Annotated in this window: 103 protein-coding genes and 2 pseudogenes (1 of these 105 only partly in view); 40 read left to right on the top strand and 65 right to left on the bottom strand. The window is 42.6% G+C overall.

Annotated elements, in window-relative coordinates; translation table 11 throughout:
- The 4 genes from OCU50_RS20245 to OCU50_RS20230 form a co-directional block, all read right to left on the bottom strand.
- A protein-coding gene (locus tag OCU50_RS20245; RefSeq protein ID WP_060469737.1) for a PAS domain-containing protein crosses the window boundary here: on the bottom strand, positions 1 to 404 show its 5' portion. 34 nt of this gene lie to the left of the window's left edge; only the first 404 of its 438 coding nucleotides appear in the window; it begins with the start codon at positions 402 to 404; the stop codon falls past the left edge of the window.
- 1 nt (position 405) lies between these two features.
- The gene (locus OCU50_RS20240; protein WP_060469738.1) at positions 406 to 1,410 is read right to left on the bottom strand and encodes a response regulator; all 1,005 of its coding nucleotides are present in this window, start codon (positions 1,408 to 1,410) and stop codon (positions 406 to 408) included.
- A 403-nt stretch (positions 1,411 to 1,813) separates the two neighbouring features.
- On the bottom strand, positions 1,814 to 2,059 hold the full coding sequence (locus OCU50_RS20235) for a hypothetical protein (protein ID WP_060469739.1): 246 nt from the start codon (positions 2,057 to 2,059) through the stop codon (positions 1,814 to 1,816).
- Between the two features lie 165 nt (positions 2,060 to 2,224).
- The gene (locus tag OCU50_RS20230; protein WP_060469740.1) at positions 2,225 to 3,577 is read right to left on the bottom strand and encodes an MATE family efflux transporter; all 1,353 of its coding nucleotides are present in this window, start codon (positions 3,575 to 3,577) and stop codon (positions 2,225 to 2,227) included.
- A gap of 100 nt (positions 3,578 to 3,677) precedes the next feature.
- On the opposite strand from OCU50_RS20230, the gene OCU50_RS20225 reads away from it, so the two are divergent.
- Positions 3,678 to 4,652: a LysR family transcriptional regulator gene (locus OCU50_RS20225; RefSeq protein ID WP_060469741.1), complete on the top strand. Its 975-nt coding sequence runs from the start codon at positions 3,678 to 3,680 to the stop codon at positions 4,650 to 4,652.
- Between the two features lie 91 nt (positions 4,653 to 4,743).
- Here OCU50_RS20225 and OCU50_RS20220 read toward each other — a convergent pair whose 3' ends face one another.
- Positions 4,744 to 6,144, bottom strand: a complete 1,401-nt coding sequence (locus tag OCU50_RS20220) for an alpha-amylase family protein (protein WP_060469742.1) — start codon at positions 6,142 to 6,144, stop codon at positions 4,744 to 4,746.
- A gap of 266 nt (positions 6,145 to 6,410) precedes the next feature.
- Here OCU50_RS20220 and OCU50_RS20215 point away from each other — a divergent pair, with 266 nt between their 5' ends.
- Positions 6,411 to 7,331 carry a DMT family transporter gene (locus OCU50_RS20215; RefSeq protein ID WP_082710384.1) on the top strand — a complete coding sequence of 307 codons (921 nt, stop codon included), beginning with the start codon at positions 6,411 to 6,413 and terminating at the stop codon, positions 7,329 to 7,331.
- A 145-nt stretch (positions 7,332 to 7,476) separates the two neighbouring features.
- On the opposite strand, the gene OCU50_RS20210 is transcribed toward OCU50_RS20215, so the two are convergent.
- A complete protein-coding gene (locus tag OCU50_RS20210) occupies positions 7,477 to 7,893 on the bottom strand; it encodes a VOC family protein (RefSeq protein ID WP_017058068.1) in 417 nt (138 codons plus the stop codon).
- A 237-nt stretch (positions 7,894 to 8,130) separates the two neighbouring features.
- Positions 8,131 to 9,954 (bottom strand): ABC transporter ATP-binding protein, encoded by a 1,824-nt coding sequence (locus OCU50_RS20205; RefSeq protein ID WP_060469743.1) that lies wholly within the window; start codon positions 9,952 to 9,954, stop codon positions 8,131 to 8,133.
- A 339-nt stretch (positions 9,955 to 10,293) separates the two neighbouring features.
- Between OCU50_RS20205 and OCU50_RS20200 the strand changes: the two genes are divergently transcribed.
- The 7 genes from OCU50_RS20200 (at position 10,294) to OCU50_RS20170 (ending at position 20,897) form a co-directional block, all read left to right on the top strand.
- The gene (locus OCU50_RS20200; RefSeq protein WP_060469744.1) at positions 10,294 to 12,387 is read left to right on the top strand and encodes a TonB-dependent siderophore receptor; all 2,094 of its coding nucleotides are present in this window, start codon (positions 10,294 to 10,296) and stop codon (positions 12,385 to 12,387) included.
- A gap of 75 nt (positions 12,388 to 12,462) precedes the next feature.
- Positions 12,463 to 13,248 (top strand): ABC transporter ATP-binding protein, encoded by a 786-nt coding sequence (locus OCU50_RS20195; RefSeq protein WP_060469745.1) that lies wholly within the window; start codon positions 12,463 to 12,465, stop codon positions 13,246 to 13,248.
- Positions 13,239 to 14,162 carry an iron-siderophore ABC transporter substrate-binding protein gene (locus tag OCU50_RS20190; RefSeq protein WP_082710385.1) on the top strand — a complete coding sequence of 308 codons (924 nt, stop codon included), beginning with the start codon at positions 13,239 to 13,241 and terminating at the stop codon, positions 14,160 to 14,162. Before OCU50_RS20195 ends, OCU50_RS20190 begins: the two co-directional genes overlap by 10 nt.
- Positions 14,159 to 16,126 (top strand): Fe(3+)-hydroxamate ABC transporter permease FhuB, encoded by a 1,968-nt coding sequence (fhuB, locus tag OCU50_RS20185; RefSeq protein ID WP_060469746.1) that lies wholly within the window; start codon positions 14,159 to 14,161, stop codon positions 16,124 to 16,126. Before OCU50_RS20190 ends, fhuB begins: the two co-directional genes overlap by 4 nt.
- 210 nt (positions 16,127 to 16,336) lie before the next feature.
- Complete coding sequence (locus OCU50_RS20180; RefSeq protein WP_060469747.1) at positions 16,337 to 16,735, top strand: DUF2061 domain-containing protein; 399 nt, start codon at positions 16,337 to 16,339, stop codon at positions 16,733 to 16,735.
- Between the two features lie 272 nt (positions 16,736 to 17,007).
- Positions 17,008 to 19,764 carry an aconitate hydratase AcnA gene (acnA, locus tag OCU50_RS20175; RefSeq protein WP_060469748.1) on the top strand — a complete coding sequence of 919 codons (2,757 nt, stop codon included), beginning with the start codon at positions 17,008 to 17,010 and terminating at the stop codon, positions 19,762 to 19,764.
- 590 nt (positions 19,765 to 20,354) lie between these two features.
- Positions 20,355 to 20,897: a hypothetical protein gene (locus tag OCU50_RS20170; RefSeq protein WP_201023962.1), complete on the top strand. Its 543-nt coding sequence runs from the start codon at positions 20,355 to 20,357 to the stop codon at positions 20,895 to 20,897.
- A 434-nt stretch (positions 20,898 to 21,331) separates the two neighbouring features.
- Here OCU50_RS20170 and OCU50_RS20165 read toward each other — a convergent pair whose 3' ends face one another.
- Positions 21,332 to 21,700, bottom strand: a complete 369-nt coding sequence (locus OCU50_RS20165; RefSeq protein ID WP_060469750.1) for a DUF4209 domain-containing protein — start codon at positions 21,698 to 21,700, stop codon at positions 21,332 to 21,334.
- A 7-nt stretch (positions 21,701 to 21,707) separates the two neighbouring features.
- On the bottom strand, positions 21,708 to 22,256 hold the full coding sequence (locus OCU50_RS20160; RefSeq protein WP_060469751.1) for a cysteine hydrolase family protein: 549 nt from the start codon (positions 22,254 to 22,256) through the stop codon (positions 21,708 to 21,710).
- 89 nt (positions 22,257 to 22,345) lie between these two features.
- On the opposite strand from OCU50_RS20160, the gene OCU50_RS20155 reads away from it, so the two are divergent.
- The 5 genes from OCU50_RS20155 (at position 22,346) to OCU50_RS20135 (ending at position 27,487) form a co-directional block, all read left to right on the top strand.
- A complete protein-coding gene (locus tag OCU50_RS20155) occupies positions 22,346 to 23,257 on the top strand; it encodes a GlxA family transcriptional regulator (RefSeq protein ID WP_235588173.1) in 912 nt (303 codons plus the stop codon).
- A 465-nt stretch (positions 23,258 to 23,722) separates the two neighbouring features.
- Positions 23,723 to 25,273 carry an ABC-F family ATP-binding cassette domain-containing protein gene (locus tag OCU50_RS20150; RefSeq protein WP_060469753.1) on the top strand — a complete coding sequence of 517 codons (1,551 nt, stop codon included), beginning with the start codon at positions 23,723 to 23,725 and terminating at the stop codon, positions 25,271 to 25,273.
- A complete protein-coding gene (locus OCU50_RS20145; protein ID WP_235588174.1) occupies positions 25,263 to 26,141 on the top strand; it encodes an MFS transporter in 879 nt (292 codons plus the stop codon). The genes OCU50_RS20150 and OCU50_RS20145 overlap by 11 nt, the downstream gene beginning before the upstream one ends.
- 11 nt (positions 26,142 to 26,152) lie before the next feature.
- Positions 26,153 to 26,305, top strand: a complete 153-nt coding sequence (locus OCU50_RS20140) for a hypothetical protein (protein WP_235588175.1) — start codon at positions 26,153 to 26,155, stop codon at positions 26,303 to 26,305.
- 915 nt (positions 26,306 to 27,220) lie between these two features.
- A complete protein-coding gene (locus OCU50_RS20135; RefSeq protein ID WP_060469754.1) occupies positions 27,221 to 27,487 on the top strand; it encodes a DUF3081 domain-containing protein in 267 nt (88 codons plus the stop codon).
- A 157-nt stretch (positions 27,488 to 27,644) separates the two neighbouring features.
- Here OCU50_RS20135 and OCU50_RS20130 read toward each other — a convergent pair whose 3' ends face one another.
- Together OCU50_RS20130 and OCU50_RS20125 are read right to left on the bottom strand one after the other, a co-directional pair.
- Positions 27,645 to 28,670: a zinc-binding alcohol dehydrogenase family protein gene (locus OCU50_RS20130; RefSeq protein ID WP_060469755.1), complete on the bottom strand. Its 1,026-nt coding sequence runs from the start codon at positions 28,668 to 28,670 to the stop codon at positions 27,645 to 27,647.
- Between the two features lie 155 nt (positions 28,671 to 28,825).
- A complete protein-coding gene (locus tag OCU50_RS20125) occupies positions 28,826 to 29,593 on the bottom strand; it encodes a glycine betaine ABC transporter substrate-binding protein (protein WP_060469756.1) in 768 nt (255 codons plus the stop codon).
- 263 nt (positions 29,594 to 29,856) lie between these two features.
- Here OCU50_RS20125 and OCU50_RS20120 point away from each other — a divergent pair, with 263 nt between their 5' ends.
- Positions 29,857 to 30,789 (top strand): LysR family transcriptional regulator, encoded by a 933-nt coding sequence (locus OCU50_RS20120; protein WP_060469757.1) that lies wholly within the window; start codon positions 29,857 to 29,859, stop codon positions 30,787 to 30,789.
- A 140-nt stretch (positions 30,790 to 30,929) separates the two neighbouring features.
- Here OCU50_RS20120 and OCU50_RS20115 read toward each other — a convergent pair whose 3' ends face one another.
- From OCU50_RS20115 to OCU50_RS20085, 7 genes are all read right to left on the bottom strand, one after another.
- A complete protein-coding gene (locus OCU50_RS20115) occupies positions 30,930 to 31,316 on the bottom strand; it encodes a hypothetical protein (protein ID WP_060469758.1) in 387 nt (128 codons plus the stop codon).
- Positions 31,317 to 31,478: 162 nt separating this feature from the next.
- Positions 31,479 to 32,306 (bottom strand): Cof-type HAD-IIB family hydrolase, encoded by an 828-nt coding sequence (locus tag OCU50_RS20110; RefSeq protein WP_060469759.1) that lies wholly within the window; start codon positions 32,304 to 32,306, stop codon positions 31,479 to 31,481.
- Positions 32,307 to 32,357: 51 nt separating this feature from the next.
- Positions 32,358 to 33,197: an arabinose operon transcriptional regulator AraC gene (araC, locus tag OCU50_RS20105; protein WP_060469760.1), complete on the bottom strand. Its 840-nt coding sequence runs from the start codon at positions 33,195 to 33,197 to the stop codon at positions 32,358 to 32,360.
- Between the two features lie 64 nt (positions 33,198 to 33,261).
- Positions 33,262 to 33,774: a hypothetical protein gene (locus OCU50_RS20100; RefSeq protein WP_082710386.1), complete on the bottom strand. Its 513-nt coding sequence runs from the start codon at positions 33,772 to 33,774 to the stop codon at positions 33,262 to 33,264.
- Positions 33,775 to 33,822: 48 nt separating this feature from the next.
- Positions 33,823 to 35,310, bottom strand: coding sequence for an L-arabinose isomerase (gene araA, locus OCU50_RS20095; RefSeq protein WP_060469761.1), 1,488 nt, complete (start codon positions 35,308 to 35,310; stop codon positions 33,823 to 33,825).
- 9 nt (positions 35,311 to 35,319) lie between these two features.
- Positions 35,320 to 36,060 (bottom strand): L-ribulose-5-phosphate 4-epimerase, encoded by a 741-nt coding sequence (locus OCU50_RS20090; protein ID WP_060469762.1) that lies wholly within the window; start codon positions 36,058 to 36,060, stop codon positions 35,320 to 35,322.
- Complete coding sequence (locus OCU50_RS20085; protein WP_060469763.1) at positions 36,053 to 37,756, bottom strand: ribulokinase; 1,704 nt, start codon at positions 37,754 to 37,756, stop codon at positions 36,053 to 36,055. Before OCU50_RS20085 ends, OCU50_RS20090 begins: the two co-directional genes overlap by 8 nt.
- Positions 37,757 to 38,127: 371 nt before the next feature.
- Between OCU50_RS20085 and OCU50_RS20080 the strand changes: the two genes are divergently transcribed.
- Genes OCU50_RS20080 through araH form a run of 3 tightly spaced genes read left to right on the top strand, consistent with a single transcriptional unit; the run spans position 38,128 to position 41,718 of the window.
- On the top strand, positions 38,128 to 39,126 hold the full coding sequence (locus tag OCU50_RS20080; protein ID WP_077681349.1) for an arabinose ABC transporter substrate-binding protein: 999 nt from the start codon (positions 38,128 to 38,130) through the stop codon (positions 39,124 to 39,126).
- Positions 39,127 to 39,185: 59 nt separating this feature from the next.
- Entirely contained in the window at positions 39,186 to 40,703 is a 1,518-nt protein-coding gene (araG, locus tag OCU50_RS20075) for an L-arabinose ABC transporter ATP-binding protein AraG (RefSeq protein WP_060469764.1), read from the top strand.
- A 25-nt stretch (positions 40,704 to 40,728) separates the two neighbouring features.
- Positions 40,729 to 41,718 (top strand): L-arabinose ABC transporter permease AraH, encoded by a 990-nt coding sequence (gene araH, locus OCU50_RS20070; RefSeq protein WP_060469765.1) that lies wholly within the window; start codon positions 40,729 to 40,731, stop codon positions 41,716 to 41,718.
- Between the two features lie 213 nt (positions 41,719 to 41,931).
- Here araH and OCU50_RS20065 read toward each other — a convergent pair whose 3' ends face one another.
- Positions 41,932 to 42,609, bottom strand: a complete 678-nt coding sequence (locus OCU50_RS20065) for a DNA alkylation repair protein (protein WP_060469766.1) — start codon at positions 42,607 to 42,609, stop codon at positions 41,932 to 41,934.
- Between the two features lie 124 nt (positions 42,610 to 42,733).
- Between OCU50_RS20065 and OCU50_RS20060 the strand changes: the two genes are divergently transcribed.
- Positions 42,734 to 43,357, top strand: coding sequence for a bifunctional 4-hydroxy-2-oxoglutarate aldolase/2-dehydro-3-deoxy-phosphogluconate aldolase (locus tag OCU50_RS20060; protein ID WP_060469767.1), 624 nt, complete (start codon positions 42,734 to 42,736; stop codon positions 43,355 to 43,357).
- A 158-nt stretch (positions 43,358 to 43,515) separates the two neighbouring features.
- On the opposite strand, the gene OCU50_RS20055 is transcribed toward OCU50_RS20060, so the two are convergent.
- From OCU50_RS20055 to OCU50_RS20045, 3 genes are all read right to left on the bottom strand, one after another.
- Positions 43,516 to 44,319: a MetQ/NlpA family ABC transporter substrate-binding protein gene (locus OCU50_RS20055; protein WP_060469768.1), complete on the bottom strand. Its 804-nt coding sequence runs from the start codon at positions 44,317 to 44,319 to the stop codon at positions 43,516 to 43,518.
- 351 nt (positions 44,320 to 44,670) lie between these two features.
- On the bottom strand, positions 44,671 to 44,898 hold the full coding sequence (locus OCU50_RS20050) for a helix-turn-helix domain-containing protein (protein WP_017058030.1): 228 nt from the start codon (positions 44,896 to 44,898) through the stop codon (positions 44,671 to 44,673).
- A 1-nt stretch (position 44,899) separates the two neighbouring features.
- Positions 44,900 to 45,427 (bottom strand): DUF2975 domain-containing protein, encoded by a 528-nt coding sequence (locus OCU50_RS20045; RefSeq protein WP_060469769.1) that lies wholly within the window; start codon positions 45,425 to 45,427, stop codon positions 44,900 to 44,902.
- A 162-nt stretch (positions 45,428 to 45,589) separates the two neighbouring features.
- Between OCU50_RS20045 and OCU50_RS20040 the strand changes: the two genes are divergently transcribed.
- Entirely contained in the window at positions 45,590 to 45,934 is a 345-nt protein-coding gene (locus tag OCU50_RS20040) for a hypothetical protein (RefSeq protein ID WP_060469770.1), read from the top strand.
- Positions 45,935 to 46,190: 256 nt separating this feature from the next.
- Here OCU50_RS20040 and mnhG read toward each other — a convergent pair whose 3' ends face one another.
- The 12 genes from mnhG to OCU50_RS19975 form a co-directional block, all read right to left on the bottom strand.
- Entirely contained in the window at positions 46,191 to 46,487 is a 297-nt protein-coding gene (gene mnhG / locus OCU50_RS20035; protein WP_060469771.1) for a monovalent cation/H(+) antiporter subunit G, read from the bottom strand.
- A complete protein-coding gene (locus tag OCU50_RS20030) occupies positions 46,487 to 46,747 on the bottom strand; it encodes a cation:proton antiporter (RefSeq protein ID WP_060469787.1) in 261 nt (86 codons plus the stop codon). Before OCU50_RS20030 ends, mnhG begins: the two co-directional genes overlap by 1 nt.
- Positions 46,748 to 46,793: 46 nt before the next feature.
- Positions 46,794 to 47,270 carry a Na+/H+ antiporter subunit E gene (locus OCU50_RS20025; protein WP_060469772.1) on the bottom strand — a complete coding sequence of 159 codons (477 nt, stop codon included), beginning with the start codon at positions 47,268 to 47,270 and terminating at the stop codon, positions 46,794 to 46,796.
- The gene (locus OCU50_RS20020; RefSeq protein ID WP_060469773.1) at positions 47,267 to 48,835 is read right to left on the bottom strand and encodes a proton-conducting transporter transmembrane domain-containing protein; all 1,569 of its coding nucleotides are present in this window, start codon (positions 48,833 to 48,835) and stop codon (positions 47,267 to 47,269) included. Before OCU50_RS20020 ends, OCU50_RS20025 begins: the two co-directional genes overlap by 4 nt.
- Positions 48,832 to 49,185 (bottom strand): Na+/H+ antiporter subunit C, encoded by a 354-nt coding sequence (locus OCU50_RS20015; protein WP_060469774.1) that lies wholly within the window; start codon positions 49,183 to 49,185, stop codon positions 48,832 to 48,834. The genes OCU50_RS20020 and OCU50_RS20015 overlap by 4 nt, the downstream gene beginning before the upstream one ends.
- Positions 49,185 to 51,791: a hydrogen gas-evolving membrane-bound hydrogenase subunit E gene (gene mbhE, locus OCU50_RS20010; protein ID WP_060469788.1), complete on the bottom strand. Its 2,607-nt coding sequence runs from the start codon at positions 51,789 to 51,791 to the stop codon at positions 49,185 to 49,187. Before mbhE ends, OCU50_RS20015 begins: the two co-directional genes overlap by 1 nt.
- A gap of 578 nt (positions 51,792 to 52,369) precedes the next feature.
- Positions 52,370 to 53,305, bottom strand: a complete 936-nt coding sequence (locus OCU50_RS20000; protein ID WP_060469775.1) for a universal stress protein — start codon at positions 53,303 to 53,305, stop codon at positions 52,370 to 52,372.
- Positions 53,306 to 54,059: 754 nt separating this feature from the next.
- Entirely contained in the window at positions 54,060 to 55,532 is a 1,473-nt protein-coding gene (gene ltrA / locus OCU50_RS19995; RefSeq protein ID WP_060469776.1) for a group II intron reverse transcriptase/maturase, read from the bottom strand.
- 760 nt (positions 55,533 to 56,292) lie between these two features.
- Positions 56,293 to 57,141, bottom strand: a complete 849-nt coding sequence (locus tag OCU50_RS19990) for an abortive infection family protein (protein ID WP_060469777.1) — start codon at positions 57,139 to 57,141, stop codon at positions 56,293 to 56,295.
- Positions 57,142 to 57,268: 127 nt separating this feature from the next.
- Positions 57,269 to 58,414 (bottom strand): hypothetical protein, encoded by a 1,146-nt coding sequence (locus OCU50_RS19985; RefSeq protein ID WP_153011336.1) that lies wholly within the window; start codon positions 58,412 to 58,414, stop codon positions 57,269 to 57,271.
- Positions 58,415 to 58,598: 184 nt separating this feature from the next.
- The gene (locus OCU50_RS19980) at positions 58,599 to 59,570 is read right to left on the bottom strand and encodes a hypothetical protein (RefSeq protein ID WP_029189529.1); all 972 of its coding nucleotides are present in this window, start codon (positions 59,568 to 59,570) and stop codon (positions 58,599 to 58,601) included.
- A gap of 445 nt (positions 59,571 to 60,015) precedes the next feature.
- The gene (locus OCU50_RS19975) at positions 60,016 to 62,691 is read right to left on the bottom strand and encodes an ankyrin repeat domain-containing protein (protein ID WP_060469779.1); all 2,676 of its coding nucleotides are present in this window, start codon (positions 62,689 to 62,691) and stop codon (positions 60,016 to 60,018) included.
- A gap of 129 nt (positions 62,692 to 62,820) precedes the next feature.
- Here OCU50_RS19975 and OCU50_RS19970 point away from each other — a divergent pair, with 129 nt between their 5' ends.
- Entirely contained in the window at positions 62,821 to 63,738 is a 918-nt protein-coding gene (locus OCU50_RS19970) for a viperin family antiviral radical SAM protein (RefSeq protein WP_060469780.1), read from the top strand.
- 78 nt (positions 63,739 to 63,816) lie between these two features.
- Positions 63,817 to 64,434 (top strand): deoxynucleoside kinase, encoded by a 618-nt coding sequence (locus OCU50_RS19965; RefSeq protein WP_060469781.1) that lies wholly within the window; start codon positions 63,817 to 63,819, stop codon positions 64,432 to 64,434.
- A gap of 345 nt (positions 64,435 to 64,779) precedes the next feature.
- Here the strand turns inward: OCU50_RS19965 and OCU50_RS19960 are convergent, their stop codons facing one another.
- The 4 genes from OCU50_RS19960 to tnpA form a co-directional block, all read right to left on the bottom strand.
- Positions 64,780 to 65,031 (bottom strand): hypothetical protein, encoded by a 252-nt coding sequence (locus OCU50_RS19960; protein WP_060469782.1) that lies wholly within the window; start codon positions 65,029 to 65,031, stop codon positions 64,780 to 64,782.
- A gap of 552 nt (positions 65,032 to 65,583) precedes the next feature.
- Complete coding sequence (gene tnpC / locus OCU50_RS19955; protein WP_016769319.1) at positions 65,584 to 67,167, bottom strand: IS66 family transposase; 1,584 nt, start codon at positions 67,165 to 67,167, stop codon at positions 65,584 to 65,586.
- Between the two features lie 55 nt (positions 67,168 to 67,222).
- Positions 67,223 to 67,579 (bottom strand): IS66 family insertion sequence element accessory protein TnpB, encoded by a 357-nt coding sequence (gene tnpB, locus OCU50_RS19950; protein ID WP_016769320.1) that lies wholly within the window; start codon positions 67,577 to 67,579, stop codon positions 67,223 to 67,225.
- Positions 67,576 to 67,929 carry an IS66 family insertion sequence element accessory protein TnpA gene (gene tnpA, locus OCU50_RS19945; RefSeq protein ID WP_055451982.1) on the bottom strand — a complete coding sequence of 118 codons (354 nt, stop codon included), beginning with the start codon at positions 67,927 to 67,929 and terminating at the stop codon, positions 67,576 to 67,578. Before tnpA ends, tnpB begins: the two co-directional genes overlap by 4 nt.
- A gap of 80 nt (positions 67,930 to 68,009) precedes the next feature.
- Between tnpA and tnpC (OCU50_RS19940) the strand changes: the two are divergent.
- Positions 68,010 to 68,949, top strand: a pseudogene (gene tnpC / locus OCU50_RS19940) (IS66 family transposase); the annotation flags it as partial.
- 423 nt (positions 68,950 to 69,372) lie between these two features.
- On the opposite strand, the gene OCU50_RS19935 reads toward tnpC (OCU50_RS19940), so the two are convergent.
- The 6 genes from OCU50_RS19935 to OCU50_RS19910 form a co-directional block, all read right to left on the bottom strand.
- Positions 69,373 to 69,783, bottom strand: a complete 411-nt coding sequence (locus tag OCU50_RS19935) for a tellurite resistance TerB family protein (protein ID WP_025576241.1) — start codon at positions 69,781 to 69,783, stop codon at positions 69,373 to 69,375.
- Positions 69,784 to 70,188 (bottom strand): hypothetical protein, encoded by a 405-nt coding sequence (locus OCU50_RS19930; protein WP_025612725.1) that lies wholly within the window; start codon positions 70,186 to 70,188, stop codon positions 69,784 to 69,786.
- A 10-nt stretch (positions 70,189 to 70,198) separates the two neighbouring features.
- Entirely contained in the window at positions 70,199 to 70,564 is a 366-nt protein-coding gene (locus OCU50_RS19925) for a hypothetical protein (RefSeq protein WP_060469401.1), read from the bottom strand.
- Positions 70,565 to 70,578: 14 nt separating this feature from the next.
- Entirely contained in the window at positions 70,579 to 70,917 is a 339-nt protein-coding gene (locus OCU50_RS19920; protein WP_025576235.1) for a hypothetical protein, read from the bottom strand.
- Positions 70,914 to 71,846 carry an ATP-binding protein gene (locus OCU50_RS19915; RefSeq protein ID WP_235588162.1) on the bottom strand — a complete coding sequence of 311 codons (933 nt, stop codon included), beginning with the start codon at positions 71,844 to 71,846 and terminating at the stop codon, positions 70,914 to 70,916. Before OCU50_RS19915 ends, OCU50_RS19920 begins: the two co-directional genes overlap by 4 nt.
- 110 nt (positions 71,847 to 71,956) lie before the next feature.
- Entirely contained in the window at positions 71,957 to 72,922 is a 966-nt protein-coding gene (locus tag OCU50_RS19910; RefSeq protein ID WP_060469400.1) for a helix-turn-helix transcriptional regulator, read from the bottom strand.
- 335 nt (positions 72,923 to 73,257) lie between these two features.
- On the opposite strand from OCU50_RS19910, the gene OCU50_RS19905 reads away from it, so the two are divergent.
- The 5 genes from OCU50_RS19905 to OCU50_RS19885 all read left to right on the top strand — a co-directional run bounded on the left by OCU50_RS19905 (position 73,258) and on the right by OCU50_RS19885 (position 77,359).
- Positions 73,258 to 73,890: a GGDEF domain-containing protein gene (locus OCU50_RS19905; RefSeq protein WP_060469399.1), complete on the top strand. Its 633-nt coding sequence runs from the start codon at positions 73,258 to 73,260 to the stop codon at positions 73,888 to 73,890.
- Between the two features lie 342 nt (positions 73,891 to 74,232).
- Complete coding sequence (locus OCU50_RS19900; RefSeq protein WP_153011327.1) at positions 74,233 to 75,030, top strand: hypothetical protein; 798 nt, start codon at positions 74,233 to 74,235, stop codon at positions 75,028 to 75,030.
- 278 nt (positions 75,031 to 75,308) lie between these two features.
- A complete protein-coding gene (locus tag OCU50_RS19895; protein ID WP_060469397.1) occupies positions 75,309 to 76,025 on the top strand; it encodes a HipA family kinase in 717 nt (238 codons plus the stop codon).
- Entirely contained in the window at positions 76,022 to 76,867 is an 846-nt protein-coding gene (locus OCU50_RS19890; RefSeq protein WP_060469396.1) for a DUF3037 domain-containing protein, read from the top strand. Before OCU50_RS19895 ends, OCU50_RS19890 begins: the two co-directional genes overlap by 4 nt.
- A gap of 237 nt (positions 76,868 to 77,104) precedes the next feature.
- The gene (locus OCU50_RS19885) at positions 77,105 to 77,359 is read left to right on the top strand and encodes a helix-turn-helix domain-containing protein (protein WP_060469395.1); all 255 of its coding nucleotides are present in this window, start codon (positions 77,105 to 77,107) and stop codon (positions 77,357 to 77,359) included.
- A 775-nt stretch (positions 77,360 to 78,134) separates the two neighbouring features.
- Here the strand turns inward: OCU50_RS19885 and OCU50_RS19880 are convergent.
- The 8 genes from OCU50_RS19880 to OCU50_RS19845 form a co-directional block, all read right to left on the bottom strand.
- On the bottom strand, positions 78,135 to 78,506 hold the full coding sequence (locus OCU50_RS19880; RefSeq protein WP_060469394.1) for an HVO_A0114 family putative DNA-binding protein: 372 nt from the start codon (positions 78,504 to 78,506) through the stop codon (positions 78,135 to 78,137).
- 130 nt (positions 78,507 to 78,636) lie between these two features.
- Complete coding sequence (locus OCU50_RS19875; protein ID WP_060469393.1) at positions 78,637 to 78,834, bottom strand: hypothetical protein; 198 nt, start codon at positions 78,832 to 78,834, stop codon at positions 78,637 to 78,639.
- 156 nt (positions 78,835 to 78,990) lie between these two features.
- The gene (locus OCU50_RS19870) at positions 78,991 to 79,758 is read right to left on the bottom strand and encodes a hypothetical protein (protein ID WP_060469392.1); all 768 of its coding nucleotides are present in this window, start codon (positions 79,756 to 79,758) and stop codon (positions 78,991 to 78,993) included.
- 294 nt (positions 79,759 to 80,052) lie between these two features.
- On the bottom strand, positions 80,053 to 81,456 hold the full coding sequence (locus OCU50_RS19865; RefSeq protein ID WP_060469391.1) for a relaxase/mobilization nuclease domain-containing protein: 1,404 nt from the start codon (positions 81,454 to 81,456) through the stop codon (positions 80,053 to 80,055).
- On the bottom strand, positions 81,453 to 81,992 hold the full coding sequence (locus OCU50_RS19860) for a chromosome partitioning protein ParA (RefSeq protein ID WP_065311178.1): 540 nt from the start codon (positions 81,990 to 81,992) through the stop codon (positions 81,453 to 81,455). Before OCU50_RS19860 ends, OCU50_RS19865 begins: the two co-directional genes overlap by 4 nt.
- A gap of 895 nt (positions 81,993 to 82,887) precedes the next feature.
- A complete protein-coding gene (locus tag OCU50_RS19855; protein ID WP_060469418.1) occupies positions 82,888 to 84,690 on the bottom strand; it encodes a recombinase family protein in 1,803 nt (600 codons plus the stop codon).
- 177 nt (positions 84,691 to 84,867) lie between these two features.
- The gene (locus OCU50_RS19850; RefSeq protein ID WP_060469390.1) at positions 84,868 to 86,070 is read right to left on the bottom strand and encodes an acetate/propionate family kinase; all 1,203 of its coding nucleotides are present in this window, start codon (positions 86,068 to 86,070) and stop codon (positions 84,868 to 84,870) included.
- 380 nt (positions 86,071 to 86,450) lie between these two features.
- Positions 86,451 to 88,448: a DEAD/DEAH box helicase gene (locus OCU50_RS19845; protein WP_060469389.1), complete on the bottom strand. Its 1,998-nt coding sequence runs from the start codon at positions 88,446 to 88,448 to the stop codon at positions 86,451 to 86,453.
- Positions 88,449 to 88,840: 392 nt separating this feature from the next.
- Between OCU50_RS19845 and rnb the strand changes: the two genes are divergently transcribed.
- Both rnb and OCU50_RS19835 read left to right on the top strand, forming a co-directional pair.
- Positions 88,841 to 90,847, top strand: coding sequence for an exoribonuclease II (rnb, locus tag OCU50_RS19840; RefSeq protein ID WP_060469388.1), 2,007 nt, complete (start codon positions 88,841 to 88,843; stop codon positions 90,845 to 90,847).
- A gap of 116 nt (positions 90,848 to 90,963) precedes the next feature.
- Positions 90,964 to 91,788, top strand: a complete 825-nt coding sequence (locus OCU50_RS19835; RefSeq protein WP_060469387.1) for an AraC family transcriptional regulator — start codon at positions 90,964 to 90,966, stop codon at positions 91,786 to 91,788.
- A gap of 99 nt (positions 91,789 to 91,887) precedes the next feature.
- On the opposite strand, the gene OCU50_RS19830 is transcribed toward OCU50_RS19835, so the two are convergent.
- Entirely contained in the window at positions 91,888 to 92,250 is a 363-nt protein-coding gene (locus OCU50_RS19830) for a DUF3024 domain-containing protein (protein ID WP_060469386.1), read from the bottom strand.
- Positions 92,251 to 92,504: 254 nt separating this feature from the next.
- On the opposite strand from OCU50_RS19830, the gene OCU50_RS19825 reads away from it, so the two are divergent.
- A complete protein-coding gene (locus OCU50_RS19825; protein WP_060469385.1) occupies positions 92,505 to 93,320 on the top strand; it encodes a phosphate ABC transporter substrate-binding protein in 816 nt (271 codons plus the stop codon).
- A 113-nt stretch (positions 93,321 to 93,433) separates the two neighbouring features.
- Here the strand turns inward: OCU50_RS19825 and OCU50_RS19820 are convergent, their stop codons facing one another.
- From OCU50_RS19820 to OCU50_RS19810, 3 genes are all read right to left on the bottom strand, one after another.
- Positions 93,434 to 94,120, bottom strand: coding sequence for a MaoC family dehydratase (locus tag OCU50_RS19820; RefSeq protein ID WP_060469384.1), 687 nt, complete (start codon positions 94,118 to 94,120; stop codon positions 93,434 to 93,436).
- 287 nt (positions 94,121 to 94,407) lie between these two features.
- Positions 94,408 to 97,560: an efflux RND transporter permease subunit gene (locus tag OCU50_RS19815; RefSeq protein ID WP_060469383.1), complete on the bottom strand. Its 3,153-nt coding sequence runs from the start codon at positions 97,558 to 97,560 to the stop codon at positions 94,408 to 94,410.
- Positions 97,561 to 97,571: 11 nt separating this feature from the next.
- Positions 97,572 to 98,708: an efflux RND transporter periplasmic adaptor subunit gene (locus tag OCU50_RS19810; protein ID WP_060469382.1), complete on the bottom strand. Its 1,137-nt coding sequence runs from the start codon at positions 98,706 to 98,708 to the stop codon at positions 97,572 to 97,574.
- A gap of 258 nt (positions 98,709 to 98,966) precedes the next feature.
- On the opposite strand from OCU50_RS19810, the gene OCU50_RS19805 reads away from it, so the two are divergent.
- Positions 98,967 to 99,410 (top strand): dCMP deaminase family protein, encoded by a 444-nt coding sequence (locus tag OCU50_RS19805; RefSeq protein ID WP_017058015.1) that lies wholly within the window; start codon positions 98,967 to 98,969, stop codon positions 99,408 to 99,410.
- A 115-nt stretch (positions 99,411 to 99,525) separates the two neighbouring features.
- On the opposite strand, the gene OCU50_RS19800 is transcribed toward OCU50_RS19805, so the two are convergent.
- The 3 genes from OCU50_RS19800 to pepT all read right to left on the bottom strand — a co-directional run bounded on the left by OCU50_RS19800 (position 99,526) and on the right by pepT (position 102,298).
- The gene (locus OCU50_RS19800) at positions 99,526 to 100,368 is read right to left on the bottom strand and encodes a mechanosensitive ion channel family protein (protein ID WP_060469381.1); all 843 of its coding nucleotides are present in this window, start codon (positions 100,366 to 100,368) and stop codon (positions 99,526 to 99,528) included.
- Positions 100,369 to 100,521: 153 nt separating this feature from the next.
- Complete coding sequence (locus tag OCU50_RS19795) at positions 100,522 to 100,989, bottom strand: DM13 domain-containing protein (protein WP_060469380.1); 468 nt, start codon at positions 100,987 to 100,989, stop codon at positions 100,522 to 100,524.
- A gap of 76 nt (positions 100,990 to 101,065) precedes the next feature.
- A complete protein-coding gene (gene pepT, locus OCU50_RS19790; protein ID WP_060469379.1) occupies positions 101,066 to 102,298 on the bottom strand; it encodes a peptidase T in 1,233 nt (410 codons plus the stop codon).
- Between the two features lie 349 nt (positions 102,299 to 102,647).
- On the opposite strand from pepT, the gene OCU50_RS19785 reads away from it, so the two are divergent.
- The 3 genes from OCU50_RS19785 to OCU50_RS19775 all read left to right on the top strand — a co-directional run bounded on the left by OCU50_RS19785 (position 102,648) and on the right by OCU50_RS19775 (position 105,303).
- Complete coding sequence (locus tag OCU50_RS19785) at positions 102,648 to 102,794, top strand: hypothetical protein (protein ID WP_165905184.1); 147 nt, start codon at positions 102,648 to 102,650, stop codon at positions 102,792 to 102,794.
- Between the two features lie 346 nt (positions 102,795 to 103,140).
- Complete coding sequence (locus OCU50_RS19780) at positions 103,141 to 104,193, top strand: aldo/keto reductase (RefSeq protein WP_060469378.1); 1,053 nt, start codon at positions 103,141 to 103,143, stop codon at positions 104,191 to 104,193.
- 375 nt (positions 104,194 to 104,568) lie between these two features.
- Positions 104,569 to 105,303 carry an RNA methyltransferase gene (locus OCU50_RS19775; protein WP_060469377.1) on the top strand — a complete coding sequence of 245 codons (735 nt, stop codon included), beginning with the start codon at positions 104,569 to 104,571 and terminating at the stop codon, positions 105,301 to 105,303.
- A gap of 97 nt (positions 105,304 to 105,400) precedes the next feature.
- Here the strand turns inward: OCU50_RS19775 and fdxA are convergent, their stop codons facing one another.
- Positions 105,401 to 105,724 (bottom strand): ferredoxin FdxA, encoded by a 324-nt coding sequence (fdxA, locus tag OCU50_RS19770; protein WP_060469376.1) that lies wholly within the window; start codon positions 105,722 to 105,724, stop codon positions 105,401 to 105,403.
- A 254-nt stretch (positions 105,725 to 105,978) separates the two neighbouring features.
- On the opposite strand from fdxA, the gene OCU50_RS19765 reads away from it, so the two are divergent.
- From OCU50_RS19765 to OCU50_RS19750, 4 genes are all read left to right on the top strand, one after another.
- Entirely contained in the window at positions 105,979 to 107,610 is a 1,632-nt protein-coding gene (locus OCU50_RS19765; protein WP_060469375.1) for an NAD(P)/FAD-dependent oxidoreductase, read from the top strand.
- Positions 107,611 to 107,778: 168 nt separating this feature from the next.
- Positions 107,779 to 108,975 carry a DEAD/DEAH box helicase gene (locus tag OCU50_RS19760; RefSeq protein WP_017058006.1) on the top strand — a complete coding sequence of 399 codons (1,197 nt, stop codon included), beginning with the start codon at positions 107,779 to 107,781 and terminating at the stop codon, positions 108,973 to 108,975.
- Between the two features lie 113 nt (positions 108,976 to 109,088).
- Positions 109,089 to 109,493, top strand: a complete 405-nt coding sequence (locus OCU50_RS19755) for a PPC domain-containing DNA-binding protein (RefSeq protein WP_060469374.1) — start codon at positions 109,089 to 109,091, stop codon at positions 109,491 to 109,493.
- Between the two features lie 67 nt (positions 109,494 to 109,560).
- Positions 109,561 to 110,184, top strand: coding sequence for a 3'-5' exonuclease (locus OCU50_RS19750; protein ID WP_060469373.1), 624 nt, complete (start codon positions 109,561 to 109,563; stop codon positions 110,182 to 110,184).
- Between the two features lie 85 nt (positions 110,185 to 110,269).
- Here the strand turns inward: OCU50_RS19750 and OCU50_RS19745 are convergent, their stop codons facing one another.
- A complete protein-coding gene (locus OCU50_RS19745; RefSeq protein ID WP_060469372.1) occupies positions 110,270 to 111,106 on the bottom strand; it encodes a DUF6279 family lipoprotein in 837 nt (278 codons plus the stop codon).
- A 284-nt stretch (positions 111,107 to 111,390) separates the two neighbouring features.
- Between OCU50_RS19745 and OCU50_RS19740 the strand changes: the two genes are divergently transcribed.
- Positions 111,391 to 111,564, top strand: coding sequence for a hypothetical protein (locus OCU50_RS19740; protein ID WP_017058002.1), 174 nt, complete (start codon positions 111,391 to 111,393; stop codon positions 111,562 to 111,564).
- Positions 111,565 to 111,636: 72 nt separating this feature from the next.
- On the opposite strand, the gene dbpA is transcribed toward OCU50_RS19740, so the two are convergent.
- The 4 genes and pseudogenes from dbpA to OCU50_RS19720 form a co-directional block, all read right to left on the bottom strand.
- Positions 111,637 to 113,016 (bottom strand): ATP-dependent RNA helicase DbpA, encoded by a 1,380-nt coding sequence (gene dbpA / locus OCU50_RS19735; RefSeq protein ID WP_060469371.1) that lies wholly within the window; start codon positions 113,014 to 113,016, stop codon positions 111,637 to 111,639.
- A gap of 148 nt (positions 113,017 to 113,164) precedes the next feature.
- Positions 113,165 to 114,073 carry an aldo/keto reductase gene (locus OCU50_RS19730; RefSeq protein WP_060469370.1) on the bottom strand — a complete coding sequence of 303 codons (909 nt, stop codon included), beginning with the start codon at positions 114,071 to 114,073 and terminating at the stop codon, positions 113,165 to 113,167.
- A 217-nt stretch (positions 114,074 to 114,290) separates the two neighbouring features.
- Positions 114,291 to 114,887: a hypothetical protein gene (locus OCU50_RS19725; protein WP_060469369.1), complete on the bottom strand. Its 597-nt coding sequence runs from the start codon at positions 114,885 to 114,887 to the stop codon at positions 114,291 to 114,293.
- A gap of 212 nt (positions 114,888 to 115,099) precedes the next feature.
- Positions 115,100 to 115,330 (bottom strand): annotated as a pseudogene (locus OCU50_RS19720) (PstS family phosphate ABC transporter substrate-binding protein); the annotation flags it as partial.
- Positions 115,331 to 115,343: the final 13 nt, after the last annotated feature.

Here is a 115,343-nt window from a genome sequence, read left to right as displayed (position 1 = left end):
GCATCTTGAATAGACAAGAACAATGAGGTGACTTGGCCTGTTGGCGAACGCATCGGGTTCAGTGTCACGTTCTGATACATAAAATCAGCTTGTTGAGTTACTGGCCTAACATTACGACACTTAAACAGATAAGGCCTTTGTTGCCATGTAATGAAGCTACGGCAGCCTAAATCGTAGACTGGCTTGGTTTTCATCCTAAACCACTCTTCTGGGATTTCAGGAAACAGTTCAAAGATCGACTTACCGATCGCGTCATGCGATTGCTTACCACTATGGTGCGTCATGAAGCCATTCCAAACTTGTACCTGAAAGTCACGGTTAATGACCACCAGCCCCATATCGACGTTTTGAACCATGTCCACCATCCAGTGGAACTGTTCAAATTCAGCAGGAAGATTCAGCATATTAAAACTCCTCCATTAAGTAGGCCAATTTGTTGTCTAGAAGAGGCAGGGATTCGTCCACGAACATAAACAGAAGGTCGCAACGAATGGAAGTACCATCAATGTTATAGCTGACTTCAAAAGTCATGGTCTTCTTAAACGAGCCACTGGTATTTTCGATGATAGAATCAATTGAGATGTGTTGCCCTAGCAGAACAGGCGAGCTCTGGAAAAAACGAACTTCTGATTGCTCCCCTAACCCATTCAAGAACGAGCCAACAAGGATATTCGACACGTCCATCAGCAGTTCTAACTCTTCAAGCTGTTCGCTGTCTGTTGGTACCTTCATGAGCTTTTTAAGGTCGCTCACGCTGGAATCGCTCAACAAGACTAATGCCTCGCCTGCGATGCCTTCTCCGCTAAAGCCTTGGCAAACACCCGATACTTGGTCGTTGTCTGCTAGGTCACGAAGTGCCATATGCAATTCACTCACTTCGAAGATGTTCACGTTCGGCAATGGTAAGTGCACAAATACATTAAAGTGACGCGCCAATGCATCGGCCGCACGGCCTATCGCAACGTTAGCCACTTCCATGTAGATATCGCGTCTACGCAGTATTGGCAGCTCTAGAGCGGTAGGCGTCACCAACTGAGGCTGTTTTGGTGGCTCAACATGCTCGCGTAAAATGGCTTTTAACGCTTCTTTATCGATCGGCTTTTGTAAAAACGCTTTGGCACCAAGGTCCATGACCTTCTGCTGCGCTTTTGGTTGTATGTCACCCGAAACAACCACAACAGGCGTGGTATCACCTAAACGTTGCATCTCTTCCAATGTTCCATAGCCATCTAGTTCCGGCATGGTGAGGTCAAGAAACATCAGTTTAAACTGGTTTTGAGCTAACTCTTCAAGTGCATTAAGCCCATGAACAGCAAAAGTTATATCTGCATTTAGAGAACTAGGCAGTGATCGAGCCATCTGCTTCCTTGCTAACGCAGAATCATCACATATAAGAACTGGGAACGACATAAATGCACCACCGACAAATTAAAGCTAATTCGGACGAGTGTAACAGATCCTTATGGTATCAGGTACGAGGTGAATGGATTTATGTGTAGATTATTAGTAAGAATGATAAAACAGGCGGGTGAGCTATTATCTTGTATTATTCTTTATGTAAATCAATATGCTACAAAGATAATAACAATTATTATTAATCAACTAACTGCACTATTTTATGGAGTAATAGCACTAATTCTATTAAATGATAGCGTTAATAATAACTTGAATAAATGAGTATATTAAGGCTCGGTTTACTCGTGCATTTATCGCTTTGTATGCCTAATGTAAGAGATGCTCACAAATGTAAGAGATAAGCCAATACCTCAAGATTAAAGCATAAGAACTAAAGCAAAAGCATTAACGAAAAAAGCTAGAACTGATAGGTAGGCCATAGAATCAGCAAGGCAAAACGGATGATTACGGCAAAAACCAATAACGCGATACCGAGTCGGTACCATTTGTATTCCGCAATATTCATTGGGATACGCTTGTAGAACATCGTAATCACGCCTTTCCAATCGCTACTGCGTCTTCCGTACTGCATTATGCTCGTTAAAACAAACAGTGCGCCAAGCACTAACATTCCTTTTTCAGCCCAGAACAGTCCAACTTCCATTTGTGTATTCCTTGATAAAATGATGAGCAACTCAAACCATTCTAGTCACCTTTGTGCTCGGTTTCTGTAAGACCAAGGTCTATATTACGAGATTCACAGTTCAGGTTTTATAGTGAAAGGTTTATAGCTCAAGGTTGATGGTTAGAGGCTAGCAGTACAAGCCACTCATGAATAAGCATGATTCGATAGCTCCGGAGACTTGCTGTTCTTTTGAATGACAAACATCAGTTGAATAAGCAACAGAATACCAGTCACACCCAAGCCAACGCCGATTCCACCCCAGATCCCTGCCAATTCAAATTTTGGCATCAAATACCAAGCGGCAGGCAGGCCAAATACCCAGTAACCGATAGCAGTCATCACCGTTGGCATGGAGACAATCTTCATTCCTCTTAGCAGGTTAATCGCCAACAGTTGCCAAGCATCAACAATAAAGCACAACGCCACGACCCAGATAACCGAAGCCAATAGCGACGTCATTGCGCCAGTGCCATCATTTAGCTTAAAGATAGAAGCAATCATTTCCGGCCATAGAATGAACACAACAGACAAGACCACACTCAATACCGACACCAGTATAAAGCTTTGAATCGAGGTTCTTTTAATTCCTTCGTAGTTACCCGCACCAAAATCACGGCCAACCAAAATAGCGGCAGCTTGTGAAAAGCCGAAGTTGAAGTTCCAAGTAAAGCTTAAACATTGAAGTAAGATTTGGTGTAGAGCTAACGAAGCAATACTGATAGTACCCGCCATTAAAGTGCCACCGTATATCAAGCCATGCTCAAGCAAGGCCGCCAAGCCGATAGGTAAACCCATTAACAACAAAGGGCTCATCAGCTTGATGGAGTACTCTTCGGTATTGAGCCAAGGGGCGAACTGTTTGAACTCATCACGTTTAAACACCCAAACCGTATATCCAACCATCACGATAAATGCCGCGATAGCCGTGCCTAAGCCCAAGCCTGTTAAGCCCATATCAAGTTGGAACGTAAGGAAGTAGCTGACTGGTACATTCAAAATCACAGTGATAATCGACATCACCAGAATAGAACGCACATTACCAAACGCACTGGTTAAGCCACGCAGCACCAATAAGATAAGCGAAGGCAACATTACCCATTTCAAGGCGTGTACATATTCCATCGCTAAGGTGATCACTTCTGGCGGCTGTTTTGCTGCTTCTAATACCAACGGAGCAAACCAGAAGCTCGCCATTAAGGTCACGCTGAGCACGAACGCCAACATGGTTGCGCCTTTTACCGCCAATCTAATTTGTGTATTACCAAACTCTGGGCGAGCCACACGCTGACCATAAGCAATAGCAATTAGGTTTGCGACACAACCGACTGTGCTGCTCGCAATAATGAAGATGAAGAAGTAGATAGAAGCGCCTAAGCCACCCGCCGCAAGCGCTGACACGCTGATTCGCGACATCATCCAAACATCAGTAAGGACTAAAGCCATGGATATCAGCTGTGAAATGATCAAAGGGAATGCAAGAGTGAGTATTTTTTTCATGAGCGCCTCAGTTAATTTCGCCCAAAATACGATCGATGGGGCTGGCGTTCAATTGATAAATTTGCGACTCTAGCATTCCAAAAACTCATACGAATGAATTATGACCCCATATCCTAGCTTGCCATCCTCCCATAATGGCTTAAAAGCCTTCGAAGTGGCTGCAAGGCTGATGAGCTTTACGTTGGCTGCTGATGAGCTTAACGTGACACAGAGTGCGATCAGCCGTCAGATCAAACAGCTTGAAGATGAGCTGAACGCATCGCTAATCATTCGTAAACATCGAGCGATTGAATTAACGGTACAAGGCCATGATTTGTATGTTGCTTTGCGTGAAAGTTACGGAAATATCGAATCGGTTATCGCTTCTTGGAGTGAACCTAAACAGAAACGTATTGTGATCAAAGCAACCCTGAGTTTCGCTACGCGCGTGTTGATCTCTAAGGTACGTGAATTAAACGAGCGTTACCCTGATTACGAGATCGTGATAGTTCCTGTGATTGAAGAGGATGAAGCGATCAACAGCAGCGAATACGACTTGTTGATCTTCCATACGCGATTCAAAAAACGCTATGACAACGCGCCTGACATCACCTTCTTGCGTGAAGAGTTCATGGCCCCCGTCTGCTCCACAAACTTAACTCATTCCGCCAGTTCAACAAATAAAGACACCGACCTCGATTCGATCTTAACCATGCCACGGCTGCACCCGACCTTAGATCATCATGATTGGAAAGTATGGCTGGCCGATGTTGAATTCCCACCAAAGAAACCCGTCAGAAATACCAGTTTCTTGTCCTTGGATATGGCACTCAGCGCTTGCTTATCGGGTGAAGGTGTCACAGTGACGGATTTGCTTTTGGTTTTACAAGATCTACAACGTGGCTTCTTGTACTGCCCGAAGAATGCCAAGATCCAAAACAGTGCTTGGACCTATTTCATCCACCAACGCACTCACTCGCCTGTGATTAATGATCTCATTGATTGGCTTAAAATAGAGACAGAGAAAGAGATCGAATTGTTGAAAGCGCTATCCCATCAAAATCATTGGTCTGGTGTTATCTGCGATCAACAGTGACGGTAAGCCTTAAGCCCAGATATAAATAAGCCGCAGAACTTACTGCGGCATATGCTATCTATCAATCGTGTTTCGCTTTATTGAGCAAGCACTAAAGCTTAAACATACGCGCACTACGTGGTGGTAAGTTGAAGGTGTGATAACGAGAAGTCACGGTTTCTGTCGCGCTGCTCAATACGTCTTTATATTGAACATGCCAATTGAACTCATGTTGGTAAGTATCAACTGTCACGCCACGCGTTTCACCACATTTATTAATACCAACTATGCCTTCTTTACCACGCTTGAACAACAAAGTGCACTGATCGCTCAAAATCATCGTCATTGATTTGCCTTGCATTGCATTATGGAAGCTCAACATGTTTTTCATTGTCGAACTGTTCCACACATTGCCCCAACGACCGTTATCCTTGTCTTCAGAATCAGGAAGATCATCGCTGTAGATCAGCGGCGTCCCACCATCTTTACCAAGAATGTAAGCGTAAGCAAGCTGCTCATCTTGTGGGTCCATAATTTGGTAACGGAAGCCGTCGTTGGTTGGAATGTCATGTGTGATCGCGAAGGTGATCGAACGGTTGTCATCGAGTGCTTGGCCGTACGCTTTTGGATCATGCAGCTGGTTCATACCGCCGCTCATTGAGAACGCTGATCGAATCGATGCAAACAACGGGAAATCGTACGCGGAATGGTTAGTATTGTTTAAGTAAGGCGCTAAGAAAGACTCATAACCGCTGTTCCCTGCTCCACCACTGGTAATCACCTCACCAAACACATGCATGTTCGCGGTGATTTCAGACATAAACACTTGGTCGATTTGGTACTGACTCATGTGCTTCACTGCATCAATTCGGAAACCTTTGATGCCCATGTCCTTTAACGCTTTCAGGTATAAACGCTGTTGTGACACTACCCAGTTGTTTGGGTCTAGATCTGGAAGACCCACATCACCATCGGCACCACACAAACGCCAGTATTGAACATGACCCGGATCGTTCCAATCTGAAATACAGCCTGCGGCATGGAAATCGTTAGCCGAGACAAAACCTTGCCCTAAGTTGCCAAACAGAGTCTGGTCGGCATAGTAACTTGAACGGCTGGCATAATCGTTTAGCACTTCAGTGCCAGGGTAATCCAAGTCACTTCGCTTCCAGCTTTCATTCGCCATGTGGTTGAGTACAACATCAGCGTAAACATCAACACCTACGCCTTTAAGTGCGGTGATCATTGCGGCTAAATCTTGTTTGTTCCCCAAAGGAGAGTCAATAGTACGCAGATCTTGTGGTTGGTAACGCGCCCACCATTGGCTGCCGCTGGATTTCATTGCCGGAGCAACCAGTACCTTCTTGTAGCCAGCTTGGGCAATTTGATTGGCATTGGCTGTTACGTCTGAGTACTTCCAGTTGAAAGCATGAAGGATGCTGTCGGCATATGTGGCTGAACTAAAAGAGCAAAGTGCGAGCGTGGATATGAGTAGGGTATTTATTGGTTTCATAGAACATATCTCTCATTATAGATTCACAGAAATAATATGAATGGCAGAGACAATGAAAACGGCGGATAAATCAGAGTTGAATTAGCGTCACCTTCTGTTGAGGGGGATTTTATAAAACTGAGCTGTAACCGATATTATGTAGGATAAAAGCAAACCGTGCTGAAATGAGAATTAATTGAATTAAGTTACGGGAACCAGACAAAGCCTTTGGTCGGCTCTCCAAAACTACGTTATGATTCCACTTCCCTCAACCGATTGATATTTTTATGCCTTCTTTCTCTTTTTCACTGATCCCTGTCGGGGTTAGGTTCATGCTCCTCTCCGCTTTTGGATTCGCACTAATGTCGGCTTGTGTAAAGTACATTAGCAGCTATGGCATACCTGTATTTGAAATTGTCGCGGCTAGGGCTTTGGTGTCTTTGATCATCAGTTATATCGATGTGAAACGAAAAGGCATTTCGGTTTGGGGTCACAACAAACCACTGCTTTTCCTGCGTGGCGCTGTCGGTACGGCTGCGCTGATGTGCGTTTACTATGCAGTGACGACACTGCCGCTCGCAGAAGCTGCTATCTTACAATACGTCCATCCAATATTTACCGCGTTGCTCGGTGTGCTATTCCTGAAAGAACGCGTCCAGAAATCAACGATGATCTGCATTGCATTCTGTCTAGCAGGATTACTGGTGATGGTTCAGCCAAGCATAAACACTGGTGCGAGCAGTGAGTTACCCCTGTTCAGCATTCTGGTGGCATTATGCGGTGCGTTTGGTAGCTCGATTGCGTATGTGATTGTGAGAAAGCTTAGCCAAACGGAAGACAGCTCTGTGATCATCTTCTATTTCCCACTGGTTGCCCTGCCAATATCCACAGCCTTAATTTGGAACGACTTTGTCTGGCCCAGCTTATTTTTAACCGTGATGCTGGTTCTCGTCGGGGTTTTCACACAAATAGGTCAATATGGTTTAACCAAGGCGATGCAAACCCAAGCTGCGGGTAAAGCATCGGCTTACTCATACATTCAGATCGTATTTTCTGCACTATTAGGTGTTTGGATCTTCAATGAAATCCCATCGGTTTGGACGTACTTAGGTGGTGGCCTCATCGTAACAGGCGCGCTAATTAATGTGTTTGGCAAACAGTTGCTGACGCCCCTTAAAGCGAAAGACCAAAAGCTAGGCATGAAGTAATTCCCTACCTTTAAGCCAAGTTTAAAAAAGGGCATTGCGGAATAATCCACACTGCCCTTTTCTGTAAGTCTTTCCTAGCACTCTTTCTTAGACGTTTATTTCGAACAAACTAGCTCTAGCAAACCAACTCGATGAACGACTTTTATTACGTGGCATTGCGTAGTTTGGGGTCATCACTCAGATATTCAACAAATTCAATTTCAAAGCCAGCCGGATCCACAAAATAGACGTTTTTACGATAAGGTTCTTCGGCGCCGGGTTTGGCGATTGGGAAGCCCGCATCAATAAGGCGCTCAATCACGCTATTGATGTTATGTGTCACATAAGCAAAGTGCGCGAGGCCAACCGAGTGCCCTGCCAAATCTCTGTTTTCCCCTTCACCGTGATCACTCAGTGCAATATATTGATATTCGTCACCAAAATGCAGCCAGTTACGTGGCTTACCTGACCATTCGCCTTTTCCTTCATCACGGACGTACCAGTGTGGAAACGCCGCTTTGTAGAAAGTCAGCATTTCAGGGATGTCCTTAACGACTAAATTCACATGTTCAAGTTGGATCATTCTTCTCTCCTTAAAGTATTCTCGTAAGCAACGTTGCATATCCTAATACCTAAAGTTAAGTTGAGGTAAAGAGCTAATTTGTATTTATTTTGAGAGCGTTTTTAGTTCGCAAATTATGTAATGGGCTCAACGAACCATAAGGTAACGATGTCCAAATCCGTAATCACTCAAATGAGCATCTAGAAAAAAACGAGCCACTTGGGCTCGTTTTGCATTCCTTTCTATAACAGTTCGGCTCTAACCTAAGAAACCGCCAGTCTGATGCTGCCATAACTTGGCATAAACACCATTCAGTTCGAGGAGCTCTTGGTGTGAGCCTTGTTCGATAACTTGTCCTTGGTCCATAACAATTAAACGATCTAAAGCAGCAATGGTTGATAGTCGGTGGGCAATCGCAATTACCGTTTTACCTTCCATTAACGCATCAAGGTTTTCTTGTATTGCTGATTCAACTTCCGAGTCCAATGCCGACGTTGCTTCGTCCATAATCAGGATAGGAGCATTTTTAAGAAGCACTCGCGCAATGGCAACACGTTGACGTTGTCCACCCGAAAGCTTAACCCCACGCTCACCTACTTCTACGTCATACGCTTTATTGCCATTTTCATCTTTCAACTCTTGAATAAAGTCATGAGCATGCGCTTGTTTCGCTGCAGCAATCACGTCGTCCATACTAGCTGCAGGGTCGCCGTAAAGAATATTCTCTTTGATTGAGCGATGCAGTAATGAAGTGTCTTGAGTGATCATGCCAATATGTTTACGCAACGACTCTTGTTCAACTTGAGAAATATCTTGTCCGTCAATACGAATATGACCACTGTTAACATCATAGAAACGCAATAATAAATTAACCAAGGTCGATTTACCTGAGCCAGAACGACCAACAATACCAACCTTCTCTCCTGGCTTGATATTCAGTTCAAGATCGTTAAATACCGATTTCTCTTCATTGTAGTTAAAGTGAACCTTATTAAACTCAATTGCACCTTGTTTAATTTCTAATGATTTTGCATTTTTAACATCTTTAATTTCAACATCATTAGAAATGGTATTCATACCATCGACAACTGTGCCGATATTTTCAAATAATGAGCTAACTTCCCACATGATCCATTTCGACATGCCTTGAACTCGAAGGGCTATACTAATACCCACCGCTATCGCCCCTATCGTTACACTGGCGTCGAGCCACAACATGATAGAAGTAGCAGCAATTGAAATAAGTAATAGGTAGTTAATTGCGTCCACGCTCAATAATAAGCATGTCACCATTCGCATTTGGCGATAAACAGTTTTCAAAAAGCCTTTCATGCTGCTTTCAGCGTAATCGAGTTCACGTTGAGAATGTGCAAAGAGCTTAACTGTCGAAATATTCGTATAAGAATCAACAATACGGCCCGTCATGATAGAGCGAGCATCCGCTTGCACTGTCGCTATTTGTTTCATTTTCGGAATAAAGTAGAGTTGAATAAAAATATACAGTACTAACCAAATTAGAATTGGCAGCATTAAAATGAGGTCAGACTCACCCATCATCCAAATCATTGAGATGAAATAAACTGAAATATACACCAATACATCAAGAAGTTTCATCACGGTTTCGCGTACTGCTAATGCACTTTGCATAACCTTGGTAGCGACACGTCCAGCAAAATCTCGTTGAAAAAAGCCAACGGCTTGCTTCAACAAATAACGGTGAATTAGCCAACGAATTGACATTGGATAGTTACCTAGCAGCGACTGGTGCATGATCATCGAATGGAAAAAGCCCAACGTTGGCATAATCACAACGACAAGGATCAACATATTCTTGATGCTGTCTCCTTGATCTTGCCAAAATGTTTCTCTGTCTTGATTGGCTAATATATCAACCAGCTCCCCTAGGTATCGCAATAAAGCCACTTCTGAAATAGCGATCAATGCACTTAGAATCGCCATTAGTACCAAAGGCACTTCAAAACCTCGGGTATAAAAACGACAAAAACCAAATAAACTTTTTGGCGGTTTTTCGGTCTCGTGTGATGGAAATGGCTTCGTAAGGTTTTCAAACCAATTAAACATAAGTAGTAATACCTGTCTTGTGCTATCGGGGGACGGGGTCGCCATTATCAAGATTTCTTCAGACTTGTGTAGCTTTTTTTTGAATCTATCAATAGATGCGCAAACATATCAATTTGTAATTGAAAAACTAAAAAACAGTCATTAGCGCTTAGCCGATATGTAAACACCTACAATTATCAAATATTGATCACGCAATAATTTTTCAAATTGTCACCTTAATGTGATCTAGATCTAATTATGATTATTATCAACTAGGTATACTCGCAACAAAAATGAGAACCATTATCACTACTCTTTGCATTAAAAGAGCGAGTAACCAATCAGTACAGTGGAAAAATAATGACCATCCTAAAACCAAAAACGCTTAGCCTTGCTGTTAAGCGAAGCCTAGTAGTGGGCTCAATTCTTTTACTTCCGACTCAATTTGCTTTTGCGACAGGCACTTCAATAGAAGAAGTAGAAACGATCACCGTGACAGCTCAAGCATTGAAAGTAGAAACCCCTGCAAAAGAAACACCTAAATCCATTTCAATCATATCTGAAGATGAATTGCGTGTTCGAGCACCACAAAAACTGGATGAAGCACTGCGCTATACATCAGGTGTAACTGCACAGCCATACGGCGCTGACAATGACACTGATTGGTTCAAAATTCGTGGTTTTGATGCTGCAACTTACCTAGATGGTAATCGTCTGTTTCGAGATGGTTATTACACATGGTTAGTCGAACCATACGGCCTAGAAAGTGTTGAGGTGATTAAAGGCCCTTCTGCTGTACTTTATGGTGAATCAGCACCTGGCGGCTTAGTTAATGCTGTTCAAAAGAAACCAACTTTCGCACCTCAAGGCGAAGTTAAGATCGAGGTGGGCAACAATAATCACCAAGCGGTCGGATACGACATTGCTGATGATGCGAACGAAGATGGCAGTGTACGTTACCGTTTAGTCGGTTTAATGAAGAGTGAAGATGGCGAACTAGACGGTACAAGCAATGAACGCTTCTACATTGCGCCAAGCTTTGAGATTGATATTTCTGATCGCACGATGCTTACCGTTCTAGCAAGCTACCTTCATGATGATGGTGTACCAACGAACCCTTTCTTCCCAGCAGCAGGCACATTGATCGGCTCGAATTTTGGCCACATTGACCCGTCAACGAACCTTGGTCAACCTGACTACGACAAGTATGAACGAACTCAATTCTCATTAGGCTACTTGCTAGAGCACGAACTTAACGACACGTGGAAGCTTTCTCAAAACCTGAATTATGGTGCTAACGAGCTATACCTTCGCAGCTCTTACGCCTTCTCAAACAACGATCCATCTGTTGAAGAACTTACGCAAGGTATCGTATTCCGTGATGGTAAAAACGAGAGCATCACCTTCGATAATAATGCAGTCGGTAACTGGATCACTAACAACGCTGGACACACGGTGTTAGTTGGCATGGATCTGCAATACCACAAAACCGATGGCCTAGAGCAAGACAACTATGCGTTTGGCACGATCAATCCGTCAAACCCAGAATACGGCAACTTCACCCCGCTTGATTCTGCAAACAATATCAAGCGTGAGATCTCGAAATCTCAAGCAAGTCTGTACTCACAATACCAGCTTAAATTACACGATCAGTGGATTGGTAACGTTGGCGCTCGCTACGATTGGGTTAAAACCGAGAATACAGGAAAAGGCACAAACGTTGCTCAAAGCGAATCTCGCGATGATGGTGAATTATCGTTAAGTGCTGGCGTAATGTACCTTGCTGAAAACGGCTTATCGCCATACGCAAGCTACTCTCAATCGTTTGAAGTTATCAGTACTATCGATGCTTCAACAAACGAGCTATACAAGCCACTTGAAGGCGAACAGGTTGAGGTAGGTGTTAAATACGAACCTAGCTTTATCGATGGATTTGTTAATGTTGCATGGTTCGATATTGCTCAGAAGAATGCACTCGTTACAGATCCTTCTACTTGGGTAGCAACGCAAACAGGTGAAGTAACATCGACAGGTGTTGAAATCGACGGTGCAGCTCAGCTTACAGACTCTGTAAAACTAATGGCAAGTTACACCTATACGAAAGCAGAGACTGATGAAACATTTGGTAAAGGTAAGCAGCAAGCAGCACTTATCCCAGAGCATCAAGCATCAGCTTGGATTGATTACAGTGCACAAGCGTTTATTCCAAACCTCAATATTGGTACTGGTGTTCGCTACGTTGGTGAATCAAAAGACAACCCTAAGAGCTCAGATCTAACGGTTCCATCTGTGACACTTTGGGATGCAGCGGTAACTTATGACATCACCTATCAATGGCAAGCACAGCTAAACGTGAACAATATTCTTAACGAAGAGTATGTGTCTGGTTGTGATTACTGGTGTTACTACGGTCAATCTCGCTCTGTAATGCTAAATGCAAACTATAAGTGGTAACCCGCTCATAGCTCACTAAATATAGCGTCCCCCTCCTATGAGGGGGCTTTTTCGTATCTATAGACAACTAAATTTATGTACCAACTCTCTGATATTAAAGTTTGCCGCGGTGGACGTACCATTTTTCAGGTCGATGACTTATCAATTCCAACTGACGAACTCACCATCGTACTTGGCCACAATGGTTCAGGTAAATCGACACTGGTTAACCTTCTTTCTGGCCAAATGGCCGCTGACGAAGGGAGAGTGTCAGTAGACGGCAACATTCTGACCGATTACAAAACCAAAGAGCGAGCGAAGAAGATCGCTTATCTGTCACAGAAACTACCTGCATCGGCAGGCCTAACTGTGCGTGAATTAGTCAAATTAGGCCGCTTTCCTTGGCGTGGTGCCTTGGGGCGTTGGAACAGCGAAGATACCTCTATTATTGAAGCGGCTATGGAACGGACGGGGATAACACAATTTGCCGACACCTTAGCCGACCAATTATCGGGTGGTGAACGCCAACGCGCTTGGGTCTCAATGCTCTTAGCACAACAATCGCCAATACTTATCTTAGATGAGCCAACATCCGCGTTAGACGTCCACCACCAGTTTCAACTCATGCAATTATTGTCGGAACTCAACAGAACTGAAAATGTCGGTATCATTGTGATCCTGCACGATCTTAACCTCGCGCTTCGCTATGCCACTCATATTGTTGCATTAAAACAGGGCCAAATTGCGTTTGAGGGACCTGCTGACATCTTGCTGGATGAACAACGTCTATCCAACTTATACGAATCATCGATTCAGTTGATTGACCACCCAGCCCCAGGAAATAGCGTAGCGAGTCAAAAGGTTGCGGTTGTATGCGCCTGATTAATGTTCACCTTCGTCTACTTGTCATCGTGGTTTCGTTGTTGGTCTCATTTTTCAGCCATGCTGCTGAGATGATTGAAAACCAAGTCAGTTCACATCGTTTTGCCGAAACGCCAAAGCGAGTTGTGGTTCTCAATTGGGATCTCCTTGAGCAAGTATTGGCACTAGGTGTCACGCCAGTGGGCGCACCGGAGCTTGCGAGTTATCGACTTTGGGTGGTAAAACCTGAAGCCCCAAAAGAGATTACCGATATTGGTTCGCGCTCAGAGCCTAACTTAGAGCTGATTGCGAATCTCAAACCCGACGTAATTTTAGCGGCGTCACCACAGCAAGACATTTTGCCGATCTTGGAGCAAATTGCGCCTGTGGTTTACCTACCCAATTTCACTGAAAAAGAGAATGCCGCTAACACTGCAATAGCACACTTTAAAACCATTGGTAAGCTACTCGATAAAGAAGACATCGCAAAGCAACAGTTAGCAGAGGTGGAAGTTAAACTCTCTGAATTGAAGCAGAAGCTCGCCCCCTACTACGCACCAAACACCGACTTGGTCGTGATGCGATTCTCTACATTGAATTCTGTGTTCTTGTATTCAAATAACTCTTCGACACAATACGTGGTGTCACAGCTTGGCTTTAATAACCCAATTCCCGTTAGGCCGAGAGCATGGGGAATTCAACAAACTCGCATCAACACGTTGCAACAAGCAGGTGCGAGTTATGTTCTGTATATGCAGCCCTTTCCTCAAGAAGAAAAATTGAAAGATGCCCGCCTATGGCAAGCTCTACCTTTTGTGAAAGAGGGCCGAGTCAATTCAGTGCGATCTGTGTGGAACTATGGCGGAGCAATGTCATTGCTTTATTTAGCTGAAGCCATTACAGACAGCTTAATTGAGCTGGCGGAGGACAAATGAACATCAAATTAGTCTCCTCTTCCTTAATGGCACTTGTTTGCTTCGCGATTTTCAGCCTACAGATTGATACATCACTCGCATTTGACCAGCAATTCAGCTTAATCACGACACCAAGCTCTGCCACCAGCTTTGATGAGATCTTCTTTATTGACTCCCAACTCCCACGTCTAGCCATGGCGATATTAGTGGGTGCGATGCTTGGGCTGGTCGGAAGCTTAATGCAACAACTGACACAGAATAACCTCACCTCACCGCTCACCCTAGGCAGTTCATCCGGTGCATGGCTAGCGCTTGTTGTAATGAATGTTTGGTTTGTCGATTACGTTGCAGATTACTCAGCATTGGCTGCCATGGTCGGTGCATTAGTGGCGTTTGGGCTTATTGTGGCAATTGTCGGGCTCAAGAATATGACGGGGCTTCCTTTGGTGGTTTCTGGAATGGTCATTAATATTTTGCTCGGTTCAATCGCTGCAGCAATTGTAGTACTCAATGCTCAATTTGCCCAAAACGTATTCATGTGGGGCGCAGGCGATCTTACCCAATACAGTTGGGATTGGTTCGAATGGTTGCTGCCGAAGACGGGTATTGCGCTCGTTTTATTCCTCATAGCCCCAAGAATTCTGACATTACTTCGCCTTGGCCAAGAAGGCGCAACAGCAAGGGGGCTACCCGTAGTTCCTGCTTTTACCTTGCTAATGGTAATGGGTATTTGGTTGGTTTCAGCCTCAATTACCGCCGTTGGCATCATTAGCTTTATTGGCTTACTCACACCAAATATTGCCCGAGCGTTAGGGGCGAGAACACCGCGGCAGCAACTGCTATCAAGTGCTGTACTCGGCGCTGGGTTACTGATCTTTACCGACACGCTAGCCATGCTACTGACGTTTTGGTTTGAAGAAACGATTCCTAGCGGAGTGACAGCAGCGGCGATTGGTGCGCCGGCGCTCATTTGGTTTAGCCGTAAACCTTTGCACGCGCAGGATCAACTCAACCTCTCGATGGGTGAAGGAAAAAGTCGCATCTCAAGATCAACGATTGGCCTTATCCTATCCGCTTGTTTGATCGGCGGCTTGCTTTATATTTTCGCAACTACGACTTCAAATGGGTTGATCATGTCTTCTCCAAATGAATATCAATGGCAGCTTCGCTGGCCCCGACTCATAACCGTAATATCAGTAGGTTTAGCGCTATCGGTTGCTGGTGTGATCTTACAGCGCTTAGTCTATAACCCTTTGGCAAGCCCTGATATTTTAGGGGTCTCCTCTGGCGCTACCTTTGCTATTGTCACCACAACTCTATTTGTTGGAAGTGCATTCTCCGGTTCTGAGTGGATGGTTGCATTCCTAGGCAGTGTAACGGTGCTTATTGCGTTACTTCTACTAGGAAAAAAACACAACTTTAATCCGTCTAACTTCATTTTGTCTGGTATTGCACTTACTGCAATGCTCGAAGCTTTCATCCAGTTCTCACTTGCTAAGGGAACGGGCGATAGTTACAAAACACTACTATGGCTAACCGGATCTAGTTACCGCGTAACGCAAGAGCAAGCCATGCTGTTACTTACCGCTAGTGCGACATTAGTGTTAATCGTACTGATGTTATCTCGATGGTTAACCGTGATTGCTATTGGCCGTCAGTTTGCCAACGCTCGCGGCTTGAATGCTAACCTAGTAAATGTGGTTGGTCTCTCTCTGGTAGCATTACTGTGTGCTTTCTCGACCGCAACAATGGGACCGGTAGCCTTTGTCGGCCTTGTTGCCCCTCATATGGCAATGATGCTCGGCGCAAAGAAAGCGACACCGCAACTGCTCACCGGAGGAGTCATTGGAATTACGCTCATGATTTGGGCGGATTGGCTTGGGCAAGTCGCGATATACCCATTCAATATTGCTGCCGGCACATTAGTATCAATAATGGGAAGTGGCTATTTCTTATTACTAATGATGAAGAGTCGTTTTAGATAACAAGCCGTATGTGAATCATCGGCTATACGATTCGATTTAAAGCAATAAGGGCAAAATACTTGCCCTTACCTTGTTTAATACTCACTGATCTAGTTCTAACGCTTGATTGTCAAAACCTATCACTACCATAGAATCAATCCACTTCCGTAAATGATAATAATTATCGATAATGGTTCTATCAACTCAGATGAACCGCTTTAGGATAATACGATGATCAAGACAATCACTTTTGCAGCTATTCACTTTACCATTGCAACCTTGGTCGCTTTTAGCTTAACAGGCGACTTCCTACTCGGTAGTTTGATTGCCATGGTCGAACCTTCAGTTAATACGGGTGCTTTTTATCTACATGAAAAAACTTGGCAAAAAGTCGCCTTTCTAAAGCGCCGAGAATCCATGACTCAAGTGAAAACAGCCAGCTTTGCCACCATTCACTTTAGCGTTGCGTTTACGGTAACTTATGCATTAACAGGCGACGCTTTCCTCGGTGGTTTAATGGCAACAATAGAACCTGCAATAAACTCTGTGGCTTACTTCTTCCATGAAAAAGTATGGTTACGCAGAAGCCAGAATGCCGATTATATCAATAGAAATGTTGTCACTGGATAGGAAGTACGGGGTATGTCGACAGAGGCATGCTCCACTGTTCATGGCTTTTTTGTAACTGTCCCTATTTAGCACAAAATCTTACTCGTGACATTCGTCAACCATCTCAACTTCATTTCAATGAAACATCGACGTTGCTCCGGATCTTCAATAGAACGACCTACATTTTTCCTAAAGTTTGTCATACTAAATTATAAACGCGTCTGTTGGTCAATCAACAAGGCTGGCATGCTCACAAAGAGCCGTATCACGCACTGCATAATAGGAGGCACTTCATGCCAAGCGAACAATGGAGTAAAGACAGCTTGAATACACTTTCAGTGATAACTGTAGGCGGTCGCCACTATCACTATTACAGCCTGATAAAAGCCGAAAGCACATTGGGCGATCTAAGCCAGTTACCTTTTTGTCTGAAAGTCCTGCTGGAAAACCTTTTGCGTAATGAAGACTCTTTTGCTGTCACTCAAACGCATATAAATGCCATGGCTGAGTGGCTCAAATCGCGCAGGTCTGATACCGAGATCCCATTTCGACCCGCTCGAGTTCTCATGCAAGATTTTACTGGCGTTCCAAGCGTCGTGGATCTGGCAGCGATGCGGGAAGCGGTACGGCTGTCAGGTAAAGACCCTGCATTAGTTAACCCTTTAACCCCTGTTGACTTAGTGATTGACCACTCGGTGATGGTTGACCATTTTGGTGATACTTCATCCTTCAAAGATAACGTCAGTATTGAAATGCAACGAAACCAAGAACGTTATGAATTTTTAAGATGGGGGCAACAAGCTTTTGATAACTTCCGCGTGGTTCCTCCAGGAACGGGGATCTGCCACCAAGTGAATCTAGAGTACTTGGGTAAAACCATCTGGTATAAAGAATTCGACGGAAAAACGATTGCCTACCCTGATACGCTTGTAGGGACCGATTCGCATACAACAATGATTAATGGCTTAGGCATTTTAGGTTGGGGAGTGGGCGGTATCGAAGCTGAGGCGGCCATGCTAGGCCAACCAGTTTCTATGCTTATCCCTGAGGTGGTCGGCTTCAAAATTACCGGAAAATTGCGTGAAGGCATTAATGCAACCGACCTTGTGCTCACCGTGACTGAGATGTTACGCAAAAAAGGGGTCGTTGGTAAATTTGTCGAGTTCTATGGGGATGGGTTGAAAGATATGCCCGTAGCCGACCGAGCAACAATTGCCAATATGGCACCTGAATATGGCGCAACATGTGGCTTCTTTCCGGTCGATGAGCAAACATTAAAATATCTAGAGCTTACCGGTCGAGAAGCCTCTCAGATAGCTTTGGTCGAGGCTTACTCCAAGGCTCAAGGGTTGTGGCGCGAGCCAAATCATGAACCGATTTACACTGACCACCTAGAACTTGATATGGATAAAGTGGAAGCAAGTGTCGCCGGGCCTAAACGACCCCAGGATCGCGTGGCTCTTAAAAATATTAAGTCAGCATTCGACCTTTTCATGAAAACAACAGAAGTGACACCACAGGAAAAAGATAAGAAAATTAAACGAAACAAAGATCAGATCAGTACCGACAATAACGCTCAACGGATAACCAACGCCAATTTAGATATCGACAGTGTGAAAACGCATCTCATGCCCGGTTCGGTGGTCATTGCAGCAATCACCTCCTGTACTAACACCTCGAACCCGAGCGTCATGATCGCTGCTGGGCTGATAGCCCAAAAAGCAATAGAAAGAGGATTGCAAACCAAGCCTTGGGTTAAGACATCTCTTGCTCCGGGATCCAAGGTCGTCACCGATTACTTGAAAGTCACAGGACTTCAGGAAAGCTTAGACCAACTGGGATTTAACTTGGTGGGTTATGGGTGCACCACTTGTATTGGTAACTCCGGTCCTTTGCCGCCTGCCGTAGAAAAGGCCATTATAGATAACGATCTTACCGTCGCTTCAATGCTTTCAGGGAATCGTAACTTTGAAGGCCGGGTTCATCCTCTGGTGAAAACTAACTGGCTGGCCTCGCCACCATTGGTGGTCGCGTACGCACTTGCAAGCAATGTGCGACTTGACCTAACTAAAGACCCTTTATGCATTGATGCGAATGGAGATAACGTCTATCTCAAGGATCTCTGGCCAACTCAGCAAGAAATCGATGAAGCCATGCTGCGCGTAAAAACCGAGATGTTTCATAAGGAATACGGCGAAGTGTTTGAAGGTGATGACAACTGGAAAGCGCTTAAAGCTCCGGAAAGTAAAGTCTACACCTGGTCCGATAACTCGACCTATATTCAACAGCCACCATTTTTCGTCGGCATGCAAACACAGCCTGACGCGATTGAGAATATAAAAAATGCGAGCATATTAGCGCTACTGGGTGACTCGGTTACGACCGATCATATCTCTCCAGCAGGTTCTTTCAAACCAGACACTCCAGCAGGTATATACTTGCAATCTCATGGTGTGGAGCCTACAGATTTCAACTCTTATGGATCTCGACGAGGAAACCATGAAGTCATGATGAGAGGAACCTTTGCCAACGTGCGGATCCGAAATGAAATGCTGCAGAATGTAGAAGGCGGCTATACCACGTATATACCTACCGGTGAGCAAATGACGATTTACGATGCTGCCATGAAGTATCAGGAAAATAACACCCCTTTGGTTGTGATAGCCGGGAAAGAGTATGGAACAGGATCGAGCCGAGATTGGGCAGCAAAAGGCACCCGCTTGTTAGGTGTGAAGGCAGTAGTGGCCGAGTCTTATGAACGAATTCACCGTTCCAACCTCATCGGTATGGGCGTTATACCGTTACAGTTCCCACAAGGCACCGACAGGCTAAGCCTTGGGCTCTGTGGCAAAGAAACCATAAACATAGAAGGTCTATCAGGAGAAATTCACCCCGGGCAGACATACACCATGCTTATAAACTATCCCGATGGCACGAATAAGCGCTGCAATCTGTTATCGCGCATCGACACGAGCACTGAAGCCACCTACTTCACACATGGCGGTATCCTGCATTATGTGGTGCGGGAGATGCTAAAAGAAAAATCATAGCAAGTTAAATCGGCTTATCTGAAGTGCAGTGCCTACTAAGGCTTGAAGGTGAGCCGTTCCCTTGTTTGAGGAATAGAACTTGGTGCAATGTGCCCACCAACTAAACCAGAAGACGAAAAATTGAAACCTAGAGCATACCATCAAGCCAATTGCTTGAGGGTGTTTTGAACCGATATTTTCAGAAATGCCTGATGATCATACGAGTCAAAATTCAGGTCTATGAAGCCTCTGGACAGAAGCTTCTTAGAGCCATCACATTGATAATTTGCCATGGGGTAAAATTCAGTCTGAGAGGTGTCTAGACAAAAAACTTGCTAGTACCTTTTCTAATTTCATAGATGACCAATTACCACTGGTATTAAATAGTAAGGAGTCATTCGTTATGTATTTTTTAGCTAACTGAAGATATCTAGCATTGATGACTTATACTATATACAAACATATTAATTCGTTCAATGATACGTTATGATTAACAAATTTAATATATAAGATAGATTTAATATTTACCGGAGTGATTCATTGAAATTTCATTATTTTACTTTTTTGTAGCAATATTTTTAAGTGGTTGTTCAACAGTTCCAGATGTAAAGTTGACTAAAGAAAACTTCGAACATCTGAAAACTATAAAACTCGAATCAAGTGAAAGTGACAACTCGATACTAACTGTAATAAGTACGGTTCATCTTGAAGGTTCGGGCTTAACTCCAGTAGGCGGAGATGGTTTAGGTTTAAAAGAAAAAACCCTGATTTTTATGGATGAAAATCAAGTTAGTTTAAATCAGATTATTCAGAAACAATTTTACGAAAAAGTAGAGCAGGATAACGTTAAAGTAGTATTTGACGATAGTTCCCCAAATAGACTCGTCATTACACTTAATCATGTCGTTTTAGGAAAGGCTCCGGGGTTTCCTGGTAGTTTTGACGTCCGCTACAATATTACTGCTCAATTACTTGATGGTAAAGAAAACATACTGTGGTCGTATACTCCTTTGATACCATTCATAGCCGATGGATACTCTATATCTTTGGTTGAACTCTTTTCATCCGAAGAGTCAATGACTCACTTCTTTAGCTCTGCCTCAGAGCCTACTGTGCAAAGGATATACGACCATTTTATGGAAAACTTAATTTAAGTGATGTGACTGTTTCTGATAACCAATCAAACAATTAACTCGATATAGAATCGTACTAAAAGTAATTTCGATTCCAAGATAAACCACGTTACAAACCTCATAATTGGAATCTTCTGATTATGAGGTGTATTTGGGCTAGTTTAGTTAATCCACAAAGGTGGATTTCTGTGCGAAGCTAATGAAGCGACACCAACGAGCTATTTATACCGCACTTTTACTCTACGCACGCTATCGTAATCACGATCTTTTCCCCACGGAACCACACATGTCAAGTAGCTCATAACGTTGGTACCCGTCACGAATTAGGTAGCGTATAGAAAAAACTAGCATTAATGTATGTAGACCTGCTGCTTTAACTCATTTTGGACATTTTCGTGCTATCTGATTCTCCCAGAATAATGTGGGAGAGCATTGTGTTACTCTCCCACATTAGATCATTCAGCAGCCTCTTCTACTTTATAGTTTTCTTTCCAATACCTTGCGAGAGGTAGCATTAACATGTGCAAAACAAGCCACCATAAATACTTCGGAGCAGTTCCCCAATAGGTTGATGCAGACATATACCCATGCGATAGCTGATTTCTTAGATCTCCGTAAATCTTGTCTAACAGGATTACTTGCAGGTTACTGGTAATATCAGAACCAAGAGTATCGATAATGGCTTGATGTCCTAGCAATGCTTTTATGCCACTTCTCTCTTGAGAACTATCCCCATGTAATGTGGAAGGTTCTTCTCCTCTTTGTCTTGCTAGGTAGCGGAGAGAGTTTTCGATTTGCGGCACTAATAAGTGACACGCAGTCATAAAATATCTATTGAAGCCTGCTAATAATGTCTTCACTACTTACAATATTAGCGATACTTGATACTTCCGCGAGCGCGGTTAAATGTACTTCTTTGGCAGGAATGATCTGTTCGAAAATAGATAAATCGCATGTTGCACAGGCATCATGAGCAATCGTGGTATTTAACCCATACTCCAGGGCTGATCGTGCGGTACTACTAATGCACATGTGTGTCATCATACCGGCTAATACAACATGAGTAATACTCAGCTCATCTAATACTTCGCTTAGCTCTGTTCCCGCAAATGAATTTGGGTAGTTTTTGGTGATAATACGCTCACCATGTTTAGGCTCAACACTAGAATGAATCTTTTGCCCGTGCGTTCCTTCAAGCATAAATTTCAATTCTGGTCTCGCAGCTAGGTGCTGAATATGAATGATAGGCTTCTGTGATTCACGGTAGAAAGTCAATAGCTCCTTTGCTTTGCTTGCCACAGTCATAGGGTTGTTCAATGGCATAGCACCACCTTCAAAGTAATCATTCTGAATATCTATAATAATTAGTGCTTGGTTCATAGTCGTTATTCTCCTTGATTTGAGATTAACAACTTTACTCCGATCATTAGAACGATATAATGTCCAAAATTGACATTAAAAGGTCATATATGGACAGCAGCAAAATAGCAGTCACCGTTCTTGTTACTGAGCACGCGATGCGCTCTGCTATAGCGGGGATAGAAGACATTTTATCGATTGCCAACCATGTGAATAGTCATCCACTTTTTGATGTCACGGTTACGCTACCTGAGCAGATCAACATCGCTGATACCCCAGATCTAGTGTTCATTCCTCCTAGTAATCTCGGCTCATTAAAACGGTATGATGAAAAGATACTTAAAGTACTTAAGCACTGGTACTCACAAGGCTCAACATTGGCTGCAAATTGCGCAAGCGTTTTTTGGTTAGCCCATGCAAAACTTCTCAACCAACGAGCAGTGACAACTCATTGGAAATTATGCGACCAGCTTGCTATTGATTTTCCAGAAGTGTTGGAGGTTAAACAACATGAGATGGTTGTTGATGAGGGCCGAATTATTACCGGCTCCGGCTTGTTCGCATTTCAGGACTTAACACTGCACGTCATTGCACGTCATGGTGGTTATGAACTCGCCAAAGAAGTTGCTGATATTTGCCTGTTAGATTTTACCGGGCGACTGCAGGCTCATTATGAACGGTTTATGCCTGATTATACCCACGGCAATAACGTCGTCCTGAAAGCCCAAAAATATTGCGAACACACCCCATTAAACGAGCAAAGCAATCATGCAATGGCTGAGCTTTGTTATGTCAGTGAACGAACGTTGACGCGTTTATTTAAAAAGGTATTAGGTTTAACCCCTCAGCAATACAGGCTGCGTTACAAGATGGATATCGCCAAGCGCGAAATGAACATAAATAAACTCACCATCGAACAAGTAGCTTTTATGACTGGGTACAATGATATCAGCAATTTTACGCGTGTCTTTAAAAAGGTCGTAGGGATCAGTCCCAATCAATACCGTTCACGTTTTTTATAACTTATTTTTGGACATTTCTGAGTTACATGGATTACTAAATTAGCGTTAATCGGATTAACTGGGGTATAGCAAACCCCATAATCTAGTGGCTAATTTCACTTTTCCACTGCACTACCACTCTTAATCATTGACTTCCATCCTACCGGATATTACATTTCGCGAAGTGTTTTTATAGATGACTCTCTACCATGATTTATATCCTGTTCAAGAACTTCGTGAGAAGGCTGAGCTCCGCGCAAATACACGATGAAGTGTTGCTCGGAGCCTGAATAAACCAACTCTTCATCAGATGTTGTAATGCGTGAACAGCGCAGGGTAGCCGACATCTGAAAGTAATGGTTAGAGAGGTAGGCCGGTGATGCTTTATCACCGGCCTTTTTTGTGTCTGAAAATCAGAGACATCAATATCATACAGATTCCAGGGGCCGGTACTTGTTACCGGCCCCTTTTTTATGGTTTAAAAACATGAGTTTATTAGTTATCAAACACCTAGGCTTTCAGGTGGAAGACAAGGTTTTATATCAAAACGCCGATTTCGCTCTCCATCGTGGTGAGCATCTGGGTGTCACCGGACCAAATGGTGCGGGTAAAAGTACCTTGTTCAAGCTATTACAAGGTGAGTATCTGCCGGATCACGGTGACATCCTCTGGCAGCCGGGTGTAAAAGTTGGCTACCTAGATCAGCACCTTGAGGTTGATCCCTCGCTGTCAGTATTCGACTTTATGGCGACCGCTTATGCGCCTTTACTGGCTGCGGATCGCGAGCTGAATCGCCTCTATGCGCAAATGTCATCAGCGGTGTCCGATGCAACACTGAATCGCGCGGCAGAGCTGCAATCGCTTTTGGAAGAAGGAGGCTTCTACCACCTGACTCATCGTGTTGAACAGGTGGCGGCGGGGCTGGGTATTCTGCCACTTGGAATGACCACAAACATGAGTGGTTTGAGTGGCGGTCAGCGGCATAAAGTGATTTTGGCTAAACTGCTTCTGGAAGAGCCGGATGTGTTACTGCTAGATGAGCCGACCAACTTTCTCGATACGGATCACGTGACCTGGCTGGCGGAGTTTCTCAATCAATATTCAGGTACGTTTATGGTGATATCGCATGACACGGCATTTCTGAATCGGATTGCCAATGGCATATGCGACATTGACCATCAACAGATCCGAAAATACAAAGGCGGCTACGCAAAAGCGATGGTGCAGAAGGAGCAGGAGACGCTTAACCAGATTAAGCAATATCAGTCCCAACAACAGAAAATCGACAAGCTTGAAGCCTACATCAGCAAAAACGGTGCGGGTGTGAACGCCAAGATAGCCAACGGCCGCAAAAAGCAGTTGGCGAAAGTTGAGCGGGTGAACAAGCCGCAGCAAAAGAGTCAGCCAGAGTTTAGTTTTTCTCACGCGCCTCTGAGTGCCCAGACGGTTCTGACCGCAACTCGGCTTGAGATAGGCTATCAACATGTCTTGTTACCGGCGATGAATCTCGATATTCAGCGTGGCGAAAAGCTGGCGATTGTTGGCTTTAACGGTTTGGGTAAGTCGACACTGCTGAAAACGCTGATCGGTCAGCTCAATCCTCTTGCCGGAGACATTCGACAGGCCAACGGCATTCAGTGGGGGTATTTTTCTCAGGACTTACACTGGGATTACCCGGACAGTACTCCCATGCAGGTGATGCGAGCATCGTGTCGTCAGTTGAATGACAAAAGTGCGCGTCAGAAGCTGGCGGAGTTTGGCATCAGCGGCAGTAAATCCTTGCAGCCGCTGCGCAGTTTGAGTGGCGGTGAGCAGACCAAGGTAAAGTTGTCGTGTCTGGCGGTCAGTAAATCAAACGTGTTGGTGCTTGACGAACCGACCACCCATTTGGATGTCGACTTAAAAGCGGCGTTAAAACGGGCGTTGTGTACCTACGCTGGCACGGTGATCGTGGTATCGCACGAGCCGGACTTTCTGGCCGACTGGCCGGATAAAGTGATTGATATGGCAAAGATGGAGATGTGTGATGCCAAATAAAATGTTACCCGCGTTGTTGTTCCTGATTTCGTTCTTGGTGGGGGCTGATGAGCTGCTGCTTGGCCCGATTTTGCAACCCATCGGACAGGATTTGGGCGTGCCAGCAGAACGGATCACGTTGTTTATCACCGCCTACAGCTTGGCGATTGCGTTTATCGCCCCGTACTTTGGTCGCTTATCAGACCAATGGGGAAGGCTGCGCATCATGTTGCCAGCTTGTGTGTTGTTCGGTCTTTCTTCGATCGCTACTGGTCTGGTTGGCCAATTCGATGTGGGTTTACTGACGCGGGTGATGACTGGCTTAGCCAGTGCCGGCATGTTGCCGATCGCGTTTGCATTGGCCGGTGATCAACCGGGTGATAAAGCGATGAAGCACATTACTCTGGTTCAGGCAGGTCTGACTTTGGGAATGATTACCAGCCCGGCTATCGGGGCTTTTTTGACAGAGTGGCTGTCTTGGCGCGCAGCGTTTATCGTGTTAGGTGCAGCGGCACTGATGGTGGCAGCATTGCTCGCTGCCCAAGGCGGTGCGCATTACGCCAAAAACAAAACGGCTAAACCGGATCAACCTGCCATGGCGCAACTGCTACGGATTCCGGGCGCCCGCGGAGCGCTTCTGGCAATGGGACTTGGCCTTGGTGGGGGGATCGGCGTCTTCAATCTGGTGGGGCAGCGCTTACGTGATGCCACTGAACTGGACATTGCACTGGTTGGCTTAACGTACGCGGTACTTGGTGGTGTCAGTGTGATGGGCAATATGGTGATGTCGCGAACCATTCGACGCTTGGGCAGCGGTCGTGCTGTGATGCGAGCTGCACTGGTGGTCTGCCTGCTGTGCAGCTGTCAGATTCGCACCGTGGCACCTTGATGGCGCTAGGCATGAGTATGATGCATTTGGGCGTTGCGATCTGGTCAGGTCTTGCGGGTTATGCTTATTCACTGGGATCAGTCTGGCTTGCCGTGTTGGCGGTGGGTTCGTTTGCTGCTGCGATTGCCGTTCTTATGCCTGTCCCCGCCATTGACGCTGATTGATAACTCTAAACCCAAGTCGTCGTTTTGGCGGCTTCGGTTGTGTTTAGGTTGCAATCTGTCAGAGCAATTGACTATTTTCTGATATAGCTCCCCTATCTTCACTTTGTTCTTCAGCAAACCTATAACGTCTGAGTTCGTTGAAGTCGTAAATGGTATATCTCTACTTAATCTGAACTCAGGATAAAAATAGAAGGGAACTAAAAGCGGTTCCATAATCAGACCTTTCGACCAAGAAGGACTAACCACCATGGACCCAGCTATACATATGAGGTTTGCAAAAAATATCTGGGTTCACCAAATCTAAACTAGGTTCATCGAAAGCCTCATTTCGGCTAGCCATGAAATCATCTGTGACCCATTCGACCTCGTCAGCGAAAGACACCCAATCAGGCTTTGTTTCGGTCTTGGCGAGCAAATTACTGCGGGCAGTATACATCCTACAACTCTTTCTCTTGCTCATCGCATACAACCTGACAGGAGATTTCGATTAGTTTCTGTATAGCAACATCAGCAAGAATGCTGTTAAAACGAATGTGCTGGAACAAACTTTGGGGCATTTCCGTCTCAGTGACTTTTCTAAATTACAGACTTTTCTAAATTAATGGTATAAAGCGCTGTTCTATGAACTTTCCCTCCAACACTTCCCTCCTTGTTATCTTTAGAGCCAACGTCGTTATGCATGTTTATGACATGCGCTATATTTAAGGTGTATGGCAGAATAGTGGATAAACTAAAAAGCGACTCAGTGTAGATGAAATAAAATGAACAGTCGGAAGTAGCACCTTGCTCAATTAAGAAGCGGTTTATATAAAACGCGTAGAGATATTTTTGTGATCGGAATGTCGAATTAAGCCGTAATGATTTTAAATACAAGCACTTAATAAATTCTTATTGAATACGTAGCTGGAGCGATATATGGACAACAAAATCACAACTAAAGAGTTTCTTCGAGTGTTTGATTATATTCGTTCATCTGGCAAGCAACTGGATAACCAATATCAATTGGGAGAAATTTCTGCTCGGCACGATTATGATGGCTACACCTGTTGGTTAAGCTATAAAGACGTAACAGTGACACTGATGTTCCACGGTTCATTGAAAATTGAATACGATAAGGCATCTAACTATGAAGACTTCATCAACCATTGCTTAGCAATACTCGCTACTAAACCTTCACATTAAGTTTATTCCAGCTTCAACTCAAAAAGGCTCTAGAAGCAAAGTGAATGACAAGAAAACAAAGCCCCTGTTGAACGATCAGAAGTCAGTTCAGTTCAGGGGCTTCTCTATGCGAACTGACCACTATTTAACTATCAAGATCAGTATTTAGTTATCAAGATCAGTATTTGATAGCTGTTTTACCAATAGATGCACCACTTTCAATACGCTGGTGTGCTTCTTTAAGTGTCTCGACGCTAAAGTCATGCAACGTTGTAGTAAGCGTCGATTTAATGCGACCCGCATCAATCAGATTAGCCGTTTGGAATAGGATATCTTGCTGCTTCTGGATATCGTCTGTGTTGAACAGTGAACGGGTAAACATAAGCTCCCAAACAAAGCCTGCAGATTTACCTTGTAATGCCGATAGGTTGATTCCGCCATCGAACTCAACAATCGAACTTATCATGCCTTGTGGTGCAATCAGTTCTACCATTGCGTCCCAGTGCCCTTTGGTATCGGCGACATTAAATATGTAATCGACGTGCTGAATGCCTTGCTCTCGCACCGACTCGACAAGGTTACGGTGATTGACAACATGGTCAGCCCCCATATCCTTTACCCACTTTTCGGTTTCCGGTCTTGAAGCTGTCGCGATAACGTTAAGATTGGTCAGTTGTTTCGCTAATTGAATGGTTATGGAGCCAACACCGCCGGCACCACCGATAATCAGTAAGGACTTTTTCTCTTCTGGACGAACACGAAGGCGGTCAAATAACGCCTCCCAAGCCGTTAATGTTGCAAGTGGCATGACAGCTGCAGCTTGGTCAGATAAGCTCTTAGGCGCTTGAGAAGTAATGCGGTAATCTACAGCTTGATATTCTGCGTTAGCGCCCATACGTGTTACGTCGCCCGCATAGTACACACGGTCGCCTACTTCAAAACCTTCCACGTCTTGGCCTTTGGCAACCACTTCTCCTACTGCGTCATAACCCAGCACTTTCGGTTGCTCAAGTACTTTATCTTTGGCATTGCGAATACGAATTTTTGCATCGGCAGGATTGATTGACGTCGCGCTTACTTTTACTAGCAAGTCGTTATTTTTTAACTCTGGTAGGTTTGTTTCAAACTCAAATAAACTCTTTTGTTCAGTAATGGCAAGTGACTGAGTAAATCCAATAGCTTTCATTTTTGATGGTACTGACATTGTGCTTTCTCCTTGAATTCGACAAGTTAATCTTAGTGAATTTCCATTCCAGATAAACCGTCTAATATTTGAATTATTACCAATTAATATTTGATAATCGTATTACCATTATTAGGTAACATAAAAATGTAACGGTATTGCAGACGACATAGCGGCTAGATCAAGCCCTTCTCAACCAGCCAAGCATGTGTGACTGCATCTTGTGATTTACCTTCGCGGCAAACTTTATAATCCAACTCAGCAATAATATCGTTCGAGAATCGCAATGAATCGAGCTTCTGAATCTGTTGTTCGCTGAATAAACTTTTCTTGTCATTCCTTAAAAGAAGTACCGCTCTGTCAACAATTCCGAGCAAACCTTTAGGCTCTTTAATCTCCCGAATGTCATAGCGATAATGCAGAAATTGTGGTTGCCACAATGGCACGATTACCCACTCTTTATTCGCGACTGCACTTTCAAACGCATCGAAGCAGTCACCTTCGCTACCCGTGAAAAACTCATAACCCGAATCACTAAGCCCATACTCTTTCATCATCTGGATCGAGAAACGCGTTATGCCAGCACCTGGGTTAATCCCCTGAATTTGGGCTTTCATTCTCTCGGCGACTTCAGGCTTCAAAAGATCGGCGACTTCAGACACCGCTTCTTTGGGTACATAGTTAGGTACCCCCCACAACGCATAAGGTTCATAATGAAGTCCAAGCTCGATCAATGGCTCGACTTCCTCAACACCGGCTTTGTAGATACCATGACTTGATGGAAGCCAAGCCGAAGAGAGCATGTCAACGTCACCCGTTTTCAGTTTCTCAAAGTTTTCTTGATGAGGAGAGAAAATACGCTCTACCTCGAACCCCAACGCTTTCAATACATTGGTAACCAGTGATGCCGTTGTACGGTGGAACGACAAATCCGTGACACCCATTATGATTTTCTTAGTCATCTTGCCTCTCTAGATCGTAGATTTCGTCCACACAGTGTGTATTGCGCTACGTTGTCGATATGGGAAAATGATAGTGAGAAAATTACTAATGAAAAACAGCCTCATATTTGAATGATTTTCAAATAAATTTTGATAATCAAGTGTATGAGGTTAGCTTAGAAGGAATAAAGGTGGATTAAGCGGCTTTGTGATTAGAAAATATTTCAATACAATGTTTAAAACATTGTCAAATACAGGTAGATAATATGCTTCTTGAAGACTTACAGGTCATTTTAAAAGTAGCGGAGTTTCGCAGTATTACCGCAGCAGCAACCAATCTTGACATGCGCACTGCGACTGCAAGCGCCGCCGTGAAACGTGTCGAAGCCGCGTTGGGCTCTGAATTATTTGTAAGAACGACTCGCCATCTAAGGCTCTCTTCAGCAGGTGAACGTTATTTACCGGAATGTGAACAAGCCTTAAAAATATTAGATCAAGCTAAGATCAACATCCGCGAAGAGCTTGGTATTGTCGATGGTGAAATTCGTATTGCGCTTTCATCCGATCTAGGCCGAAACTTAGTCACACCTTGGCTTGATGAGTTTTTACTTGAATACCCTAACGCAGCGCTCCGCACTAACATCAGTGATAGTAATATAGATTTTTATCGAGACTCTGTTGATATGGCGCTGCGTTATGGCTCCCCGACTGACGCCAATATGTACGGTTTTAAAATTTGTGATGTCCCCAGAATCCTGTGTGCTAGCCCTGATTATTTAGCTGAAAAGGGATCACCAAATGACCCCAAAGACTTGTCTCAACACAATGGGTTGCTCTACCAACTCCATGACATCTTGCAAGATGAGTGGGTATTTAATGATGGAGTTCTAGACCATAAAGTGAAATTGAAAGGGAATAGAGCTTCGAACGACGCCGACCTTGTGAGACGTTGGTGTGTTGCGGGAAAAGGGGTTGCGATAAAATCTTGTCTAGATATGTCAAGCGAGCTACTTTCTGGTGATGTCGTCAATGTGATGCGCGCGTTTAAGCCAACACCTACGGAGCTATGGTTAGTGTGTCCAAGCCGACAATCGATCACACCGACCGTACGCTTATTAAGAGATTTATTCAGAGAGAAAACTGCGGAGATCATTTCCCAACTGAATGAACAAGGCATTGTAGAAAGTAAAACATCATAGGATCTAACGCAGCTTAGAGGTCAGTCATAGAGATACAAAAAAAGCGTTAGCGAACTTCTATCCGCTAACGCCTTTCATCATTTAAACATCATACGTGTTTGATAAACACGCTGACTTTAATGCGAGTGCCGAGTCTAGAGCTAGTTTGACTCTTCTTCAACGTCGCAGTCTGCACAGCACTGCAGTGCGATTTCATGTTCAAAGGTGATGGTATCGTTACCTTCTTCTAGCAACTCGACGATTTCATCCGCGACTTCTTTCTCATCATCCGCTTCGATTCCACTCTCTAGCTCTTCTTCCGAATAACCGAAAAAATTCAGTAATAAGTACTCGCGAGCTTCTTCTTTCGTACATACCACGTTTGCTGAAAGATCTGGCGTCACCTCACCTTGCGCAAGCGTCGCCGTTACTTGTGCGATAGCATCATCTTTCATCGCAGGCGTTAACCAACCCAGATCAGTACTTACGGTTGTTTTTTTACAATCGAAGCAAGGCAGTTGATGAAAGTAGTATTGAAAGGTAGTCATAGGTAATTTCTTCTTTAGGTGTTGTATAGCAAGATTATGCGCGTTTTCTTATAAAATACTATCTCAATAGACACCGAAGACCAACTACTTGCTGCGTCTTCATCCAGTACATGAGAAAAAGTGCTACAGAGCGAGTCATTTACCAGTTAACGCTTACCGGCTTCACTTCAATGGAAAAAGTTCTTTTAATAATAAAGCTAACCCTTCTCCTTGATTGTCCGTGCTTGTCACCCGATCAGCGGAATTTTGTACTTTCTCGCTAGCATTTAGCATCGCGACACCACAACCCGCCATAGAAAGCATTGAAACATCGTTGAAATTGTCTCCGATCGCAACAATTCGGTTTATATCAAGCGACATATTAGATGCATAGTCCAGTAGCGCTCGGCCTTTACTGTGCCCTTTAACGGCTAAATCAATTCGATTGGTTCCTGAAATAGAACCCGAAAAATGAGTGGTAATCAGCTCTTCTTGCAAAAACTGGTTGAAGTTATCCGCACGGCCTTGAACCACAAACTTCCAAATACACTCCGCCCTTTGCTGTTCTTGAACTAGGTTTTCCACAAAATAAATATTAGGTCGTTTATCGATGGGATAACTATCAGCCCATTGTTTTAGAGGTAAGATATATGGCATAGGGTCTTGGTCCCAAATCGCCATACCAGAATCAGTGTACATCACTATTTTTAAGTCATAGTCAAAGGCGAGTTGCAAGAACGCATTAGCCAAGGTTGGGGAAATTGGTGTCCCGCTTTCAACCTGCTGATTTACATAGTTGTATTGGTAAACACCGTTGCAACAGATAATCGGCAAGGTAACACCCAATTGGTCATAATAAGGTTTTGCTGCAGTATGGTGGCGACCTGTAACGACCACAACATGATATTTATCTACAATTTTTTGAACATAGTCTCTCACCCAAGGGTTTAAAGTATGATCATTTCTGAGTGCCGTACCATCAAGGTCCAAAGCGAGCAATTGGTAATTCATGCGATATACCGAGTTTATTATGTGGAAAAGCAAGATATTTTCTTGCCGCGACTAAGTAATTTGCTCTCTATAAAGCTTAGGGCTAACACCAGACTTGCGTTTAAAGACTCGTGAAAAATAGAGGGGATCGGTATAGCCGACAACCCTGCCTATCCTGTTAACCGAATAGTTGGTGGTCACCAAGAGTTGCTTAGCTCGGCTGACTCGTTGGTCGTCTCGCCATTGAGTAATCGTCATACCAACTTCATCACGAAATAGGTGGCCTAAACGCGAAGCGGATAAACAAGTGAAATCCGCAATATCTTCTAGAGAGAAACTTTGACTTAAATTTTGTGCCATATAGTTCATCGCCTCAATCACACGTGGGTCGAGAGGTTTATTGACGACATCAGGCTGGATACTTTTACAGCGAATAATCAGTTGTTCAAGAAGATTAATCGCTAAATCATCGCGATAAGGCATATCGGATTTGGAAATATATTCTATATCGATAAATAGCTTCTCTAGCATTGAAACCGTGCTGCTTTCTATTCCCTTGGTGAGATATACCCCTTTATGCTGTTCGTGCCAGCAAAGCCACTCGTTCCAAAATGCACGTGGACGAAAATAAATCCATCGGTGGAACCAAGAGGCATTGTCTTTTTTACGATGATAAAAGTGAGTCGCACTCGGTGGAAAGAGCAGTAAGTCACCCGCTTTTACATCAAAAGCCTCATCGCCATGGAAAATAGTACCCTCTCCTTGGCTGGTGAGGTTAATAATGAAACCTTTCATCCCATTTGGTCGATCAATGACAAAATCTAGCTCATCTCCTTCAATAATAGGAGTGAGGCCAGCCACAAGGTGAGCGTCAAAGTTATACCCGGGCTTTAATGGATCGTTGTTTTGCATGCATTATCTATATTGAGGTTTATGTCAGTTTATTCGGGCTACGAAAGAGTGTCACCGTGATTCCTCACAGTTTATCCAGAATAATCCACTGTTTAGCAGAAAACGCTTCTCTGAAAAAATCGGTCTTCTCCGTTTTGGATAGAAAGTCACTCGGCAGACCGTCTCTTCTATGTTGCCAAGGGAAGTGAGGTTTAGGGGGGGCTTCCTTATCAATAGGGCGCGGTAGATGTTGGATTTCATGGCGGATATCCAAACGTGTAGGTACGCTATTGCGCGCTAGGTATTCAATCACCAGAGCATCGCCAGAAAAATAGTAATTCATGTTAATCGACAACGTTTCTGAATGTTGCACCTGACACCACTGCTCTAGCCGATCCGTTTTGTGACGAAACTTCCAGTTAGCTTCCAATACAGAAATCAGGTTTCCGTTATTCATAACCTCAATAACACCAACATAATGAGTTTCACCATCGTATTGAAGTTCAAAACTCGTGGGGTGCGCACTGGCGAGCTTTAGTACCCAGCATGATTTTTCCAATTGATAAATAGGAGTAGCAACTACATCTGTATCATTCACAAATAGACTCCAAAGTGCTCCCTTGTAGGAGCACATTATTGAGATTAATTAGCGGTAGTAAACGCCGTTGTTGCGTAAGTCTTGTTTGAACTGACGCAAGTTAGTGTCATTATCAATTACGACCATTTCGATGCCTAGAATTTCTGCGTAGTCAGCCAGTGTAGACAAGGTTACCGCTTGGCTATAAACCGCATGATGCGCGCCACCAGCGTGAATCCAAGCCGCCGCTGCCACATTAAGGCTAGGTTGTGGCTCCCACAATGCATGAGCAACAGGAAGATGCGGTAATGATGCTGGTGGAGTAATCGTATCAACCATATTCACCACCATTCTAAAGCGATCACCAAGGTCAATAACAGACACATTCAATGCTTCACCAGATTGACCACTAAAAATCAGACGTGGGATATCACAACGACAACCTATTGTGTGACGGTGGATCTCTAGTTTAGGTTTCGCCGCGGCGATAGATGGACAGACCTCGAGCATATGAGCCCCCAAAACCTGACCTTTCCCGCCAAAGTTGTAGGTGTAATCTTCCATAAATGAAGTTCCGCCTTCCCTACCTTGTCCCATTACTTTAATAATGTGAGTCATAGCAGCCGTTTTCCAGTCACCCTCACCACCATAACCAAAGCCTTTACTCATCAATCGCTGTGTCGCGAGTCCTGGTAGATTCGTTAGGCCCGTTAAGTTTTCGAACGTATTAGTGAAAGCGCTCGCACCAACCGAATTTAGGAAAGATTCCATACCCAACTCGAGACGAGCTTCTTGCACCATCAATATCTTTTGGTCTTTATCATTTAGAAGCTCTGGCGCCATCTCATAGGTTGATGCATATTCGTCAAGCAAATGATTCACATCTGATTCTGATACCGAGTTGACTACATCGCTCAGCTCACCCAGCCCATAAGCATTCACTTCGTAACCAAATTGAATTTGTGCAGAGACTTTATTGCCTTCCGTTACGGCAACTTGGCGCATGTTGTCACCAAAGCGTGCAACTTTAAGTTGTTTGCCGGCTTCTACACCAATTGCGGCGCGACACCATTCATCAACATCTTTATGCACTTGCTCGTCTTTCCAGTGGCCCACAACCACTTTTCGCTCAATATTCAGACGAGTACCAATAAAACCGAACTCACGGCAACCATGCGCACTTTGATTGAGATTCATAAAATCCATGTCAATCTCATCCCATGGCAGTTGCGCATTAAACTGTGTATGTAGATGTAGGAATGGTTTGTTAAGTTGAGTTAAGCCTGCAATCCACATTTTTGCGGGAGAGAAGGTGTGCATCCAGAGCATTAAGCCGACACAATTCGGATCGTTGTTCGCTGCACGGCAGACAGCAAGGATTTCGTCAGGCGTTTTTACTGTGCCTTTGTTAGCGATGTCCACAGAAATTCCTGGAGCTGCATTTAGGCCAGCAATGATTTCTTCACTGTTATTTGCCACACTTTCTAAAACTTTTGGGCCATACAGATGCTGAGAACCTGTCACAAACCATACTTGTTTCTCATTGAAAATATTCATCATGTATCCTTATTTTTTGGTTTGACCGTAGTAGGCGTTTGCGCCGTGCTTACGTAAATAGTGTTTATCCAAGAGCGATGGATTAATCGAACTTACGCCCGAGTTGATTTGTAATGTTTGTAATGCCATACCAGCAACCACCTCCACCACTACAGCATTATGTACAGCTTGATGTGGATCTTTCCCCCAAGTAAACGGCGCGTGCTCTTTAACAAGAATACCGGGAGCTGCCATCGCGTCTCCGTCACCAATGGTTTCAACAATCACTTTGCCGGTGTTTAACTCATAATCTTCAGCAATCTCTTTGTCACTCAATGCTCGAGTACAATCGATTTGACCATAGAAATAGTCCGCGTGAGTGGTACCCAGTGCCGGAATGGCGCGACCTGCTTGAGCCCATGCTGTCGCTTGTGGCGAATGAGTATGGACAATACCGCCAATATCGGGATATTGACGGTAAAGCTCTAAATGCGTCGCGGTATCTGAAGAAGGATTCATATCTCCCTCAACGATTCGGCCTTGTAGATCCACAATTACCATGTTGGCGGCGCTGAGGTCGCTGTATTCAACACCACTCGGTTTAATGACGACCAAACCTGACTTACGGTCGATGCCTGAAACATTCCCCCAAGTGAAGGTCACAAGGTTATGGCGCTGAAGGTCCATATTGGCTTGCCAAACTTGATGACGAAGTGCTTTAAGGCGTTCTGCGGTTAAATCAACGTCGGTCCATACTGTTTGTTCAGACATTGTCACGCTCCTGAGATTGATGAAATTCAGCAAGCTGCTCCATGTGCTGCCCTAATTGACGATAGGTCGCATATCGCTCCGCTCTCATCGCTTGTACTTCTGGGTTTGGTAAATAGGCTTGACGAACGGGGCTGGCCATCACACTTTGTGCTGCTTTGGTATTTGGGTAAACGCCTGCGGCTACTGCAGCAAATATTGCCGCCCCCAAGGCACAGCATTGCTCCGACTCTACGACGACGATTTCGCGGCCTATCACATCAGCACACATTTGCATCACATAAGGTGATTTCTGAGCAATACCACCTATGGCAATCACGCGTTCAACCGTTACGTCTTGTTCAATAAAGCAATCCACAATCGCTTTTGCACCATGCGCCGTCGACTCTACAAGCGCTGAGAATATAGCGGGTGAAGCACTGCCAAGATTCAAATCGCAAATTGCACCTTTTAAACGCTGATTTGCATAGGGTGTACGTCGACCATTAAGCCAATCCATTGCCACTGGTGTGTACTGATCAATGCCTTGCTGCTCTGCCGCTTCCGAAAGCATTGGCAGTAAGTCAGAAGCGATTTCTTCCGCGGTCAACGCAAAGTCTGGGTTACGCTCTACATAAGCCTGCAATGGCCACATCAATACGTTTTTAAACCAAGCGTACATATCACCAAACGCTGATTGCCCCGCTTCTAAAGCGAGCAACTCGGGCATAGCACTGCCTTCTACTTGGCCACAAATCCCATGAATAGTGCGGTCACCGACCTGCTCTGCTTCCACCATTAAAATGTCACAGGTCGAGGTTCCAATGACTTTCACTAAGTCATTGGCGCCAGCACCCGCTCCAACGGCACCCATATGACAATCAAACTCACCAATGGCGATGGCAATACCTTCCGGTAGTCCCAATCGCTCTGCCCACTCTTTCGAGAGATACCCAGCCGCTTGATCTGATGTGAATACATCCGAAAACATGCGGTCACGAATACCATCGAGTGTTGGAGAAATTGCGCTTAAGAAGGCTTGGTCAGGCAAACCACCCCAGCTGTCGTGCCACATGGCTTTATGCCCAGCAGCACAAATACTACGGCGTAGTTTTTGAGGATGTTGATTACCGGAAAGAGTGGCTGGAATCCAGTCACAAAGCTCTACCCAGCTATAGGCTCGCTTTGCAATTTGTTCATCTTGTTCACTGACCCACGCCGCTTTAGCCCAGAACCATTCCGATGAATACACCCCACCGATGTAGCGGGTGTAATCGGTATAGGTTCCCGAGTGTGCTAGCTCATTAATCAAATCGGCTTTGGTTACCGATGTATGGTCCTTCCATAAAACGAACATCGCATTGGGGCTGTTTTCGAACTCTGGAAGTAAAGCGAGAATGGTACCGTTTTCATCAATTGGCGCAGGTGTCGAACCCGTTGTATCAACACCAATACCCACGACAGAAGAAGTTACGGTAGGTGAAACTGTGCTCAACACTTCTTGGATAGCGTCGGTCATCGCATCCAGATAGTCTTGGGGGTGATGCCTGAACTGAGATTGATCAGGCTGACAATAAAGTCCTTTGATCCATCTTGGGTAATAGACAACAGACGAAGATACTTCTTTGCCTGTGTCTGCATTAACGACAAGAGCACGTACAGAGTCCGATCCGAAATCTAAACCAATTACATGCTGCTGATGTGTTTTCAATGTGTCCATAAGAGCTCCAACTTTTGGTCAGCAAACTAAATCCTCTTGCAGTTATAGCGAGAGCGAAGCCGTTATCCCATAAATAGGCTCGCTAACTTTATGGACAAAAACGCCACGAGACGTTTTTTGTGTTCTTTCTAACACCTAGGGAAATCGAGCTATAATCACACAATAATTAGCAAATTTAACATTTCAAGTGCTGACAAATTAATCTCAAATCACGAAAAAACCACTAACCGAGAGCTGCATCATAGTCTCTGCGGCTAAATAAATGGACAAAAACGCTACATTCCTCAGCTGTGATTCTTATCACTAATAATTATTCCAAGATCCACAAATATGTAGGACGAACACTCACCTCTACCAGCGGATGGATAACAATGAAACTAAAAAAACTACTCACAGTCGCGGCCTTATCTGGCATCACTTTACTCAGCGCTTCTGCCAATGCCTTTTTCGGCTCTAACGATGAAACTCGATTAGGCTACCTAGTTAAGCAACCGGAGGAACCATGGTTCCAAACTGAATGGTCATTCGCTGAAAAAGCAGGTAAAGATTTAGGCTTTGAAGTCGTAAAAATGGCCGTGCCCGATGGCGAAAAAACCCTTAATGCTATCGACACACTGGCGGCACAAGGTGCGAAAGGTTTCGTTATTTGCACACCTGATCCTAAATTAGGTCCTGCAATTATGGCGAAGGCAAAAAGTTATGACCTGAAAGTTGTGACTGTCGATGACCAATTCCTGAATGCGAAAGGCGAACCGATGACCGACGTTCCATTGGTTATGATGGCAGCAACCGCTATTGGCGAACGCCAAGGAACGGAGCTTTACAATGAAATGCAGAGACGTAACTGGGATGCCTCTACAACAGGTGTAATGGCAATCACCGCTGACGAACTTGATACAGCACGTCGTCGTGTAGATGGCTCGATTTCGGCACTAGAACAAGCCGGCTTCCCTGTCGATCAGATCTACCGTGTACCAACGAAAACCAACGACATCCCAGGTGCACTAGACGCAGCAAACTCTCTGCTTGTTCAATACCCAACCGTTAAGCAATGGCTAGTTTTAGGCATGAACGACAATACAGTACTAGGCGGTGTACGTGCCACTGAAGGTCAGGGGTTCAGTGCAAACGACGTAATCGGTATTGGTATCAATGGCGTCGATGCAGTGAACGAACTGGCTAAATCTCAGCCGACAGGGTTCTACGGTTCACTGCTACCTAGCCCAGACGTACATGGCTACAAAAGTATCGAGTCACTTTACAAATGGGTGACTGACGATATCCAGCCAGAGAAGTTTGTAGAAGTTACAGACGTTGTACTTATCACGCGTGATAACTTCAAAGACGAACTAGCTAAGAAAGGGCTTTAAGCTCACTTTCGGTGACGACCTTATGGGTCGTCACCACCTGACTTAACGGAGAGAATGTCATGGCTAAGTCCCCCTCTTACATAGAGTTTCGCAATATTTCAAAGCACTTCCCCGGTGTTAAGGCATTGAACAACGTTAGCTTCCGCGCCGATGCGGGCAGTGTTCACGCTTTGATGGGCGAAAATGGTGCTGGTAAATCAACGCTTCTCAAAACTCTCAGCGGATTTCATCAACCAACTGACGGTCATATCGCCATTGACGGTGAAGAAGTGGCGCTAAACTCAACCAATGATGCCCTTGCTTACGGTATTGCCATTATTTATCAAGAGCTCAACCTCGTTCCTGAACTGACGGTTGCCGAGAATATTTATCTTGGGCAGTTGCCAACCAAGGGCGGCCGAGTGGATACCGAAACTCTAAACAAAAATGCACGAGTTCAGTTAGAACGCTTAGGTGAAACCTTCGATCCTTCATGCCAATTAAAGGATCTTTCTATCGGCCAATGGCAAATGGTTGAGATTGCCAAAGCATTGAGTCGCAATGCACAAATTATCGCTTTTGATGAGCCAACCAGTAGCTTATCGCAACGAGAAATTAAGAACCTATTTAAGGTTATTCGTGAACTGCGTGATTCTGGAAAAGTCATCATGTATGTATCACATCGTATGGAAGAAATATTCGACCTTTGTGATGCAATTACTATCTTCAAAGATGGTGAGCACGTGCAATCATTCCATGATATGTCTGAACTGACTCATGACCGATTAGTGGAATTGATGGTAGGTCGCGAAATCAACGATATCTACAACTATCGTTCACGTCAGCATGGTCAAAGTGGCCTGCGTATAGAAAACTTCGAAGGCCCAGGGTTAAGCCAGCCGCTATCAATGGATATCAAACAAGGTGAAATTTTAGGGTTATTTGGCTTAGTGGGAGCTGGACGAACCGAGCTAACTCGCCTTATTTTTGGTGCCGATAAGAAAAGTGCAGGAGACCTGTTTCTTCACAATATTAAAATTGGCGTAAAAACCCCGCAAGATGCCATTCGAGCTGGTATTACGCTGTGCTCGGAAGACCGCAAAGCCGACGGCATCGTTCCTATCATGTCGGTTCAAGAAAACACCAACATTAGTGCTCGTCCTTGGAATCTAAAGTTCAAAAGCTTGATTGATTTCGACTGGGAGAAAAAAAACGCTTCGAAGCAAAAAGAAGCACTTAATGTAAAAACTTCTTCTTTAGAACAACCTATTGGAAAACTGTCCGGTGGTAACCAGCAGAAAGTCATTCTTGGCCGTTGGTTGTCAACAGCAATGAGCGTCATCTTGTTGGATGAGCCTACCCGCGGTATCGATGTTGGAGCAAAGTCAGAAATATACGAACTCATTTTTAAGCTGGCGGAAAACGGGGTGACCGTACTCGTCGTTTCCAGCGACTTACCGGAAGTATTGGGTATCTCAGATCGCGTCGTTGTCATGAAAGAAGGCGCTGTGACCGGTGAATTACAACGCGACGAATTTAACGAGCAAACTGCGCTTCGTCTGGCAATGCTAGACCAAGAAGGTTCGGCCGCTGCTTAACGCTTAAAAATTAAGGAATATTATTATGTCTGTAACAAGCTCTACAAAACCTCTTGAACAACAGGACGCAAAACGCTCCTTTAATTTGGCCGGCATTTGGGACCGATTCGGAATGCTGATTGTGTTCGCTGGTCTATTTATTCTATGTGCCTTATTTGTGCCTTACTTTGCGACTTTCATCAATATGAAAGGGCTTGGTCTGGCAATTTCGATGAGTGGCATGGTGGCATGTGCGATGCTGTTCTGCTTAGCTTGCGGTGATCTCGACCTGTCTGTCGCTTCAATTATCGCCTGTTCAGGTGTCGTGACCGCAGTAGCAATTAATGCAACGAGCAGTTTGGTACTTGGTATTGGTGCTGGCTTATTGTCTGGTGCAGCATTTGGGCTACTTAACGGTTTCGTGATAGCGAAACTGAAAATCAATGCGTTAATCACTACGTTAGCAACCATGCAGATCGCTCGTGGTCTCGGCTACATCATCTCCGACGGCAGAGCAGTAGGTATCACAGAAGAGAAATTTTTTGCTTTGGGTAACTCATCCATCCTAGGAATTCCGACACCGATATGGCTGACCATGATTACTTTTGCTCTATTCGCTTTTCTTCTCAATCGTACGGTTTACGGTCGCAATACGTTAGCGATAGGTGGTAACGAAGAGGCGGCGCGTTTGGCTGGTGTCAATGTGGTCAAAACTAAGATGATCATTTTCACCGTATCAGGGTTAATCTCAGCGCTTGCTGGGGTTATTTTGGCAGCGCGTATGACAAGTGGTCAACCAATGACCTCCGTAGGTTTCGAATTGGTCGTCATTTCAGCTTGTGTACTCGGGGGAGTATCTCTCAAAGGTGGCATAGGCAAAGTGTCCTATGTTATTGCTGGGGTATTGATTCTGGGAACGGTAGAAAATGCGATGAACCTGCTTAACATGTCACCGTTTTCTCAATATGTCGTCCGAGGCATCATATTACTAGCCGCTGTTATTTTTGACCGTTACAAGCAGAGTAATCAAGGATAAGTTGATAAGGTCTCAGGATCATTAGATTATTCATGTATGACACGGTAAGGGGTCAGTCATTACATTTAGTAGCAATGCCAGTGAATCCTCGCTGGCATTGCTCAATATTTGACTGGTGAAAAGCATAAGGTGATTGGCCCTGAGGGACAAGTATTCAATCTAGGTCGAAGAATCAGGGAAATCATCTCAAGACTGAGATATGAAGGATTGAAACTAATCATCACTATTCAGCCATTTCAGTCCTTCTCGCCTTGCCAACCCTTGAATGTTTTGCTGGTCAATAAACGACTCCACAGAATTTGCGTTAGTTTTCGAGAATTCTCGTAATGCCCAACCTATCGCTTTTTGTATAAAGAATTCCTCATCAGCCTGATTTTCTTTGATTACTTCAAAAAGAAGGCTTTCGTTAGTCTGCTGTTTGAACTTTAATTGATAAAGCAATGCGGACCGCCTTAACCAGATATTATCAGAGACGCGCCAACGGCTTATATAATCTTGAGTTTGAGCAGTATGGTTGATATGCAGGGCGGCAACAATGTGTGAAGCAAGTAAATCAACTGTGTCCCACCATGATTTCGTTATGATCAACCACTCGACTTCAGCTAAGAATGTTTCTGGAAGCTGCTTTTTGCGTTTAATGAGTAAGTCGACAGCAACCATTTGGAACTCCCTTTCAGGAAGTAACCATAGCTCTCTGATAATACGAGGTAAATCATCGATATTGGGGAGCTGTTCTTTTGCAAAAAGAGGCTTCAAAACTTCTCTTCTTTGTGTTGCCTGAATTCCATAGAATTGAAACCGGTGACGCATGTAAGCTTGCATCTGTGGTGCTTTGTCACTATTTGCCAAAGGTTCAAGTGCTGTTTTTATCGCATTATTCCAAGTATGCATTTAGTCAGTATCCCTAAGTATAAACAGAGTTCAACTCTAAATAAAAATGGCATTTAATCATAGCGTTAGGGCATTTTTTAATTCATATTATTTCGACAAACTTCGATTAGATTAAGGACAAACCATGACAACTGTTAAACAACGTTTAAGTGATATAAAAGTCGTCCCTGTAATTACAATTAAAGATGCAAGTAAAGCGGGTAAGCTCGCAAAAGTTCTCGTTGAGAATGGTCTTCCTTGCGCTGAGGTGACTTTTCGTACTCCAGCCGCGCCACAAGCGATTAAAAATATGCGCAAAGCTTACCCAGACATGCTAATCGGCTCAGGGACGGTAATCACCACTCAGCAAGTAGACGAGTCAATAAAAGCTGGTGTCGATTTCGTGGTAAGCCCAGGACTAAATCCAACAACCATCAAATACTGTCAGCAGCGTGGCGTACAAATCGTACCAGGCGTCAATAACCCTAGCCTTGTTGAACAAGCTATAGAACTCGGCCTCGATACATTAAAATTCTTTCCAGCTGAGCCTTCAGGCGGGGTGGATATGTTAAAAGCACTCACAGCGGTTTATCCTGTAAGCTTTATGCCAACGGGCGGGATTAGCCCTAAAAATGTCAATGACTATCTAGCCCTTCCTGCCGTATTTGCCTGTGGCGGAACATGGATGCTCCCGTCAGATCTTATCGATGACGAAAAATGGGAGGAGCTTGGTCGTTTAATCGCAAATGTTGCTGACATGATTAAATAGCGACTCTGAATCCAACCATTTACAAATGAGATAGCAAGCAGATCATTAGACACATGCTCTGCTTACTAACAATACCTACCCTCACTGTACAACTATCGACCAGTCACTCATGACTTACCCGGCTTTGCTACACAATTAGGTGGGCTTTGCTGTCTGGCTTAATTAGCCGCTTCGATGGTGCCTTTAAAGGTAGTATCTAAGAAGTCATTAATTTCTTGAGAGTGATAAATCGAGAGGATTGTTTCAAACACTTTTTTGTTTTTATCTTCATTTCGTGCAGCAACAACCATTACCGCCAAAGGCGCATTTTTGGGTTCCAAGTAAATCCCCTGCTTCTTCGGGTCGAGTCCAGAAGACATCACATAGTTCATAGTAATTGCTGCTGCATCTACATCATCAAGTGTACGTGGCAGTTGAGCAGCCTCTACTTCAACAAATATAATGTTTTTTGGGTTGGCGACGATATCTTTCAAAGAGGCGCTAAAGCCAACGTCTTTTTTCAGCGAAATCAATCCTGCATCTTCAAGTAGCAGTAACCCACGGCCGCCATTAGTCGGATCGTTCGGGATAGCAATACGAGCATTCTCAGGGAGCGCGTCAAGTGCAGTGTATTTGTTAGAGTAAACTCCCATACGCATCAAAATTGAACGGCCAATCGAGACTAAATTACTGTTGTGATTATCGTTATAGTTATCGAGAAACGGCTGATGTTGATAGCTATTAAGATCAATACTTCCATCACTTAACGCTGCATTCGGAGTGATATAATCCGAAAATTCAACCACTTCAATATTAATCCCTTGCTTTTCTGCCTCTTTAGCGACCGCCTCTACCACTTGTGCATGTGGACCCACCGTTGCACCAATTTTGATAATCGATTCGTCTTTTTTCTCGCATCCTGTTACGCCCAATACAAATGTTAATGCCAGTAACAATATTGTGATTTTTTTACCGCTTCTCATGGTCACTCCATATAAAAAATAAAGACACTTAGATATCTAGACGTCCATAATATCGAACAGTGTGATTGGGTCAATAGGCTTGTTAAAAATTAAGTGAAGTATTGTTACTTATTAGTGAGGCATACTTATTTTCTAATGGTTGAAATGAGTGAATAGCTATAAATTGATATTCACTATAAATATGGACAAGATTCGATAGAAACTAATACGGAAATGCACAGGAATACGTTTCAACGTTAAAGATAGACTGCTTCGGGGGCAATAGTGGATAAAGCAATAGTGGCTCAAGTAGAGAAAGGTGAAGAGGTGTTGAAACTCCTCACCTTTGAGATTAATTTTACCAGTAATACCTCACGATGGTGAATCCTCTTGGCTATTCGGTACATATTCTAAAATGTCTCCCGGCTGACAATTTAGATGAGTACATATAGCTTCCAGCGTCGCTAGTTTGACCGCCTTTGCTCGCCCATTTTTGAGAACGGATAAGTTTTGTTCAGTAATACCAATGAGCTTGGCTAACTCGTTTGATCGCATCTTCCGCTTTGCCAACATGACATCCAGATTGATTATAATTGCCATACTAAATTGTCAGCTCGCTTTCTTCTTGTAAAACGGCTGCTTTTTCCATCACAACTGCAATTACTCGCACAATAAAACCGATAATCATCATAGTAATATCGCTATCGTCGATTGTGAACGACATGTTCCAATTACCATCGTTGAAAGATAGAGCTAGGCTAAGAAGTACGTCCATCAGAAGTTCAACAAACGGCGTAGCAATTAATAGATAGCTGAGTTTTTTGAAGCACTCAGTGTTCTGAAGTTCAAAAATTATTCCCTTTTCGTACAAACGAAATAACACAATTAACTGCCACAATAATGCCACCGTAAGCATTGTAGAAATCATGCTAGGGAAGTAACCGATCAAAGAGCGCCCTGTAGATAGAGGGAGTGAAACTTCAATCGGAAAACTGGCATTAAACCATTCTGCATTGAACATCGTAGCGCTAAACCAAAACACAGTATTCAGCACAACGGAAAACACTATAGAAAACCAGAATAAAGTAAGAAGTTTACGACTAAAGTTGCTGATGGATTGTTTCGACATGATAGACCTTATAATTGATTAGCTTTTTAGCAATACTAATCAGTTAAAAATAAAAATCAATAATAACTTATCGCTTTACGGTAAATTATTATTGATTTTTTGATAAATACTACTTAACATATACCATCTTAGTTAACAAAATGATGAATAGAAATGACCATAATGAAAAAACACATTCTCCTGTCCATTGCATTATTTATGACTGCAGAGCCTAGTGTAGCCAAAGGCATATTTGTGGATGACCTTGATACTGAGTACAAGATCACAAACGACAACTCATGGGAAAACTCCCCCTATGCTATTGACGCGACGTCCGAATCAAATGCTTTTACTGGCGACAAATGCACACAGATAAGCAAAAATCAGTTTAGCTCGCACCCGGACTCGACAAAAAACCAAGATGTAAAATGCTACGTCACTCACTTTCCGAAAAGTGATATCAGGACTCGTATGCAGTCGAATGAGGATGGTGATGTGAGTGTTGGTTTTTCTTGGGATTTTGATTGAGCATGACTTGACCCCGCCTATACCCGACAGGCAACAACCCATAAACACGCTCAGCGAGATAGTGCCTAGATCCATATCCATCTTGACTGTCATAAAAGGATAAATAGGCTAAAGAGGAACGAGCATACTTCCACATGCAATAATGAAGAGGAGTCTATATTAACCATCGTTTCACACTTCTCTAGAATCATAATCCTGCATGCTAAACATTATATAAAGGTAGCTAAAATTGGCATCTGGTAGATTGAAAAACATGCTATTTCTTATTTCTCCAGATTTGATAACCACTTTCCTGTGTCGCCTTACCAAGCAAGTGTGCTGCTACCGGGGCGGTGATTAATATAAACAACATAGTACCAATCACTCGTGAGATCACCGTAATATCGGGTATCGCAATTGCCACCGCCAATAACAGTGAAGCTAAGCCCACCGTGCCAGCTTTAGTTGCGGAGTGCATTCGCGTGTAAAGGTCAGGCATTCGTAAGATTCCAAGACTCGCGATGAGCGTAAACAAAGTTCCAAGACAGAGTAAAACCCCAACGATAATGTCCATTACACGTCTCCTTTTCTTTTGAAGATCAGCCTTGCAAACGCAATCGTCCCTAAGAAGGCTACTAGGCCGAGCGTGATAGCAATGTCCAACAAGGATTGCTGTCCGCTATCTAAGGTATAAACAGCAATAAACCCCACCGTTACGAATGAAATCAGATCAAGCGCTACCACTCGATCGGCCAAGGTTGGACCAAGCACTAAACGAATGAATGCCATCACGATACTAAGCAGTAGCCCGATATAAGCGAACATGATGCTCATTTCTAACCAACTATCGCTTTGTAAGAAACTGTCTATCTGTAACCCATCAACCACGAGTCACCTCCAAAATCCGTTTTTCTAAACCGTCTTTGATTTCTCGAATCACCTTTTCATGCTCGGGTGCAAACATCGCGTGTACGACCAAATGCTTCTTATCTGGGGTGACATCCAAGCTCAAGCTTCCAGGAGTAAGAGAAACCATGTTTGCGAGTAACGAGATTTCTAGATCTGACTCAACATCTAACGGCACATACACGATATCCGGGTCACTTAAATGGGTTGGCGTAACCACATCCCATACAACCCTGGCCACCGATATCACCATTTCGTAACAGAAGAAAAGAAACAAGCCGACCAAAGCACGAAAACGTCGAAAATAACTGGTTTTCAATCCAAACGGTTGACTAAGTCGCAACGCCAAAAAGCCAACCACAAAGCCAAGAATGAAGTTCGTTCCTGTATAGTTGCCGTTGAGCAGCATCCATGCCAAGGCGAGGAATAAGTTCAAAAACAGATAGATCATTGGCTCCCTCCCTCCGTGTTCAATGCAACGCTTTGAGCTATTTCGCTGTCTGCTATTGCAGTGTCAGCCAACGCACTCTCTCCAAGAACCGCTTTTACATAGGCTTGTGGCTCAATCAACTGCTCTGCTGCGAGTTCCGCAAATTGGTAAAATGGCTCGGCGGCCAAACCAATAATCAGACTTAACGTGGTCAATGTGGCTATTGGCACGCAATACAATCCTTTGGTGTACTTGTTCATTGGCTGCGCTTTGAGTGTTTGTTGAGGCTTTTTCCAGAAAACCTCGTTCCAGATCTTGGTCATTGAGAACACTGTTAACAAACCCACTAAGAGTGCTGTCCCTACAAGCCAATACAACTCGGTTTGCAAACTAGATTTGATGACAAGGAACTTTCCCCAAAAACCCGACAGAGGTGGAAACCCCGCTAAAGAGAATGCTGGAATGAGAAACAAGAAAGCGAGCCAAGGCATGGCTTTGTATACGCCGCCTAATTGCCCCAGATTGCCCGAGCCATATTTACGCTCGATAAAGCCGCCAATCAGGAATAAATTTGCTTTCACTATGATGTGGTGGACTATGTAGAAAACTGCGCCAGCAATGGCAAGCGGCGTGTAGATCGCTAATCCCATGATCATGTAACCAATCTGGCTAATGATATGGAAAGAGAGAATCTTTTTAATGTTGTACTGGCTCGCTGCCCCCAATACGCCGGTTAACATCGTCAATCCAGCAACCCACATCAAAGTCGGTTGCCAACCGCTCTCTGATAGCGGAAAAATCAGGGTAAATACACGAATAAGTGCGTACACCCCAACCTTAGTCAATAACGCTGCAAACAGGGCAACAACGGCGCTTGGTAACGTATGATAAGAAGCAGGCAGCCAAGCAAAGACAGGAAATAACGCCGCTTTAATCGCAAACGCGAATAGGAACAGCGCCGCGAGCAAGGTTTTGGTGTCTGACGGAATCAATGTGGCTTTAGCGTGTAAATCCGCGAGGTTCAAAGTCCCTGTTGCACCGTAGAGCAAGCCAATCACAAGCAAGAAGACCAAGGTCGAAATAAGATTGAGCATCACATACTTCACGGCTCCATCCACTTGTTGCTTTGATCCATCTAAGATCATCAAGCCAAACGATGCTATCAACATCACCTCGAACCACACGTAGAGGTTGAAAATGTCGCCAGTAAGAAATGCACCATACACCCCAGCCAACAACACATGCATCAGAGCATGAAACGTGCCGTAAGAAGGCTTGTCTTGCAGATCGCCCATGGCGTAGAACACGCTCACTACACCAATAATGGCTGTCACCATCACCATAGCTACTGCAAGATGATCCGCCACGAAGACAATGCCAAACGGCGCAGACCATTGACCAAAAGCCACGGCTTGTGGCCCGCCGTTGATAACATCGAACGTCAACAATGCCACAATCACTAAAGTCGCTAATGCGCTGGTGCCACTTATAGCATCCACCAGCGCTTTGTGACGTTTCGCGCAGAAGATGGCGACAGCGGTAAGAAGCGAAATAACTACGGGTAACGTCAACCAAATCGTTGTCATTCATCCTCCTCAGAACGTCGCATCGCATCAACATCTGCAGAGCCAGCTTCTGAACATGCGCGGTAAAATAGCATCAATGCAAACACCAACAAGCCAAAGCCAATCACTATTGCGGTCAGAATTAAGGCTTGAGGAAGCGGGTTTGCAGCACCTTCTGGTGGTAATACTGAATTCGCTTCAATCAACGGCGGTAGTCCAGGGGTTAAACGTCCAGCCGTGAAAATCGCGATGTTCACCGCACTGCTTAACAAGATCAGACCGAATATTAAGCGTAAGATGTGTCGTTCAAGCATAAGATAGACACCAGCAGCGACAAACACACCGACCACGAGACTCCATAGTATTTCCATCAATCCAACTCCTCATTCACGCGCAGCAACATCCCCATCACGCCGCCAATGATGGAGAGGTAAATACCAACGTCGAATATCAATGGTGTGCCAAGCGGTAGAATGTCTTTCCACCACAAACCCGTTAAGAACGGCAAATTGAAAGCAAAGCTCATCAGGCCAGCCACAAAGCTTAAGAAAATGCCAAACAGAGCAATGCTAAATGGCGCGTAATACAAACGATCTCGAACGTATTTTGGCGACTCTGCAAACATCAGTAACGCAAAACCAATTACAGCGATCAGTGCACCGATAAAGCCACCACCCGGCTCGTTATGTCCGCGCAACAATAGGTAAAGTGAAAACACCAACATCAGCGCTGCAACGATGTGGGAGGTGGTGGCAAAAATCAGGGAATGGATACGGTTACGTTTGTGGTAGTGCGTTTTCAACAAACTAACCGCAGCAATGCCCGCCATCACGACTACGATCACCTCACCCAACGTATCGAAGGCTCGGAAATCAACCAAAATCACGTTGACGATGTTGCGTCCATGCCCGCCAGGAACGCTATTCTCGGCAAAGAAATCAGCCAGAGTAGAATCTAGAGGTTGCGCAGTAATGTTGATCAGCAAGGCAGTGACCGACATACCAATCACACCCGCTATCGCCCCGTGCAGCAACTTTCGGCGAATAGGATGTTGCGGCACCATCATTAAGCCCGGAATATGGCGTATCAACAGCACAACAAATACAACCATCAAGGTTTCAACCAACAATAAAGTTTTCGCGACGTCTGGTGCGCTGTACAGCATAAAGACTAAGGTGGTCATAAAACCCACCACGCCAAGGGCTGAGACCGCCAAAAAACGAGACGTGGTAAAGGTACAGACTAAGGCTGCACCGATGAGTAGCATTGCAATGCTGATTTCGTAGAAACTAATGTCCATTAATGCCGCAAAACGAGCTTGTGGGATCACCAACGGGCTGCTTAACAGCAATCCAGCGAGCACAATAAAGAACAACAACACATAGTGGCTCAAGCGCTTTTGCTGCAATAGCTGCGTTTGCCATTTCGCCAAACGCATCATGCCAGCCATAATTTTGTCAAAAACGGATTCGGCTGTTGGTAACACGGGCACCTTACGCTGCCAACTCACCAACAGCCTTGGGTAGATTCGATACAAAACAAAGCCTAGTAACAAAGTTAATGCGCTGAGCGCCAACGGCAGATTCACGCCCTGCCACAGCTTGGCAGCTTGTGGTGCTGAATTCGGCAAACTCGATAAAACACCCGGAATAACCACATTGTTGTTAATCCAATCTAAGCCAAATAACGGCGCAAGCACACTGGCTATGGCAAGCAGCATCGCTGGCATCCAGAGCCCTTTACTAACTTCCACTTCCTTGGCTGACGTTGGATTACCTTCATAAGTCGCAAAGAAAGGTTTCACAATCAGCGCTAACGCTAAAGCCACCATAATGACGTTAGCCAGAAGGAAGAGAGCGGTGAGGATGACACTCACCTCCAGACCGGATTTGTACATGTACTCTTTGCTCAAGAACCCGAGTAACGGTGGCACGCCCGATTTCGACAAAGCAGCGATGATTGCGGCTACGAGGCTGAGTATTAACGCTGTTTTCAAACCATGCAGCATTCGAATGTCACGCGTTCCCGTTGCCTTATCGATATTGCCCACCACCATGAACAGCGCGGCTTTGTAGAATGAGTGAGTCAAGATAAACAGCAGCGCTGCCATCATCGCAAGCTCAGTTCCCATACCAATCAATAGCACCAATTTACCTAAGGCAACGTTCGTGCTGTATGCCAGCATCAACTTCAAATCAGTTTGCTTGAGCGCTAACAACGCACACCATATCGCGGTAAAGCCACCAAAAATGCCTAGCGTGTAAAACCAAATATCGCTGTGTGAATAGATAGGTGAAACACGGGAAAGCAAATACACCCCAGCCTTCACCATAGTGGCAGAATGAAGATAAGCGCTCACTGGCGTTGGCGCTGCCATGGCATTAGGTAACCAGAAGTGGAATGGAAACTGCGCCGATTTGGTAAACGCACCGAGCAAAATCAGAACCAATGAAGACAGGAACCACTCATGTTGTGCAATCAGCGTACTTTGCGCGACGATGGTGCTTATCTCATAGCTGCCAGCCATTTCACCCAGCAGTATCAAACCTGCTAATAAGGCCAAACCACCAGCGCCAGTGACAATAAGAGATTGCAGCGCGTTCTTACGAGATTTGTCTTTCTCGTGATTAAAGCCAATCAAGAGATACGACGTGATGGTCGTTAATTCCCAAAACACAAATAGGAGCAGGATATTGTCGCTCGTGGCGACACCTAACATCGCTAACATAAATAGCGTTAAGTAGAGGTGAAAAGAGAATCGAGACGAATCCCCCTTGAGATAGGCCAGTGCATAAATCTGGATCAGTGCACCGATACCGCTGATCAAACATGCGAATAGGAAAGATAACCCATCCAACTTGAAGCTCAGGTTAACATCTAAACTAGGAACCCAATTCGCTTGCCAACTCACGCCTCCCGGCTCATACCAACTGATGAGTAAGAAGAAAATGACCATCGGCAGAACAGGAAAGATCATGAGAATCAACGAATGATCTTTTGAGCCTTGTGTGTGTTTTTTTTCTATTACGCTATTCAATATCGCCATCCATTTCGTTACGTTCACACGTGTATGGGGACTCATAGAATCAACGGAAAAACAGCCCTCTCCTGATACTTCAGGCTTCAACCACAATTGTTGATTTGGGTGTTAAAAAGATAATCCGAGCAAGACAGGTGAACGGATTATCTAGTTTGCGAAGGCTTTGAATAAGACCGATAAAATTAAGTCACGATCATCCATTCCAATATAAATTGCCCCCACTGATTCGAACTATTTGCTGTCGAAAACGACATAGGAACGCATGTCAGTATGGGGATTGGTCTGGTCAAATAAAAAACTCGACTCCTCATTCACTGCAGTCAGTGCAGTCAGTGCGTCGTAGGAGCAATCTCCGATATCGTTTCTCGGGCATGCATAAATGTGCGAGCGCTCAAGCATTTCAGTTTGGCAAATAGGACATAGTTTCTTCATACTATCCTCCACTAAGAAGTTATTAGTCTGTCGTGTACATGCTTACTTCAGTATTGCTATTTCCGCTTTTCGAGATCAATTTGTTACTTGATTGGAGATATAAATCCCTCTGGTTTCATTGCCACTAAGGAGCAATTAATTGATTGAAGAATGTTCTCGGCAGTATTGCCAATCACATACCCAGAAATACCGGTTCGGGCTAAGGTTCCCATTACCAACACGTCAATCTCTGCCTCATCAACACACTCCGGAATTTTGTCGTCCGGTTTACCATGCAGGTGATGAATAACCACCTCACCAGCAATACCAGAGTCGTCAATGAGTTGCTGCAGGGCTTGTTCATGACGTGCTTTCTCTTTAGAAACCTCATCTGACAACTGCGCCTTATCTACTTGAATCCAAACATGATTGTCGAGGTAGTTCTCCAAATAATGTTCCCAACAAGAGATAATGTGCAATCGGCTATCACAGGTATCCGCAATCGAACGAGAGAGCTCTAACAATCGACACGACAGTGCCTTTTGCTCATCGTTTACAGCCTGAGGATCGACCGCAACCGCAATGCGTCGTTTGTCTCTCGGTTTAAATATTGGTCGGTGCAACCATACTGGGCAAGGACATTTACGCAATAAAGTCATGTCTATCGCTTTAAAGCCTTCCGCCCCTTCACTGAGTGGCTCAGCCTCTTTAATGATCAGGTCATTGCGATTCACCATCGCTTCTTGAATGATGCAAACCGCCGGTTGTTCACTGCTTTTAACTCTCAGGGGAAACGGTACCTGCTCTTCAGAGATAACCAAATCTTCAAGCAAGTGTTTTACGCTCTGCTGAAGCGAATCATGCAAAGACTGTTCGTAGCTTTGTTGATATTGAACGAGATCGGTAGGGAAATCTGGACAGGCAATCAGGCCCGAAACCGGGATGCGATTGTTAGCCGCCATTCTGATCGCTTGACCCAGAGCGTCACTATGGCCGGGTAGCCCTTGCGTTGCAAAAAGTATGTTCTCGAATCGTCTCATACACACCTCCTTAGTTGATTGAATCTTAGTCAACCGCAACATTCTTTACTAGCACGTAATTGTAACATTAATTAATAAAATGATATTCGTTCCTATTCAGTCGCTTACATATAAAACAATGAGAAATGAGTGAACCAATCAGCGTGCTGAGGGAACAATATGTAACAAAATACATCAACTCCTATTGGAAGTTTAAGTCAGAAACGACTTAGAGAGCATGATTGAATACGATGCTAAGGCCAGATATCGTACTGGTTCTATGAGCATATATTAAGTGATGACTCGTACTTATGCGGTGAAACGTAACGCTTCCGTAATGATCTACTTTCTGTCAAAAGAACTATTTTAATTACCTATGCGAGGAAATGTTAGTTGAAGATGATTTAATCCGAGAAACTAAAGGGTAAAGTCGTATGTATGTGAATTTTCCCCTTGCTAGTACAGAAAGAGACAACGACGAGCTCGAATGCTATGCGTAACAAAACGATAGACACAAAAAAGCGAGCCACTTGGGCTCGCTGCTTTTCAATATTTGTCTGGCTCAGGCTTTAGCTTCGATTACAGAAGCTCTACCGACTGTTGAGCAATCACAAATTCTTCATTGGTTGGGTTTCCATTAGTATCGCACCTACTAACAGGGATTTGTCGAGTAGACGACACTTGTTACCAAGTGCCGCCCCTCTAAGAACCGTACGTGCAACTTTCACTGCATACGGCTCAAGCCTCCACTAAGGCATCATTGATACCCAGCAACTTATAACGCAGTCGGGACAGGCTCTTTCCAAGAGTTACGAGCTAGCCTTTTAGATTTTCTCTTCACCAGATATTCTTGGTATTGAGGGTCAAAAGGGGTCGCAGCACTCCTAATTTTTACGTGTCTTTCGATAGGCACTTTCGCTATTTGGAACAGATTGAAGTGACAGTCCATGTTCATGATTTTCTGCCAACCGTGAAATTGCCACTGGCCTTTACGATTGAGAAAATACTTGTGCACAACCCAGCCTTTGGACTTGGTTGGATGACGTCTAACTGCCCAGTGCCATAACGCTTGGAATAGTTTGTGGCCGACATACCCGAATACTTGTTTAGCAACACAGTGGCGATAGTAATTCGCCCATCCCCTAAGTTTCGGATTTATCAACTTGATAAGATCGTTAACAGGGATGGTTGCGTGCTTTTTAATAAGTTCACGTAGATTTCTAAGGAATAACAGCGTATTGGATTTGCTCGGTTTAATGAGCAATTTCCCTTTGTACTTCCTGTGATTGAAACCCAGAAAGTCAAAGCCATCATCAATATGAGTGACCTTCGTTTTTTCTTCGGAGAGGGTTAACCCTCTTTCTGCCAAAAAGCCAGCAATCAACGGTTTGATATCGTTCACTAGCACTTCCTTTGAAGAGCAGATGACCACAAAATCATCCGCATAACCGATAAAGTTGGCCCTAGCACCCATTTTCAGAGCTGTAGATTTTATTTGTTGCTCTATTCCCGCGAGAGTCATTAGCATCAAGGTTGGAGATATTATTCCACCTTGAGGTGTACCTTCTTCGGTATCGTAGAACAGCCCCTTATCTACATAGCCAGATTTTAACCATTGCTCTAACATTCGTTTATCTACAATGATATTGTCCATCAGCCATTTATGCCCGATTTTGTCGAAGCAAGCCTTAATATCTCCCTCAAGAACCCATTTCGCGGATTGCTTTAGAGCTAAACATTTGAAGCACTGACTGACAGCGTCAGCCGTGCTGCGATTTGGTCTAAAACCATAGCTATTGAGGTCGGCAAACGTTTCGGACACGGGCTCTAATGCAAGAAGGTGGAGGGCTTGTTGCGCTCTATCAATCATGCATTGAATACCCAGTGGCCTGAGCTTACCGTTCTTTTTGGGAATATAGATACGTTTGAGTGGTTTTGCGGAGTAAGCCTTGCGACTCAGTTGATCGACTGCTTTCATACGGCGTGCATCTGTGTTCCAGATGACACCGTCTATTCCAAGCGTTTTACTGCCTTTATTCTGAGAGACTCGCTTAACCGCGAGAAGCTTGGCTGAGCGAGAATGAGTCAAGAGCCACTGTAAAGACTTCACCTTACCGTATTTCTTTTCTCTAGTTGCTTTTGCGATACGCATTTGAAGCTTCAATACGTGTACTTCAACGGATTTCCAGTCGATGGACTGCCATTGATCGCCGTCAGAAGATGCACTAATCTCTTTCGAGATCACCATTTGCTTTTCTCCTTGAATAAATTCTCTCGCAATGGAAGACCAGTCGGAAGTGGGCTCACTTTCGTGATCAGACATAAGTCTGTATCTGCATCATTACAATGTAGCTTTCGCTTTTTCCGACCTCCTATACCTGCACCACTATCGGCCACAAAGGCTTTCCCAAAGGGAGTGATACAGGCTTACCCTGTTCCGTATGTTGCGTAAAATGTCGGGTTAGATGCCCACTATAGTGCGGAGAGTGCAGTGACCACGAAAAAGTACTGTCCAACCTCTTTCCAACTCTCATTGCCTTTTGGCTACAGCGTAATAACCACTTCCGCTGCTTCATCATATAACGCACCTTGAATGGATTCACATATGTTCATCATACTGACTACCTAGCACTTACCCGAATTGTGGTTTTCAGGAGGAACGTCCTCTCACGATTCTTTTCCCACTCAGTCCAACGGCCAAGTTTCGTTACATTGTCCGAGCCGCTGCTTTATTCAGGCTCGTAGGTTCATCTGGTGATACAGACGGTTCACTCATAAAGCGGTGAACAACGCTTCATACGACTTCAGGTCGCACGGACAAAAATGCGTTAGGGTAGCTACCCTAAAAAGCTCATTTCAGATTAGAAAAAGTATCGTGAATCGACTTAAAGAAACCATCGAGGTGAGGCTAGAACTGGATAAGATCGCACAATTTACGTATCTAGAGGCATCGGTCTTGTTCAATAATCGGATTAATCGCTGGCTTCGCAGCGATTAATCCATATTTGTTATATAAAAGATTGATTGTGCCGAGCTAACGAATCTTGAACGTACCTAAAGATTGTATACATTGCATTTACTGTTGCTGTTGCTTCGGGAACATCCAATAAGTCATTCACATGAGCCAAGCTAGCTTGATTCCTTAGAGTAGAAAAAGCATCGATTGAAGCGGCAAATGAATTAAGCACCCTACTAATTTCATCTGCGCGGTTACCTGTTGCTAATAGTGCTGGATGTGATTTCCTAAGCGCTTTAAATGCTTTCGATACAGTTGCATCACATGCTAAAGCGATATTAGCATCAGAGCATAGTTGCCCTAAGTATCCATGAAGTGCTGTGTGAGCACGATCGATAGCACTTGAAGAGTCAACTGTACCTATAAGTGTCTTTGCATCACCTAATGCTCGCATCACGGTAGTAGAGATAGATTCTGAGATCTGGGGAGCGGCAACCGCTGCGCCAGTAGCATTAAGTTGACCATTTACGATTTCGAAATGAGCTTGGTGATTAGCCAAAATTTGATTGATATTCTGCTCTTGAGGAACGACAGCACCACGCTGCTCTAGTTCTTCAAATGCTTCATAAACAGCCGCTATAAAATTTGGTGCATCTTTCGCTGCACTAGAGGCTTGGTAACCCATGTCACTTTCAGCCCAATCTAGACTTGAGCTTTTTGCATAATAATCGCCAGAAACCTTACACAAGTGCTGCTTGTAAATTTCAACAACTTGCTGCTTACTCATTTTCGGCGCAGAAACTCTTTTCATCAACGATAAGAAATCATTGACCACAGTATTATCTAACGGTGATGTTGCTCCCATTGGGAACCTAAGTTCATGTGCCATTTGCAAAGGCATTTAACCATCCTCTTTTGTATCACGCCGCGCGCTCTGCGGAAACTTCGGAGTGCAGCGGGAAAATTGTCCGACAGCAACTTCTTGTTATAAGAACTACTTATAACAAGCATCAAAATCTGCTTCATATCTATCCATTACAGTTCTGATCCTTGAGCCTTCTCAATACTGTATGAATAGTCGAAAGGTAGAAGTAAAACATCCAGCTTAACCACACTGGATCATAGTCGTCTTTTTGCTTACTGTTCATATGCCTAATACCAAAATTATTAGCAATATCGAATAGAGCTTGATCGTCTTTTTTAGATAGGAGCTTCTTTATATCATCTCGCACATTCTCAAGAATATCAGCCAAGTCTCTCACTGCATGTTTGCGATCATCGATACTCGACCCATGACGTCTAAATCTTGAGACAGCACTGTTAACTTTATCGATAATACGTTCGTCTTCCGTTGGTATCTCTGCTTTGAAAATCTTATCAAAACCATACTCAGGCCTGACGACAACCATCCCTTCTTGGGTTAACTCATGGGGCTTCTCGTATAAAGCAAGAATCGCATTGATTTCTTTCAAGTATTCTTGGATACCCTGTTCCCTGTGGAAAGTCATACTGTGTTCTTCCTGACAATAACCGCAGTAGAACGATGCAGATGGGCCAAACTGCGGGCTACTCACTTTAGAAAAGAAAAACTCGATCAGATCAAAGATATCCTCTTCACTATACATATGGTACTTATCTTGGATAGGCCACAGATTATTTTTACGTAATGACACCATTAAATGATGCTCAACATCTACTTTGATTCCTACGTTGTGCTCTTCGCACTCGATAGCAAGATATTCCTCAAGTAGCCCTTTCGAAAATATCGTATTGTATGTGTATAGGAACAGATTACGAAACTCGATTATTCCAAAACCGTTTGAGTTTGGATTGAGACCATTTCGTATTGAATATGGAACAAAGCTTGATGAGGATTCAGAAGCTTCAATTGAACGCTTTCTCAACTTGTCTACGATAGACATGTATTCCATTGACAGGTGATGGTCATCTTCAGACCATGCTGCACCACTAGTTTCTTTTTGCTTTTCTTTTGATAGAGCGTATAGAACATTCGCTACCAGAACTTCAGGAGATTGGTTGATGAATGACCTTAGACGGTTGGCCTTCGAGCCTGATGCAAAATTGAATCTTTCTCCATAAATATCGACATCGTAATTCTTCATGAAGTCAGCAAAAGTTCTGTTACTAAACTCCAGAACGTATCCTTGCTTCATACCTAAGTACTTCTCAATTATATCCATCTCAGATGAACTAAAAGAAGCCATACATTACCGCCTCAAACTATTTAACTGAAATCCTGAGGCGATAATACCACACTCATTCAAAGTACATTATAAATCGATTCAATGGCTTGAGGATAAATTTAGTGAAAGATGCATTAATTCAAAACTGGCTTTTTTACCCTACATGGATATATAGCCCCGTGCCATTTTCATCCTGAGTGCGTTCTAGAGTTAAGCCGAAGCATTTAAACATACTATCTATCACTTTTACGACCTCATCGAAAGCGTCATAATTTTCGATTGCCCCTTCATCATATAACTTGGTCAGGGTTCTAAAACTGACTACCAACTTATGAATGACATCTGAAAGCTTACACTCAACAAGATTCTGTGATAATTCAGGAAAATTGTCATTCAGATCTATTCCTAAAGCATCAACATAACCAAAAGCATACGCATAAGAATTAGCAATCAGTTTAATTCTATCTTTTACTGCAAGGTACATTTCATCTAACGGAATTAACTTACACTGGTACTGAAGAACTAAAGTTTCTATCTCATTTGGAACCTCTTTGATCACGCTATCTAGTTGTTCGAGAAATAAGGTAACGGTTTCTTGAGGAGCAGAATATGCTGAATTAAGGTTTGCTAGATATTCCGACCAAGATCTTGTAGCTGACATTAATAGAGCATCATCATATTGATCAACTAATAAAGAAGAGTCCAAGCAATTTAAAACATTCTTCTCGTGTACGTGAATTAACTCATGATGAATTCGGTGCAAGACAAAATGTATGTTGTCTTCAGTAAGTTCAAACTTTCCGTCATTATTGAACCATTCAAAGAAGAATTCTATACCCAACACAAGAGTAAACTCTTCACGCGCACCTTTAGTAATTAGTTGCGCTATTGCTCTGGCTTGTTTCGAGTTCGTATAGGAAGAGGGTGAAGTGTGGTTGTATTCCTCGGTTACTCTTTTTAGAGCATTTGGAAAATCATACGAGATCAAGATACGCTTTAAATTTGTTAAATCAAGTTGGTGTTTTTCATATAAAGCGCGAACAATGCTCATGACGGTGTTACCTAAGGAGTTAGCATCTGCTTCATTAGCAAACCCCTCTAGAGAAATCATTAAGTCTTTTTCCATTCATCTGCCCAAATTTATATTTTAAAACTACTAAGTTGAAAAGTTAGCGTGAGTAGCCGTCATCTCAATGGACACTTTGTAGCATAAGAAAATGTAGGTCAAACCACCACCTAAAGAAATGTGACGAGTCACAGTGCCAACTAAGGGCGGGACAGTTCTGCGTTACGATGATCTACCCCGTCATCAAGCCGTTGGACATTTTAAATTTGACATCGACGGACTAACTTTCACCCTATTAATAACTTTTAGTATCCAAAAGCATAATCAGGCACTGCTTATCACTGTTACAGAGATTCAAGAAAATGGACAAAAACTTCCATCTTCAACCAGTTGTGTTAGATTCATGTTATGCACTTTTTCAGCATAATATGCAAACCATCCTTATAAATACTTGTACCCTGAAATAAATTTCAACTCAAATCGAAACTTATAACTAAATCTACCGTTAAAAAACCTCTAAGATTTTCTTATAAGTCTCGTGTCTGGCAATACTACGGCCTTCAGACAAGAGAAAGTTCTTCAGAACGTCGTAAGCTAGCGGATTATTGGCAATTTCTCTGGCCAATTGCTCAGGTATTATTCCTTTTGAATCTTCAATCTTTAGTAGCTCAGGTCTCTTTTCAATTAATAGTTCAATTATAGGCAGATCGCCCATGCGAGTAGCCGTATGTAACGCTGTTGCACCTTCTTCGTTAATTAACGTTGCATCACAACCATGCTCTAGTATTAGATAAGCTGATTTTAAGCATCGACTAGCTGCTGCTGCATGAAGGGCTGTTCTACCCGTGAAATCTTGAAGGTTAGGATCTGCGTTTGCTTTTAGTAATGCTTCTACCGTTTGATGATCTCTGTTGTTTGCAGCTAACATCAAAGGTGTCTGGAGTTTAAAATCAGTTATATTAACGATTTCTGGCCATAATTCGATGATTTTCCTGATGCCTGTAACCATCGCACTAAATACATTACTAATTTCATTAGCAATATCGATTTGTTTATAAGAATTTAATTTAGTACGCATTTCATAGCTCATCTTCATCATTAGAAAAATGATGCTATCTGCTTGTGGATATTTCAGTTGTTTCTTTTTTAAAGCTTTGTGTTTTTTTAGTACTAGCTCAATAGAACGTCCATTTTTTATACACTCTACGAAATCACGACTAAACTTTTCCATATCGCTAGAACAAGAAGCAAAAAGCGGTTGATAGTTAGGATAGCATTGATACAACTTTTCCCAAAAATACTCATGTAACCCACGCGAAACGTCATAAATATTAGATTCTCCTTTCAGCCCCCCCCAGTAGTACATGTCTCTAAAGTACTTTTCGTGATTATTAGGAATGAGTTTTTGGTTTGCTATAGCCAATGCGAACGCATCTCTAGCTAACAATCCTCTAAACTTTCCAAAGCTGTATTTCTTACATTCATCGATAGCCAAATTTAGATTTTTTTCTGCTTCTTTAAGCTTGTTCTGCGCAATATAATGAAGTGCTTCATAACGTAGTATATTTGCTTTTGAAAATTCAAAATCATCACAGTTTTTCGCCTCATCGAGTAAAGCAGATACCTTTTCTTCGGTTTTTGAACCAAACTTCTTAAGGAGTAGATGAGCTTCTAGTTCAAATAATATTCGCTTCATCGACTCAGTAGGTGTGGCTTCTAGAAATTTTAACCTTTCAACAATCATGTCAACTATATTAGGATTTGAATATTGATTCACCTGAATAATTCTAGCCCCATATACCACCTCAAAATCATCAATATCCTGTAATTGTTTAAATGGAGCTTTGTTTTGTTTTAGCTTATCTATCAAAACATCTCTACGAATAAGGTAATTATTTGAATAATCACCTTCTTCTTTTATAAGTTTACGCATTTTTTTAGATTCATATTCAGACGTAGGAAAGATATTGTCTAATATATCCTCTTCTCCAGAACGGCTAAAAATACAATTAATTCTATCTACAGTACTCCATGGGATATCGTGCTCATTGTCTGAGGTAAAAGTTCGCAATAAATCGTACCTAAAAAAGGAAGGAAGTTGTTCTTCAAAATACTTATCTTCCGCATAGTCTCCTAAACTTCCCTTTTTAATATGAGCCATAAAAGTCAGGTTATATACATAGTTGTAAAGTTCAACTAACTGAAGTGTTTTATTTTCATTTAAGTCAAAACATAGCTTATCAACTTCAGGTGTTAAATACTTAACTAATTGCTCATATCCCTCTTGAATAGCTCTGGCTATCAGCAACCTCATACGTATCACTTTAGAGCTTGGTGCCTGATATCGTACTTTTAGTTTCTGTACAAAATCTTGCTGCTCCGCTGCTGAGCATTCACTCCTTAATATTAGCTTTAAGTCTTCACAATCAATAGCTATTTCATGCTGTAAGTCATCATAAGACAAACCTTTTTTTTCAATAAACTCCAGAGCCTGTTCAAATTGCGAAGACTTTTCATCAGGCTCAAAGCAGCCACAAAACTGTATATTCACTTTGTCCGAAAACGTTTTCTCGATACTTGATATTTCAGGGGTGCTCGTGCCTTTTTGCCAGTTGTAAAGATTCCTTAATACTTTCTCGTATTTATCATCACTATCTAGATCGTTGTCTAAATTATTAGCAATAGATGTTTTGGTGTTTTGGATTAAGTCGATAAGCCAATTCAAGACTTGCGGTACAGGGAGAAGAAGCTGCGTAGGTTCAATCGTAGAGTCTACGGCAGGAAGATACCAAAACCGTCCGCCAGGCATACCCTCATCCATTTTTGATTCAATTTGCCAAAATACCGTATGTCTCGCTAGAGCTGGTATGATAACCCTGGCTAAATAATGCCAAACGATTTTTCTTTGTGACGCCTTTGAAGAATAAACATTGAGTTCGATGTTCTTATGCATCAAGTAATCATCTGCAACATTGGAGATCAGATCTTCTTTCGCTCTTTCATCAAGCCCTAAAGCATCCGCTATATCACCCAAAATACTTTCCCAAGAATTAGATAAATTATCCATCGTCATCTCGACATATTTAAACGTGCTTTTCGATTTTGAAGTCATCTGACTATTAGCGCCAAGCGCTTTAGCAATTTGAAGAAGTACCGATTCGAAGGTTGGAAAAGTAGCCACTGAATGTCCTTTTATTGTTTCGTTTTCCGCTAGAAAAAGAAATTTGATGGGGGGGGATGTTGCTTTTCATTTTTCTACAGAGCCGATTTTATCATACTGAAGCCATCTGAATACCTGAGTATAAAAAGCATGACAACAACACAATCTAGAAAAACAAAAGAACTCGTAATCAATTGGCACATGACAGAGGTCTGCAATTACAGTTGTAAATACTGTTTTGCAAAATGGGGCCGCCCCAAAGAACTCCATCGTTCAGAACAGGCAATCGCTAACTTATTGGATAAGCTAGCAGACTACTTCATCAAAGGCACTCCAGTCTTAAAAGAAAAGCTGGGGTACGAAAGTGTTCGTCTTAACTTTGCAGGAGGGGAACCAATGATGTTAGGAAATACGTTCGTTACCGCTTTGGTTCTTGCAAAACAAAAAGGATTTAAAACCTCAATCATAACTAATGGACATTACCTAATTCATGGAAAATCACCGTTGCCGAAAGATACTTTAGACATGATTGGAATCAGCTTTGACAGTCAGAACTTAAGTACACGTATGAAAATAGGAAGAAACGATCGAAAAGGGAACTCTTTTGGTGTTAATGATTTAACACATGCTCTAGCGAACCTTACACAGTCACAAACAGGAATCAAAACAAAGATTAATACTGTAATTAATAGTCTTAATTGGGAAGAGGATTTCTCTAATTTAATTTCTAGTCTAAAACCATACAAATGGAAAGTATTACAGGTCATGCCTTATGGTGATAATGAAATACTAATTTCCAAAGAACAGTTCGATAATTTTGTTCAAAGACATAGTGGATTAGGGTTACCTATGTATTCTGAGTCTAATTCTACTATGACAGAATCATACTTAATGATTAGTCCAGAGGGTTGCTTTTACCAAAATACTGCCAATAAATCTGGATATAAATATAGCGAATGCATTAATTCATGCGGTGTGGAAAAAGCTCTTTCTCAAATAGAGTTTAATCCAATTACGTTTTCTTCAAGATATAAAGAAACCAATATAGATATTGTAGAAATCTCATAAAATCTACCAACAAAAAATAAAACTAGGTTCCTTATTATAGGAACTATAAATAATCACAAAATATTAGATGAGGAACAGATGAATAAATTTATCGTTTTTGAAGGGTTAGATGCATGTGGAAAAACAACATTAAGCTCTCTATATGCTAAAGAAATTAATACTATCGTTCATAATGCGGTAGTCCCTGAAGCTCATGATCTAAGAAAGGTCATTGACTCCTATGAGTCAAAAGAGAGTGCATTTTTATTCTTTTTGTTAAATAACTTATTGAAGAGTAACGAGGTTTCGAAATTATTAAACGATGAAGATATCATATTAGACAGATATGTATTTTCAACTTTGGCTTACCAAACAATTATGCTTGGGGAAGATATTGTCAAAAATATTTTTGACACACTTAAAATTAATAAAAAAATACTTCTTCCAGAAGTGATAATTTTTGTTAAAGCTGATATTGAAACAATAAACAACAGAATAGAGACCAGAGGTGACACAGTTCAGTGGTACGGCGATGCAGTTACGCAAAATAATAGTGTTGAATCAGCATATCACAAAGTTTTTAAATGGTTTGATATTCCAATTGTAGAGGTCGATACATCAGAAAAGCATGGCCGTTCGGTAGAAGAAAATTACCAACTAATGAAAGATCGGGTCGAGCACGTTCTTTCGGGAGGGAATAATTTGTACAGTTTCTAGTTCGATATCTCTCGGTGATATTGCATGAATATGCGGACACAAACGGCTCGTAAAGAAAGCCGCTTCTGCTTATGTTTGGGAGAAAATGAGCACTACTGCTCCGTGATGCGACATAAGCAAATGTAAGGTGACATTCTGGCTAGATTGAACAGCGATTTATTGCGCAAACTCATAAAGGGGCAAAGACGTGTTTACCGAGATCGGCGTCAGCACGTCCTTGGACAAAAGTTTCTCAGGTCTTTCACTAATCTAGCAAATCATCGATAACCACATATATTGCAAAGGAAGTTGCGTCGAGCTAGCGCTTGATTTAGGTGCTCATGGAGTACAGTTACGTTAAATGGTTCAAAATTCACCTTTTAAAACTACATACATCATCAAAGCATTAAGTAGCACACTAAAAAAAATGACTGCAAAAAGTTTTTGAGACCATTTCTTTTCAATTTCTTTTATCTTTTCCACCAAGAAAGACTTAGATACGACGTTACAGTCACTTATTGCTTGGTTTATTCCCATGGCAATGGCTGACGCTTTTTTCTCAGGAACACCAGACTCAACAAGACGCTTACTCAATGTAGGAACATCAACAACAATCATATGTCTCAACCTTTTTCTTAGTAAATTATCTACCTTAAAGTACCAGAAAGCGCCAAAAGACCAAGCATCTTAATTTCACATCAACAATCAGTGTCACTATTCCTATTATGTAAAACCTGCGATTTAGTTATCAAAAACAGCCTCTACCGCCCCCTCAAACGCTCTTAGTGAAGGTTTCAGACACTTAATCACCATGATTTGTAATATTCTAAAAGCGATTTGCAGGACAAAAATCGGCATGTTCATTTGAAGCAAGAATCTCACGATGGTACCCATTTATCATGTGTAATGAAATTTTGGTGTCATATGAGCTGTATTTGGGGGAATTCGTCTATTCTGCGAACACGCACTTATGGAGGACAATGTTAAAGGGGCATTTTCTAGCTCGAAAGTGCCACGAGTCAAAATTCAGGTCTATGAAGCCTCTGGACAAAACCTTGTCAGTTATATTGTAAGCGTCTACGAACCGACTCATTGACTTTCTAATATCTACGCAGATACCGCCAACTAAGGCGGTATCTGTCATTCTGAGCGGTATTCTGTAGGGGCGGACTATTCCGTCTTTGGCATTTTCCAAGGTAGAAGATGACCATGGTCATCCTCACTCTTCAGTTTCGGGATTTCTCGTAGCACGTATTCGAGGTACTCATACGGCTCACAGTCGTTAGCCTTCGCGGTTTCGATAAGACTGTACAACACTGCACTGGCGCGGGCTCCATTATGAGTCTTTGAGAACAACCAGTTGTTCCGTCCTACCGTGAACGGACGTACTGAACGTTCCGCTCGGTTATTATCCATGCTTAACCGGCCATCATCGATAACTCTTACTAGCTTCGACCATTGATTGAGACTGTAGCTAATCGCCTCACCCAATTTACTTTTAGGGGGCACCTGAGTGACCGATTTATCTAACCACGCCTTGAATTCATTGAGCAGAGACTGAGTCTTTGATTGGCGGGTAACATATCGCTCTTCCCTCGTCTTATCTTTGAGTGCTTGTTCAACACGATAGAGCTTTTGGAACCAACTCACTGCCCACTGGATTTTACCCCCTTTTCCTTGCTTGCCTTTTGGTTGGCTCTGCTCTGCCTCTATGAACTTGCGTCTTGCATGAGCCCAGCAACCCACCAACTTCGCCTCTGTCTTTTCATACGCTTTATACCCATCAACATGAAGGTATCCAGTGTAGTTTGACAGATACGATTGAGGGCAGTGATGCCCCCGACTCCCTTCCTGATAGTCGAACAAGACGATACCAGGGGATTGCGCATTACCACCCCGGTCTGGACCACACCCATATAACCAGATGTAACTTTTCTTTCTTTCGTCATCGAGCACGGTCAACGTGGTCTCGTCCGCGAACAGAACATCTTGAGCAAGGAGGGTTTCTTTCAGTAAGGCGATTAACGGCTCTACCTTATCAGCGCAACGCAGTATCCATTGACTCATCGTTTTTCGGCTGAGCGCTAGCCCATATTGTCTGAACAGCGATTCTTGACGATAGAGAGGCAGGGCATAGTGGTATTTGTTCGTGATAATTTGCGCAAGCAAAGAGGGAGTCGCGATGCTTTTCGGGATAATCGATGCTGGCGGTGGAGCCATTGCAACAACACTCTTCTCTCCTAACGCGTCACATTGACGACAGACGTATTTGGGTCTTTCAGTGACTTCGACATACAACTTGGCCGGGATATACACCAGTTTTTCACTGGTGCTTTGCCCCATCCTGCAGAGTATCGACTGACAACACGAGCAGGTTTTTTCTGATTCTGGTATGTCCACCACGACTCGCTCTCGTGGCAGGTCTTCGGGAAGCTTTGGGCGACCACGACGTTTTGTCTCGGATGAAGTGTTTTCCGCTTCCGAAGCGTCATCATTCGGATTATCGGGTGCTTCCTCTTCACCTATCGTATCGGCATGAGTCTCCGCCTCATTGAACTCTAAGTCCTGAGGGGGCAGGGTTTCACTACTGCTACCAAAGCGTTTACGCCGCGCTAGGTTGAGTTTTTCAACCAGCGATTGGATGGTTAATTCGCTCTCGCTTAGAGATTGGCGAAGTGTGAGTACCGTAGATTCAAGCTCAGTCACTTTTGAACGTAAGAGCGCTAGCTCATCTTCTTTATTTTTATTTGGCATATAAGGAAGATCGCAGAGAGCCGCGAAAGTTCCTTATACGCTATTATTTTTTAATTTAATTAAGACTTTGGTAATTCAATGTTTGATGGGGTTTCATTTTTTCAATATCGAGCCCATCAAGCAACCAATGCCACTGCTCTTCCGTTAATGAGAGGGTTTTCCCTGGCATTTTTCTTGGCCAAGCGAACTTGTCTTTTTCGAGTCGCTTTTGCCAGAGGCAAAAGCCATTACGCTGCCAGTAGAGAACTTTGAGCTTATCCCGCGTGCGATTAGAGAAGACAAATAGCGCTTCAGAGAAGGGATTAAGGTTCATATTCTGTTCAACAATAAAGCTCAAGCCGTTAATGCCCTTTCTAAAATCGACGGGCGCCTTGTGGAGATAGATAACAGAGATATCAGGGAACATTTTCATACAACAGCAAGCTCCTTCAATAGAAGACCGAGCCACTGAGGTGCTACATCACGAGGTACATGAAGAGAGCATGCTCCCGCTTCAAGGCGTAATTCCGTAGGTAACGTAGAGGGAGGCAGTTGCTCGGTTTTGGTGTTTAGCATGGCTGTTTTTTCAACAACAACGAATTCAGAAAGTGAATCTTCTCGTTTTTTAGGCAGGTTGACTAAGTGGTGTAGTTTGCGACGGTTGTTATCAAATGTTTTTGGATGAAGATTGTGCTCTAAACAAAACTGAGCGGCAGACTGCTCACTATTGTAATACTTCTGAACAAGGCGTAGCCATTCTTGCTGAGATCTATGCTGAGACATTTTCGAGTACCTTTAACGATAAAAGTTAAAGGTTACGACGTTTATTAAAAGGATTGAATGAGTCGATTTAAAGACGCTTACTAAGTATCCGCAAAATTCGCTCTCTGCTAAAAGAGCAACTGGGTATGACGTTCTCTGTGGGTGCCATCAGCGAAGCTCAGACCAAAGTGGCTTCAATGTTGACCCCTTTACATCATGCAATACGAGATAGTATCCAAACAGCACCGCTAGTTCAGGTAGATGAAACCTCCCATCCTCGTAATGGTGAAGAGAGCTTACGTTGGTGTTGGTTGGTCGCCAGTGAAGACCTTGTCTACGAAAAGATCTTGTTCTCTCGTTCAACCCACTCCGCCAAGACAATGTTAGGTAAGAATTATAGCGGCCTTGTGGTCACTGACCAATGCCCAAGCTATAACTGGTTAAAGCCAGAAAAACATCAACGGTGCTGGTCACATGTGAAACGAAATCTTCAGTAAATCGCTGATTATACTGGTGGTGGTTATACCGCTCTCGTTGGACAACGGCTAACACTGATCTCCAATATGGTTTTCAGAATACGCCACCGCTTGGAAAATGCAGACATCCAGCCCGAACAGTATATTCGCCGCATAAATCGACTGCGAAAGTCCTTCGACCACTGGTTTCAAAAAGGCAGTGGGATAGTTGTTCAGAGATATAAAGGTTGATGTAAAAAGCTACAATCTCACAGTCAAAGCTTGGGGTTATTTTTAACCGATACTTCAATCCCCCCTTAACAACAACGAAGCAGAGCGGAGAATAAGTTGCAGTGTCATCCAACGTAAGATTAGCTTCGGAACGAAATCTGATACGGGCGACAAGTTCAGGGGCCGTATGCATTAGCTTGTTGAGACCTGTAACAAACGAGGCATCTCGAACCTGTCTGCTATAATGGAAATAATTAAAGCAGTTACACTTCGCAAGCCTACTCTGAGGTGCTTAGCCTGTAATCCACAAAATCAAGTGACTACTGGTAAATGGTTACCTCTAAGTCAGCACTAAGCTGCCCAACATTAGACTTTAAATCTCGATGAGTGTAGGGAGAAAATTTTGTTTGAGAGCAATTGACGTAATTTCTGTATGGTTATTTTTTTGCGAAAATCCTCTCGACCTGATAAATTGTGGCCGACAAAATGGAAAATATGTTTTACTAAGTCGATGCCGATAATATGAACCTTGAGAATGATGGTAACCTTTTCCTCAATACTAACGAGCTTATTGGAATGACGAGGCATACCTTCTAATTACCTTTTTATAAAGCTATCTATAGTTTTATAAAAAGGTTCTAAATAACACAGTTAAGACGAAAACTACAATATACTTTATCAAGTTTACTCACCGTAATTTCTTACGAATATATATGTCCATAAACATCCAGTTAATAAAAGGATGTTTATGAACCAAAGAGTTAGGTTTGATAAAAGTTTAATCTAGCTCAATAGTTTGAGTGTGCTTAAGCCAGTGTAAACTTTCTTGTTCCTCCTCAAGTTTGGAGAAGTCTTCCTTGCTCCAACCGAAGCTCTCAGATAATGACTTTAAAAACTCTCTTTCAATGTCAGAGTAATTCTCATCGACGATAGCAAGACGAATAGCCTCTTTGAAGAAGCTGATTTCCTGTTCTCTATTGTCAAAAAGAATTTTAATTTCTTTCACTTCTTGTTGCGACGGTATTTCTTGACCTAAGCCCACTTGAAGAGCGATCTCTTGTACTATTTGGATTTCAGTTTTGTCCACTTGATTATCAGCGTAGGCTAATTTAGCTAACGCATGTACCAAATTTTCTTTTGATCTTTTAGTTGTAAAAACTTCCGTTAGGTAATTGTTTTCCATTTTCATTTAGTCTAGTTCTATTTCAGTGGTCTTACTAACTTCTTTATAGTTGTGAGATTTATAAAGAAATTCTCCTTTCTTAAGTTCTACTTTTTCAACTTTATTTACTTCAATCAATTTTTCAAGTGCCGTATTGATAGATGACTCGCTTATCGATGTACCACTTGCGATTTGTCCTATATCTAACATACCTTTTTCCTCAAGGTACGTTTCAATCGTAGCTAAGTCTTTTTTTGAAGAACTATCAACCCAGTAGCCTAATAATGCAAGGATCGCCATAATTGATATTGTTGGTACGGGAAATAGGTATACCAACCAAATCACAACTCCTAATACGATTAAAGGCCATATACGTTTAAACAAGGCAATACCAATACAAATCACGATAAGCGAAAAAAAGATTGTTCCCATTGACAGATCCTTACTTGAGAGGGTGAACTATTTTGAAATCTATACTTCCCTGAGATAGTAATTTTTCAAACTCTCCCTCTTTAAATAAACGATGAGTAAATCTTTTTGTTAGTTCATCTTTTACCCATTCTTTACTTCTTGTCTGGAAAAACAATTCTGCTTTTGCTATCGCCTCATTATTATCGCAATGAGCCATGATTTTAAATGTACCAGCGATAAAGGTAAGCTCATTAAGTTTTTCTTTTTTCATTATCAACTTATCAGTATTTTCTGATAAGTTGCCTACAATTTCTTCAACAGATTGAGGCTCTAAAAAAATAGCATCAAGAGTAGATTCCCAGGCTTCTTTTAATTCATTGAGTGCATCTTTACTCATTTGCATTTCCTTAATTAGCTTAATTCTAGTTCTAGTTTACTGGTGATATCTGTTTCAGACATAGCATTTGCCATGTCAAGGATTTCTTGTGGAACTTCACTAGGTGATACTTTTCTTGTAACAGTAGTTTCTTCCCAATTACCTTGTCGGTCTTTACTGTAATGTCGAGATATTTCTTTGAATGCATCTCGCATTTTCTTTACAAAAACACGAACGCCAAACACTACGCCACGTACAACTTCTGCTACTTTTTTTGCGCCACGTACAATCCACTCTTTAATGTCACTCCAGAATGTTGCCACTGCGCCTATACCCATGATTGCTGCGCCAGCAAGTAATACAAAAGGAATCATTTTTCAACCTCGTTGTTTAATTGTTTTAAAGCATACTCCTCTGTGACTTTTCTACTAGTCATAGATATAACAGAGTTATCCTCTTTACTCTTAATTATTTGATTAATGGAATCTTCAAAGTAGCGGTGTGGTGCACTACTTAAGTTCTCTTTAGCTGTTCGAAATGCAGCTTTAAGTATTGCATTTGAAATGTCGCTGCCTGATACCCCTGAATAGTCTTTAGCAATTTTTGTGAAATCGAGAGAGTTTGGAAAGTTCTTAGGTGTCAACCTAGACCAAATTTTTTCTCGCTCTTTCTGATCAGGAAGAGTGAAATGAACATGCCCAAGTATTCTTCTCATAAAGGCAGGATCATAATTGGATATAAAATTAGTGGCAAAGATAATAGTTCCCGTGAAGTTGTTTAGAAGAACTAAAAGTACAGATCTAGTTTGATTGACACTTGTGTCCGTTGAATTTGACATGTTAGTAACACGTCTACTCAACATAGCATCTGCTTCATCAAAAAAAAGAACGCTATTTGTCTGGGTCGCAGCTTCAAATACTTTTTGTAAATTTTTAGGCGTATCACCGACGTACTTGGACTCAATATCAGCGTAATTTACTTCGATAATATTTTGTCCTAGCTGATTAGCTATGGCGTGAGCTGCCATGGTTTTTCCTGTACCAGGTGCACCATATAGATTTAAAGCAATTTTACTCTGGTGTTTGTGGGTTTGATTGAAACCCCAATCACTGAATATTTTGTCTTGGTTCTCTCTAGAAGATAACAAATCATAGATTTGACTCTCAATTTTTTCGCTAAGAATCAAATCATTAAATGAAAACTTTGGAGTAACTGGCGTAACAAAAAGATCTTTGTTCTTTGTCACTGGAGCTGGTTTACTGACAGCGCTTGATTGGACTATAGGCATATGATATTGATTCATTCTAATAGTTTGATGGATACAATTTACTGTACCTACTGATTGATTTCAAAGTGTTTTTACACGTGTAAAACTTTTTTAAATAAATTTTTATCCGCTTATCTCCAACTCATTTAACCTTCAAAGTTTCTATTTATGCGTTGTGTTATAACTAAGTCACCAAATCCAGAGAGCCATTGAACTAATAGCTTTGAGTCAACCACAGTTGCTGAAATTTTGTATATGTCCCCCTGTTGGGTAATGTTTTGGTCTGTCGAGATTGGTGTTTCCGAAAGAAGCAACGCTAACTCATTTTTAACTTCAAGTTCTAGGGAGATCTTCTGTCCTTCGCCAAAACCAAACCTTCCATCAGCATCATACTGGCTTAGCTTAAACTCTTTTGGGCGTTCAAAACCGAAAGATGAAACAGAGGCTTTACTTACCCGATGAACTGCGATGCTCCGTTCGTTGTCATAGCCATCAAATCGACAAACTAAGTACATTCGTTGGCCTTGCTGAGCCAAACCTAACGGCATCACCAATGCAGACTTTTGAACTTGTTTAGTATTGTAATAATCAATATTGAGCAAACGATCGTGATATAGAGCTTCGCTAATTGCGGAAAATACCTTTGTGGCAATTTTGGGTGGCAATAGTGGTTGAGTTTCACTCACTACTCTCACCTTTTTTAGCCACTCTCTTTCTCTAGAGTTTCCACTCGTTGGGTTGAGTTTGTATTTGGCCTCTTGAAAAAAACCATCAAGTGACGCTGTTATGTTAACTGGTAAGAGCTTAATCAAATACTCTTCTGCTAGGTTTAAAAGCAATGCCTCTTGTGCTGACAGCTTAGGTAGCGTCATCCCCCCAGCTTCTTTGTTCCAACGATACCCATATGGTTTACTTCTTTCATCACGAATGATGTCAAAGTGTTCACAAAGCAGTTCTAAATTCCTCTGAATTGTACGGAGTTCCCTCTCTATACCAATATGCTCTAATTGCTGGTGAAGCTCTCGTGCCGTAACTTGATGTGATTTTGGTATCCGCTTTAGCAACTCAAACGCTACAACAAGAGACTCTTGAGTGCTTGTTCGTTTGGCCATACTTAGTCTTACCTAATTTTTCAAAAAATGATGTCTTTATTTGATACAACTGAAAAGAAATGATATTTCATATTGTCATGTCATACCTTTTAATGAACTCCTTATACCTCAATATGCAACCTTTAGTTAAGAAACAAGCAGTCGTATACCTAACAAATTGACTATAACGTGTTGTATGTCAAATTGTGTCGCACCAAACCGTCTAAAAAACAATCACTTTGAGTGATAGAGCCATTTCTAACGCACAGAAAATCCCTTGCTCTATGTGACACATAATGTCGCACTTGAATTTAAGATCACTTCTATTAAGGACACTTTTAACATTGGAGTGCATAATGTCTGTTAATACGTGTGATAAGAATGTCTCTGCTGAACCCCTTGATATCAGCACAATTAGTAAAGCGTCATGGCAGGATCTAATCAATCAGATACGTTTCTTAGAAGTAGAAAATAAGAAGCTCAAGGATAAGGTGTACTCTTTAGAAAATCAGATTCGAACGGACTGCTTAACTAAAGTTGAAACTCGTGAGTACGGGATGACATACTTAGAAATGTCTTTAAAAAATGAACAATTGAACTCACTAGGGCTAGTCTTTATAGATGTCGATCATCTTAAAATAATCAACGATACAGAAGGACATGTGGTCGGGGATGAAGTTTTGTCTTATGTGGGTAGTGCACTCAAGAATATTCAGAAGCCTTACGAATCTATCTCACGTTATGGCGGCGACGAATTCCTTGCGGTGCTACCCAATGCAACACATCAAGAAATCAATGTTTGGTGTAAACAACTGCACGAAACACTCGCAAAACAACGACTACCACTTGCTCGTTCATCACTTTCCATCACCGTCACTACTGGAAGTTATGTTTACAACATGAAAGGCGATGAGAGATTAACATCGAACCAATTAATCAGTTTGGTTGACCTCGATATGTATCAAAAGAAAGGTGGTCGCATTCGTTAACGAACCATCCAAAAACTAGGATCTCTATGAGTAAACAACTAATATGGACTAGGAACTACATGGGTAAGTTAAGATTTAACACATACGAATATTGATCGCTTCATCACAATTCGTACTTTGTTACTTAAAAAACGTCAAGGATGTGTCAGAAAAACCTGACAAATTTTTGCCCCATTCCTGCTTAGAGTCGTTACTCTTCACTAAACAAGAACGATTATATTGACCAACGTTTTCTTATGTAAGATTCTACTATGAGTTTGTTTAGTCATTTTAATTAGCGTTGTACATAATGATGAAATGTCGAGTGCTTGCGGACGAGGATATCAATAGAGGGGTGGGTTTTTGCGCATAAAACTTGTTACTGGTCTGATTTTTAGCGTTTTTTTGGGCTGGTATCTGTGCTCTATGGTATTGATTCCTCTAGCATCGGAAGGTTATCAAAGTACACTTAAGATTTGGTTTGAATGGCAAACATTCAATGCTGGTATGATTGCTCTTCTTGCTGCTGCGATAACTGCTGGTATAGCTATCTACTTAGATGCACAAGCTAGAAAGTTGGAAAAAGAGAGAGCACGGTGTGAATCTAAACGAAACTTCATTGCCGCTAGAGCATTTTTGCCTCATGCGCTAGCTAATATAGATACTTATGCTCAACAATGTAGTACCTCCTTACGTAGCTTCTACCTTGCGAACAGGCTTTCGCCGCGATCGGATGAGCATAAAGAAAACCTAGCAAAAGAGTTTAGTGAACATACGAAGCCAAATGGATTTGAACCAACCTTCAGAGATTGCATAAAATATGCTGAAGATGAAAACTCTGAAAAGATGACTCAGTTGTTGGTTGAGTTGCAAGTTTTTTTATCTAGGATGTCAGAGTTTGAGAATGAAAAATCCATTCCTAGTAACTATGCGCTCGAAATGTTGGTTTATTCGATTCATTTTCAATTTAGAGTCGCTAGCTTTTATGGGTTTGCACGCAAGGGCACAGAAATAGAACTCACCCCTAGTAACCAGAGTGCTTACTATGTGCGCCTATCGACTTTAGGTGATGACCATGAAGCCTTCTCTCTGGGGAACGATCACTCTTTAGATCGCTATGTTGAAAGGTACGCCAAGCTCAATGAACTGATAGGCCATTAAATTATCACTTCCCTAAATAGAGATTGTTGAGAGTTTATGGTTTAGTTCGACAGTTCCAAGCCATTGTTGCCCCAAACTAAGTCAGTGACATCCTAAAATTAACAATTAATGAATAATTAAAGGTATCATGGGACGTCACTTAACTTGATTTCTAATTTAAAAGATGCTGATCACTTCATCAACACACAAAATAAATATGCACACCCGTTCAAGTGACTGGCATAATGGTGCTTGATCGAGTTTTGGTACTCGGTAATGTTGTAGGAAAGAGAGATTCCATGGCAAAAAAAGAAGAGATTTGTATTGAGAAAATCTCACGAGAAATGACTCAAGGAAAAACAACACCTTACCTTTGCACTGATGATGAGAACACTAAACATATTGTCAAAGGACGAAAAGCAACATCTAATGGTCTGGTTAAAGAATGGATCTGCGCCAGACTAGGTACTGCTTTTGGCTTGCCAATCCCTGATTTCGCATTAGCGTGGGCCGATAGTCCTTTACAAAAAATAAAGGAGTTGTACGAGTACAATTTCGCTTCAAGCTTTGTTGAGAATATTCAAGATGTAACAACATCAACGTTAGGTAAACTACCAAAGCAGTTGCTAAAAGACCTTTACTTCTTTGATTACTGGGTTAGAAACAATGACCGAACTCTCAGAGAGGGGCAAGGGAATCCCAATTTTTTCTATAACCCAGCCGAAGGCAATGCGCTTGTAATTGATCATAATTTAGCGTTTGATAAGGAATTCGAACTTAGCAAGCATAAAGAATTACATGTATCTGCGCCATTTATAAAATGGAACGACATTTTCGAGACTGAGCGGGCATACTACACAGAGCTAATTGAACTATCTTTAAAAGAAATGGACGATGCTCTAGCTGAGCTTCCTGAAGAGTGGCTTGAGATCTACTCTATAGATCAGATAAATCAAGAAATTTTACCTATACTAAACCAATATAAAAACGATAACTTTTGGGAGGACATCAAGTGAGAAAACTGTTTGAGTACGCTGTTATACGTTTTATGCCATTTGCTGAAACCCAAGAGTTTGCGAACGTTGGGGTTGTTCTATGGGCTAACGACTACCCAAATACAGTGCTTATTAAACTTGCACCAGCACCATTCACACGTATAAACAATTTTTTTGATGACATTGATGGAGGGCTTTATGGTAAAGCCCGTTCATTTATGGAAACAGAGTTGGAACGTATTAAGCATTATGCCAAAAGAGTTGATGGGAACGAGCTATCTGCTGTAATGCATGAGTTAACGCGTAAACGTGAAGCAGTAATGACGTTCAGTGAAACTGGTGTAATACTTGCTGAAAATGGCGACGAAATTCTTAATCGCCTATATCAAACTTATATTGGTAGGGATCTACCTGTAACCAAAGAGCAGCGTGAGCGATTAATGGTTAGAGAGCTTAGAGAACAATTTGGGTCTCTTCCATTTAGATACAAGGAAAGCTCTGTTGATGCAGGGTTTGGTAAAATAAAAATTCCATTAGTTACGGTAATTGGCAGAGATCTTCGTGCAATTAAACCTATGTCATTCAATCAAGCTAAACCCATGAATATTGCAGATCACGGTGACAAATGGATTTCTCGTGTGGGGCATATACTTGATGCGAAAACAGTTAAAGCTGAGGACTTTTTATTTACGATTGAAGCACCAAAATCTAATAAGCATGAGATTCTAATGGCGTTTGATTCGGTAAAGAATGGAATGAAGCGATTAGGAGTTCAAGTCTTACCTTTCAAGAATAAAGAGAAGATCCTAGATTTTGCTGAACCAGATTTGTCAATCGCGCCAGTTGACTTCAAATTAAGCTGAGTATTGTATAAGTAATATTTTTTGAACCGCCTTCGGGCGGTTTTTCTTTTCTTTACATAACCCATAAAACACTTATCTAAGGAAATTTGTAACACGAAATTGTCCAAAGGTGTGTTTGAAAGTACTAAACATTTTCTAAACTTATTACCCCTTTGAGGGGGTAAAATCAATTTTAACCCCTCAAAGGGTTAACGTGATATTATCCTCTATAGGGATTAATTTACATTGGAGGTATATATGCTCATAACTAGTCCTAAGCAACTAGGAATATACTTGCGTGATGTACGCAGGAATCAAAGGCGGAACCAAACTAAGGTCGGAGATATCGTTGGCCTAAAACAGACAACGGTATCGAAACTTGAACGTGATCCTGCCTCGTCCTGTATCGAAAGTCTGATGCGACTGCTGTCGTCACTAGAGCTTGAACTACATATTCAACACAAAGCTGTAAGTCGTGAGCATGTAAAAGTTTGCGACCCTGATGATTGGTAAAATGCTATAAATAAAACTAACTCTATAACTAGATAGTTATCTCACAATCATCATCGAGTTAGCAACTCGATGGTTGCGCGAGCAGCTTATTCGTATCCCCTAAGTGAGTGGCAAGCGGTAGCAGCAGGAATTATAGAATTTTGATTAGATTATCTAATTGCTGTAAAAGCAAATCCTGCCCCTAGAACTTCCCTATTATTCTTAATGCTCTATTTTTTGATGCTACGTTACTTACATTTGAATCTATGGCAGACTTCACTCGTGAAGAAGAGATCGATTTTGGCACAAATCAAAGATATTCCCTTCATATTAGAGGAGCCTTTAGTGCGAGGTTCAGCTCGTTATTCTAAATTTAAACCTTAGCAGGAACATGTTATTATGGATGGAGCTGTTTACACGGCCCCCCTACCAGTGGTGTCGGTAAAGCCATCGTGAATCGATTCGCTTCGTGATAATTAGGACTAAAACTGAGCCTTACTGAGGAAACAAGTTTGATAATAGTTTTCTTCCACGTCGTAAATAGCTTTTTTTGGCTCAGAAATATCGCCATTCGTTTTAGCTAGCTTAGCAACTCGTAATCACGTCGGTGTTATGTGCATGATAAAAATACCTATGTCCCGAATTAAGCTCTTAGCACGTTACTTTAAGTATAATATCTCGCCAGTTAGTCGTATATTGCGGAGTTAGCCATTTCTCTTCGCATGCCCCATTTCTGTTCTATGCCTTGGGAACAACAAAAAAAGTATCAGTGCGCTTGATTTTAGTATCAAAGTAGCTATTGAAGCAGCTCTTCCAGTTCTTTGCCCACTAGTATCACAAAAGATGTATAGATTGCTGTAAGACACTCTTCGTTTCCACACCTATCAATACGAACAAAACCTTTAGATGCAAGGTCGTCAATAGAAATCGAAAGTTCTTCGACACTGCGACTTGTTATCTCAGATAACTTCCTTACACTATTTGCTCTATCACGAGAAATCATATACAAAAGCTTAATATTTTCGTTAGTTAAAACCTGGGCCAGATCCGTTAATGATGTAAACCACAAATGAGGAAAATTTTCTACATGGTTTAATTTACCAGCTGAAACATCCAACATATACTTACGAACTAGTTCTTCATCGGCTATTCCAATTCGAGCTTTCATAGTCTATCCATATCTATAAAATATAATACTTCCCTTTAATGGAAAGAGAAAACAGTGATAATAATGATAAATTACAGTCGATTTCTCAAACCTTATTATCTAAATCTAATTTCATTAAACCGCACTATTATTACTCACTACTTTTATAAAGCGCAATAATTTTAAGAACATCAGCTGTAATATTAATTGCTTTAGAGCCTGATGGTATATCCATCTTATCTTGGTATTGCACCCAAACTTCACCATTTTTTGATATACGGATCATTGCAAATGTTTCGTTAAGAAATGACTTATTGACGCCAAGCTGCTCATGAATATCATCCTTCATAATCATCCCTATTACATGTTGACAGAAGAGTATGAGTTAATAATAATCCATCATTTTGTGAAAAACAATCCTATTCATCCTCTAGATTCCAAAATGTACATTCGCATAAAATGTAAAAAGCCAGATCTTTGATCTGGCAGATATCAATGAGGTTTATTAAAGAGTGGGACACAAAGACTCTAATACCTTTCTTTCAGTGCTTAACTTTTTAACTCTATTACCAGTTTCAAAACTGTCTATTTTACTCATGTGTTTAATAAAACGATCAGCATTTGCTTTACTTGAAATTTTGAAGTTAGATAAATGATTGTAAGTCTTAATTTTATCAGTTAATTTTTTATCATAGAAAAGCATATTCTGAAAGAGAATATCAGGCATAACGTACGCGTCTAATACTTGTTTAATTCTGTACATTGACTGATACAGATCTTGTGCTTCTACAGCAGTCAAAATACCATCTAGAGCAAGCTTTTCAACAATATCTGCTACGTCATGCACTGGCTTTGATATCTTTGCCGCCTCTTTCTTAATTCCCGCTCTGTCAATCTCGAAGTAACCACGACATTCATTCATTTTTGCTTCATGATATATTCTGTAATAGTATTTATGTTTGGCTAAAAATTTTTCATAGGCCCCTCTAGTAATCTCGTGCTCCCCCGACTTCACACATTCAGAAGCATTGTTAGTTACAAATTCTTCAAATGTATACTTGGGGTACTCATCAATACGTTTTTGAGCAACATTAATCACCATTGTCATTGGAGATCTATTTCTAGAATCTTCATTATTTATCTTTATATTTAATCGAAGATAAAGAGTCATACCTTTTCTATGTCGATACGGAGTATAATACATACCATCATTATTTTTGTTATATCTTTCTTTATCTACTGCCACATTAATTGCATCTGCGTTATTGGCCATAATTAAACCTTGAAAATTATTCTTGTCTTTTAATATAAGATACCAGTTAGATTAATATAAGTAAAGAAACTGAAATTTACCAAAAATATAATTTTAAGATATTGATTCGCAAGATCTATCTAATACAAACGAACTAATATTGAATTATTATCGTCAGAAAAAAATTTATAAATAATTTATTAACCATGACGAATCATTAATTTTTAAGCATTAGGTAGACATTAAAAATAATGACTAGGGCGTTATATATAGAAAGTAATATGACTACATTTAATAACAGCTATAAGTATTAGGCTACTTCTCTATATCTTTGTTAACAAGGCTAATGATACGTTCTAATAGTTTGTTCACCGACCTTCGTTGTGGTTTATCATTCTGATGTAAGATCTCAACATGAGCACTAGCAATAAAAGTCTTATAGTCACTCTCGGAAATGTGTTTTGTACTTAAATTTTCAAATACATTTTCCATTGCTTTTCGCCTAGTGAAGCAACTAAATGCCTTATCAATCGTATCCAACAAAAGCGCTTCAATGACAGTTTCAAAACCCATTTCAACATCTTTAAGCGTAGAAATCATCTCAACGACATACACGACATCAGAAGCGCCTTTTAATCTTTTACGTGCTCTCAGATTCCACTTCATGTCATCTATTAACCGTTCCACTTCCCTGCGATATCTAACATTCACAGAAAGCATCACAAGATAAGTCTTCATATCTTGATCTTGCTTACTTTCATAAACTCTAAACGCATTATCTGATTGTTCTTGAGCGTGCGCAGCCGCTCTTTCAAGTTCTTCTTCGTAGTTACTCAGGTCCTTACAGGCGTCATGTAGAATACCGTTTCCAATAAGCTTTCCGAGTGTATATTTTCGATTTCCACCTAACTGGGAAGCAGACATTCGAACCCCGTCGAGATTAAATACTATACCCACCGCCATCCCCTTCTTTGTTTGTAGCTCTACTTTGAGGCTTGAATGTGTTGACTCAACAGCAGTGACAAACTCTGCAAGATTAGAACCAGGCTTTAACTTATTGATACCTGTTTTTACTAGCCGAGCGATTTTAGCCTTTTTGTTAAATTTTTTAGCGTCATTAATAGCAGCATCGGTATCGTAACCAATCTCATTACTACTTACTAATTGGCGCAGACCAAACTCTATCTCTAGCTCCCTCATTACTTTTTGTGCTCGTATCTTGCTATAAGAGTCTTTGATGCGCTTTCTTGTCACTATATCGATGGTAGATGTGATTATATGTATATGTTCTTGGTCGGTATCATTATGTTTAAAGACAATATATCTACAATTTGCATAACCCAAACGGCTCATCAAATTTTTAGCTGTTTTACACCATTGTGGATTAGTTAAGCTTTCATTTGTATCGAGGCTAACTATCATGTGCTTAAACTGCTGTTTAGCACTTGGGTTAAGCCTTATAGATTCTTGCATCTCCCTTATCGCAAGTGACATATCTAACATCTCCCCTAGTGCGTTTTTAGCATTTACAGGGATATTTATAATATTATTTGCATAAATAAATTCTGTTAATGCACCAGCGACTTTAGTGGCTCCTGCACCATAATTTACTAAATATTTAGCCACTCGTTCATCGTCACCAGCAACATACTTTATGAGAGCATTTGCGGTTTGATCTGTGTGTTTACCGCCTTTTTGTTCAGGTTCCTTATAGATCATGACTTGAACCCATTAATTTCTTTCAATAGCTGAAAAAGCTTGTCTTCATTTAAATGCTGTTTTGCTATTTCATAAGCCACTTCTAGAGTAAAGCTATTCACTAGCAAGTGACGAGTGGCTTGAAACTCTCTTAATAATCCTGCTAGTACAACAAGAGTACTTTCTATTTCATCTCTTGTGAGAGATTTACTATTATCAATATCGTTGGCAATTGTTTTAATGTGTTCAGTGAGTTCTGAAGTTTCTGTGAAGAACTCTTTAGATGCCTCTAGAATGATGGGTTTGACTTTTACAGCATTATTGATGATGTCACGAGTAAATGCTGAAAGCTTTGAATAACCAGCTATGCATTGCTTGTTAACTAGTTCTTGATATTCTTTTTCAGTGAGATTTGTCTTTACTGATTTAATCTGCAAATCAGCAGGTTCTTTACGAGCTTTGTATTTCTCTTTTTTTACTGTCTTTATGGCAGCTTCAATAGCTCTAAAGTCCTCTGCCCCTACATCCCTTAGAATATCTAATATATCGTTTTTCATAATTATTACCTTTTGTTGTATTTAGACTCACCTCTCAAATAATTAGATATGGTTATTACGATCTAAGACTTACAGCATATGATAAACCAGCGCTAACACCGAAGGGGGTTAGTGCAACCAACCTGAATGGGCGGAGTATTTGTCGGAGTTTTATTTGGAACAAATAAACGCGCAGACACAGCTTGCTTAAAATTTCATTTTTTATATTATTAATTTATATTTATATTAAATTCAACTTATATTTTACTTTTAATAGAAATAATTTTAATCCAAATGACACAGATCAAAGACCAATAATTAGGATGGTTTAATAATCATATAGAAATCAATAACATCGAAGATTTTAATTAATATATTACTTTCCAGGTAAGTAGACTATCAATATAAATCTTAAACCTTAAGTAGTCATATAAAAACTTGTTCTCACAGTATAAGTATTCTGTAATTATGATAATATGAAGATTAAGTATCCATTACTTACTATTAATTAATGGGTAATTTATTTAGAATATAAATCCAATGTAATTTTAGCATACAACAATTAATAGAGATTGTTCCCACAGCTAATCAATAAGCACCTCAACCTCATTCAAGCCGTAGACTTTAGGTGGTGAGTCTTGGTATTTGAAAGATTTTTTCTAGTCATGCTCCTATAATGAAGACCAAAACGATCACTCAATAGTCAAAAGCGGAGCAGTTGCGCGAAGTCGAATTTTTGTTGGAAATAGGGCTTGGTGAACACTCACGATTTGACCTCAATAGGCTTTGATCATGTGTCATTCCTATTATGTACATCACATACTGAAATGACACAGATATCTAAATACCAACCTATTTATGTTTATTGACTGTTTTTGCAATTAGTGAATGTGTTGTGGACTTACTGGCCAATTCCTTAATATCTCAACTTGGCTTGTTCAGCTATCTCTTTCCACTTACTAGGATTTCTTTTAACAGCCATACGCACCGCGTGCATGTATCGGATAAGTTCTCTGGAGTCTGATAAATCGTTCGGTTGCTTAACATCAGTAATCTCTTTAAGTAATGGGAGGTACATACCCGATGATTTATCCAGATTGATTGAGCGTACTGCTTGAGTATCACTGATAGAACGATTAGCAGTAAACACCTCACTCACGGCTTTATCATTTTTCTCATCACTAAAACTAAATGGTAACTCTCCGATGGCGTCGGCTTTGAAGACAACTCTTAAAGAGCCACCTTGCTCTTCATCAGTGCAAATAATGTACTTCACAAATTGCTTCACAAAGTTGTTATAACGCTCTCTATCTTCGTTATTATCAAGCTTCAAGCTATTAATGATAGTTGTATCGTAGTTTCTGTGTAGAATGGACAGCTCATCAAACTTAGCTTTCTCACTATGAATTTCATCATCTAACTTGGTGAGCTTATCTGTAAGAATAGAGTATAAACGTGGGTTTGTATTTTCCATCAGCTGTTTGGTGACGACCTCAACATTCTCGTTAAGCTCCGCTATATTAGCTTCTAGGCTGCTTAATTCCGCGCTTAAGTCAGTAAAACTACTGTCATTGATTTTAGCGTAGTCTAGACCAGCTAGAGCTTTAACAAGTCTAGTTTCTATCTCTTCATAATTAAGCGCTCTTTGCGTGCAGCCTTGGTTATCGATTTGTTTTCGACATCTTACTTTCTTTCTACCTCTGTTGGGTTTGTAATAGCTCATAGAGGAACCACACTGTGGACAGAAGAGCAACTTACTGAACAGATTACTAAACGCACCAGTTTGCCGCCCGCCAGATCTCTTAAATGATTTTTTGAGGCGAAGGAACGTTTGTTCATCAATAATCGCTGGGTAATAATTTTGCTCAATATCTCCCCATGGCTGTTTCTTAGTTCCAGCATCAGTACGAACATGTTTAACGCGTTGAAACGCACCATACAACTGAATCATTTTACAGTACTTACGCACTATTTCCGTTGACCAAGTTTTTCCATTAAAGTACGGAACACCTTCACTATTCAGGGTACTAGCAATCCTATGACAGCCCAGTCCATCTAACTTCATGTTTATGATGCGCTTCATTACTCTTTCGCGATCAGGTATAAGTTCAAATGACCTCTTATCTTCAGATAACTTCATCCAAGAAGGGCAAATTGAGGTACGCTTTTCCCCCCCTTCTTTCTCTTTCATTCGCTTATTTTCGAAGTAATCATTGATTCGATTAGATTTTTGCTGGCTTTCCATGTGCGCTAAGTGAATTGCCGCTGTAATCAATAAATCATTCTCAAGTGTTGTACTCTCACTATGCTTAATGATTATGCCAAATTTCACGATAGCTACGTCAATACCATACTCTTTGAAAAGACTGAACGTTTTCCGAGACTCGTCAGCAGGCATCCGACTGATGCGATCTACTGCCTCCACAACGAGAAGTGATCCGCGTTTTATATCTCCTTTTCTTGCAGCTTCAAGAAATGCGCCGAGACCACCGTTCGCTGCGGTATTGAAACCTTTGTATGCTGATAGTCCTCTATCAGTAATAAATTCGTCCGCTATGGCGTAAGTTGGTAAACCGTTCTGTAAATTCTCCTTGTTCTTGCTCTCTACAAAACGAATAGCCCCATCGATCTGACGACGGATACCGTCCCCTTGGACTTGTACATCTTTACTCACACGCGAATAGATGTAAGCGTCCAATTGTTCCTTTGGATGAATCATCCCCAACCACCTCATGCAATACAATCCATACTAGATATCATATAGGGGAGGCTATTGCAAAACATACTGCCCAAACAGGTTTAATATAAAATCCAGATAAGTTATGTGACTTATACATATGATTATAAAAGAAAAAGGCCAACACAAAATGTCGGCCCTGAAGAAATTATTGGTGAATCATTGCTGCCTTAACAGCTCCATAGATTGCGATACTATTACAAACTCTTCGTTGGTAGGAATAACCATTGCTACTGCACCTAGCATTTCCGACTTAGCAATGATGCCGTCAGAACCGAAGCGAGCTGCTTCATTACCCACAACGTCTTCAATAAAACCAAGAATCTTAAGGTTATTTAGGATCTCGCGACGAATTGGTAGAGAGTTCTCTCCGATGCCGCCTGTGAAGATGATGCCGTCTAGAGAATCTAGCGCTGCAAGGTAAGATGCAACGTACTTCGCTACACGGTAGGTAAATACCTCAAATGCAAGCTTAGCACCCTCATGTCCCTCCTCCATGGCTTCTATAATGCCACGAGCATCACTCGTTAGGCCAGACACGCCTAGAAAGCCAGACTCCTTGTTTAGAGAGTTGAATACTTGTTCTTGTGACCAACCTTTCTTCAGTAGATATTCGATAATACCTGGGTCTAGGTCACCACAACGTGTGCCCATCATTAGCCCAGAAAGTGGTGTGAAGCCCATAGAAGTATCAACGCTGCTACCGTCTTTGATTGCACATACAGATGCGCCGTTACCTAAGTGAACAGAGATGAAACTAGATTCTTCAACTGGTTTATTTAGCATTTTTGAAGCTTCACGGCTAACGAAGTAGTGGCTAGTACCGTGGAAACCGTAACGGCGCACACCGAAATCTGTGTACAGTTCTTTTGCTATTGCACCAGTAAATGCGCGTTGTGGCATTGTTTGGTGGAAAGCCGTATCAAATACCGCAAATTGAGGTAGAGAAGGGAAAGCTTCAATCGCAGCACGGATGCCAATAGCACCAGCAGGATTATGAAGTGGTGCTAGGTCTGATAGACTTTCAATTTCATTCGTTACTTCTTCAGTAATACGAACAGTTTGAGTGAACTTCTCACCACCGTGAACGATACGGTGACCAATCGCCACGATATCAGCAGTGAAGCCCAACTCTTCCATTAGACCAACCAATTTACCAATGGCAATTTTGTGGTGGTTATCTTCACCTTGAATGGCAATCTCAGTTTTCTCGCCTTGATATTTCCAGCTCATACGAGCATCTTCAAGACCAAAACACTCCCCTAAGCCACTTAAGACTGCTTCACCAGAAACAGAGTTAATGACAGCAAATTTTAGGGATGAACTACCCGAGTTAATAACCAGAACAAACGAATTAGACATTGGATATGGATCCTGTTTTATTACGAATTGGATGAAGTGTTTACTTCAATTTTAGTTAAGCCCATTATTCAATAATTTTTGAATCTTTCAACTTTTGTTTTTAAAAAATCATCAAATGAACACAATTAAGTTGATCTTTATCATCAGTTTATTTATTTCGAGAATGAAATTAAAAAATAGTTGAATAAAAAATCAATAAGCTAACGAAATTATCGACCTCTTTAACAAGCGGGTTGACCCGTAATTTACTACGATTGATATTAAGCAGTTCAATGAGATAAAACCGATGAGAACCTAAATTTTCGGACACAAAAAAGCCGAGCATAACGCTCGGCTTTTAAATTCAGGGTCTAGACTAAAGCGTCTAAGAGACAGGTTAATTAACCTTCGCTGCGCTCTGGACGACGACCACGGTTACCAGCATTAGCATTGCCGTTTCCATGACCACGTTCACCACGGAAGTTACCACGGTGATCACCGCCACGGTTGCGGTCAAAACGACGTTCGCCATCACGACCACCAGCAGAGTTACCATCGCGTGCACCGTCACGGTTACCACGGTAGCCGCCACGACCGCCATTTCCACCTTCACGGTTACCACCTTCGCGATTGCCGCCTTCACGGTTACCACGGTAGCCGCCACCATCACGACCACCACGACCGCCACCACGGTTTCCATCACGACCGCCGCCGCCACGACGAGGCTCACGGAAGTCGTTGAAATCAACAACTACAGCGCCAGCTTCTTTTTGGCGAATACGAAGCTTGCTTAGCTTACCAGCCGTTTCTGAGTTCATTGCTTTAGGAAGCTGAACGTAAGTAGAACCTTGGTCTAGTTTGATAGCACCGATAGAACCTTTAGTTAAGCCAAGTTCATTTGCCAATGCACCAACGATATCTTTAACTTGAACACCTTGCTCACGACCAACTTGTAGTTGGTAAGTATCCCAATCTTGAGTATTGAAGTTACGACCACCACCGTCGCGGCCGTTGTCACGATCTTCACGGCGATCTTTACGACGATTTTTATCGCGCTCGATAGCAGCGATCATTGGGTCTTCGCCAACGTAGAATAATGGGCTCTTACCTTGCTGGCGCTTAAGAAGCATCGCAGCTAGTGTAGCAGCGTCTACTTCTAGAGACTCTTGAAGCGTAGAGATAAGACCTGCAAAGTTTTCTATTGCTTTGCTTTCTTTCTCAGTTTCTAGTTCAGCACCAAGCTTAGCAACACGAGCTGCGGCTACTTGATCACGTAGCGGAAGTTGGATCTCTTCCATAGATGACTTTGTTACGCGCTCGATAGTGCGAAGCATGCGAATTTGGTTAGTGCGAACGAGTAGGATCGCTTTACCTTTACGTCCAGCACGGCCAGTACGACCAATACGGTGGATGTAAGATTCAACATCAAATGGAATGTCGTAGTTGAATACGTGAGTAATACGTGGAACATCAAGACCACGTGCTACAACGTCAGTTGCAACTAGGATGTCGATAACACCTTGTTTGATGTGATCAACAGTGCGCTCACGTAGAGACTGAGGAATATCACCGTGCAATGCAGCAGCTTTGAAGCCACGTGCAGATAGCCAATCAGCTAGACGCTCAGTGTCTTGACGAGTACGTACGAATACGATTGATGCGTCAGTTTCTTCAGTTTCAAGAAGACGAGACATTGCTTCGTCTTTTTCTACGCCTTTAACAACCCAGTAATTCTGCGCTACTTTATCAACGGTGTGGTTAGTACCAGCAACGTCAACTCGTGCAGGGTTACGTAGGTAACGGTCAACAATAGTCTTAACCATTGGAGGCATAGTTGCAGAGAAAAGTACACGTTGTGCAGTTTCTGGAGCTTGCTCAAGAATCCAAGTTACGTCATCTACAAAGCCCATTTTCAGCATTTCATCTGCTTCATCAAGAACAAATGTATGCGCTTCATCTAGGTGTAGACGGTCACGAGTTAGTAAGTCTTTAACACGACCTGGAGTACCAACAACAATGTGAGCACCGCGGCTTAGAGCACGCATTTGGTCAACAATTGAAGCACCACCGTAGATTTCAAGAACTTTAAGACCTTTAACATCACGACCAAGGTTTTTGATTTCCGCAGCAACTTGAATCGCTAGCTCACGAGTAGGAGCCATGATGATTGCTTGTGGTTTGTGTTGATTTAGGTTGATTTTGTTAAGTAAAGGCAGAGAGAATGCAGCTGTTTTACCAGTACCAGTCTGTGCTTTACCTAGTGCGTCACGGCCTTCGAGAAGAAGAGGAATAGCTGCTGCTTGGATTGGAGTTGGAGAAACGAAACCCATACTATCAAGAGCTGAAAGAATGTTATCGTTTAGGGCTAATTCATTAAATTGAATTACAGATTCGGACATTGGGATCCCACTATATATAAGTAAACAAAAGGTCCCGGGAGCTCTACCAATTCCAATACTGATCCAATCAGATACTGATTCCATTCAGAGTTACGAAGCAGTAATAAAACACTTCAAGCCATTAGGGACGTCTAAGGGAGGCGGATTATTCCCTAAATGCATAAAAAAATCCAGAAAAAATTGAAATACATCACATATTTTTCGGTTTTATACCATTATTGACTACCATATCGTCAAAACTTGATGAATATCTCGCCACGGCTTGCTTCAATCGTCAAATTGATAGACTTAAATGAGTGCGCAATTAATTCACTCCCACTTCGGCTTTAAGTAGTAATCGAGCCTCGCAATCATTATAGTATGCTCAAGTATCCTCGTTAGATAAAAGTAAGATGTTTCAAGATAATCCTCTACTCGCTCAGCTAAAACAGCAAATCCAAGAAACCCTCCCTAAAAAGGAAGGTACGATCAAAGCCACTGAGAAAGGGTTTGGTTTTCTCGAAGTCGATAGCAAAACAAGCTACTTCATCCCGCCTCCGTACATGAAAAAATGTGTGCATGGCGACAAAGTCATTGCCATCATTCGTACAGAGAAAGAACGCGAAGTAGCCGAGCCAGAGGAACTGGTTGAACAAGGTCTTACTCGCTTCATCGCACGAGTTAAGCTTTTTAAAGGCCGACTGAACGTTGTTCCTGATCACCCGCAACTGAAAAAGCTGCAACTTAAAGCGAAAGCAATGAAGGGATTAAACCCTGAAACGCTAAAAGAAGGTGACTGGGTTGTTGCTCACATCGTTCAGCACCCATTAAAAGGTGACAACGGCTTTCTGGCTCAGATCTCTGAAAAAATCACTGACGCTGATGATAAGATCGCTCCTTGGTGGGTTACGCTGGCACAGAACGATCTGCCAAACAGTGAGCCTGCAGGCATCGACAACTGGCAGATCAATGATGACGCCGATCTTGAACGTGTAGACATGACTCACGTACCTTTTGTGACTATCGATGGCGAAAGCACAAAAGATATGGACGATGCGCTTTACGCGAAAAAGAAAGAGAACGGCGATTTTGAACTGACTATCGCGATTGCTGATCCTACGGCTTACATCTCTCCAGATGACGCAATGGATAAAGTAGCTCGTGAGCGTGGTTTCACGATTTACCTTCCAGGTCGTAACATCCCAATGTTGCCTCGTGATCTTGCAGACAACTTGTGCTCACTTATCGAAAACGAAGTTCGCCCAGCTCTTTGCTGCACAGTAACGGTATCTAAAGATGGCGTTATTGGCGACGACATCAACTTCTTCGCTGCCAACATCAAGTCTCACGCTCGTCTTGCCTACGACAACGTATCAGACTGGCTAGAGACCGGTGCATCAGAGAAATGGCAACCATCAGAAGAGATTGCTGTAATTGTTTCTGATCTTCACCAATTTGCTCAAGCACGTTCAGCATGGCGCTCAGCAAACGCTGTTGTGTTCCCAGATCGCCCTGACTACCGCTTTGAACTTAGCGAAGATAACGATGTTGTTGCTATCCACGCTGACATGCGTCGCAGTGCAAACAAGCTGGTTGAAGAATCAATGATCAGCGCAAACATCTGTGCAGGTCGAGTATTAAAAGAAAGCTTCAACCAAGGTGTGTTTAACTGCCATTCTGGTTTTAAGGCTGAGAAAGTCGCTGACGTGCTTGAGCTAGTAAACCCGCAAGCGGAAACACCATTCACTGAAGAGCAAATCGTTTCTCTAGAAGGTTTTGCTACTCTACGTCGTTGGTTGGGTTCTTTGGACAACAGCTACTACGACAACCGTATTCGTAAATTCCAAGCGTACAGCGAAATCAGCAATGAGCCTGCGCCGCACTACGCTATGGGTTTAGACATTTACGCAACTTGGACTTCTCCAATCCGTAAATACGGTGACATGATTAACCATCGTATGCTTAAAGCGCACATTTTAGGTAAAGCGCCAATTCAAACACCGGATGAAACTATCGGTGATGAGCTTGCCTTACACCGCCGTCACCACGGTATGGCCGAGCGCAATGTTGGCGATTGGTTATATGCTCGTACTCTAGCGAATGCTCCAGCAGATGAAACTCGCTTCCAAGCAGAGATCTTCGACATTAACCGTGCCGGTATGCGTGTGCGCCTGCTTGAGAATGGTGCCGCTGCATTTATCCCTGGTTCTCTTATTATTGATAATAAAGAAAGAATCGAATGCAACAGTGATATGGGCACTGTATCTGTCGATAAAGAAATGGTATACAAACTGGGAGACGTTTTAGAAGTAGTTCTCTCTGAAGTTAATCAGGAAAACCGTAACTTAGTAGCAAAACCGACTCAAGTTTTTGCAGACTTACCTAACGAACCTGAAACGACCAATGGAACAGAAGCTTAAATTCTTCTAAGTTCAACTTTCTAAAGGCGCTAATTGTTAGCGCCTTTTTTGTAAATGTCTCATGCTTAAACAATACTTAAAAAAACAATCAAGTTACAACCTCAAAGAAGCACGCTATGCCATCAATCACTATTACTCAGTTTAACAATTTTATCCCCAGAAAACGGGAGCGTTACCCCATTTCAAAAAACGGTATCTTCATGGTATCGAAGGGCAGTATTTCTTTCATGCTGCCTAACGGCACTGAAGCCTCGTTACAAGCTGGCGATTTCACACTTTACAATTCTGGTCAGATTAAAGACATCACAGTTAACACTGAAAATGGTGAATTCAACGCAACCTGCTTAGACTTTGACTCGGCTATTTACCAAAATTTCATCAATCAGTTCAGCGATTTAGACTCGGCTCAACTCCCAGGCAAGTACCTTAAGTTCAATCAAACTGACACTGAGATCTGTCATTTAAAAGAGCTGATTATATCGCTTGCTGACTCGTCTTCTCAAAATGACTATGCACTTGTTCAACTGAGTTTGGCTCTATTATCCCTAATGGTAGAGAAGTACCCTGCATTACTAGTCCTCATTGCACGAGCTTCCAGTTTAACAGTGGTGCAAAAGGTTATACATTACATCGAGCAGAACATTGAAAATAACATTTCGTTAGAATCACTAGCCAGTTACATGGAGATGTCCCCTGCCACTCTGAAACGCCGCTTGTCTGCTGAAAATCTGTCGTTTTCAAATCTACTGAAGATAAAGCGAATCGCCCATGCTGCAACACAACTCAGAACATCGAATAAGTCGATTACTCAAGTAGCTTATGAATCTGGCTTTAAAAGTGCAGCTCACTTCAGTACCGCATTTAAAACACATCACGGTCAAACACCAAAAGATTTCCGGGCAGTAATAGCGCAAGCACAACTGCAAAAAATAAAACCGTGAGTCTAAAAATGTTGCTGGACGTATTGGTTGGAAGTGTCTTAATTAAAAACTTATGCAGACAATTCCACACTGGCATTACACCATCAAAAAGCAAAAGAGTTATGACCAGAAGTACGATTTAGGATCTTTTTCTATTTCAGTTAGAATTGCATCAAGATCCTTCGATTTAGGAAGATAGGGATAAGGCCCCCAATTCACTGAATCTGTTTCCGTATCATCTTCAAGTGGCACTGTCACCCACCAACAAGATAGCGACTCATCAAAGGTAACGCGAGCGATCTCATTTATATAATAGCTATGAGATGAATCAAGCAAGTAATACGCCTGAGAAAACAGTACGCCTCTCTCACACTCTTCATATAGAGACTTGCCTAGCTCTACGGGTAAGCTGCAATTTCGAGAAGTACAGATCCTTTCAGCCCCAATTAAAAGACGATTCAGCTCTATATGAATGACGGACATAACACCTCTTCTAACTTCATACAAACTCTCAAAGTTTAGAGTCCATATATACACTTTAGGACTCAACAAACATTTTAGCGAACAAGAGCGAGTAAAATATCAACCGTAATCCCATCAACAAACCCGGACCTCCTAACCAAATCCTGTTTTCATAAACCAAGCCAGCAGCCATTAAGCAAGCTTATCGAATTTCACAAAAGCGTCACATAACCGACTTATCATGCTCTACATATATTATTCACTAGGAGTTGTTTATGTTACGAGTCGCGCTTGCCTCTCTTTTGTCTTTGGCCCTATCTTCTCAAGCCGCTTTTGCACAAGAAACCAATATTTCGGGGTCCACTTCGGTGTCACGAGTGATGGATGTATTAGCTGAGGAATACAACAAGACTCACCCTAATAACTATATTGCAGTTCAGGGTATTGGTTCCACAGCTGGTATTACCATGGTTGATAAAGGTGTGTCTGACATCGGTATGAGCTCACGCTACTTAACCGAGCTTGAACAAAACGAGAAATTGACGGTATTTCCAATTGCCTTTGATGGCCTAGCCGTGGTGACCAACCGTTCAAATGCTGTGAGTAACGTTACTCGCGATCAGTTATTCGATATCTACAAAGGCAAAATCACTAACTGGAAAGCCGTAGGGGGAGCAGATAAGCCTATCGCAGTTGTGACTCGCGAAGCGTCTTCTGGTTCACGCTACAGCTTCGAGAGCTTACTTGGTTTAACGAAAATCATTAATGACCGCCTAGTGTCTGACATCAACCCAAATAACTTGGTTGTGAACAGCAACAGCATGGTGAAAACGATTGTTAACCATAACCCACATGCCATTGGTTTTATCTCTGTTGGTTCTGTCGACCGCTCGATTAAAGCAATCACATTTGAAGGCGTAGAGCCAACATCTAAGAACATTGCCAACCACAGCTATGAATTGGCTCGCCCATTCTTGTTGCTGCACAAAACAGACTCTGTTTCTGAAGAAAGCCAAGATTTCATCAAATTCGTGACATCGAAACGCGGGCAAGATCTTATCGAAGAGTACGGCTACATACGCATTAAGTAAGCGAAATGCTTTAGTGATGTTATTAATGATGCAGGCAAGATCGATTTGATATGGCACAAACACAAAGAGAGAGCATTACGCTCTCTCTTTATTTAGGAATCTATAGATATCGCTTAGAAGTGAAGTTGAATCACCGAAACGATAACAGCACCTGGACGACGAATGCCTTCGATCTCTACACGAATTTCACGTTCAATTTCTAAGCCTTTGTTAATTGGCGTCACTTTTGTTAGCGTACTTTTAGCACGAACGTTACTGCCTGACTTTACAGGGTATGGGAAACGTACTTGGTTAAGACCAATGTTTACAACCATCTTCGCTGTCGGGAATTGAGACTTGTCAGGGTCAACACTGTCAGTCAGTCTAGGAAGCAGTGACAAGGTTAAAAAACCATGTGCAATAGTTGTTTTGAACGGAGAATCTGTTTCTGCCTTAGAAGGCTCAGTATGAATCCACTGCATATCTTCTGTCACAAGGCCGAACTGGTTAATGCGCTCTTGACTTACATTGATCCAGTCGCCAGTATGAATGACTTGCCCGATTTGCTGGTTAAGCTCATCAAACACAAGCTGCGCTTCTGGCTTTAACACGATCGGCTGTTCTATCGGCATCTCTGGTGTATCTTCATTTACTGCAGGTTTATGGTGATCACGAACCCACGCAAAGAAATGGCTATTTTGCGTACGATTAAGAAAGTCATCCCAGTAATCTCTAAGAGCTGGAGACATCCATTGCATAAACTCTGAGTGTTGCGAAGACATGCTATCGCCTCGGTGTTTAAATAAATCAATGACTTTCATCAGAACCTCAATTCACAAAAAATTCAATACAATCCGTTAATTTTGAAACACTTCACATTATTGTGCAAACATTTTCGAGCATACAAGCGTTAGCTCAACCTTGTTTTTTAAATTTAAAACAATTACTTATAAATAAAACATCATTTTATTAGACAGCCCAAATTAGAGTGTTAGTTCTGTCACATAACAAACATTTTGTTATATAAACAAGACTTGCCATTCCAAATGTGAATAAAAAAAGACCTAGCTCAACACTAAGTCTTAATTTTTATATATGAATAACTCGTTTATTCATCATCGAGTGGAATCAACTTGGTATTACCACCGTGTGCTTTCTCACGCTTACGTTGCACGAATGCGTAGAAGCCAGGGATTAGGAACGTACCCGCCAGTAATACACATAACAGGCCGCCGATCAGTGAAATACCCAGAGAGTTCTGGCTCACGTGCCCGGCACCCGCAGCGAAGATCAGTGGGAAGATGCCTAAGATGAACGACCAAGACGTCATATTTACAGCACGGAAACGCAGAGTACCGCCCTTCACTGCCGCATCTTCAATTGACGCATCTTTGTCTTCACGCTCAACTTTCGCGAATTCCACAATCAAGATTGCGTTCTTCGCGGCCAAGGCTATCAAGAGAACCAAACCAATTTGTGCATATAGGTTCAACGGTGTGCCCGTTAGGTTCAACGCCAAGAAGGAACCTAATGTTGCGACCGGTACCACTAGGATAATCGCAATCGGTATGGTCCAACTCTCGTATTGAGCCACCATGAACAAGTAGATGAAGATCAGTGCCAATGCAAACGCAAAGATCGCTTGGTTACCTGCGAGTACTTCTTGGTAAGCCATACCCGTCCATTCGTACTGGTAGCCTTGAGGCAGTACGTCAGCTGCAACACGTTCCATCGCCGCAATCGCATCACCACTTGAGTAACCCGGCGCTGGTTGGCCTTGGATCACTGCACTGCGGTACATGTTGTAACGCCATGCGACATCTGGTTCAAAGATCTGGTCGTAAGTCACAAGCGTACTTAGCGGGATCATCTCGCCATTAGACGAACGCACGTGGAATCGTTGGAGATCATCCATGCTGCTACGATGTTCACTGTCCGCTTGCATGGTTACACGGAAGTTCTTACCAAACATGGTGAAATCATTCACATACAGAGAACCTAGGTTACCTTGTAGTGTTTGGAAGATTTCCGACAACGGAATACCAAGTTGCTGCGCTTTCTCACGGTCAATGTCGACATAATAGTGCGGTACATTGGCACGGAAGGTACTGAATGTATGTGAAATCTCAGGCTGTTTAGCGGCCTCAGCAATCACGTCATTCATTACCATCGCTAGATCAGTTCGGCTACGGCCTAAGGTATCTTCAAGAACAAACTCAAATCCAGACGCTGCACCCATGCCCGGCACCGCAGGAGGCCCCATGGCAAACACAATAGCTTGAGGCAGCTCAGTCGCTGCTCGGCCATTAATACGTTGTGAGATAGCCTGCGCTGAATGTTGACCATCCAATGCATTACGCATGTCCCAATCATGGAGCTTGATGAACATCGACGCACCATTCGATGCAGATGCACCTGTCATGAATGCGTAGCCGTTAACCAGTGTTACACCATCAACACCCGGCTCTTGCTCAACCATCTCTAGTAATTGCTCAGTCACATCTTCTGTACGAGACAGTGATGCCGCGTCAGGAAGCTGCACGTTAACTAGCAAAATACCTTTATCTTCTTGAGGTACGAACGCCGTAGACGTTGTTTTCGCGAAGTAAGTAACAGCAGCCAAAGCCACTACAAAGAAAGTGAACAGCAAAACGCCTTTCTTAACTAAGAAGACAGCAATTTGACCGTATTTGTTAGTAACGGATTCTAGACCACGGTTAAACACTTGGTACCAACGTGCTGTGTTACCGCCACCTTGTTTGAGAACCAATGAACACAATGCTGGTGACAGCGTTAATGCGTTAATCGAAGAGATAACAACGGCGATACAGATAGTGAGCGCGAACTGACGATACATGATGCCGGTAATACCTGGCAGCATCGCGACTGGAATGAATACCGCTAACAGTACCAAAGTAGACGTAATGATCGGACCCGTTACTTCTTTCATTGCGATAAGTGTGGCTTTACGTGGTGAAATCGTTGGATCTTTGGCCATTGTGGTATCAACGTTCTCGATAACCAAGATCGCATCATCGACTACAATACCAATCGCCAATATCAAACCGAACAGGGTTACCGTGTTGATGGTAAAACCCGTCATCTGCATGATGGCAAACGTACCGATCAAAGATACTGGAATCGCGACGACAGGAATCAAGGTTGCACGCGCACTACCCAAGAACAGATAAGTCACTGCGATAACCAGTAAGATAGCTTCGATCAGCGTTTTTACTACCCCTTTGATCGATTCGGCAACGAACAATGTGGTGTCATAACTCGCTTCATAAGCAACACCTTCAGGGAAGTTTTCGCTTAGGTTCTCCAGCATCGTCATGACCGCTTTACCACTTTCCAGCGCATTCGCGTCTGACTGAAGTGACAGTGCTACGATTGAAGCGTCTTGACCACGGTATTTACCATTGCCATCGTAGAACTTTTTACCAAGCTCAACACGCGCCACGTCTTTTAAATAAACCGTCGAACCGTCTTGATTTGCGCGAAGCACTACATTTTCAAACTCATCAGCCGTTTCTAGTCGGCCTTTTGTTACCAAGTTGAACTGCACTTCTTGCGCGTTGTTATAAGGTGCTGCGCCAATACGGCCAGCAGCGACTTGAACGTTCTGTTCCGCCAATGCGCGATTCACATCAGAGGTGGTGATATTGAGGTTAGCCATTTTTTCAGGATCTAACCAAACACGCATTGCGTATTCACCGCCACCCAATACATTCACTTCACTAATACCAGTAACACGCGCTAACTGGTCTTTAACGTTTAAGTTGATGTAGTTGATCAGGAATTGATCGTCATATTCACCGTTTGGCGAGTAGAAGTTCAATACCATCAACAGGTCAGGTGAACGCTTCTTAACCGTTACGCCGACCATTCTAACTTCTTGTGGAAGCTTGGATTCGATTTGAGCAACTCGGTTCTGAACGTTGACCTGAGCCATGTCTGGATCGGTACCAACATCAAAGGTCACATTAAGGTTGTATGAACCATCATTAGCACTCTTAGAAGACATGTAGATCATATTTTCAACACCGTTAACCGATGTTTCTATGGGGTCGGCTATCGCCTGTTCTACTACTTCCGCACTTGCACCAGTATAGAAAGCTGACACACTAACAGAAGGCGGGCTAATTTTTGGATATTCAGCCACTGGCAAGATAGCGAGAGAGATCGCACCCGCCAGCGTTAAAATTATGGATATGACAAGGGCAAACTTAGGCCTTTGAATAAAGAAACGACTCAACATAAATAGCTCCCTTACTCAGCTTGGTCAACAGAAGGCTGAATGCGAACAGACATACCGTTACGCACACGCTGTAAGCCTTGAGTGATGACCGCGTCGTCCCTCTCTAGTCCAGAACGAACAATCACGCCATCTTCAATCTGACGACCCATCTCGATGTTTCTGCGCTCAGCCACTGGAGCCGCTTCGCCTTCAACTAGCACCATGACAAAGTCGCCCTCAAGGTCGGTTTGAACCGCGCGGCGAGGAATAGTCACTACATCAATAGATTGTTTCTCACGAAGATTAACACGAACGTGCTGACCCGGAAGCAGTTGTTGATCTGGGTTATTAGCAATCGCACGCATCGCGATAGTACCGGTATTAAGGTTGATACGGTTGCCCAAGAAGTCGAGTTCACCGAGGTGTTCGAATGCTTTACCATTTTCAAGCATGATCTGAACTTCAACACGAGCAGAATCGCTGCTGCCGTCGCCTTCAATACGGTCCATACCCAGCTCAATACGCTCACGCTCACTAATGCTGAACGAAGCATGGATTGGATCTAAGCTAACCAAAGTCGTAAGAACACCTGAAGATGGTGACACTAAGTCACCTTTACTCACTTTGGTGTCACTGATTCTTCCAGAGAAAGGCGCGATAATTTTGGTGTGAGAAAGTTGGACATTTGCGGCATTTAGCTGAGCTTGGCTTGCTTCAAGCTGAGCTCGAGAACCCAGTAGGTTTGCCGTCAATGCATCAAATTCCGATTGAGAAATACTGCCTTTAGGAAGTAGGTTTTTACCACGGTTGAAATCAAGTTCGGCCTTTTTAAGGTTTGCATTCGCTTGAGCGACAGACGCTTTCGCATTGGCGACTTCAGCTTCAAATGACGATGGCTCAATCAAGTAAAGTAATTGGCCCTTCTCGACCATTTGACCTTCTTTGAAATGACGGCTTTTTAGATACCCTGAAACCTGAGCCGTGATCGCCGTATCTTCTACGGCTTCAATACGACCGATGTACGACTTACTTTGCTGGTGAGACACAACGCTAACATCCTGTACAGCTACGAGAGGTAAAGGCGCTTGCTTGATATTCTGAGCATCTTGCCCACATCCAACAAGAATAATTGAGCTTGCAAGAGCCGTAAGGATTAACTTTTTACGCATGGTTATACCGTCACTTATGAGAAATTGAACAGCATAAAAGTTACGTAACACACATATCTAAAATGTCCGAGGAGTATCAATTATCACTTGAAAAGTGTTTCAACGTGTAACGAGCAACCTGATGCTTATAAAACACTTACAAACAAGTAACAATTTTACCCCAAATCGCCCTTCCCACTTTTATCAACTAGGTATATTGACTAACATCATGTATCTTCGTACATAAGCATTCATATTTAATTACTTAAGGTAATTCTCATGATTTCAAAATGGGCTAAACGTTTCTATCAAATGGCAGAGCTGGTTGGCTCTTGGAGTAAAGATCCATCCACTCAAGTTGGTGCTGTCATCACCAAACACAACCGTATCGTTTCAGTAGGCTTTAATGGCTACCCTCATGGCGTATCTGATAGTGCTGATACTGATGATCGTGAAATGAAATACCTAAAAACGTTGCATGCAGAAGAAAACGCAATCTTGTTCGCTAAGCGTGATTTAGACAGTTGTGAAATCTGGGTGACTCACTTCCCTTGTCCAAACTGTGCAGCAAAAATCATCCAAACGGGTATCTCCGCGGTTCACTGCCCTGAGCAAAGTGAAGATTTCCTTTCTCGTTGGGGAGACAAGATCAAGGTAAGCCAAGATATGTTCGAACAAGCTGGCGTGCAAGTCGATTGGTTGCCAATCGCAGACTTAGACTAACTTCGGTTAGTTGACCTGTTTATTGATCAAAAAGACACAAAAAAGCCGAGAGTCGATGATATCGCTCTCGGCTTTCTTTATATTCGGCTAGTTTCATTCACAAAAGAAACGAGGATTAGGCGGTAGCTGGAAACTCTTCAGCATACGCTTCCATAAAATCTTTGCGAATATCTTGCTCTAGGTGGACCGCTTTTTCGGTTGGGCAGAAAATCATAAAGTGAACTTCTTGCTCACCCGTAGGGCTGCTAGTGATATGGATATGAGGTTCTGAGCCTGGAAGATCGACACCTGCGTGTTTCTCAATCATACCGTTATAACGGCGCGCAACATCAATAAACTCCTCACAATGCTCTTCAATTTTAACGATAAGATCTGGCAACATCGGATACAAGTTGACAAAATCCCTCACCGTCACTGAGAAGTTGTGATAGACGTACCGCTTCATGAAATTAAGGTTCTTCACGGGATAAGTGAAAAACATACTGTTGGGTAGTGTTGCTGTCTTACCTGTGAAGTGATACTGCCCGTGATAAAGGTCAATTTCCTGGATCACAGTCGCCATCAGATTATGCTCGATCACCTCACCACTGATTTTCCCTACCTCAATCCAATCACCGATTCGAAATGAACGTGAGCTTGCCCGTTGAATTGAGCCAGTGAAGCACAAGATAATCTCTTTCGAGGCTACAACTATCGCGACGGCGATAGCGGTTACCGACAGTGCAAATTCGCTGATTTCAGATTTCCACAAAACAAACATCGTAAACACAACCACGGCAACCGTACCGTTCTTAGTTCGTGACATCCAATTGCGTTGGTCTTCGCTAAGAAAAGCAACATCACCTCGAATTTGAGACAAAGTGATTCGGCGAATAATCAAAATAATGCAAATGATCAGCGCACTAAAAATAAACTTATGAGTGAGTAGAAAGTCTATTGCTTGCCACATCTTTTCCATTACTTATCCTTTTAGCATTACAACAATTAGCTTTATAACGGCTAGCTATACAACAACTAACAGCTTTACAACGATTAGCGAAAAACTGTGCTATGAAAAAGCACCCAATTGTAGAACGCTCTTTCATGCTGATATCAGCTATAGATAAGGCTATCATTTTATCTGGGCAGAAGTAATAAATTGGCCAAAAGTTTCACACCAAATCACAACGGTATTAAATCGATTAAGATCAACACCTTCGGGAAGCTCAACCATAAATCGGTCGAATGTTTTTACATCTCCAACTCTCAATAGCTCGCTCTTGCTGTCATTGAAGGCCTGTTCAGTTTCAATAAACTTAGGTGAGAGGTAAACCTTGTAGTCAGGCCCCGGAGCCAATTCGCCTTCAAACGCAATCGCACTTTCAGACACCGAGACGATGCCCTCTCCCCAATGCAAGAAATCACTATCTTGGCGATCTTTACTAAATTCGCCCGTATAAATAGCTTGTTGTGAGATCGCTTCAACTGAACTCGAAGATGGAGAATCAGGCTCAATCAAGATAGGCAATGCATAAACACCTAGCCCAAAACCAACAGCACCCACGGCTAGGTGGGTGCAAAGTAAAACTAACTTTTTCATCGCGTACTCCCTTATGCTTAAAGAGAGTATTATTGAATAGTCTCAAAAATACAAAGAGATATCGCGTTATAGGCTGCTATTTCTGGTAATGCAGAGCAGTACGCTGAGACAGTTCCACAATCACTTTTACCGCCTGTTCCATACCTTGAATGGTAATGAACTCATGAATACCGTGGAAGTTATAACCGCCAGTAAAGATATTCGGGCAGGGTAACCCCATGAACGATAAGCGAGCACCGTCTGTACCGCCTCGAATAGGCTTGATCATCGGCTCAACATCACACTCAATCATTGCTTGCTTCGCCAACTCAATAATGTGTTGATGAGGTTCAACCATCTCTTTCATGTTGAAGTAACTATCAGTCAGCACCAACTCAACATGGCCTTTCTCTAGGCGTTCGTTCAGTTCATCGACTTTCTGTTGCATGAATATCTTACGCGCTTCTACGCCATCACGTTCAAAATCACGGATGATGTAACCCAACTCAGAGCGCGCAACGCCCATTTTAGCCGATTTCAAATGATAGAAACCTTCATAACCTTCGGTACATTCTGGTGTTTCTCGCGCCGGCATCATCAGTTGGAATTGAGCTGCAATGTTCATCGCGTTGACCATCTTACCTTTTGCGGTACCTGGGTGAACGTTGACACCATGACAGATAACATCGGCGCTGGTCGCGTTGAAGTTCTCAAATTCCAACTCACCGACAGGGCCACCATCAATGGTGTACGCCCACTCAGCGCCAAACTTCTCAACATCAAACAGATTCGCGCCACGGCTTATCTCTTCGTCTGGCGTGAATCCAATACAAATATCGCCATGTTTGATGTCTGGGTTCGCTTTGAGATAAGCAATCGCACTGATTATTTCAGCAATACCTGCTTTGTTATCGGCACCCAGTAAAGTAGTACCATCGGTCGTGATCAGGTCATGACCATGCAGAGCATCGAGGTCTGGGTATTGGCTTGGGTTTAAGCATTCTCCACTTGTGCCTAGCTCAATCGTTCCACCTTGATAATCTTTAATCACCTGCGGTTTCACGTTCGCGCCTGATGCGTCAGGAGCGGTATCCATGTGGGCGACAAAACCAATCGCAGGTACTGGGTAATCAACGTTCGACGGCAGTTTCGCCATCAAATAGCCATTTTCATCTAAAGAAACATCCACTAACTCTAATGCGATCAATTCTGACTTTAAGGCTTCAGCAAAGGTGATTTGACCCGGTGAACTTGGGCATTGCTGATTAGAAGGATCGGATTTTGTATCAAAAGTAACGTAATTCAGAAAACGTTCTACAAGCTTTTCCATAATTCATCTCACCATGGATTAAGTAATTGATTTACTGACTTAATATTTTGTATAGGTAAGTATTTTATTGTTAGGGAATTACCTACGCAGAGTCAGTAGCGAGGTTTTTCATCTTACGCCCCTGACCATCTATGTAATTGCTCTAAATCATTGTTGAGCGAAGTTAAATGAGCCGCCTATACTGTAAAAAGAGGGTTTCGTCAGTTCCAATATTGCATACGGATGATAAGCGATCGCTTTGTACGCATTCTACGCCCTTCGCTCTCAGCCTAACAAAAGTACAAAGTGGATGATGATCACAATTTATCCCTGATGCAGAATCTGTCATACGTTACACGGAGACACAGTTATGACGATTAATAAGTATTTTATTTTTTCTCCTCAAGCCTCTGAGGAAGCACTTCAACCTGTATTGACTGAGAAAGAAGTTCAAAGGCAGGAAGCTCTGAGGCTCGCGCAAACCCAAGGTGGGTTTGATACCAACGCGACCTCATAACTTGATAATACTCAGAACGTATTTATAGACCCCCTAAAAAAGAGCTCTACTTCTCTATGATGTAGAGCTTTTTGTCTTTAGGCCTTTCTTTCCTATTTCCAATAAGCCTTATTCAGGCGTCAGCCTATTCGCACTCTTTTACTTTCCGAACTTTATCTATAACTACTCGAGTACACTGCCATCTCATTTGTCACGCTGAAAAATGACTCATTAAACATCCCCCAGCCATACCTTGTCGTGCAATTTTGTGCTAATAATTCATATTCGTTTTCATTCCTCACTCGCCGTCTTTTCAAATGATTTTATGCGAGTACCAGAGAACTTAACCACAGGAATCCCGAATTCAATGGAATATTCAAAACTAGGAAGTAGTCAAATTCCCGTTTCCCGAATCTGTCTTGGTAGCATGACTTGGGGTCTGCAAAATACGCAACAGCAAGCCAACCAACAGATCGAATACGCACTAAGTCAAGGTATTAACTTTATTGATACCGCAGAGATGTACGCGGTGCCGCCTTCACCGGATACCTACGGTAAAACAGAAACGATTATCGGCAACTGGTTATCATGCAATCCACAGCGTCGCCAAGAATTAATCATCGCGAGTAAAATTGCGGGTCCAGGGCTGCCTTGGGTTAGAGACGGCGGCCCAATAACAGGTGAAGCCGTGATCGAAGCGGTGGATGCGTCATTAAAACGCCTACAAACCGACTACATTGATCTTTACCAACTTCACTGGCCAAATCGCACCACTCCTCACTTTGGCAAACATACCCCAAATCACATTCGATTCAGCGATATCGACCGAAAACAGCATGAAACGGAGATGTTGGAGATCCTACAAGCATTAGCGAGCTGTATTAAAGCGGGTAAGATCCGCCATGTAGGCCTTTCAGATGACACCACTTGGGGCATTAACACGTATCTTAAGCTAAGTGAAAAACACGATTTGCCACGAATGGCCTCTATTCAAAATGAGTTCAGCCTGCTACACGCGAAAGATTGGCCATATTTGATTGAGAACTGTGTGCATGAAGACGTCGCTTACCTGCCGTGGTCACCTTTAGCTGCTGGCATGTTAAGTGGCAAATACATTGATGGCGCAAGACCGAAAGGTAGCCGCTGGACATATATGCAGCGTAAAGGCATTTTCCGTGACACTGAATCTGCCAATGAAGCGGTGAAAGGTTATGTTGAAGTGGCGAAAGCACATGGGTTTACGCCAAGCCAGCTAGCGTTAGCGTGGTGTAATCAAGTCGATGGTGTAACCTCGACCATAATTGGCGCAACCACGATGGAACAGTTGAAAGAAAACGTAGCCGCTTTTAGTAAGCCGCTATCAGAAGAGATTCTCACCGACATCAACACGGTGTTTAAGCGTTATCCTGCCCCATATTAATCATACGGGTCAGCTAATCTTCTCGGTTCAGACTAGCCTTCTCACTTCAGCTTAACCTTGAGCAACTACATCAGACAAGAGCGCGCTATTTAGTGCGCTTTTCTTTTTTAAGTGGGTTGCTTTTGCTTTTTAGTGAATCGCATTGAGTTATACCAATCACAGTAAGTAAGTGTTCAGAAATAGCGCAGGAAAAAAGCTTGAGAACAAGGCAGAGATTTTCGATAAGTAGTTATTCTACAATCAAAATCTCTAACGCAGTTATCGAGCGTTTTAACAAGCTAGGGTGACCAGTTATTTACTACGATTGGTATTATCACGCTTTTGGTTATCCAACCTTTGCTCTATAATGCGCGGGCTTATATCTAGGATAAAAACATGATTTCAAAAAACCAATTAAAACTCCTTCGTGCTTTGGGCCAAAAGAAACAACGTAAAGCCCACAGCCTATTTCTAGTTCAAGGTGAAAAGAACGTTCTTGAGCTGTTCAATAGTGACCTAGTCGTAAAGAACGTCTTTGCTACGGCTGATTTCTTATCTGGAAATCACGCGTCATTGATTGAGTTTGATTGTGTTGAAGCTTCGCTAGATGACCTAACCAAGGCAAGCACTTTGGTAAGTAACAACGCAGCGATTGCAGTGGTTGAGATTCCAAAGGTTGAATTACCAGAAGCGAAAGGTTTGATGATTGCGCTGGATGGTGTTTCTGACCCAGGTAACCTAGGTACGATTATTCGTGTGGCAGACTGGTATGGCATCAAGCATATCGTTGCAAGCAGCGATTGCGCAGACCCATACAACCCTAAAACGATCAGTGCGACCATGGGTAGCTTTGGCCGAGTACACGTAAGCCAAACAGACTTACCTGAATACTTAGAGCAAGCGAGCCTGCCTGTTTACGGTGCGTTCTTAGAAGGTGAAAGCATTCATAAGACTGATTTCACTGCCAACGGCATTTTGCTAATGGGCAGTGAGTCTCACGGCATTCGTGAACACGCAGCTAAATTCGTGACCGATAAAATTACGATTCCAGCATTCGGTGATGCTGAGTCACTAAACGTAGCAATGGCGACAGGTATCATTCTCGACAACATCCGTCGTCAACATAGCTAGACCCCATAAGCTAACGAGCCAATCGACAGTGTTCAGATATTAAAAAAGGCGTATTGATTAAATCAGTACGCCTTTTTATTTGAGTTATTTTCAACAATTACTTTTCTAACATTGCCAACTTATCAGACACACCATTCCACTTTTCAGCGTCATCCATCGGTGCGGTTACTTCCGTTTGCACAGGCCAAATCTCAGCGAGCTCTGCGTTCACTTCGATAAAGATCTTTTGATCTTCTGGCAGCTCATCTTCTTGGAAGATCGCTTGAGCATCACATTCAGGTACACATAAACCACAATCAATACACTCGATTGGGTTAATTACCATGAAATTCGGGCCTTCATGGAACGCATCTGCGGGGCACACGGCCACACAGTCTGTGTATTTACATTGAATACAATTATCGCCTACGACAAATGCCATGATGCTCTGCTCTATAAGTTAGTCAAAATTGAAGAATGGGGATAATACTCATCCCAAAGCAAAATTCAACATCATACGACTCTAATATCGTGTCTATTTGCTCCATGTTTCCAAATTAGTATGACAGATAAATCAATTTCTCGTAAAATGCGCGCCATTGTGAGCTTATCGCTTCTTTCAACATCAGCGTTTTCATCAAACTCTGTGTTTAGAAGTGGTCTAGCTAAGACACCTATAAAAAACGAGACATCGAAATGATACGTTTAACCGAAATTAAACTCCCACTAGACCATGAAGAGTCTGCTATTCAAGACGCAATTGAAGCGAAGCTTGGTATTAACTCTGATCAGGTACTTTCTTTTAATATCTTTAAACGTGGCTACGATGCTCGTAAGAAATCGAAGATCCTACTTATCTACACGCTGGATGTTCTCGTTGAAAACGAAGCTGAGCTGTTAGAGCAATTCATCAGCGACCCGCACGTAAAAGTCACTCCAGACATGGAATACAAATTCGTTGCTAAAGCCGTTGAAAACCAAACTGAGCGCCCTGTTGTTATCGGCTTTGGCCCTTGTGGTTTGTTCGCTGGCCTAGTGCTTGCTCAAATGGGCTTCAACCCAATTATCGTTGAACGTGGTAAAGAAGTTCGTGAACGTACTAAAGATACCTTTGGTTTCTGGCGTAAGCGTACTCTGAACACAGAATCGAACGTGCAGTTTGGGGAAGGCGGCGCAGGTACATTCTCTGACGGCAAGCTGTACAGCCAAGTGAAAGATCCAAAACACTACGGCCGTAAAGTAATCGAAGAGTTCGTTGCAGCTGGCGCACCAGAAGAAATTCTATACGTAAGCAAGCCACACATCGGTACCTTTAAACTGGTTACCATGATCGAAAAGATGCGTGCGTCTATCATTGAACTAGGTGGCGAAATCCGCTTCAGTACTCGCGTAGACGACGTTCACATGGAAGACGGTCAAATCACTGGTCTAACACTTTCTAATGGTGAAGAGATTAAGTCTCGTCACGTTGTACTAGCAGTTGGCCACAGTGCTCGTGACACGTTCGAAATGCTACACGACCGTGGCGTTTACATGGAAGCGAAGCCTTTCTCTGTGGGTTTCCGTATCGAACACAAGCAATCAATGATTGATGAAGCTCGTTTCGGCAAGAACGCTGGCAACCCAATTCTAGGTGCCGCAGACTACAAACTGGTTCACCACTGTAAGAATGGCCGCACTGTATACAGCTTCTGTATGTGTCCAGGTGGTACTGTAGTTGCTGCAACGTCTGAAGAAGGCCGCGTAGTAACAAATGGCATGAGCCAATACTCTCGTGCAGAGCGTAACGCAAACAGTGCCATCGTTGTTGGTATCGACCCAGAACGCGATTACCCAGGTGACGCACTGGCTGGTATCCGTTTACAGCGTGAACTAGAAAGTGGTGCTTATGTTCTTGGTGGCGAAAACTACGATGCACCAGCACAGAAAATCGGTGACTTCCTGAAAGGTCGCGATCCAAGTGCAATCGGTGAAGTACAGCCGTCTTTCACACCGGGTATCCACCTAACAGACATTTCAAAAGCGCTGCCTGATTTTGCTATCGAAGCGATTCGTGAAGCCATCCCAGCGTTCGAGAAGAAGATCAAAGGCTTCTCTACGCCAGACGGCCTACTAACAGGTGTTGAGACTCGTACCTCTTCTCCTGTATGTATCAAGCGCGGCAAAGACTACCAAAGCATCAACCTTAAGGGCTTCTTCCCTGCAGGTGAAGGCGCAGGCTATGCTGGTGGTATCCTATCTGCTGGTATCGATGGTATTAAGGCTGCGGAAGCTTTAGCACTGTCTATGGTTGAACAGAACCAAGCTGAGAAGGTTGATATTGCTTAACTGTTAGCCAAAACCAAAAAATCCAGTGCCCTAAACGCACTGGATTTTTTATGTGCATGTGACTAGCGGTACACAAGCAACATGGTAGAATGCCGCCATTAATCTGATCCTTGTATAAGATTGTTGAACCTTTCCATCGCTATTTAGCCAAATCATACCGAGAAACTTATGCCATTTTCCAAGCTTGGATTAAGCTCACCTATTGTTAAAGCCGTTGCAAAACAAGGCTATGAAAAGCCAACTTCGATTCAAGAAAAAGCAATTCCAATTGTACTTTCTGGTAAGAACCTTATTGCGGCAGCACAAACAGGTACAGGTAAAACTGCGAGCTTTGTTCTCCCTATCTTAGAAATGCTAAGCAAAGGCGAAACGCAGCGTAAAAAACGTATTCGCGCCGTGATCCTTACACCAACTCGTGAGCTTGCGATTCAGGTTGAACAGAACATTACTAAGTACGCCAAGTTCCTAAACCTAACATCACTAGCGATGTACGGTGGCGTGTCTTACCAGCACCAAAAAGACCGTCTGATTGAAGGTGTTGATATTCTGGTTGCAACGCCAGGCCGTTTGATCGACATGTACGGACAACGTGCCGTTCACTTTGATGAAGTGGAAGTACTGGTTCTAGATGAAGCCGACCGCATGCTAGACATGGGTTTCATTGAAGACATCAACAAAATCATCGCGCGTTTGCCACAAGACATTCAAAACCTGTTGTTCTCAGCAACGCTTTCAACGCCAGTTCGTGCGCTAGCGAAAAGCGCAATCAGTGAAGCGGAAGAGATTTCGATTGCCAAGACTGACGCGTCTAAAGCGAACATTGAGCAATGGTTGGTAACGGTAGATAAAGACCGTAAATCAGCACTATTGAGCCACATGATTACCGAAGGTAATTGGGATCAAGCGCTTATCTTTATCGAAACTAAACACGGCGCGGCTAAGTTGGTGGCTCAACTTGAAAAGCGTGGCATTCAGGCAGAAGCTTTCCACAGTGGACGCAGCCAAGCGATTCGTGAAAAGATTCTGGCCGACTTCAAGAAAGGTCGCCTAAAATACTTAGTAGCAACAGGCGTTGCTGCGCGTGGTATCGATATCGATAACTTAAGCCGCGTAGTGAACTACGACATCCCATTCCCAGCGGACGACTATGTTCACCGAATTGGTCGTACAGGCCGTGCTGATGCGTCTGGTGAAGCGATCTCTTTCCTATCGAAAGACAACTTCAAGAACCTGTGCATTATTGAAAAACGCCTTGGTCACCTGATTGAGCGTCGTGTAGTGGAAGGCTTCGAACCACGCAAAGAAGTGCCGATTTCAGTGCTGAACTTCGTACCTAAGAAGAAAAGAGAACAGCAACAAGACTAAGTAATTTCAGTTACAGAAAATGCAAAAGTCGCGTTAGCCAAAATGAAAATAAAACGAAGCCCTATGTGGCTTCGTTTTGTTCTTTGAAATACATATAAAGTTGAGGTAACAAGATGATCACTCCTATCGCAACGAGATTAACCCGCGGGCAAGATCTTAAGCTTGAGATCCAGAGGTTAGTGACAGCGCACAGTATCTCGGCAGGTTCTATTGCGTCTTGTGTCGGGTGTGTTTCTCAACTCAATATTCGCTTAGCTAATGCCAACAATACCAAGCTAGTTCAAGCTCCGTTCGAAATCGTATCTGTGATGGCAACGTTAACGCCTAACCACCAGCACGTTCATATATCCGTTGCTGATGAGAATGGTGATGTGATTGGCGGGCATCTACTGGAGGGAACGATTATCGCCACCACGGCTGAATTGATTGTTCACCGTTACGATACTTTGACCTTCAACAGAGAGCATGATGATTCGACGGGCTACACTGAGCTCAATATCAGCAGTAACACGCAATAGATTTACTCATAACAGCGCCAAACGCCTCAGATAAAGCGATACCACCCAATAGCAATTAGGAAACACGATGGCTCCAAACTCCGCAGACTCCGTTATCGTTCTCGATTTCGAAACCACAGGCTTATCTCCCAACATGGGCGACCGAGCGATTGAGATCGGTGCAGTTAAGCTCGTTAACGGCGAAGTCGTCGACACCTTCCAGCAACTCATGAACCCGGGGTTTCGTGTTAGCGGGTTCATTGAAAGCTATACCGGAATCAGTAACCGTATGTTAAGCACGGCGGCCAGTTGCAGCGAAGTGATGGATGAGTTTGCAGACTTCATTCAAGACAGCCAACTTGTCGCTCACAATGCCTCATTTGATAAGCGTTTTCTCGATGCAGAGTTAGATTTTATTGGCCGAGGCTATACAGGTAAGTTCGCTTGCTCAATGTTGATTGCTCGCCGCCTGATCCAAGATGCACCGACCCATAAGCTAGGCGACCTTGTCCGTTTTAAGAATATCGACAACGACGGTACTTTCCACAGAGCGTTAGCCGATTCAGAGATGACAGCACGCTTATGGTTATTAATGATTGATGAGTTGCAAAGCGACCACGGCATTCAACAGCCAAGCTTTCAATTGATGCAGAAAATATCGAAGACAGCGAAAGGCTCTATCCCAAAACTGTTGGTGAGTAATCGAGGTTAAAACCCTTACTATACGATAATGGCTGTAAAGCTGATTGATTTAACAAGATCAGCCTTTTCATTTATTAACGAAGCTTACTGGTAGCCTACTCCTGCAGTGTCATCAGCGTTGATTTGAGACTCTCTAGTTCATTCATGAAATAAGACCATTGCTTATCACTGCTCACTGTGGCGATCTCGACTAAGAACCTAGCTGATGTCTGCATATTCTTATTAAGCTTAGATTCCAATTCGTCTGGATAATAAGCTTCGTTGTTCAAAAGCAGGTTCATAATAATTGGCTGCGTAATATGCAGATCGGTCTTCTTTTGCATCAGTGTCGATAGATCTTGATAAGTGTTATTTTGATATTGGCGCCAGCTATCATTGGTATTAATCCACTCTTGAGACCAAGTTGAAATAATCTGTTGTTGCTCTTTCGATACCGATCCTAGCCATCGCTCTAGTCTCTCTTCTATTCGACTCCGATATCGTTCCCTCGAATCTTCATCATTCAATGATAACCTTTCTTCGTAATAGTCTTGCTGCTTTTCTCTGAAGTTCTTTAAGAATTCGTTATCTTGCTTAGGAGTAAACTGCATACTTAACCCGTAAACATCGGGAGCCAATTTATTAACGATAGAACGAATATGATGTTTAATTTGCTCACTCTGGTCAACGATAAACACAGAATTAATATCGGAGCGAGCAATACTTTGAATCACTTCTAATTGCGAAATATACAGCGGAAGTTGAGTTTCTTTATGCCATTGCTGTAATAAATCGAGGCGCTCTTCGAGCTCTGATTCTTGACTATTAGATAGTGAAACAAAATCTTCGATATAGCTAACCGCAAACCAACTTATATTGTTATAGGCGAATTTCGTCCCACACCCGGAAAATAGAAAGCACACGAATACGACTAACCAACGGCATTTCCTCATTACACCCTCTCATCACATGTTACTGGCCAACGAACACCAAAATGGTCTTATCAGATTACTGTTGACCTTATAACATTAGCTATAAAAGCACCTTATCGTAAAAACTTTCAGATAAATTGAGACTTCACCTTGCTAAACCGTCTATTTAGGCAAATGATTAAAATAAAACTTACGACTAGCAGTGATATTATTCGACTTTTTATTGTTCATTGAGAACAATGCAATACATATTAGCGGTATGTATTTTGCATAGATTATAATGGTTAGTATTTGGGAGGCAAGCTATGGCCGCTATTCCTCATCATACAAGCGAATTAGAATATGAGCTTTGCTATTTTGACGCTGGAAAAATAACCACAATTACGATATTCGCTAATAATCGACAGGAAGCGATGACTTGGTATCTTAGCGAAGGAAAACATATCAACGATCTTTATTCCATCAGACCTGATGAATAGATCAACTGTGGAACCCCCTTTACTGCATTGTCGTTAATATTACACTTTGCAGTAAAGGGCTTTAGTCTCGAATTACTTCAGGATTCGGGCACGGAATTGACGACCCTTCATTTTCCCTGATTCTATTTTACCTAGCGCTTTCTTAGACACCGATCTTTCTACCGCTACGTAGGCACGCATTGCAAACAAGTTGATCTTACCTACTGATTTTCCATCAATACCACCTTGACCAGTCAATGCGCCAAGAATATCACCCGCACGAAGCTTGGCTTTCTTACCGCCATCAATCTGGATGGTTACCATGTTTGAGTAGTAAGGCTTAGCAATTGGTTTTGCTGGTAACTCAGATGGCTCTATCGGCATGTCCATGTATTCATCAATTTGAGCAACACGGTACATCTCTTTTTCGCTAAAGAAACTGATAGCTACGCCTTTGCTTCCTGCACGGCCAGTACGACCAATGCGGTGTACGTGAACTTCAGGGTCGCGAGATAGCTCAAAGTTGAATACAGCATCTAGGTTATCGACATCAAGGCCACGAGCCGCAACGTCTGTCGCAACTAGAATCGAGATCGTTTTGTTTGAGAACTGAACCAAAGCTTGGTCACGTTCACGTTGCTCCATGTCGCCATGAAGTTCGATAACGCTGAAACCACGGTGGCTTAGCTCATCGTTTACGTTCTGCACTTCTTTCTTCGTGTTACAGAACACAACCGCTGATTCTGGTTGATGATGAAGTAACAACAACTCTAGAGCGTCATCACGAGCTTCAGAACCTTCTAACTTATAGAAGTGTTGCTGGATGCTTGAGTGGTCGTGCGTTGATTCAACCTTCACCATTTCTGGGTTACGCATAATGCGGTCTGCAACAGATTTGATCTGTTTAGGGAAAGTTGCACTGAAGAGCAGAGTTTGGCGTTCTTTTGGCGCCGCTTCAATCACTGCATCCAAAGCATCTTGGAAGCCCATTTCTAGCATGCGGTCGGCTTCATCCAACACAAGCGTGTTCAACTCAGATAGGTCAATACGATCTTTTTCTAGATGGTCAAGGATACGGCCAGGCGTGCCCACAAGAATGTGTGCGCCATGCTCTAGTGAACCAATCTGTGGGCCCATTGGCATACCGCCACATAGTGTCAGCACTTTAATATTGTGAATACCACGAGCAAGAGTACGGATCTCTTTTGCTACTTGGTCTGCAAGCTCACGAGTCGGACATAACACTAAAGACTGAACACGGAAACGCTTAACGCGTAGGTTCTGCAGCACGCCTAAACCAAAAGCAGCTGTTTTACCTGAACCCGTTTTACCCTGACCGATAACGTCCTTACCATTTAGGATTGTAGGAAGACTTAACGCTTGGATCGGCGTCATTTCAGTATAACCAAGAGAATCTAACGTATTTAGAAGCTCTGGCTTAAGGGCGATTGAAGAGAATTTTGAAGTGCTCAATGGAAATATCCAACTGGTGAAAAACAGAGTGCATTATGAGTGTTTTTGAAAATTATTCCACCTTAATCACAGTTTTGAAGAAACATGTTAGGCAGACACAAAAAAGCCAGCTTTGTTAGCTGGCTTATCGTCATTTTCGAATTGCTTCCTATGGCACACCGTGACCTTTAGATGCAACCCAAACGCGATACCATTGTTCGCGAGTCAGTTCAATTTTCAATGCATCAACGGCTGTCTTCACACGTTCAATCTTACCTGAACCGATAATCGCAATTGGGTTAGACGGTAAACGACGAACCCAAGCATAAATAACTTGGTCAATGCTGTCTGCACCCACTTCTTGGCGAATCGCTTCTAGTTCATCACGTACGCGAATCGCTTGCTCTGAATCGCCATTGAAAATGCTACCACCACCTAAACAAGACCACGCCATTGGGCGTATACGATTCATCTGCAGTTGATCTAAGGTGCCATCATGGGCAACTTCGAAGTTCAACGGGTTAATTTCGACTTGGTTGGTAATGAGTGGCTTACCTAGTCGAGATTGCAGCAGTTCAAACTGGCGCGGTGAAAAGTTTGATACGCCGAAGTGTTTAACTTTGCCGACCTTATGCAATTCTGCAAAAGCTTCTGCAACCTCATCCGCATCCATAAGTACATCTGGACGATGAATCAGTAATACATCAAGTTCGCTTACACCCAAACGTTCTAGAGAATTATTTACGGATTGGTAAATATGGTGCGCGCTGGTGTCATAGTGATTGATCTTACGATCAGGAGTGTGGTCACCACACAAGTTGATGTCGCACTTGGTGACGATTTGGATCTCACCACGAAGGCTTGGCTCAAGCGCTAATGCCTCACCAAATAACTTTTCACATTGGTAGCTACCGTAAATATCGGCGTGATCAACCGTTGTGATACCAAGATCAATATGCTGCTTAAGGAAAGTCAGGCGTTGTTGCGGGGTCATGCCCCACTCTGCTGTACGCCAGTATCCTTGCACCAGCTCAGAGAGTTCTAAGCCTTGCGGCGCTGTCGTTACTTTTGCAACCATGGGTTGTCTCCTTTATCAATACTGAGCGTATCCTAAGCTCGTTTTACTGAAGGCTCAACGTATAACAATTGGCAAAACTAAACGCTTACTAAAAATGTGAGAGCCACATGAAAAACGAACACAGAAATGAAGAATAGCTTGCTGTCTGCCCGTGAACCGTTAACCCAAAAGGCTTGTTGCTCTAATGAAATACGAGAGCATCTATAAATTTGAGCCATTAAAAACGATTTAGTTCAACTGTTAGGTCGCCACCATCAGTATGTAACAGAACCCAAGGCTCTGAGGTACGAGAAGAAGAAGATGAGGAAGAACGAGGAACATTCCATAGGCTCATTTGCTCGGATGAATGGTGTGGCGCATTAATAAACTCAACAAGCTGCTTATCTACCTCATCAAAACCAACACCCTCACGTTTCGCTTGTTCGAGTTGAGCGACGACATCGAACTCATCTTCCCCTATATGAATTGAACTGAGAGCAAAGCCATCTTGACGAAGGTAAGCCTGAAGCTTCGTATAACTTAACTTTGAATACGGTAGGCTTAAGCGAACCACTTCAATACTTGATTCACCTAACTCCAGTTCAACGTAAACATCCAGATCGTAATATTTAGTTTGGTCACTGCACAACACAGTGCCTTCGATCTCGCCGCAATCCATAAGATCGATATCATTAATATAGTGTTGGGAACTCGGTTGAACTGAGCTACTGTTGAACACAGTTCGCAGCCACCAGCTTTCGGTTGCTTGTGCGGAGAATGCAATTGCATTCAAAACCAGTAACAAAGGTAGGGTTAAGGCAGGAAAAGTTCTCATTAATTGTGCTTATTTTGCGCGGTAAGAATCGTCCATTATACGCGACCGATCAGCAAACAAACGCCTGAACCACAAATTTTAGGCAAAAAAAAAACGGGCATACATGCCCGCTAAATAAATTCTATCGCTGAATAACGTAATCCGTCACGTTGAGAACCATTACGGAACTAACAATACCATTCCGCCGACTCACATACAGTGCGTCATACCAATTATTTATAGCCACCTTCGATCGCTGGCTCTTCAAGCGATAGTCTTACTTTATTACGTTGAATGGCTTCAGGCGGCAAACTGATGAAACCATATTGGTTCAACACGCCTTGATGCTCTTCCGACAAAGTCAGCCCAACAAAGAACTTCTCTTGCTCGGTAAGTCCTTTGCGATGCGCTGGAATGTTCAGGTACATATAATAAACCGTGGCTAACGGGTAGCGAGCACTCATATGCCATAAAGTA

Source organism: Vibrio toranzoniae (assembly GCF_024347655.1).
Taxonomy (GTDB): domain Bacteria; phylum Pseudomonadota; class Gammaproteobacteria; order Enterobacterales; family Vibrionaceae; genus Vibrio; species Vibrio toranzoniae.
Note: the sequence above shows the minus strand (reverse complement) of the source record. Positions and strands in the feature narration are given on the sequence as shown.

Bases quoted from the DNA above. Each gene is read 5' to 3' on its own strand.
- OCU50_RS20135 (WP_060469754.1), top strand. From the start codon at position 27,221: ATGGACAACAAAATCACAACTAAAGAGTTTCTTCGAGTGTTTGATTAT.
- OCU50_RS20110 (WP_060469759.1), bottom strand. From the start codon at position 32,306: ATGAATTACCAATTGCTCGCTTTGGACCTTGATGGTACGGCACTCAGA.
- OCU50_RS19895 (WP_060469397.1), top strand. From the start codon at position 75,309: ATGGCAAAAAAAGAAGAGATTTGTATTGAGAAAATCTCACGAGAAATG.
- rnb (WP_060469388.1), top strand. From the start codon at position 88,841: ATGTTTCAAGATAATCCTCTACTCGCTCAGCTAAAACAGCAAATCCAA.
- OCU50_RS19745 (WP_060469372.1), bottom strand. From the start codon at position 111,106: ATGAGGAAATGCCGTTGGTTAGTCGTATTCGTGTGCTTTCTATTTTCC.
- OCU50_RS19805 (WP_017058015.1), top strand. From the start codon at position 98,967: ATGATTTCAAAATGGGCTAAACGTTTCTATCAAATGGCAGAGCTGGTT.
- OCU50_RS20145 (WP_235588174.1), top strand. From the start codon at position 25,263: ATGCCAAATAAAATGTTACCCGCGTTGTTGTTCCTGATTTCGTTCTTG.
- OCU50_RS19815 (WP_060469383.1), bottom strand. From the start codon at position 97,560: ATGTTGAGTCGTTTCTTTATTCAAAGGCCTAAGTTTGCCCTTGTCATA.
- OCU50_RS20150 (WP_060469753.1), top strand. From the start codon at position 23,723: ATGAGTTTATTAGTTATCAAACACCTAGGCTTTCAGGTGGAAGACAAG.
- OCU50_RS19880 (WP_060469394.1), bottom strand. From the start codon at position 78,506: ATGAAAGCTCGAATTGGAATAGCCGATGAAGAACTAGTTCGTAAGTAT.
- araC (WP_060469760.1), bottom strand. From the start codon at position 33,197: ATGCAAAACAACGATCCATTAAAGCCCGGGTATAACTTTGACGCTCAC.
- OCU50_RS20210 (WP_017058068.1), bottom strand. From the start codon at position 7,893: ATGATCCAACTTGAACATGTGAATTTAGTCGTTAAGGACATCCCTGAA.
- pepT (WP_060469379.1), bottom strand. From the start codon at position 102,298: ATGGAAAAGCTTGTAGAACGTTTTCTGAATTACGTTACTTTTGATACA.
- OCU50_RS20030 (WP_060469787.1), bottom strand. From the start codon at position 46,747: ATGAGCATCATGTTCGCTTATATCGGGCTACTGCTTAGTATCGTGATG.
- OCU50_RS19820 (WP_060469384.1), bottom strand. From the start codon at position 94,120: ATGAAAGTCATTGATTTATTTAAACACCGAGGCGATAGCATGTCTTCG.
- tnpA (WP_055451982.1), bottom strand. From the start codon at position 67,929: ATGTCTCAGCATAGATCTCAGCAAGAATGGCTACGCCTTGTTCAGAAG.
- OCU50_RS20240 (WP_060469738.1), bottom strand. From the start codon at position 1,410: ATGTCGTTCCCAGTTCTTATATGTGATGATTCTGCGTTAGCAAGGAAG.
- OCU50_RS20225 (WP_060469741.1), top strand. From the start codon at position 3,678: ATGACCCCATATCCTAGCTTGCCATCCTCCCATAATGGCTTAAAAGCC.
- fdxA (WP_060469376.1), bottom strand. From the start codon at position 105,724: ATGGCATTTGTCGTAGGCGATAATTGTATTCAATGTAAATACACAGAC.
- OCU50_RS19750 (WP_060469373.1), top strand. From the start codon at position 109,561: ATGGCTCCAAACTCCGCAGACTCCGTTATCGTTCTCGATTTCGAAACC.
- OCU50_RS20020 (WP_060469773.1), bottom strand. From the start codon at position 48,835: ATGACAACGATTTGGTTGACGTTACCCGTAGTTATTTCGCTTCTTACC.
- OCU50_RS19860 (WP_065311178.1), bottom strand. From the start codon at position 81,992: ATGAAAAACGATATATTAGATATTCTAAGGGATGTAGGGGCAGAGGAC.
- OCU50_RS20025 (WP_060469772.1), bottom strand. From the start codon at position 47,270: ATGATCTATCTGTTTTTGAACTTATTCCTCGCCTTGGCATGGATGCTG.
- tnpB (WP_016769320.1), bottom strand. From the start codon at position 67,579: ATGAAAATGTTCCCTGATATCTCTGTTATCTATCTCCACAAGGCGCCC.
- ltrA (WP_060469776.1), bottom strand. From the start codon at position 55,532: ATGGTGATCTCGAAAGAGATTAGTGCATCTTCTGACGGCGATCAATGG.
- OCU50_RS20130 (WP_060469755.1), bottom strand. From the start codon at position 28,670: ATGTCAGTACCATCAAAAATGAAAGCTATTGGATTTACTCAGTCACTT.
- araH (WP_060469765.1), top strand. From the start codon at position 40,729: ATGTCTGTAACAAGCTCTACAAAACCTCTTGAACAACAGGACGCAAAA.
- OCU50_RS19915 (WP_235588162.1), bottom strand. From the start codon at position 71,846: ATGAATCAATATCATATGCCTATAGTCCAATCAAGCGCTGTCAGTAAA.
- OCU50_RS20085 (WP_060469763.1), bottom strand. From the start codon at position 37,756: ATGGACACATTGAAAACACATCAGCAGCATGTAATTGGTTTAGATTTC.
- mnhG (WP_060469771.1), bottom strand. From the start codon at position 46,487: ATGGACATTATCGTTGGGGTTTTACTCTGTCTTGGAACTTTGTTTACG.
- OCU50_RS19960 (WP_060469782.1), bottom strand. From the start codon at position 65,031: ATGATTGTTGTTGATGTTCCTACATTGAGTAAGCGTCTTGTTGAGTCT.
- OCU50_RS20090 (WP_060469762.1), bottom strand. From the start codon at position 36,060: ATGTCTGAACAAACAGTATGGACCGACGTTGATTTAACCGCAGAACGC.
- araA (WP_060469761.1), bottom strand. From the start codon at position 35,310: ATGAATATTTTCAATGAGAAACAAGTATGGTTTGTGACAGGTTCTCAG.
- OCU50_RS19845 (WP_060469389.1), bottom strand. From the start codon at position 88,448: ATGTCCGAATCTGTAATTCAATTTAATGAATTAGCCCTAAACGATAAC.
- OCU50_RS19870 (WP_060469392.1), bottom strand. From the start codon at position 79,758: ATGGCCAATAACGCAGATGCAATTAATGTGGCAGTAGATAAAGAAAGA.
- OCU50_RS19855 (WP_060469418.1), bottom strand. From the start codon at position 84,690: ATGATTCATCCAAAGGAACAATTGGACGCTTACATCTATTCGCGTGTG.
- OCU50_RS19930 (WP_025612725.1), bottom strand. From the start codon at position 70,188: ATGGGAACAATCTTTTTTTCGCTTATCGTGATTTGTATTGGTATTGCC.
- OCU50_RS19965 (WP_060469781.1), top strand. From the start codon at position 63,817: ATGAATAAATTTATCGTTTTTGAAGGGTTAGATGCATGTGGAAAAACA.
- tnpC (WP_016769319.1), bottom strand. From the start codon at position 67,167: ATGCCAAATAAAAATAAAGAAGATGAGCTAGCGCTCTTACGTTCAAAA.
- OCU50_RS20235 (WP_060469739.1), bottom strand. From the start codon at position 2,059: ATGGAAGTTGGACTGTTCTGGGCTGAAAAAGGAATGTTAGTGCTTGGC.
- OCU50_RS19725 (WP_060469369.1), bottom strand. From the start codon at position 114,887: ATGAGAACTTTTCCTGCCTTAACCCTACCTTTGTTACTGGTTTTGAAT.
- OCU50_RS19980 (WP_029189529.1), bottom strand. From the start codon at position 59,570: ATGGAAAAAGACTTAATGATTTCTCTAGAGGGGTTTGCTAATGAAGCA.
- OCU50_RS19935 (WP_025576241.1), bottom strand. From the start codon at position 69,783: ATGAAAATGGAAAACAATTACCTAACGGAAGTTTTTACAACTAAAAGA.
- OCU50_RS20055 (WP_060469768.1), bottom strand. From the start codon at position 44,319: ATGAGAAGCGGTAAAAAAATCACAATATTGTTACTGGCATTAACATTT.
- OCU50_RS19835 (WP_060469387.1), top strand. From the start codon at position 90,964: ATGCCATCAATCACTATTACTCAGTTTAACAATTTTATCCCCAGAAAA.
- OCU50_RS19765 (WP_060469375.1), top strand. From the start codon at position 105,979: ATGATACGTTTAACCGAAATTAAACTCCCACTAGACCATGAAGAGTCT.
- acnA (WP_060469748.1), top strand. From the start codon at position 17,008: ATGCCAAGCGAACAATGGAGTAAAGACAGCTTGAATACACTTTCAGTG.
- OCU50_RS19925 (WP_060469401.1), bottom strand. From the start codon at position 70,564: ATGAGTAAAGATGCACTCAATGAATTAAAAGAAGCCTGGGAATCTACT.
- OCU50_RS20065 (WP_060469766.1), bottom strand. From the start codon at position 42,609: ATGCATACTTGGAATAATGCGATAAAAACAGCACTTGAACCTTTGGCA.
- OCU50_RS19990 (WP_060469777.1), bottom strand. From the start codon at position 57,141: ATGCCTTTGCAAATGGCACATGAACTTAGGTTCCCAATGGGAGCAACA.
- OCU50_RS19740 (WP_017058002.1), top strand. From the start codon at position 111,391: ATGGCCGCTATTCCTCATCATACAAGCGAATTAGAATATGAGCTTTGC.
- OCU50_RS20045 (WP_060469769.1), bottom strand. From the start codon at position 45,427: ATGTCGAAACAATCCATCAGCAACTTTAGTCGTAAACTTCTTACTTTA.
- OCU50_RS19875 (WP_060469393.1), bottom strand. From the start codon at position 78,834: ATGAAGGATGATATTCATGAGCAGCTTGGCGTCAATAAGTCATTTCTT.
- OCU50_RS20050 (WP_017058030.1), bottom strand. From the start codon at position 44,898: ATGGCAATTATAATCAATCTGGATGTCATGTTGGCAAAGCGGAAGATG.
- OCU50_RS19985 (WP_153011336.1), bottom strand. From the start codon at position 58,414: ATGAAGCAAGGATACGTTCTGGAGTTTAGTAACAGAACTTTTGCTGAC.
- OCU50_RS20195 (WP_060469745.1), top strand. From the start codon at position 12,463: ATGTACCAACTCTCTGATATTAAAGTTTGCCGCGGTGGACGTACCATT.
- OCU50_RS20180 (WP_060469747.1), top strand. From the start codon at position 16,337: ATGATCAAGACAATCACTTTTGCAGCTATTCACTTTACCATTGCAACC.
- OCU50_RS19730 (WP_060469370.1), bottom strand. From the start codon at position 114,073: ATGGTTGCAAAAGTAACGACAGCGCCGCAAGGCTTAGAACTCTCTGAG.
- OCU50_RS19760 (WP_017058006.1), top strand. From the start codon at position 107,779: ATGCCATTTTCCAAGCTTGGATTAAGCTCACCTATTGTTAAAGCCGTT.
- OCU50_RS20000 (WP_060469775.1), bottom strand. From the start codon at position 53,305: ATGAGACGATTCGAGAACATACTTTTTGCAACGCAAGGGCTACCCGGC.
- OCU50_RS19885 (WP_060469395.1), top strand. From the start codon at position 77,105: ATGCTCATAACTAGTCCTAAGCAACTAGGAATATACTTGCGTGATGTA.
- fhuB (WP_060469746.1), top strand. From the start codon at position 14,159: ATGAACATCAAATTAGTCTCCTCTTCCTTAATGGCACTTGTTTGCTTC.
- OCU50_RS19865 (WP_060469391.1), bottom strand. From the start codon at position 81,456: ATGATCTATAAGGAACCTGAACAAAAAGGCGGTAAACACACAGATCAA.
- OCU50_RS19830 (WP_060469386.1), bottom strand. From the start codon at position 92,250: ATGTCCGTCATTCATATAGAGCTGAATCGTCTTTTAATTGGGGCTGAA.
- OCU50_RS19780 (WP_060469378.1), top strand. From the start codon at position 103,141: ATGGAATATTCAAAACTAGGAAGTAGTCAAATTCCCGTTTCCCGAATC.
- mbhE (WP_060469788.1), bottom strand. From the start codon at position 51,791: ATGATCTTTCCTGTTCTGCCGATGGTCATTTTCTTCTTACTCATCAGT.
- OCU50_RS19800 (WP_060469381.1), bottom strand. From the start codon at position 100,368: ATGGAAAAGATGTGGCAAGCAATAGACTTTCTACTCACTCATAAGTTT.
- OCU50_RS20155 (WP_235588173.1), top strand. From the start codon at position 22,346: ATGGACAGCAGCAAAATAGCAGTCACCGTTCTTGTTACTGAGCACGCG.
- OCU50_RS19905 (WP_060469399.1), top strand. From the start codon at position 73,258: ATGTCTGTTAATACGTGTGATAAGAATGTCTCTGCTGAACCCCTTGAT.
- OCU50_RS19850 (WP_060469390.1), bottom strand. From the start codon at position 86,070: ATGTCTAATTCGTTTGTTCTGGTTATTAACTCGGGTAGTTCATCCCTA.
- OCU50_RS20115 (WP_060469758.1), bottom strand. From the start codon at position 31,316: ATGACTACCTTTCAATACTACTTTCATCAACTGCCTTGCTTCGATTGT.
- OCU50_RS19910 (WP_060469400.1), bottom strand. From the start codon at position 72,922: ATGGCCAAACGAACAAGCACTCAAGAGTCTCTTGTTGTAGCGTTTGAG.
- OCU50_RS19970 (WP_060469780.1), top strand. From the start codon at position 62,821: ATGACAACAACACAATCTAGAAAAACAAAAGAACTCGTAATCAATTGG.
- OCU50_RS20215 (WP_082710384.1), top strand. From the start codon at position 6,411: ATGCCTTCTTTCTCTTTTTCACTGATCCCTGTCGGGGTTAGGTTCATG.
- OCU50_RS19810 (WP_060469382.1), bottom strand. From the start codon at position 98,708: ATGCGTAAAAAGTTAATCCTTACGGCTCTTGCAAGCTCAATTATTCTT.
- OCU50_RS19920 (WP_025576235.1), bottom strand. From the start codon at position 70,917: ATGATTCCTTTTGTATTACTTGCTGGCGCAGCAATCATGGGTATAGGC.
- OCU50_RS19795 (WP_060469380.1), bottom strand. From the start codon at position 100,989: ATGAAAAAGTTAGTTTTACTTTGCACCCACCTAGCCGTGGGTGCTGTT.
- OCU50_RS20080 (WP_077681349.1), top strand. From the start codon at position 38,128: ATGAAACTAAAAAAACTACTCACAGTCGCGGCCTTATCTGGCATCACT.
- OCU50_RS20060 (WP_060469767.1), top strand. From the start codon at position 42,734: ATGACAACTGTTAAACAACGTTTAAGTGATATAAAAGTCGTCCCTGTA.
- OCU50_RS20205 (WP_060469743.1), bottom strand. From the start codon at position 9,954: ATGTTTAATTGGTTTGAAAACCTTACGAAGCCATTTCCATCACACGAG.
- OCU50_RS20200 (WP_060469744.1), top strand. From the start codon at position 10,294: ATGACCATCCTAAAACCAAAAACGCTTAGCCTTGCTGTTAAGCGAAGC.
- OCU50_RS20125 (WP_060469756.1), bottom strand. From the start codon at position 29,593: ATGGGTGTCACGGATTTGTCGTTCCACCGTACAACGGCATCACTGGTT.
- OCU50_RS20015 (WP_060469774.1), bottom strand. From the start codon at position 49,185: ATGGAAATACTATGGAGTCTCGTGGTCGGTGTGTTTGTCGCTGCTGGT.
- OCU50_RS19825 (WP_060469385.1), top strand. From the start codon at position 92,505: ATGTTACGAGTCGCGCTTGCCTCTCTTTTGTCTTTGGCCCTATCTTCT.
- OCU50_RS19755 (WP_060469374.1), top strand. From the start codon at position 109,089: ATGATCACTCCTATCGCAACGAGATTAACCCGCGGGCAAGATCTTAAG.
- OCU50_RS20190 (WP_082710385.1), top strand. From the start codon at position 13,239: ATGCGCCTGATTAATGTTCACCTTCGTCTACTTGTCATCGTGGTTTCG.
- OCU50_RS20040 (WP_060469770.1), top strand. From the start codon at position 45,590: ATGAAAAAACACATTCTCCTGTCCATTGCATTATTTATGACTGCAGAG.
- OCU50_RS20160 (WP_060469751.1), bottom strand. From the start codon at position 22,256: ATGAACCAAGCACTAATTATTATAGATATTCAGAATGATTACTTTGAA.
- OCU50_RS20230 (WP_060469740.1), bottom strand. From the start codon at position 3,577: ATGAAAAAAATACTCACTCTTGCATTCCCTTTGATCATTTCACAGCTG.
- OCU50_RS20120 (WP_060469757.1), top strand. From the start codon at position 29,857: ATGCTTCTTGAAGACTTACAGGTCATTTTAAAAGTAGCGGAGTTTCGC.
- OCU50_RS20140 (WP_235588175.1), top strand. From the start codon at position 26,153: ATGAGTATGATGCATTTGGGCGTTGCGATCTGGTCAGGTCTTGCGGGT.
- OCU50_RS19785 (WP_165905184.1), top strand. From the start codon at position 102,648: ATGACGATTAATAAGTATTTTATTTTTTCTCCTCAAGCCTCTGAGGAA.
- OCU50_RS20165 (WP_060469750.1), bottom strand. From the start codon at position 21,700: ATGACTGCGTGTCACTTATTAGTGCCGCAAATCGAAAACTCTCTCCGC.
- OCU50_RS20220 (WP_060469742.1), bottom strand. From the start codon at position 6,144: ATGAAACCAATAAATACCCTACTCATATCCACGCTCGCACTTTGCTCT.
- OCU50_RS19775 (WP_060469377.1), top strand. From the start codon at position 104,569: ATGATTTCAAAAAACCAATTAAAACTCCTTCGTGCTTTGGGCCAAAAG.
- araG (WP_060469764.1), top strand. From the start codon at position 39,186: ATGGCTAAGTCCCCCTCTTACATAGAGTTTCGCAATATTTCAAAGCAC.